The sequence below is a fragment of the Actinokineospora globicatena genome (assembly GCF_024171945.1).
GTDB lineage: Bacteria > Actinomycetota > Actinomycetes > Mycobacteriales > Pseudonocardiaceae > Actinokineospora > Actinokineospora globicatena.
Genome location: NZ_JAMTCR010000002.1, coordinates 458,699 through 572,431 on the forward strand (window position 1 = coordinate 458,699; position 113,733 = coordinate 572,431).

Genomic DNA, 113,733 nt, shown 5'->3' on the forward strand with positions numbered 1-113,733 from the left:
CCGAGCGCGCTCTTCATCGACACCGGGTCGCGCAGCAGCATCTCGTCGACGGTGCGGCCCCAGCACTTCACCGCGACGGTCTGGCCGCCGATGACGTTGCCGGACCCCGGCTTGATCACCACCGAGGTGACCCCACCGGCCAGCGCGTCGCGGAACCCCTCGTCGGCCGGGTTGATGGCGTCGATCGCCTTGACCCTGGCCGTGTTCGGGTCGGTCATCTCGTTGGTGTCCTGGCCCGCCCAGCCCTCGGCCTCCTCGTGCACCCCGAGGTGGCCGTGCGCCTCGACGAAGCCGGGCAGCACCCAGGAGCCGGACGCGTCGACGACCTCGGCGCCGTCGGGGACGGTCACCTCGTCCGCCGGGCCGACCGCGAGGATCTTTCCGTTGTCGAACAGGACGGTGCCGCCCGGGATCGGGGGACCGTCGATCGGGACGACATGGCCGCCGGTAACCGCTGTGATCACCCGGCAGACCCTAGCCGCGCCGGTCGTCCCCGGCTCGGCGAACCGCCTGGTCAGCGAGACTCCGCCATCAGTCGGTGATCAGCGGGTCAGCGGGCGCAGTCCCCACGACGCCGACCAGGTCTCCCCCGGTTCGGCGGTCAGCAGGTCCACGCCGGAGTTCAGCGCGTCCGGTGGGCAGGTCATCGGCTCGATGGCGACCGCGCCGCCGTCGTGGCCGGGGAACGAGTCCGGTGTGTAGACCTGCACCCAGCGGAAGACCGGGTCGGCCCACAGGTCGACGCCGCCCGCGCTGCCGCGCAGGGTGTGGTGGACCCGGCCGTCGTCGCCGGGTTCGCAGCCGCCGAAGGCGTCGTCCAGGGTGACCTCGCGGACCAGCCGGGCGAAGCGGGCGATCGGGGTGGCCGGGCCCGCCGGGACCATGCGCTCGGGGTCGAGCGGGAGGTGCGTGGTGGCGGCCAGGGTGAGCACGCAGTCGTCGACCTCGGCGCGGCCGGGGCGCGGGTACGGGTGCGCGCCGACGCCGAAGGGCATGGGCTCGGTGCCGAGGTTCTGCACGCCGTGGGTGACGGTGAGGCCCGCGGCGTCGACGGCGTAGGTCATCGTGGCGCGGAACGGGAACGGCCAGCCGGGGCGGCCGTCGATGATGACCGCGAGGGTGGCGCTGTCAGCTGCCTGGTCGACGACCTCCCAGGTCTCCCGCCGGACCAGGCCGTGGCTGGCGTTGCCGCGGGCCGGTTCGGTGACGTCGAGCTCGTGCGTCACACCGCCGCGGGTCCAGGTGGCACCCGCGACCCGGTTGGGCCACGGCACCAGGACCGCACCGGAGCCCATCGGCGGGGCCTCGCCCGCCGGGAAGGTCTCCAGGTACGCGACGCCGTCGACCTCGAACAGGCGCAGGGTGGCGCCCGCGGTGGTGACGGCGGCCCTCGTGCCGCCGGAGCGGATCTCGATCTCCATGGCCGGGAGCCTACGGCGGATGGTGACCCTCGGCAGTTACTAGACCGGTCTGTATAGTTCGCCGCATGGCACGACGCACCGACACCCGCGACCGCACCCTGCGGACCGCGGTCGACCTGTTCCGCACCCGCGGCTACCACGGCACCGGCGTGAACCAGGTGATCAGCGAGGGCAAGCTGCCCAAGGGCTCGCTCTACTTCCACTTCCCCGAGGGCAAGGAACAACTGGCGGCCGAGGCGGTGGCGCTGGCGGCCGCCGAGGTGTGCGGCTGGGTGGACGTGGCGTTCACCGAGACCCCGGACCCGGCGACCGCGCTCTCGGTGATCACCGAGACGCTGGCCACCGAGCTCGCCGACTCCGACTTCCAGCGCGGGTGTCCCATCGGGACGGTCGCGCACGACGCGGGCGGCTCCGACCGGGTGCGCCAAGCCTGCGCCGACGCGTTCACCTCGTGGCACGGGGTGATCAGCGCCCACCTGGGCAGGCACGGCCTCGCCGAGCCGGACGCGCTCGCGACCGCCATCCTCGCCGCCATCGAGGGCGCACAACTGGTCGCGCGCAGCCAGCGCGACGTCGCACCGCTGCGCGCGGTCGCCACCATGCTCGCACCACTGCTGAAGAGGAACTGATCATGCGGGTTCACCACTTGGACTGCGGCTCGATGCACCCGGCGGGCGGCGGGTTCGTCGACGGCTCCCCCGGCCGGCTCCGGTTCGCGCACATGGTCTGCCACGTGCTGCTCGCCGAGTCCGACGACGGCCTCGTGCTGGTCGACACCGGGTTCGGCGTGCGGGACCTGACCACGCCGAAGGAGACGCTGCCGGGCCCGTTCGTGGCGTTGGTGCGGCCGGTGTTCGACGTCGCGCAGGCGGCGGTGCGGCAGGTCAAGGCGCTCGGGTACGACCCGGCGGATGTGCGGCACATCCTCCTGACCCACCTCGACCTCGACCACGCTGGCGGCTTGGCCGACTTCCCCGACGCGCGTGTGCACGTCTATGGGCCGGAGTTGCGTGCCGCTCTTAGCCCGGCGACCGGCGGCGAGCGTCAGCGCTACCGGAAGGCGCACTGGGCCCACGGGCCCAAGTGGGAGGTCCACGAGGGCGGCGGAGGCGACCGCTGGATGGGCCTAGAGGCGGTGCGGGGTCTGACGGGGCTGTCCGACGACTTCCGTTTGGTGCCACTGGAAGGCCACACGCGCGGACACTGCGGTATCGCGGTGCGCTCAGACGAGGGCTGGCTGCTGCACGCCGGGGACTCCTACTTCAACAAGGCCGAGATGGCGCCGTCGCCGTCGTGCCCGCCGGGGTTGGGCGTGTTCCAGACGCTGATGGCGGTGGAGAACAAGGCCCGCAAGGCCAACCAGGAGCGCTTGCGGGCCATGCTCCGCGATCACCGCGCCGAGGTGCGGACCTTCTCCGCGCACGACGCCGTCGAACTGGCCGAGTTCACGCGCTGAGCTTCTCGGGGTCGACCTGGACCCGGCCGACCACCAGCCGGTTCACCCCCCACAGCACGACGCCGACCCCGAGCAGGATGGCGGCGATCAGGTACTCACGAACGGGGCGACCCGACAGCGGGCTGGCCAGGTAGGCGCACGCGATCGCGCCGATGACCGGTAGCGCTGTCGGGGCCTTGAAGTGGTCGTGGTCGACCTTCTCCTTGCGCAGCACCAAGACCGCGACGTTGACGACGGTGAAAACAACCAGCAGTAGCAGCGAGGTAGTGCCACCGAGCAGGTTGATGTCCACGGTCGCCGCGAGCACGATCGCGATGACGCTGGTGAACACGATCGACACCCAAGGCGTGCGGCGCAACGGGTGCACGGCGCCGAACAGCCGCGGGATGATCCGCTCGTTGGCCATGCCGTAGACGAGCCTGCTCGCCATCAGCATGTTGATCAGCGCCGAGTTGATGACCGCGAGCAGCCCGATCAGCGCGAACACCCAGAGCGGGAAGTCCGGCGCGCCGACCGAGAGCACCTTGAGCAACGCGTCGCTCTTGGCCCCGGCGAGCTCGTCGGCGGGCACCAGCAGGGACGAGGTGATCGCGACCAGCACGTAGATCACCGCGGCGATCCCCATGCCGACCAGCATGGCCTTGGGGAAGATGCGCGTGGGTTCGCGGCACTCCTCGGCCATGTTCACCGAGTCCTCGAAGCCGACCATCGCGAAGAACGCCAACGCGGTCGCGGAACTGATGGCGATAAGAGGGGTCTGACCGGTCGTGTCGATCTCGGTGAGCCTGCCGGGGTCGCCCTGACCGGAGCCGATCGCGTAGAAGCCGACCACGATGATGATGAGCAGCCCGGAGAGTTCGATCGCGGTAAGAACCACGTTGGCCCATAGGGACTCGGCGACACCCCGGAAGTTGATGGCCGCTAGGAGCACGATGAAGCCGACCGCGATCCACACGGTAGGGATGACGAGCGAGTCACCCATGAGCTTCTTGAGGTAGGTGTTCCCGAAGGCCTGCGCCGCCGACGTGGCCGAGGTGATCCCGGAGGACATGACCGCGAAGGCGACCATGAACGTGAGGAACTGGACCTTGAAGGCGCGGTTCGCGTAGAGCGCGGCACCCGCCGCCCTCGGGTACTTGCCGACCAGCTCCAGGTAGCTGAACGCGGTCAGGAAGGCCACCGCGAAGGCCAGCAGGAACGGCAGCCACAGCGCGCCGCCGATCTTGCCCGCGACGGTGCCGGTGAGCGCGTACACCCCGGTCCCGATGATGTCGCCGACGACGAACAGCAGCAGCAGCCCGGGTCCGATGACCCGCTTTAACTCCGGCTGCGCACTCTCCTGGGTGGTCATGACCGCTCACGTCTCCCGCACCGGGTCCACTCAAACATCAGACCTCCGCGCGGGCGGGTCGATCCCGACTGGACACCCACCGATCTCACCGGTGTGGGTGACACGCGGAAGGCGGGTCCCCGGACCGGGAACCCGCCTCCACACACGACTGGCACCGGCTCAGGCGATGGTGTCCCAGCCCTCGATGTCCTGCGGGCCGCGCGGCGCCGGGCCGACGTACTTGGCCGCCGGGCGGACCAACCTGCCGGTGCGCTTCTGCTCCATGATGTGCGCGCACCACCCGGCGGTCCTGGCGCAGGTGAACATGGCGGGCATCATGTGCGGCGGGACCTGGGCGAAGTCCAGGATGACCGCGGCCCAGAACTCGACGTTGGTCTCGATGGCGCGGTCCGGGCGGCGCTCGCGCAGCTCGGCAAGGGCGGCCTGCTCCAGCGCGGCGGCGGCCTCGTAGCGCTCGGCACCCAGCTCCTGGCAGGTGCGGCGCAGCACACGGGCGCGGGGGTCCTCGGCGCGGTAGACCCGGTGGCCGAAGCCCATCAGCCGTTCCTTGCGGTCGAGCAGGCCGCGGACGAAGCCGCGCGGGTCACCGGAGCGCTCGACCTCGGCGATCATCGGCAGCACCCTGGCCGGGGCGCCGCCGTGCAGCGGGCCGGACATGGCGCCGATGGCACCGGAGAGCGCGGCCGCGACGTCGGCGCCGGTGGAGGCGATGACGCGGGCGGTGAAGGTGGAGGCGTTGAGGCCGTGCTCGGCGGCCGACACCCAGTAGGCGTCGATGGCGGCGATGTGCGCGGGGTCGGGCTCACCGCGCCAGCGGGTCATGAACCGCTCGGTGATGGTGTGGCACTCGTCGATGCGGCGCTGCGGCACGGCGGGCTGGTGGATGCCGCGCGCCGACTGGGCCACATAGGACAGCGCCATGACCGACGCGCGGGCCAGCTGCTCGCGGGCCTCCTCGTCGGAGATGTCGAGCAGCGGCCGGTAGCCCCAGATCGGGGCGAGCATGGCCAGCCCGGCCTGCACGTCGACGCGGACGTCACCGGAGTGCACGGGCAGCGGGAACGGCTCGGCGGGCGGCAGACCGGAGCCGAAGCGGCCGTCGACCAGCAGCGCCCAGACGTCGCCGAAGGTGACCTTGCCAGCCAGGTCCTCGATGTCCACGCCCCGGTAGCGCAGCGCGCCGCCGTCGCGGTCCGGTTCGGCGATCTCGGTGCGGAAGGCGACCACGCCCTCGAGACCGGGCCGGAAACCGTCATCCGGTTCGGCGGCGGGTGCGTTCTGCTGGATGTCCTGCACCGCGTTGTGCATGTGCCTCGCCTTTCACGCCATGTCCACGACGGGTCCCGCGGGTTCGCGTCGGCAGCGGCGCATTCGAGGCAGATCGCCCACGCCGGGCACCACTGCACGGCTTTTCGCACACGATGCTCCTCACCCCTGGGGTTAGCAATCGTTCACACCGGTGTCTTCGGTCACGATCCAGTGAAACGATCCAGATTGTCGGGTGCCGCCAGTGCCGCCCCCGTGGTGTCGGCTGTCACCGTGCGGGCGGTTTCCGTTCACCTGGATTCCCCGTACCGTCAAGTGGCCCCCGGCGCCTTCGGTTGAGGAGAGATGCGGTATGGCTGACGGCGAGATCGTCCTGGACCTTCCGACCATGCGGGTGGCCTACGAGCACGGCGACCTGCAGGAGAGCGACCTCGCCGCGACCTGGCACGACCAGCTGCAGAACTGGCTCGACGACGCGAAGCAGGCCGGGCTCGCCGAGCCCAACGCCATGGTCCTGGCCACCGCGGGCGTCGACGGGTACCCGTCGTCGCGCACCGTGCTCGCCAAGGGGCTCGACGCGCGCGGGCTGGTGTTCTTCACCAACTACACCTCCACCAAGAGCCACGACCTGATGGCGACGAGGGCCGCGTCGGCCACCTTCCCCTGGTACGGGCTGCACCGGCAGGCGAGCGTTCGCGGCACCGTGGAGAAGGTCAGCCCGGCCGAGACCGCCGCGTACTGGGCCAAGCGGCCGCGCGGCTCGCAGCTGGGCGCGTGGGCGTCGCCGCAGTCGATCGTGGTGAGCGGGCGGGGTTCGCTGGAGGCCGCACTGGCCAATGTGGAGCGCCGGTTCGCCGACGCGGAGACCGTGCCGGTGCCGCCGCACTGGGGTGGCTGGCGGATCGTGCCGGAGGTCGTGGAGTTCTGGCAGGGGCGCCGGGACCGGATGCACGACCGGCTGCGCTTCAAGCTCAACCGGGACGGCTGGAAGGTCGAGCGTCTCGGTCCGTGAGCCGGGCGCTAAATCACAAGCCCGCAGTTGCTTAGCAGGCCTAAGCTCACCGTTCGTGAGCACCGAGACGGAGGGTCCCGCGCGCCGCGGCCGGATCCGCGGCGTCCTTGGCAAGGTCGTCATCGACACGCGGCCGCTGCGGATCCGCGAGTACCGCCGGTTGTGGGTGTCGACCGTGGTCACCGCGGTCGGCAGCCAACTGACGGCGGTCGCGGTGCCCAAGCAGGTCTACGACCTGACCGGCTCGTCGGGCTACGTCGGGTTGACCGGCGCGGTCGGGTTGGTGCCGCTGCTGGTGTTCGGGCTGTGGGGCGGGGCGATCGCCGACGCCCTGGACCGGCGCAAGGTCATGCTCTACAGCAACCTGGGCGTCGCGGTGACCTCCGGGCTGCTGTGGTTGCAGGCGTTCGCGAGCGTCAGGTCGGTGGCCGTGGTGCTCGTGCTGCTGGGGCTGCAACAGGCGTTCGTCGCGGTGAACATGCCCGCCCGCAGCGCGGCCGTGGCCAGGGTGGTGCCGCCGGAGCTGTTGCCACCGGCCAACGCGCTCAGCTTCACCACGTTCACCTTCGGCATGGTCTTCGGCCCGCTGCTGGCCGGGTCGCTGATCCCGCTGCTCGGTCTGTCCACTTTGTACCTTATTGACACGGTCGCGCTCACCATCGCCTTCGCCTCGGTGTACTTCCTCCCGCCGATCGCGCCGAGTGCCGGGTCCTCGCGCAAGGCGGGGCTGCGCGACATCGCCGACGGGTTCCGCTACCTGTCGCTCAAGAAGCTGCTGCTGGTGTCCTTCCTGGTCGACATCATCGCGATGGTCGCCGGGATGCCGCGCGCGTTGTTCCCGGAGATGGCCGAGCGCACCTTCGGCGACCCGCCGGGCGGCGGCGCGGCGCTCGGTTGGCTCTACGCGGCGATCCCGATCGGCTCCGCGCTCTTCGGCCTGTTCTCCGGCGCCTTCGCCCGCATCCGCAGGCAGGGCGCGGTCATCACGGTGTCGATCATCGGCTGGGGGCTGGCGATGACCGCCTTCGGCCTGACCGGCTCGCTGCTGCTCGCTGTCATCTTCCTGGCCATCGGCGGCGGGGCCGACCTGATCAGCGCGGTGCACCGCAGTTCGATGCTGCAGACCGAGGCGACCGACGAGATGCGCGGTCGGATGCAGGGCGTGTTCACCGTGGTCGTGGCCGGTGGTCCGCGCATCGCCGACCTGGTGCACGGCTGGGGCGCGGCGGCGACGAGCACGGCGGTCGCGGCCACCGCCGGTGGTGTCCTGGTGATCGTGCTGACTGTGGCCACCGTGGCGTGGCTGCCGTCGTTCTGGAAGTTCCGGTTCACCCCCGCGCCCACCCCGGAGCCCGAGGCCGAGACCACCCGGTCGTAGGACAGCTGTCCACCGTCCGGTGGACAGCCGGGTTCAGTCGCTCGATCGTCGTGCCCGACCGCGCACCGGCGCAGCATTGCTGGCATGAACGCGATCGAAGTGCGCGGGTTGCGCAAGACCTACGGCGGTCACACCGCTGTCGCGGGGGTCGACCTGACCGTCGCCGAGGGCGAGGTGTTCGCCCTGCTCGGCCCCAACGGCGCCGGGAAGACCACCACGACCGAGATCCTCGAGGGCCACCGGCGGCGCGACGGCGGCGAGGTGCGGGTGCTCGGCGTCGACCCGGCCACCGCAGACCGGCGCTGGCGGGCCGACATCGGCATCGTGCTGCAGACCGCGACCGACGCGGCCGACCTGACCGTGCGCGAGATGGTCGGGCAGTTCGCCGGGTACTACCCGGACCCGCGCGGCGTCGACGAGGTCATCGACCTGTGCGGGCTCACCGAGAAGGCGGGCGCCAGGATCAGCTCGCTCTCGGGTGGGCAGCGGCGCCGGGTGGACGTGGCGCTCGGCATCGTCGGCAGGCCCAAGCTGCTGTTCCTGGACGAGCCGACGACCGGCTTCGACCCCGAGGTGCGCAGGCAGTTCTGGGACCTGGTGCGCTCGCTGGCGGCGGAGGGCACGACCATCCTGCTCACGACCCACTACCTCGACGAGGCTGAGGCCCTGGCAGGCAGGCTCGCGGTGATCGCGGCGGGGCGGATCGTCGCCGAGGGGACCCCGCGCACCGTCGGTGGCCGCGACCGCGCGCCCGCGACGGTGTCCTGGGTGGACGCGGGCGGCCAGCACCACCTCAACACCACCGACCCGGTGCGCGCGGTGACCGAGCTCGCCGCCCGGGGGCGCGTCAGCGAGCTGCAGGTGCGCCAGCCCAGCCTCGAGGACGTCTACCTGAACCTGATCGGAGCGAAGGCATGACCACGACCACCGCGCGCCCGAGGCCGCAGGCCCGCCCGGCGGCACCGCTCCCGTCCACCCTGGCCAACGGGCTGGCTCGGGGCGCGGCCGAGGTGAAGATGTTCTTCCGCTCCAAAGAAGCGGTGATCTTCACCTTCTCCTTCCCGGCGTTCGTCCTGCTGCTGCTCGGGTCCATCTTCGACACCGGCGAGGCGATGCCCGGCGGGGCGTCGATGAGCCAGGTGTTCGCCGCCAGCATGATCGCCTACGGCATCCTCAACACCGCGTTCACCAGCGTCGGCGTCGGCATCGCGGCCGACCGCGAGGACGGCACGCTCAAGCGGCTGCGCGGCACGCCGATCACCGCGAGCGCCTACTTCATCGGCAAGATCATCCTGGTCGCGGTGGCCACCGTCGCCGAGGTCGCGCTGCTGCTGGCGGTCGGCGTGGTGGCGTTCGGCCTGGAGCTGCCGACGGCGCCGTCGACCTGGCTGACCTTCGGTTGGATCCTGCTGCTGTCGGTGATCGCCTGCACCCTGGTGGGGATCGCGGCGAGCGGGCTGGCCAAGTCCGGCAAGAACGCCGCCACGGTGCTCAACCTCCCGGTCATCGCGCTGCAGTTCACCTCGGGTGTCTTCGTCGCCATAAGCTCGCTGCCGGACGTGATGGTCAAGGTCGCGGCGTTCTTCCCGGTCCGCTGGATGGGGCAGGGCTTCCGGTCGGTGCTGCTGCCGGACTCGATGGCCGTCGGAGAGGTGGCTGGGTCGTGGGAACTGCCGGTGGTGGCGCTCGTGCTCGGCGCGTGGTGCGTCGTCGGGCTGCTGCTGTGCCTGCTGACCTTCCGGTGGACCGAGCGCAAGGCGGGCTGAGGTCCGGACCGGGACGAGAGGACGGGGTCGCGGTGGAACGCGCTCAGCGGCACCACACCGAGGCGAGCACGCAGAGCTTCTGGACGTGGGACCTGTACTTCGCGGTGGGGTACGTGTTCGTCACCGCGCTGGTGCTGCTGAGCCACGCCAGCGCAGCCGACCGGGTCGCCTCGGCGGTCGCGATGGCCGCCCTCGCCCTGTTCTACGTGCTCTACGGCAGGCGGCACGCGATCATGCGCGAGGAGCGCGGGCCCGCGGTGGTGTTCGCCGCGGTGTCGATGGCGCTGTTCCTGACCGCCGTCTGGTTCGTCGGGAACAGCACCTTCCTGCTGTTCGTCATGTGCCCGCTGATCTTCATGGCGCTGCCGCTGCCGGTGGCCGCCCCGCTGGTGGTGCTGCTCAACGTGCTGCCGCCGGTGCTCGGCCAGCTGCGCTCCGGGATGGCGCACGAGTGGCTCGACCAGCTGCCGACCTCGTTCCTCGGGTTGTCGCTGTCGCTGCTGATCGGGACCTACGTGCACCGGGTGGTCGCGCAGAGCCACGAGCGGGCGGCGCTGATCACCGAACTTGAGGCCAGCCGGGCCGAGGTCGCGGCGCTCTCGCACCGGGCCGGGGTGGCCCAGGAGCGGACCAGGCTGGCAGGCGAGATCCACGACACGCTGGCGCAGGGGTTCACCAGCATCGTGACGCTGGTGCAGGCCGCCGAGTCCGAAGTGGACCGCGACAGCGCGAAGGTGCGGCACGCGCTCGACCTGGCGGCGCGCACGGCGCGGGAGAACCTGGCCGAGGCGCGGGCGCTGGTGGCGGCCCTGCAGCCGAGCGCGCTGGACGCCGCGACGCTGACCGAGGCGGTGCAGCGGCTGGCCGAGCGGCTCCGCGCGGAGGCGGGCATCGAGGTGGCCTTCCACACCGAGGGCGACGCGTCCGGGTTGCCGACCGGGGTCGAGGTGGTGCTGCTGCGCGCGGCCCAGGAAGCGATGGCCAACATCCGTAGACACTCGGGTGCCGCCTCGGTGACCGTCGACATCAGACACACACCGTCGGGGGTCACCCTCGCGGTGACCGACGACGGGGTCGGGTTCGACCCGGCCGCGCCCGCGGACGGCTACGGTCTGCGGGGGATGCGGGCGCGCGCCGAGCAGGTCGCGGGCACGGTCTCGGTGCACAGCGCGCCAGGGGCGGGCACCACGCTGACCGTGGAGGTACCCACGTGACCGACGTGATCACGATCGTCCTCGTCGACGACCACCCGGTGGTGCGCGAGGGGCTGCGCGGGATGCTGGAGGCCGAACCGGACCTGAGCGTGGTCGGCGAGGCCGGGTCCGGCGCCGAGGCGGTCGCCGTTGTCGCCCTGCTGCGCCCGGCCGTGGTGCTGATGGACCTGCGGATGCCCGGCCTCGACGGGGTCGGCGCGACCGAGCGGATCGTCGCGGCGGGCGGACCGAGCCGGGTCGTGGTGCTCACGACCTACGAGACCGATTCGGACATCCTGCGCGCGGTCGAGGCGGGCGCTTCGGGATATCTGCTCAAAGACGCCTCCCGCTCGGAATTGGCGGGCGCGGTTCGCGCGGCCAACCGCGGCGAGACGGTACTCGCACCCTCCGTAGCCGGAAGATTGGTCCGACAGGTTCGTCAACCCGCCAAACAGGCGCTTTCCGGTAGGGAGATCCAGGTACTCGGATTGGTGGCGAAAGGGCTGACGAACGCCGAGATCGGGGCATCCCTGCACATCAGCGAGGCCACCGTGAAAACCCACCTGTTGCGCACATTCACGAAACTCGACGTATCCGACCGCACCGCCGCGGTCACGACGGCCATGGCCCGAGGCTTATTGGGTTGAGTTATGACGCACAATTTCGTTCATGCTGCACACCACTGAGAACGCGCTGCTGCGCCGGATCGCGGTCGAACAGGCCGAGAGCCGGGCGCCCTCGCTCGTGGCGGCCGTCGTCCGGGGCCACGAGCTCGTCTGGACCGGCGCGCGGGGCAAGGTCGACGGGTCGACCCCCACGACCGAGACCCAGTACCGGATCGGGTCCATCACCAAGTCGTTCGTCGCCGCGCTGGTCATGCGGTTGCGCGACGAGGGCAGGCTCGACCTCAACGACCCGCTGGACAAGCACGTGCCGGGCACCGCGATCGGCGCGGTGACCATCGCCCAGCTGCTGGCGCACACCAGCGGCCTGACGTCCGAATCGCCGGGCACGTGGTGGGAGCGCGCCGAGGGCGCGGACTTCGCCGCGCTGGACAAGAGCCTGGCCACCGACGCGCTGCGGCACCGCCCCGGCGCGAAGTTCCACTACAGCAACGTCGGCTACGGCGTGCTCGGCGAGCTGGTCGCCCGGCTGCGCGGGGCGAGCTGGCTGGAGGTGCTCGAGGCCGAGATCCTCAAGCCGCTCGAGCTCAACCGCACCACCCCGCACCCGATCGCGCCCGCCGCGACCGGCTGGGCCGTGCACCCGTACGCGGACGTCCTGCTGCACGAGCCCACCCCGGACGCGGTCGCGATGGCCCCCGCCGGTCAGCTGTGGTGCAGCGTGCTCGACCTGGCCCGCTGGAACCGGTTCGTCGGCGGCGACACCGGCGACGTGCTCAGCCCCGACACCGTCGCCGAGATGCGCGAACCGGCGCACATCGACGACGACGCGACCTGGGCGTCGGGCTACGGCCTCGGCCTGCAGGTGCTCAAGGTCGGCGGCCGCAGGCTGGTCGGCCACGGCGGGTCGATGCCCGGCTTCCTGGCGATGAACCTGGTCGACCCGAAGACCGGCACCGGCGGCGTGATCATGGCCAACTCGACCGGCGGGGTGAACATCGGCGGGGTCGCCGCCGACCTGATCGAGCTGACCGAGCAGCACGAGCCGGTGCTGCCCGCCGAGTGGGAGCCGCTGGTCGAGGCCGACCCGGCGCTGCTCGCGCTGACCGGGCAGTGGCACTGGGGCCCGACCCCGTACGTGCTCAAGCTGCTGCCGGACGGCTGGCTCAGCCTGGTTCCGGTGAGCGGGCGCGGGCGCCAGTCCCGGTTCCGCCCCGAGGGCGGCGACACCTTCACCGGTCTGGACGGCTACTACTCCGGCGAGACCCTGCGGGTGCACCGCGACGGGTCGGGGGCGGCGACCCACCTGGACCTCGCCACGTTCGTCTTCACCCGCGAGCCGTACGGGGTCTCGGAATCGATCCCAGGTGGGGTGGACGAGCAGGGCTGGCGAACCCGCGAGGGCTGAGGGTGCCAGACTGGGGGCGCACACGCTCCGCCAACGCCGCCGGGTCGTCCCCAGTCACCCCCCTTTCCAGGAGAAAGGCGCCCAGATGACGCAGACCGCCGATCCGAGCTCGTTGGAACTCCCGGCAGGCCTCCGCCCAGCCGACGGCCGATTCGGGTGTGGACCGTCCAAGGTCCGCCCCGAGCAGGTCGCCGCGCTCGCCGGTGCCGGTGCCGCCCTGCTGGGCACCTCGCACCGCCAGAAGCCGGTGAAGTCCCTGGTCGGCCGGGTCCGGTCCGGTCTGCGCGAGCTGTTCGCGCTGCCCGACGGCTACGAGGTCGTGCTCGGCAACGGCGGCACCACCGCGTTCTGGGACGCCGCCGCGTTCGGCCTGGTCCGCGAGCGCGCGCAGCTGTTCACCTACGGCGAGTTCTCGTCGAAGTTCGCCACGGTGAACAAGAAGGCGCCGTTCCTGCAGGACCCGATCGTGGTGTCCGCCGAGCCGGGCAGCGCGCCGGAGATCGCCTACCAGTCCGGCGCGGACCTGGTCGGCTGGGCGCACAACGAGACCTCGACCGGTGTCGCGGTGCCCGTGGTCCGGCCCGCCGGGTCCGACGGCGCGCTCGTCGCCATCGACGCCACCTCCGGCGCGGGCGGCCTGCCGGTGCGCGCCGAGGACTTCGACGTCTACTACTTCGCGCCGCAGAAGTCCTTCGCCGCCGACGGCGGGCTGTGGCTGGCGCTGGTCAGCCCGGCGGCCCTGGAGCGGATCGCCGAGATCGGCGCGTCCGACCGGTGGGTGCCGGAGTTCCTGTCGCTGCCGACCGCGCTGGACAACTCGGTCAAGGACCAGACCTACAACACGCCGTCCATCGCCACGCTGTTCCTGCTCGCCGAGCAGCTGGACTGGATGAACGGCAACGGCGGTCTGGAGTGGACCGTCGGGCGCACCAAGGACTCGTCGGACCGGCTCTACACGTGGGCGGAGAAGACGGAGTACACCTCGCCCTACGTCGCCGAACCCGCGCACCGCTCCCAGGTCGTCGGGACCATCGACTTCGCCGACTCGGTCGACGCCGCCGCGGTGGCCAAGGCGCTGCGGGCGAACGGCATCGTCGACGTCGAGCCGTACCGCAAGCTCGGCCGCAACCAGCTGCGGGTGGCCATGTTCCCGGCCATCGACCCCGAGGACGTGACGACGCTCACGTCGGCCATCGACTGGGTCGTCGAACGTCTCTGAAACCGGCCTGGACGCGGGTGCGCCACCCCTGGCGCACCCGCTCCGTGCCCGGTCGCATCGCGTGCGTCACCGCCGCCCCGCCAGACCACACCAACACGCCCGCGAACGGGTGAACGCTGCACCAACCCGGTCGCGCGCAGTGCCTTGGATACGGCAAGATCACGGCGAGATGTCACGGGGATCGCGGCGCGCCTAGCGCAGGAAACCGCCACGCCGATCTACCGTGGGACGCTGGCGAGTGAAGTCCGCTCAGGTCGCAGGGAGGTTCGCGATGCGCGCGCTGCGGGTCGTCGGGCTCTCGGATGACGGCAAGACGGTCATCTGCGAGGACCCGTCACGTGGCGAGCGCTTCACGCTCCCGGTCGACGAGCGCCTGCGTGCGGCCGCGCGCGGAGACGTCACCCGACTCGGCCAGATCGAGATCGAGCTGGAGAGCCAGATGCGTCCTCGGGAGATCCAGACCCGCATCCGCGCGGGTGAGTCCGTCGAGCAGGTGAGCGAGGCAGCGGGTATCCCCGCGCACAAGGTCGAGCGCTTCGCCTACCCGGTCCTGCTGGAGCGCTCGCGCACCGCGGACCTGGCGCAGCGGGCGCACCCCGTCCGCGAGGACGGCCCCGACCTGCAAACCCTCGGCGAGGTCGTCGCGCACGCGTTCGGCCTGCGCGGCCAGGACTACGCCGCGGCCGGGTGGGACTCGTGGCGCGGCGAGGACGGCAAGTGGGTGGTCCAGATCTCGTGGACCGCGGGCCGTTCGCTCAACCGCGCGCACTGGTCGTTCCACCCCGGCGCGCACGGCGGCACGGTGTCACCGCTCGACGAGCACGCCCACGACCTGCTCGACCCCCAGCCGAACCGGCCGCTGCGCACGGTGCGGCCGGTGACCGAGCTGGCCCAGGCCGCGCTCAACCTGGAGGCCCCCCGGCCGCAGGTCGAGCTGGAGCCGGACCCGGAGCTGGACGCCGCGGTGTTCGCGCCGCCGGTCGCCCCCGTCCCGGTCCCGGCCGCCGCGCAGGCACCGGTGGTCGACGACGAGCCGGACTTCGTGGCCGACTTCGAGCTGACCCCGGAACCGGCGCCCGTGCCGGAGGTCGAGGAGGACGAGCAGGTGGCCGACGAGCCGGTGGCGGAGATCCCCGAGCAGGACGCGCTGATCGACGAGCCCGCCCGCAAGTCCGAGCCGCCGCGCAGGCCCAAGGCGAAGAAGGCCAGGCCGATCGTCCCCTCGTGGGAAGACGTCCTCCTGGGCACCCGCTCCAACCGCGGGTAGCCACGAACGCTGGTCGAGGAGCGGCGGCACCCCACCGGGGTGCGCCGCTCCTCGCGTTTCAGCGGGTGGGGACCGCGTCGAGCACCTCGGGTGCGGTGCCGGATTCGGCGCACCACTGCTCGGCCAGGTCGCGGGTGAGCCAGGTGGCGCCCGCGGGTGTGGTGTGGCCGAGGTGGATCCAGCCGTCGGGCGCCAGGACGTGGACGTCGGTGCCGCGCAGTGCGAGCAGGCGGCCGCCGGGGTACGCCATCGTGGGCGCCGAGCGGAGGAACCGGGCGGTTTCTGGCCGGGGCATGCGCCCATGATGCCCCGCCGCGAGCCGCACGGGCACCGGTGGCGGCGGCGAAACTCGGATGCCCGCACCGCACCGGAGTGGCTACCGTCGGGGCCCGGACCGGGACGGATGGAGCAGACACCGACCATGAAGGCACTGCGCAAGGTCGTTCCCTACCTCCGGCCCTTCAGCGGGAGGCTCACCCTGGCCGGGGTGGCCGTGCTGGGGTCGATGGTGTGCGGGCTGGCGATCCCGCTGGTGCTGCAACAGATCCTGGACGGCCCGGTGGCCCGCCGCGAGACCGGACCGCTGGTGTGGTTGCTGCTGGCCGTCGCGGCGCTCGGCGCGGCCGAGGCACTGATGTTCTACGTGCGGCGCAGGCTGGTGGCCGGGCCGTGCACGGCGATCGAGGCCCGGATGCGCGCCGACCTGTTCGCGCACCTGCAGCGGCTGCCGATCTCCTTCCACGACCGCTGGCCGTCCGGGCAGCTGCTCTCGCGCGCGGTCAGCGACCTGGCCACGCTGCGCCGCTACATCGCGTTCTCCGGGATCTTCCTGGTGGTGAACACGGTGACGCTGGTGCTCGGGCTGGTCGTGCTGTTCGTCCTGGCGCCGGTGCTCGGGGTGATCGCGCTGATCTGCGCCGCGCCGCTGGTCGTGGTCTCGACGCAGTACGAGTCCAAGTACGCCCTGCTGACCAGGCGGGCCCAGGACCAGGGCGGCGACCTGGCCACGGTGGTCGAGGAGTCGGTGCTCGGCGTCCGGGTGCTCAAGGCGTTCGGCCGCGGACCGCACCTGGCCAGGCACTTCGCCGCCCAGGCGCGGGAGCTGCGCGGGACCGAGATCGCCAAGGTCAAGATGGTCGCGGTGCTCTCCGGCAGCATCGTCCTGCTGCCGGAGCTGGGGATCGCGGCGCAGCTGCTGTTCGGCGCGTTCGGCGTGGCCGACGGGTCGATGACGGTCGGCACCCTGGTCGCCGGGATCACCGTGACCGCGTACCTGCGCTGGCCGACGGAGTCGATCGGGTGGCTGCTGGCCGAGACGAACCAGACCGAGACCGCCGCCGCCCGGTACTGGGAGGTCCGCGAGGCCGAGGTGACCATCACCGATCCGGAGCGCCCGCGCGAGCTGCCCGCCGACGGCGTCGGCGCGGTCCGGTTCGACGGGGTCCGGTTCGCCCACGAGGGCGCCGAGCGCGATGTGCTGTCCAGTGTGGACCTCGAGTTGCGCCCGGGCGAGACCGTGGCCCTGGTCGGGGCGACCGGGTCGGGCAAGTCGACGCTGGCGATGCTGGTCCCCCGGCTGGCGGACGTGTCCGGCGGTCGGGTGAGCGTGGACGGCGTCGACGTGCGCGACCTGCGGTTGGCCGACCTGCGCTCGGTGGTCGCGATGGCCTTCGAGGAACCGGTGCTGTTCTCGGCGAGCGTCCGGGAGAACGTGGCGCTCGGCGCGCCGGAGGTGACCGACGAGCAGGTCAGGGAGGCGCTGCGGGTGGCGCAGGCCGAGGAGTTCGTCGACCGGTTGCCGTGGGGGCTCGATACCCGCATCGGCGAGGAGGGCTTGTCGCTGTCCGGCGGGCAGCGCCAGCGGTTGGCGCTGGCCAGGGCCGTGGTCGGTCGGCCGAAGGTGCTGGTGCTCGACGACCCGCTCTCGGCGTTGGACGTGCACACCGAGGCCGAGGTCGAGCGGGCGCTGCGCGCGGTGCTCACCGGGGTGACCGCGCTGGTCGTGGCGCACCGGCCGAGCACCGTCCGGCTCGCCGACCGGGTCGCGCTGCTGCACCAGGGCCGCATCGCCGCCGTCGGCACCCACGAGCACCTGCTCAAGACCTCCGCCGCCTACCGCGACCAACTGTCCACTGAGGATGAGGACCGAGCCGAGGTGGCGTCGTGACCGCACCGACCGACCAGCAGTCGACCGACGACCAGTGGCGCGGCGTCGCCGCCGAGGACACCGAGCAGGTCGACCGGGCGGTCGGGCTCAAGCTCAAGCGCCGGTCGCTGGCGCTGCTCGGATCGCTGCTGCGACCGCACCGGCGGTGGGCGGCGCTCGGCCTGGCCATGGTCGTGGTGGAGAACCTGGCGCGGCTGGCCGGACCGCTGCTGATCGCGGTGGTGATCGACTCCGGCATCCCGGCCGTGCTGCGCGGGGACCCGACCGTGCTGGCGTGGTGCGTGGTCGCATACGCGGCGTGCTCCGTGGCGACCGCCGGGCTGGGCGCGGCGTTCCTGGTGCTATCCGGGCGGATCGGCCAGGACCTGGTGCTCGACCTGCGGCAGCGGATGTTCCGGCACGCCCAGCGGCTGTCGCTGTCCTTCCACGAGACCTACACCTCGGGCCGGGTCATCTCCCGGCAGACCACCGACGTCGACTCGCTCAACGAACTGCTCGAGATCGGCCTCAACAACCTGATGACCTCGGTGCTCTCCGCCGTGGGCATCACCGTCATGCTGCTGACCCTCGACCTGGAACTGGCCGGGCTGACGCTGCTCACCTCGGTGCCGCTGTACTTCGCGACGCGCTGGTTCCTGCGCCGCTCCAACCAGGCCTACCGCGGCGTCAGCGGCCGGACGGCCACGGTGATCGTGCACTACGTCGAGACCATGAACGGCATGCGCGCGGTGCAGGCGTTCCGCCGCGAGGGCCGCAACAAGTCCATCATGGACGGTCTGAACACCCGGCTGCGGTCCTCGGCGCACGACTCGCTCGACGTGGTCGCCACCTTCATCATGTCGGTGCGGCTGGTCGGCAACCTGTCGCTGGCCGCGGTGCTGGCCGTCGGCGCGTTCCGGGTGACCGGTGGGACGCTGGAACTGGGCGTGCTGACCGCGTTCACGCTGTACCTGCGCAGGCTGTTCGACCCGCTGGACGAAGTCGCGATGTTCGCGTCCGCGTACTCGTCGGCGATCGCGGCGCTGGAGAAGATCTCCGGGCTGTTGCAGGAAGACCCGACGGTCCGCGAGCCGGAGCGTCCACGCGCACTGCCGCCGCACCGGGGTGGGCTGCCGGTCGAGTTCAGCGGGACCGAGTTCCGCTACCGGGCGGACACCCCGGTCGTGCTGCCGGAACTGGACCTGGCGATCCCCGCCGGGCAGACGGTCGCGCTGGTCGGACCGACCGGCGCGGGCAAGTCGACCATCGCCAAGCTGCTGGCGCGGTTCTACGACCCGACCGCCGGGCAGGTGCTGCTGGCCGGGGTCGACCTGCGCGAGGTGTCCGATGTGGAGCTGCGCCGGTCGGTGGTGATGGTGACCCAGGAGAACTTCCTGTTCTCCGGGTCGGTCGCCGACAACATCGCGCTCGGCAAACCGGAGGCCTCGCGCGCCGAGATCGAGTCGGCGGCCCGCGCGGTCGGGGCGCACGAGTTCATCAGCGAGCTGCCGGAGGGCTACGACACCGACGTGCGCAAGCGCGGTGGTCGGCTCTCCGCCGGTCAGCGCCAGGTGATCGCGTTCGCCCGCGCCTTCCTGGCCGACCCGGCGGTGCTGGTGCTCGACGAGGCGACCTCCAGCCTGGACCTGCCGACCGAGCGGGTGGTGCAGCGCGCGTTGGAGTCGGTGCTGGCCGACCGGACCGCGCTGATCATCGCCCACCGGCTCTCCACGGTGCTGATCGCCGACCGGGTCCTGGTGGTCACCGACGGGCGGGTCACCGAGGACGGCGACCCGGCCGACCTGATCACCGGCTCCGGCCACTTCGCCGCGCTGCACGACGCGTGGCGCGACTCGCTGGCCTAGCCGGTGGTCCGGACCATCAGCCGAAGACGATGAACGGCAGGGTCAACCAGCCCAGGCCGATCCCGGCCGCGACGCCGACCGCGACCCAGCGCCAGGTGGGCACCTTGCGCGCCAACCAGACCGAGGGCAGCAGGCCCGCGCTGATGACCAGGTTCGACGCGACCGCGAGCAGCGGGTTCGTCTCGTACAGGGTGACCGCGAGGGTGATCACGGAGAACAGCACCAGCGCGCCGGTGAAGCCCGCGACCAACAGGCCGACACCCCACGGGGTCGGCTCGTCGACGACGGTCTCCTCGGCGGCGGGAGCATCGATGACCTCGGGTGGGTTCACGGTCGACACCTCTCCGGACAGGGGATCCACGTAGCTGACTGGGGTGCCCATGACGGCGGCGACCCGCTCGGCGAGTTGCCTGCCGCGCTTGGTCACCAGCTCCGCCGCCTGGTCCGGGTCCTCGTCGGTGCCCCGGCGCAGCGCGGCCGCGACCTTGGCCCACTCGTGCAGCGCGGTCGACAGGTCGGAGCCGAGGGCGAGGGTGTGCGGGTCCACCTCGCGCTCGCCGGTGCCGTCGTCCCCGATGAGGATGGCGCGGTCATCCCTGGCGCGCAGTTCCACCGGTTCCCCTTTCTGCGAGCGCGTAGAAGGCGACCGCCGCTGCGGTGGCCACGTTGAGCGAGTCGACCGCCCCCGACATCGGGATGCGCGCGGCGACGTCGGCGGCGGCGATGGCCTCGTCGGTGAGCCCCGGGCCCTCCGAGCCGAGCAGCACCGCCACCCGTTCGTCGGCGCGCACGGCCTCGGACAGCGGTACCGCATCGGCCGCCGGGGTGAGCGCGAGCACGCGGAACCCGCTGTCGCGCAACCACTTCAGGCCTTCGGGCCACGGTTCGAGCTCGGCGAAGGGCACCGCGAGGACGTGCCCCATCGACACCCGGACGCTGCGCCGGTAGAGCGGGTCGCTGCAGCCGGGGCCGAGCAGGACGCCGTCGACGCCGAGCGCGGCGGCGTTGCGGAACAGCGCGCCGAGGTTCTCGTGGTCGCCGACGCCCTCCAGGACCGCGAGGGTGCGCGCGTTCTCGGCCAGGCGCACCGGATCCGGGGCGGGCGCGCGGTCGGCGGCGGCCAGGATGCCCCGGTTCAGGTGAAACCCGACCGCATCGGCCATGACCTCGGCACTGGCGACGTAGGCGGGCGCGTCGATACCGGCCAACTCGTCTGCTAGTTCTTCGACGCGGCGGCGGATCCCGAGCAGGGCGCGCACCGGGTAGGGGGAGGCGAGCAGCCGCCGCACGACGATGACGCCCTCGGCGATGACCAAGCCGCGACCACCCGGTCGGTCCGGGCGGCGGTCGGCCCTCGACAGGTCGCGGAAGTCGTCCAGCCGTGGGTCCGCCGGGTCGGTCACCTCGATCACCTGCGCCACGGGGGCAGTCTCGCACGTCTGCGGCGAACGGGTAGCGCCCTCACCCGCCGCTCGCTCTGTGTCACGACGAGATAACGCACTGCACCAATTTGGGCGCTAGCCCGACCGGGTTGGCTGTGCGAACGTTGGCCTCCCGCGCGTGCGCCGGACGCCGATCCGGCCAGACGGGAGGGCGGCATGGGGCAAGACGTGAAAATCGACGCTTTCAGCCGAGAAGACCGGCAGCGCTACCGCCAGAAGGTGCGCCGGTGCCTGGACGCGCTGGAGCGCATGCTGGCCGAGGGTGGTTTCGCCGACGAGCACCCGAGGATGGGCCTGGAGATCGAGCTCAACCTGGTCGACGACGCGCTGGCGCCCGCCATGCTCAACCGCACGGTCCTCGAGAAGATCAACGACCCGTGCTACACGACCGAACTCGGCCAGCACAACCTGGAGCTCAACGTGCCGCCGCGCCCGTTGCGCGACGAGCAGTCCACCGACCTCGAGCGCGAACTGCGGCTCTCGCTGGCCGACGCCGGTCTCAAGGCGCGCGACGCGGGAGCAAGTCTCGTGATGATCGGGACGCTGCCGACGCTGCGCAGCGAGCACTTCGACATCCGGTGGCTGACCCAGAACCCGCGCTACCGCAAGCTCAACGACCAGATCTTCGCCCTGCGCGGCGAGGAACTGCTGCTGCACATGGAAGGCGTGCCGCTGCCCGGTCAGCGCGCGGAGCGGTTGCGGTGCCTGCAGGACTCCATCCTCGCCGAGTCGGCGTGCACGTCCGCGCAGCTGCACCTGCAGGTGCCGCCGGAGAAGTTCGCGGCCAACTGGAACGCCGCGCAGTGCCTTGCAGGCGTCCAAGTCGCGATCGCGGCGAACTCGCCCTTCCTGCTGCGCAAGGCGTTGTGGCACGAGACCCGGATCCCGCTGTTCCAGCAGGCGACCGACACCCGGCCGCAGGAGCTGCAGAACCAGGGTGTGCGACCGAGGGTGTGGTTCGGCGAGCGGTGGATCACCTCGATCTTCGACCTGTTCGAGGAGAACGTGCGCTACTTCCCCGGCCTGCTCCCGGAAGTCGACGACGAGGACCCGTTCGAGGCGCTGGAGTCCGGTCGCGCGCCGCGGTTGGCCGAGCTGCGGCTGCACAACGGCACGATCTGGCGGTGGAACCGGCCGGTCTACGACGTGTTCAACGACGTGCCGCACCTGCGGGTGGAGAACCGGGTGCTGCCCGCGGGTCCGACCGTGGTCGACCTGATCGCCAACGCGGCGTTCTTCTACGGCGCCCAGCGCGCGCTGACCGCGGAAGAGCGTCCACTGTGGACGCGCATGTCGTTCCAGGCGGCGGAGGAGAACCTGCACGCGGGCGCGCGGCACGCCTTCGACGCGCAGCTGTACTGGCCGGGCATCGGCTGGGTGCCGCCGGACGAGCTGGTGCTGCGGGTGCTGCTGCCGATGGCGCACGAGGGCCTGCGCGACTGCGGGGTGTCCGACGAGTCCCGCGAGCGCTACCTCGGCGTGATCGAGGCGCGCTGCCTGGCGCGGCGGACCGGGTCGACCTGGCAGCGCGCCGTGGTCGCCGACCTGGAGGCACACGGGTACGACCGCGACGCCGCCCTGGCGACGATGCTGCGCCGCTACATCGAGCTGAGCGCCGCGGGTGAGCCGGTTCACACCTGGGAGCTGTGACCGAGGAGTGGACCCGCCCGACGCGCCGGGCTTCTTGCCAGTATGTTGCAGTTAGAACTGACTGGCATCAACTCAAGGAGAGCACGTGGCTCCGTACGTCTTGCCCGATCTCGACTACGACTACGGGCAGCTCGAGCCGGTGATCATCGGCGACATCAACGAACTCCACCACAGCAAGCACCACGCCGCGTACGTCAAGGGCACCAACGACACGCTGGAGAAGATCGCGGAGGCGCGCGACAAGGGCGACTTCAGCTCCATCGTCGGCCTGGAGACGACCCTCGCGTTCAACCTCGCGGGCCACACGCTGCACAACCAGTGGTGGACCAACCTCAGCCCGGACGGCGGCGACAAGCCGACCGGTGAGCTCGCCGCCGCCATCGACGAGCACTTCGGCTCGTTCGACGGGCTGCGCGCCCAGCTCAACGCGGTGTCCGGCACCATCCAGGGCTCCGGCTGGGGCGTGCTGGCCTGGGACCCGATCGGCTCGCGGCTGATCACCCAGCAGCTCAAGGACCACCACTCGAACCTGTCGATCGCCACCACGCCGCTGCTGGTGTTCGACACCTGGGAGCACGCGTACTACCTGCAGTACAAGAACGTGAAGGTCGACTACATCGACCGGCTCTGGAACATCGTCAACTGGGCCGACGTCACCGCCCGGTTCGACGCGGCGCGGGCGGGCGTCAACGGCCTGCGCCCACCGGCACCGCAGGCGTAGCACCACCAGGTCTTCGGCAGGGTGCTCCGACAAAGTCCCCGGCCGAACACAAGCGAGACCCCCCGCACCGGACGCTTGGTGCGGGGGGTCTCGCCGTTCCCGAACTGACTGCCGCTCCCACCACGAAGCGGACGAGAGTTAGGTTAGCCTAACCTCTCTGGCCTCGCAAGCCCCCGCTCACGACAGTCCGGGGTGGCCGTCCGAGGTCGCCACACAGCCCCGCCGACCTGCGATTACGCGTCGGGGGGCTGACGGGTTGGTACTAGTCCAGCTTCTGGGCGGCCTTGGAGCCGCGACGGCCCGCCTGGCGCTGCCAGAGCATGATCAGCGCGCCGATGACACCGAGGCCGCCGCCCGCGAGCGCGGTCCAGGTCCAGATGGGCGCGAGGTCCAGCAGCAGGAACGCCAGGGCGGCGACCAGCCAGGTGCCGGTGCCGAGGTACACGATCGGGCCCATCGCCAGCAGCTTGGGGGGCAGCGGCGGAGTGGGGTGCAAGACCGGCTCTGACATGGGCTTCAGGCTAGTCCAGGCGCTGGTCCGCGGGGTCGCCGTGCCGGGTGCCGGTGTGATGTCCTGGTAAGTTCGTCGACCGACGACTGTTTAGTGAGGTATGCTAAACATCGTGTCCGAGCCCGAGTACACCCTGACCAGCCGGTTGCGGCTGGCGGTGGTGCGGCTCAACCGCAGGCTCCGGGCGCAGCGGACCAACGCCACGGTCACCCTCACCCAGATCTCGGCGCTGTCGTGCCTGCACAAGTGCGGGCCGCTCAGCCCGGGGGAGCTCGCGGCGAAGGAAGGCGTCCAGCCGCCGTCGATGACCAGGGTCATCACCGCGCTGGAGGAACTGGGGTACGCGACCCGCAGCCCGCACCCGAGTGACGGCAGGCAGGCGATCGTCGCGCTGACCGACGAGGGCCGGGCGTTCCTGGAGGCGGACATCTCCGCGCGGGAGGCCTGGCTGGACAAGCGGCTGGCGGAGTTGACCGCCGAGGAGCGGGCCACGCTCACCAGGGCCGCCGAGATCATCGACAGGATGGCGGGGAACCAGAACTAGATGCCGACGTACGCGGGTGGTACCCGAGAGCAGCAGACCGAACGCACCTCGACGACACCCCCGCCGCGGCAACCTCCCCCCAAGCCGGGCATGTTCTCCTCGCTGCGGGTCCGCAACTACCGGCTCTTCGCCGCGGGCCAGGTCGTGTCCAATGTGGGCACCTGGATGCAGCGGATCGCCCAGGACTGGCTGGTGCTGGTGCTCACCGGCAACAACCCGGTGGCGCTGGGCATCGCCGCGGCGCTGCAGTTCCTGCCGACGCTGCTGTTCTCCCTGTGGGCCGGGGTGCTCGCCGACCGGCTGGACAAGCGCAAGCTGCTGATCTGGGTCCAGGTCGGACTCGCCGCGTGCGCACTGGTGCTCGGGGCGCTCGACGTGACCGGGGTCGTGCAGGTGTGGCACGTGTACGTGCTGTGCTTCGTGCTCGGCGCGTTCTCCGCGGTCGAGGTGCCGGTTCGCCAGTCGTTCGTCGCCGAGATCGTCGGCCGCTCCCAGGTCACCAACGCCGTCGCGATCAACTCCACCAGCTTCAACCTCGCGCGCATCGTCGGCCCGGCCATCGCGGGCGTCATGATCATCCTGATCGGCACCGGCTGGCTGTTCCTGGCCAACGCGGTGCTGACCTTCGCGGTCATCATCGGACTGTTGCGGATGGACCCGGCGAAGCTGATCCGCAGCCCCAAGGTCCCGCGCGCCAAGGGACAACTGCGGGAGGGCCTGCGCTACGTGCGGGGGCGCGCGGACATCCTGACCGTGATGGTGCTGGTGTTCTTCGTCAGCACGTTCGGCATGACGTTCTTCGTGACCCTCGCCGTCGTCGCCGCCACCGTCTTCAACCGCGACGCCGACGGGTACGGCCTCCTCTCGACCGCCCTCGCCGTCGGCACCCTGGCAGGCTCGATCCTGGCGGTGCGCCGCAGCTCCCGAGGACGCCCCCGAACCCGCATGCTGCTTGGCGCGGCCTTCGCCTTCGGCGTGCTGGAGGTGGTGGTCGGCCTGATGCCGAACTTCACGACCTTCGCCCTGGCCCTGATCCCCGTCGGCCTGTGCCTGATGACCTTCATGACCACGGCCAACTCCACCGTCCAACTAGCCGTCGCCCCCGAGATGCGCGGCCGCGTCATGGGCCTCTACATGCTCGTCTTCGTCGGCGGCAACCCCATCGGAGCCCCCATGGTCGGCTGGATGGCCGACCAGTGGGGCGCCCGCAGCCCCTTCCTCATCGGCGGCGCCATAGCCGCCCTAACCGCCATCACCTGCGGCCTCTTCCTCCTCACCCGCGGCGGCGTCCAACGCCCCGTAACCGGCTGGGGCCGCCTGCTACTGCGCCGCCCGGGATTCGAGAACCCAGTCAAGTAACTAGTCCTGCTCAGCTTCCTGCCACTCAACACAGGTCGGCCGCGCCCGGGTAACGAGGAACTCGGCCAGCGCTTGGTAGGCGACTTCGATGGGGACTTCGGCATGCGGGGGCAGGTGCATGTCGTGCAGGCCAGCCAGGTGGTAGGTCTGCCAGTCACTGTTGGTGCCGTCCTTCGGAACCAGGCGTTGGTCGTAGCTCACCCAAAGCAGAGCACCGAGGTGCCCGCGGACGCCTACCTCGAGGCTGACGGACTCAGCAGAAAGGAGGTCGGTCGGGCCTGCGGACACCGTCCAGACACAGGGGACCTTGAGAGCCTCATCGTTGAACGCACGCACCGCAGCAACGAGATCTTCACCAGGCCCCAAGTCATCTACGTGCAGAAACCCACTGCGCAGAACACCCTCGATCACTGTGGTGCCTAGTCCAACTCGGCTTCCTGCCACTCGACACAAGTAGGTCTGGCCCGAGTAACGAGGAACTCGGCCAGCGCTTGGTACGCGGTCTCGACGGGAACCTCGGCGTGCGGCGGCAGGTACATGTCGTGCAGGCCAGCCAGGTAGTAGACCTGCCAATCCGGGTTGGTGCCGGTAGCCGGTACCAAGAACTGCCCTCGGCTGATCCACATCAACGCCCCGGTTCCACCGTGGATGCCGACCTTCAGTCGAACTCGCGCCGACGAGAACAGGTCTGTGGATCCTGCGGATAGCAACCACGCGCACGGGATTTCCAGGCGGTCGTTGAGGTCTCGGAGTTCTGCGACGAGCGAGACCGGGAGCGCCAGGTCGTCCACGTGCAGGAACCCGCCGTATAGAAGGCCATCGATCACCACAGCAGCCAGTTCTACCTGCGGGCTCCCGGCTGCGGAAACGGCAATGAGCCCTCCGCAACGGGGGGCTATGTGAGGTAGTGGGTGGGTTCTTCGATCAGGGCGGTGAAGGTGTGGCGGTCGGGCCAGCGGTTGGTGGTCCAGGCTAGGGCTCGGGCCAGGGCCTCTGGGGTGTCTTCGCAGTGGATGACCGAGTCTTGGACCCACCAGGGGGTGTTGTGGTCGCCGGTGGGGGTGCGGACCATGAGTTTGTCGTGGACCAGGAGGGTGCCGAGGGGGATGTCGGCGGCCAGGAGTTCGCAGGCGGCGGCGACGGCGCCCAGGTCGGACCAGGGGACGGGGTCGGCGGCGGAGATGACCTCGCCTGCGGATTCCTCGGTCGCCAGCGGAAGGTCGAGCAGTTCCGCGAGGGGCTCGGCTAGGGCGAAGTCGGGGCCTGCGGCGACGACCTGGTCCTCGGGGAGGACGGTCAGCAGCCAGGGGGCGTCGAGGACAACGCAGTCGGTGGCGACGGTGCCCGCGAGCGTGCGGGTGGTTTCCGGGAGGCGGACCTCGGTCGGGTCGAACACCTCGTCGGCGACGGCTTCGGCGAGGGCGGCGTGGGTGCGCAGGACGGCGCCCGGGTGCAGGCCGCGGTCGGGGTCGCCCAGGCGGATGAGCAGGTCTTCGGCGTCGTCGGCGTTGTCGACGCGCAGCGCGGTGCGGACGCCGATCGCGGCGAGGACGCGGGGGTCGACGCCGATGTCCGGGACGGTGTCGTAGAGGCCCGCGAGGTCGTCGGCGTCGGCGAGGCGCCAGTCGGACGGGGCGGCGCCGCCGATGACGGCGTGCCTGGCGATCCACCAGCCGGTGTACCCGTCGGGTTCGAGCAGCGCGCGCCAGGTGTCCGGGTCGGCGGCGAGCAGTGCGAGCGCGCGGGGCCAGGCGTCGTCGGTGACCAGGTCCAGGTCGCGCACGGCCAGGACCCGCGCGGGCGGTTCCTGCCTGCTGTCCCACCACTCGGCCTCGTCGGCGAGCCCGTGGTCCGGCCCGCCGGGTGCCTCGTCGGCGACGAGGGCGAACGCGTCGAGCACACCGACCGCGACCAACACGTGGTCCGGCCACTCGGCGGCGACCTCGGCCGAGAGCACACCGACCGGCGCGTCCTCGTCGAGCACGTCCAGCAGCGGCGACCCGGGCAGCGCGAGCTCGTCGGCCCGCCGCCAGTCGCCGACGGAGTCCTTGAGCGCCAACGCGCCCAGCCACGGCAGCTCGCCCACGCGCACCCCGGCGTCGCGCACCAGCCGCAGCACGACCGACACCAGGCCGGTGATGTCCACATCGGACTCGACGTCGTCCAGGCTGCGCTCGACCGCGTCCTGCAGCCCGCCTGCGTCGAGCAGGTCGACCGGGCCGCCGCGGTACGCACCGAGGCGTTCCAGCACCGGGTGCGCGGCGTCGGCGTGCACCACGTGCAGCGCCCCGACCTCGGCGTGCGCGAGCAGTTCGAGCAGTTCGGCGTCCTCCACCAGCACCACGCCTGCCGGACCGGGCAGCGTTCGCCCGTCGGCCAGCGGCACCGGGAGCGCGCCGAGTTCCAGCCGCGCGGTGCCGTCGGTCTCCACGACCGGGGCGAGCGCGGTGTACAGGCGGTGCCACCACTCCGGCGGCCGGGCCCGGCCCGTGATCATCTCGACCACATCGGCCAGCCCGAGCCTGGGCACGTCCAACGCGGCGAGCGCGGCGGCGTGCCGTTGCGCGGAGAGCCAGCCGACGGCCAGGTCGGGAACGATCTCGGCGAGCAGTTCGGCCAGCCCGTCGGCCTCGGCGTCGAGCACCTGGGTGCGGGCGGGCGCGAGGTCGTCGCCCTCGGCGGCGGGCAGCCACGGGGCCTGCCGCAGCGCGGTGACCAGCAGTTCGCGCAACCGCTCGTCGACCTCGGAGAGCGGGAAGCCGACCAGCGGGACGAGTGCGGTGCGGTGCTCGGCGGGCGTCCGGCCGACGAGGTCGGGGTACGCGCGGGCGGCCTCGGCGAGCACGGCGGCCGCGGCGGGACCGGCGTGCAGCCTGCGCCGGGTCGGCTCGATGGGCAGGGTCGCGACCAGCCGGGCGGGCAGCGAAAGCCGTTCGTCGGTGGGCGTCGGGGCGTGCAGCACGTCGTCCCCGAGCGGCAGCGGGACGCCGTCCTGGTCGACCTTGACCGCCCAGCACACCGACCACTGGCGGCGGGCGCGCGCCTCGACGCCGAGGTGCTCGACCAGGTCGTCGGCGAGGGTGCCGGAAACCCGGTGCACCAGCCAGGACACGACGCCGTCCGGGCCGTGGATCTCGACGCGGGAGTCGTTGTCGACCCGCCACCAGGCGTCGTCACCGATCTCGATGCGGTCCAGGCGGGGAAGGGCGAGCAAGAGGTCGGCGGCTTGCGCTGCGAAGTCGGCGAGCAGCTTGCGGCCGTTGACTCCATCGCGCAGCGGTAGCCGTACCTCGGTGGCGAAGCCGGTAGGCACAACGGCGTCGGCAGGCCAGACCATGCGGAGTACCGGGACACGGCCACCGCGCTCGGCGGCCCTGGCGGCCAGGTCGGGGTGGTCGGCAATCGCGGTGCGCGTCTGCTCCGCGGAGAAGGTGACGCCACCGTTGAGCGACAGGACTGTCGGCGCATCGGTTACGGCAAGCACCGCGGCGAACCCGACGCCGAACTGGCCCACCCCCTGGGCGGCGCTCTTAGCGGACGCGCGTAAGGAGGCCAGTGCGGCGACACCGTCCGCGTCGAGCGGGCGACCCGTGTTGGCCGCGCGCAACTCGCCGTCCACTAGAGACAGTCGGAGCGTGCCGGTGCCGTCAGCGGCGTCGGCCGCGTTCTGCGCTAGCTCTACCAGCAGCCGGTCGCGGTAACCGCCGAGGTAGAGGTCTTCCTCGGCGTTGGCGTCCTCGCGGAACCTGGTCGGGGACGTGGTCCAGGCACTCAGCACTGCCGCACGGAGCGCGGCGGTGCCGAACGGGTCGGCGGCGCTCACCCTTGCTGGTCGGACTCGGGCTGACCGGAGGGTTCGTCGGCCTGCTCGGCCTGGGCCACGGCGGCGACGGCCTGCTCGACCGACTCCGCGCTCGGCTCACCGGCCGCGTGCTCGTCGGCTTCCGGGTCGGGCTCGTCAGCGGCGGCCTCGTGGGCCTCGATGTCGAGCCGCGCGTCGTCGTAGATCAGGTCGGCGACCAGCACCGGCGAGATCTGCTCGACCTCGGCCTCGGAGTGCGCGCCGCAGCCGTAGCCCGCGTGCACGGCACGACCGTCGGCGGGCGAGATCTCGTTCCCGCACACGCCGAACGCGGCACCGAGCGATCCGGCGACGGGCAGGTAGAAGCCGCAGGTGCCGCAGGACGCGGGCGCGCCGCGGGCCATGTCGGCGCCGGGCCCGAACTCACCGGTCTGCCAGCGGTCGGCGGCGTCCAGGCGACCGAGGCGCGAGAGCACGCGGACCCGGCCGAGGCCGACCTCCATCGCGAGTGCCTCGACCTCGGGGTCGTCGGACCCCGCGTAGCCGGGGGCGAGCCGGGGGTCGTCCGGGTCGGTCGGCAGCAGGTCGCCGACCCCCAGGTCACCGGCGCGGACCCGGTCCTGCCAGGGGATCCACGGCGGGGCGACGAGGGCGTCGGGGCCGGGCATCAGCGCGACCTCACTGACGGTCACGTCGTCATCCGGTGCGGCGATGGCGACGGTCACCGCCCAGCGCCAGCCGCGGTACCCGGGCTTGGCCGCGTCGAACAGGTGCGTTGCCGACGCCGAGTCCTCGGCCCGCACCGCGACGTGCGCGCCCACCTCGGCCCCGGCGTGCTCCCGCGCGGCGGCGCGCGCGAACTCGACCGCCGCGAGCAACGCGGGGTCGGTCACGACTTCTGGTGCAGGCGTCGAGGTCATCACCGCTGATTGTGCCCCACGCCTGAAGCGGGTGACACAGCCGTGTCACGCTAGTGGGGTGCTCGCCCGCCTGACCGCCGTCGCCGCCGTCCTCGCCTGCCTGGCCACGGGCTGTTCGGGGACCGAGCAGCGGCCGCCGAGCGGGGACCCCGGAGTGCCGACGCTGCGGCCGCAGGTACTGGCCGAGATCCCGCACGACCGGGCCGCTTTCACGCAAGGACTCGAACTCGTCGACGGCGTCCTCTATGAGGGGACGGGCTTAGAAGGCCAGTCGGAAGTTAGGGCTACCGACCCGGCTGACGGTGCGGTGCGGGAGCGGATGAAGCTGCCGGGTGAGTTCTTCGGCGAGGGCATCACCGTCGTGGGCGACCGGATCTGGCAGATCACCTGGCAGAACGGCGTGGCCATCGAGCGTGACCGGTCGACCCTGGAAGAGCGACGCAGAGTCACCTATGCGGGTGAAGGTTGGGGCCTGTGCCACGACGGCACCCGGCTGGTCATGAGCGACGGCACCGACAAGCTGACCTTCCGCGACCCGGCGACCTTCGCGGAGACCGGTGAGGTGCGGGTGCGCGACGCGCGAGGACCGGTCGTGAAGCTCAACGAGCTCGAGTGCGTCAACGGCGCCGTCTACGCGAACGTGTGGGAGACCGATCGGATCGTGCGCATCGATCCGGCCTCCGGTGGCGTCACCGCGGTGGTGGACCTGGCGGGACTACTCCCGGAGGGGGAACGCGCGGGCGCCGACGTGCTCAACGGTATCGCCGCGGTTCCCGGGACCGATGAGTTCATCGTGACCGGGAAGCTGTGGCCCAAGTTGTTCCGCGTCCGGTTCGCGACCTCGGGCTAGGTGCCCGAGACTGTCCACTCGACCGGCCGGTCGACTGGACCCCAGATCGGCCCCCGGTACGGCAGGATGGACCACGTGATTCGCAACGGCCCCGCTGATCAGCCGCCGTCCGGCCGCCGCTCGGGCCGGAAGGCGAAGCGGGGCTGGGCGGACGTGTCCCAGCCCAGTTGGCGCGACCCGGAGCAGCCGCCGACGACCGGCATCCCCCGCCAGAACCCCCAGGCCCCGCCGAGCCCGTCGCACCTCCCCCCGCACGCCCCGCACCGGGCCGACCCGACGAGGCGCGAGCCGCTCCCCCCGCCGCGCACGCGTCGGGTAGAGCCGCCGGAGGAGCAGCGGTACGAGACCTACGGTGACCGTGACCCTGACCGGTACGGCCGCCCCGACAGGTCCTACCGGGATGACCGTCCATACAGGGAAGACCGGGGCTACCGCGACGATCGGGACTACCGCGACGACAGGCCGTACCGGGATGAGCCGCGCTACCGGGAGTCAGGCACTCGGTACGAGGAAGAGCCGGGGACAGAGCTAGAGCGGCGAGACGGGCCACCGCCCGGTTACCCCAAGAAGCTGACCGTGACCAGGGTCGCGGCGATGCGCAGCAGGCAGCTGACCGCGCAGGCGATGACCGCGTTCCGCAAGGCCGCGAACGCCGACGGCGCCGACAAGTCCGGCCTGACCTCGCTGACCTACGCCACGATGCTCAACTACGCGGGCGACGCGGCCATGGCGGTCGCGCTGGCGAACACGCTGTTCTTCTCCGCGGCCAGCGGGGAGAGCAAGGGCAAGGTCGCGCTCTACCTGCTGATCACCGTGGCGCCATTCGCGCTGCTGGCGCCGGTGATCGGCCCGATGCTGGACCGGTTGCAGCGCGGCCGCAGGCTCGCCATGTGCGCGGCCTCGGCGGGTCAGGCGCTGATGTGCGTGATCATGGCGATGCACTTCGACGACTGGATGCTCTACCCGGCCGCGCTGGGGAAGATGGTCCTGTCCAAGTCGTTCACGGTGCTCAAGGCGGCGATCACGCCGAGAGTGCTACCGAGCGAGATAACCCTGGCCAAGACGAACGCGCGGTTGACGGTGTTCGGTCTAGCGGCCGGGATGGTGGCCGGAGCCATTGCGGCGTTGTTCCTGAACCTCTTCGGCTCACCGGGCGCGTTGTGGTTCACGGTCATCATCTGCGCTGTCGGCGCCGCACAGGCCCTACGGATCCCGGCGTGGGTCGAGGTAACCGAGGGCGAGGTCCCAGCTTCGATAAGCGCTCGCATGCCGCTACCGGCCACGAAACGAAGGCCCATGGGGCGGCACGTAGTGGTGTCGCTGTGGGGCAACGGGTCTATCCGCGTGTTGACTGGGTTCTTGATGATGTTCGCGGCGTTCGCGGTCCGCGCGCAGAACGAGGCCGAGCCGTTCCAACAGCTGCTCTTGCTGGGTCTTATCGCGGGCGCGGCAGGCCTGGGCAGCTTCGCCGGTAACGCTGTCGGCGCGCGCATCAACATCGGCAACCACGAGCAGGTAGTGCTGGGTTGTCTCATCGCCGCGTTGGCGACAACGGTGGTGGCCACCCTCACCGCGAGCATCTTCGCCGCGACCATCGTCGGTCTCGTTGGCGCTATCGCCAGCGCACTGGCCAAGAACAGCCTCGACGCCGTCATCCAGGACGACCTACCCGAGGAGTCGCGCGCGTCCGCGTTCGGCCGCTCGGAGACCGTGCTGCAGCTCGGCTGGGTGTTCGGCGGCGCTGTCGGCGTGCTCTTGCCGCCGATCTGGTGGGTCGGCTTCCTGGTCGTGTCAGTCATGCTGGCCTTGGGGCTGGCGCAGACCCTGGTCAGCCGTCGCGGTGGCAGCCTGATCCCCGGTTTCGGTGGTCAGCGGGCCGCCGAGGGCATGGCCGCCGCGCTGCGCCGGTTCCGCCCCGCACCACGGTCGGCACGGGACGACACGTAGGGTCGCGACGTGCGCAGAGCCATCACCGCCACACTCGCCGGTACCGCTGTCGTGCTCGCCGGATGCTCCGCTCCCCCGCCGCCGGACGTGACCTTCTACACCGACGGCGAGAGCGCGATCGCGAGCCCGATGGGGCTGTGCGAGGTCGGCAAGGACACCTGCCTGCAGGACCAGGACGCGGCGGTGACGCTACCGACCCGCAAGGGGCAGCCGGTGCAGATCTCGGTGTCGTCCAAGGTCGCCGACAGCCCCTGGGGCGTCGTGTTCTCCTACGTGGACCGCGACGGCCAGCAGATGGCCGCCAGCAGCAGGCTCATCTCCGACGGCAGCCTCAGCTACACGCTGGTGCCGCCGCCGGAGGCGGAACTGCTGATCTACGTCGAGGTGCAGAAGCTGCGCGCGGTGCAGGGCAAGCTGGTCGAGACCGGCATCTGGGGCCTGACCACGCGGCAGCGGGCCTGACCCGGGGTTACGGGTCGAGTTCCCTGGCGACCGCGCGGACCACCTCGGCGATCCGCTTGGTGACCTTCCGGTCGGGGTAGCGGCCGCGCTGCAGGTCCGGCTGGACGGTCGACTCCAGCATCTTGATCATGTCCTCGACCAGGCCGTGCAGCTCCTCCGCAGGCCTGCGCCGAGCCTCGACGACCGAGGGCGGGGCGTCGATGAGCCGGACCGACAGCGCCTGCGGACCCCGGCGCCCGTCGGCGACACCGAACTCGATGCGCTGCCCGGCCTTGAGACCGGGGACGCCCGCGGGCAGGGCGGACGCGCGGACGTAGACGTCCTCGCCACCGTCCTGCGTGACGAACCCGAAGCCCTTCTCCGAGTCGTACCACTTGACCTTGCCGGTCGGCACAGCTCTCACCGTTCCCTCGTCGTCAGTCCGTCCCGCGCACCCGGGGTCCCCGCCGCGCAAGACGAACGCGCCCCGGGGTCACCCGGGACGCGTCCCCCAAGCCTAAGCCAGCCCTTAGGTCGCCCCAGCCCCGCCTGAGCGTTACCGCCAACCCACCGCTGAGGACGCAACGGTCGGGGCGCCTATCCTGTTCCCATGGCGGCTCAATCCCACCCCTCGCGCACCCTCCACATCGCGTTCGCGCTGTTCGGGGTGGGCCTGCTCGCGGTGGTCGCCATCTTCGTGCTGGCCGCCATGGGCCACACAGCTCCGTGGCTGTGGGCCGTCTCGATGGCTTTCCCCGTGGGCCTCGCTCTCGCTGTCGTCCACGTTGTCCGCCGTCGGTAGCCCCTAGAGGCTACTCAAGTGGGCCTTGAGCCACACAGGGAATTCCGTGAGGTCGGGCAGGACGACGTCGGCTCCTGCGGCTAGGAGCTCCTCGGCGGTTCGCGGCCCGGTAGGCACACCGACGGAGATCGCGTTAGCGGCGTGGGCGCCCGCGACGTCGCCCTCGTGGTCGCCCACATAGATGCTGGCGCCGTGCGCGCGGAGCGCCTCGCCCTTGGCGGTCGACCAGAGTTCGCCGACGAGTGTGTCCACTTGCCACCCGAACTGGGCGAGGTGCTTGGCGGCGTTGGGCCCGTACTTGCCGGTCACGACCAGTGTTCGACCGCCTGCTTCGCGTACCGCAGCTAGAGCATCGCCTGCTCCCGGTAGCGCTACCGTCGCCGGGATGACGATGTCCGGGTAGAGCGCGCGGAACCGGGCCACCAGCCACGGGATGCGCTCCTCCGGCGCCTCGAACCCCCGGAAGATCATCTCCAGCGGCGGCCCCAGGTTGGCGGCGAAGTACTCGCCGTCCAGGGCCAGGCCGGTCTCGTCGGCGAGCGCGGCCATCGCGGCGACCATGCCGGGACGCGGGTCGATCAAGGTCATGTCCAGGTCGAAGCCGACCGCTAAGCCCTCCACGCCGCCCAAGCTACCCGCGCTCGAGGAGCTCGACGGCGGCCTGGCGCATCTCGACCTTGCGGACCTTGCCGGTCACGGTCATGGGGAACTCATCGACGATGTGCACGTACCGGGGGATCTTGTAGTGGGCGAGCTTCCCCGTGCAGAACTCGCGGATAGCGTCAGCGTCGAGCGGTTGCGTCCCCTCGCGCATGCGGACCCACGCCATCAGTTCTTCGCCGTAGCGCTCGTCCGGTACACCGATGACCTGGGCGTCAAGAATGTCCGGGTGTGTGTACAGGAACTCTTCCACCTCTCGCGGATAGATGTTCTCACCGCCACGGATAACCATGTCTTTGATGCGGCCGGTTATCTTCAGGTAGCCGTCGTCGGTCATGACCGCGAGGTCGCCGGTGTGCATCCACCTAGCGCTATCGATCACCTCAGCAGTCTTACCCGGTTCCTCCCAGTAGCCCAACATCACCGAGTAGCCCCGCGTGCAGAACTCCCCCGGCGTCCCGCGCGGCACAGTTAGGCCTGTGTCGGGGTCAACGACCTTGACCTCAAGGTGCGGGTGAACCCTCCCGACCGTGGAGACCCGCAGGTCTAGGGAGTCGTCAGCCCTGGTCTGGGTCGACACCGGCGAGGTCTCGGTCATGCCGTAGCAGATGGTCACCTCGGTCATGCCGAGCCGATCGATGACCTGCTTCATGACCTCTTCGGGACACGGCGACCCGGCCATGATGCCGGTCCGCAGCGACCCCAGGTCCAGCCCGTCCGCCTCGGCCAGCATCGCGATGAACATCGTCGGAACGCCATAGAGCGACGTACACCGCTCTTCCGCTACCGCACTCAATGTAGCTTTAGGATCAAACCCCGGTGATGGGATGACAATGCACGCACCGTGCGAAGTAGCAGCCAAGTTACCCATCACCATGCCGAAGCAATGATAAAACGGTACCGGCACACACACCCGGTCTTGCTCGGTGTAAGAGCATAGCTCGCCAACAAAGTAACCGTTGTTGAGGATGTTGTGGTGAGACAGCGTGGCGCCCTTGGGGAAGCCTGTGGTGCCTGAGGTGTACTGGATGTTGATCGGGTCGTCCGGCGACAGCGCTACCGCGGGGAGTGGGTCCCTGCACGTGACCAAGTCGTCCCAGGTCTCTTGGCCGATGAAGACGACGTCGCAGGCAGGGTTGACCTCGGCGATCATGGCCGCGTAGTCGGAGGTCTTGAAGCTGGGCGCGGAGATCAGGGTGCGCACGCCTGCCTGGTCGAGCACGTACTTGAGTTCGTGCACCCGGTATGCGGGGTTGATATTGACTAGAATGGCACCGATCTTCGCGGTGGCGTACTGGACGAAGACCCACTCGGCGCAGTTCGGCGCCCAGATCCCAACCCGGTCCCCCTTACCCACTCCGAGCGCGAGCAGCCCTTGTGCGACCGCGTCTACCTCGGCAGACAGCTCACGGTAGGTCCACCTTCTGCCGGTAGCCCTGTCCACGAGGGCGTCTCGGTCTCCATAGGCGGCGACGGTGCGGTCTAAGTTCTCGCCGATCGTGTCACCGAGCAGCGGCGCGGTGGACGTCCCGGACGAGTAGCTGGGCAGCGGCATCGAACGCTCCTTCCGGCTGTGGGCCAGGTCACCATCCTGCAACCGCGGGGCGGATCTGGACACCCGTGGTTCACCGGATGCGCAAGACTGTGCTGGTGCGACTCCTGCTGAACCTGATCTGGCTCGTCCTCTGCGGCTTCTGGATGGCCATCGGCTACGTGATCGCGGGCGTGATCTGCTGCGTCCTGATCATCACGATCCCGTTCGGCCTGGCGTCGTTCCGCATCGCCAACTACGCGCTGTGGCCGTTCGGCCGCACCATCGAACCGCGCCGCGAGGCCGGGGCGGCGTCGGTGATCGGCAACCTGATCTGGATCATCTTCGCGGGCTGGTGGCTGGCCGTCGGCCACATCGTCACCGGCATCGCGCTGTGCGTCACGATCATCGGCATCCCGCTGGGCATCGCCAACTTCAAGATGATCCCGGTGTCGCTCGTCCCGCTGGGCTCGCGGATCGTGCCGACGGCGTAGTCAGCTCTTATCCGCGTTCCACGGCAGCGACACCACCAGGCAGGGCCCTCCTACGAACAACCCCGCGTCGACGCCGAGAGCCTTACCATTCGCGTAGAGGTAAGGGCCCTCGATCTGCGTTGGCAGTACCCCGAGCTGGTCAGCGATAACGCTGTGCCCGTGCACGACCTGCTTACCGCCTAGAGCCGTGAGCAGCTCGTCCGCCGCCGCCTCCCCCTCCGGGCCGCGGAAGGCGTACCGGGTGGTCATCCGGCGCCAGACCTCCCACCACTCGGCGGAGTCCTCCGACTGGAGCACCGCCCGGACCGACTCGTTGATGGCGTCGATGTCCTCGCCCCACAGCAGGTACTGCGTGGTGTCGGAGTGCATCAGGAGGTGGTCGTCGACCAGGCCGATGACCGGGCGGGTGGTCAGCCACTCGATGTGCTCGTCGGTGAGCGACGCCTGGTCGGTCTCGACGCCGCCGTTCATGCTCCAGCTGCGGGCGAAGCTGCGCGGGCCGAACTCCGACGGGATCGGCTCGTCACCGAACAGGTACATGCCCAGCAGCAGGATCTCGTGGTTGCCGAGCAGGGTCTCGACCTTGCCGCCGGCCTGGGCCGCCTGGTCGGCGAGGGCGCGGACCAGGTCGATGACGCCGATGCCGTCGGGACCCCGGTCCACGAAGTCGCCGAGGAACCACAGGTGGTCGCGGCCACCGTCCCAGTCGCCCGCCTCGGTGACCAGCCCCTCGGCGCGCAGAGCGGTCAGCAGCTCCGCGCGGTGGCCGTGGATGTCGCCGACGACGTAGGTCGCCCTGTCCTTCTCCACAGCGACGACCCTAGGGGAGCCACCCCGGCGACGCGCAGCGATCGGTAACCGCGACCGGCGACGACGACTCACCGTGACCACCTTCCACCATGGCGCTAAGACTCGGGAAACGGGTCGGCCGTGCCGCCGACCAGGTCGGCGACCGACCCGATCACCCGGGTCGGTCGGTAGGGGAACAGCTCGGCGGTCGTGGCACCGGAGATGCCGGACAGCACGAGGATGGTGCGCAGGCCCGCCTCCAGCCCGCTGCGGACGTCGGTGTCCATCCGGTCGCCGATCATCAGCGTGTGCTCCGAGTGCGCGCCGACCGACCGCAGCGCCGACCGCATCATCAGCGGGTTCGGCTTGCCGACGTAGTACGGGGCGCGGCCGGTGGCCCGCTCGATCAGCGCGGCGACCGAGCCGGTGGCGGGCAGCGAGCCCTCGCGGCTGGGGCCGGTCGCGTCCGGGTTCGTCGCGATGAACCGGGCGCCCGCCTCGACCAGCCGGATGGCCCGGGTGATCGCGGTGAAGCTGTAGGTGCGGGTCTCACCGAGGACCACGTAGTCCGGGTCGCGGTCGGTGAGGACGTAGCCGATCTCGTGCAGCGCGGTGGTCAGCCCGGCCTCGCCGATCACGAACGCGGAGCCGCCGGGCCGCTGGCTGTCCAGGAAGCGGGCGGTGGCCAGCGCGGAGGTCCAGATCGCGGTCTCCGGCACGTCCAGGCCGGTGCGCAGCAGCCTGGCCCGCAGGTCGCGCGGGGTGTAGATCGAGTTGTTGGTCAGCACGAGGAACGGCGTGCCGGTCGCGGTGAGCTCGGCGATCAACTCGTCGGCGCCGGGGACCAGGTGCTCCTCGTGCACCAGGACCCCGTCCATGTCCATCAGGTACGTCCACCGGCCGGTCATGGCGAGAGGCTACCCAGGCGTCTCGACGATGACCTGCGTCGCCTTGACCAGCGCGACCGCCAACACCCCCGGCGCGAGCCCCATCTCCCGCACCGCCTCCGAACTCATCAACGACACCACCCGGTGCGGCCCGCACTGCAACTCGACCTGCGCCATCACGGTGTCGGCCACCACCGACGTGACCAACCCCACGAACCGGTTGCGCGCCGACCGCCCCACCCCGCTCGGATCCGGCACCTCGGTCGCCTGCCCCTTGGCGAACCCCGCCAACACCGCCCCGTCGACGACCTTGCGCCCCGCCCCATCGGCCTCCGCCGACAACTGCCCCGCATCAATCCACCGGCGCACCGTGTCATCACTGACCCCCAACAACCTGGCGGCCTCGGCGACCCTGAAGTACGGCATACCCCGACAGTAACCCCGCCTGGCCGGATCCCACGCCCGGAGCCTCCGGGTGTGCTCCCGCTGCCTGACCACGACGGCTTTTGCTGGAGCGAGTTTGCCCACCACCGGAGTTTCGCCGAACGAGAACTCGTCCCGTCCGGGCTTACCGGAGCCCCACCCCGAGATCCTCCCGGCCATGATCGACTCGCGTGGTGGGGCCCACCCTCCCGGGGTCTGAGGTCCCACGTTCGAGCCTAGCGAAAACGGCGGCTTGTCAAGAGGGGCGACGGAGAGCTGTGGATGACTCACGAGGTTGTGGACAACTCGAGCCAGCGGGGGCGTGCGGTGGTGGTTGTGGGGGTGCGATGTGGTGACGGAGGCGAGGGCGGGCACTCAGGTCGGGGACAGCGGCTACCCTGGAACGGGTGACGGCGGCGCGGGTTCCCATACCGGTCGACCTGGGCCTTCCTCGGCTCCGGGTGGCGGCCTCGGGTTCGGATCGCCCGGATGATGGTCGGTTGGTGGACCGGTTCGGGCGGGTGGCGACGGATCTGCGGGTGTCGCTGACCGACAGGTGCAACCTGCGCTGCACGTACTGCATGCCAGCCGAGGGCCTGGACTGGATGCCGCGCGGGGAGATGCTCAGCGACGGTGAGCTGGGCCGGATCATCCGGATCGCGGTCGAGCGGCTCGGGGTGACCAACGTGCGGTTCACCGGTGGTGAGCCGACGCTACGCAAGGGCATCGAGGGGATCATCGCCGAGACCGCCGCGCTGAGCCCCCGGCCGAGGGTGTCCATGACCACCAACGCGATCGGCCTCGCCGCACGCGCCGCACGGCTCGTCGCGGCTGGGTTGGACCGGATCAACGTCTCGCTGGACACCTTGCGGCAGGAGCGGTTCGCCGAGTTGACCCGACGCGACCGGCTCGACGACGTGCTGGCCGGGTTGGCCGCCGCGCGCGACGCCGGGCTCACGCCGGTGAAGGTGAACGCGGTGCTGGTGCGCGGTCGCAACGATGACGAGGCCGTCGCGCTGTTGCGGTACTGCCTGGAGCAGGGCTACGAGTTGCGGTTCATCGAGCAGATGCCGCTGGACGCCCAGCACGGGTGGAACCGGGCGGACATGGTTACCGCGCAAGAGATCCTGGCCGCGTTGGGCGCCGAGTTCGAGCTGACCCCGAGTCCGGTCCCCCGCGGCGCGGCGCCCGCCGAGCGGTGGCAGGTGGACGGTGGTCCCGGCGAGGTCGGGGTCATCGCGTCGGTCACCCGCCCGTTCTGCGGCGACTGCGACCGGACTCGGATCACCGCGGACGGGCAGCTGCGGTCGTGCCTGTTCAGCCAGACCGAGACGGACCTGCGCGCGCCGCTGCGGGCGGGCGCGGGCGACGAGGAGATCGCCGAGGTGTGGCGCGCGGCGATGTGGGCCAAGCTCGCCGGGCACACCATCAACGAGGCCGGGTTCGCGCAGCCGCTGCGGCCGATGAGTGCGATCGGGGGGTAGCTCGATTGGGTCAGGTGACGGTGCGGTATTTCGCGGGCGCGCGCGCGGCCGCGGGCGTGCACGAAGAAAAGGTGCAACTCCCGGCCGACTCGACGGTCCAGGACGCACTCGCGGCGCTGGAGCGGCGGCACGGCGACGAGCTAGCCCGGGTGCTGCGGGCCGCGAGCTTCTTGGTCGACGGGGTGGCGGTCCGGGACCGGTCCGCCGCGCTGCCCGACGGCATCGGGCTCGACGTGCTTCCCCCATTCGCCGGGGGATGACACCGTTCCCGGATGGCCCAGCGGCCGGAAACAACGTGAGGCAGACCTCACCGACGGTTAATTATCTCGGCCAGGACACGGCGAAGTAACGTGTACGTTGACGAGCCTGACCAGCACAAACGTCTTGATCGCAGAAGGTCGCAGGGCGTTACTGTGATGACGGTCACGCTCTGCGGAGTTTTCAGATCTTCCCGCGGTTACGTACCGTCGCTTCCGGCTGGCCCCGACCAGCCACGCACGACCCGAGAGTGCGCCATGCCGAACCCTGTCCGGCGGGCTCCCGGGAACCAACCCCGAGCGAAAGCGATCTCCCGGACAGGGGCGAGGGGCCCGCCGAGCACCACCCGGTGCGCGGCGCGGTGGCCAGGTCCACCCGGACCCGGTCGGGCCGAGGTCTGGTCCGCACCCGCAGCGCGACGAGCGCAGGCTTGGGAGGAGAGACCCAAATGTCCTACCGAGGCAAGCACCGCAAGCAGACCGCCACCCAGCGCACCATCGCCCGCGTCCTCGTCGCAGGGGTAGCGGTCGGCGCACCGATGGCGATCGCCGCGACACCCGCCTCTGCCGACCCGGTGAACTGGGACGCTGTCGCCCAGTGCGAGAGCGGCGGCAACTGGAACATCAACACCGGCAACGGGTACTACGGCGGCTTGCAGTTCTCCCCGAGCACCTGGCGGGCCAACGGCGGCTCCGGCAGCGCGCACAGCGCCAGCCGCGAGGAGCAGATCCGCGTGGCCGAGAACGTGCTCAAGACCCAGGGCATCGGTGCCTGGCCGGTGTGCGGCAAGAAGGCGGGCGCCAAGTCCGCCGCCGCCCCGAAGCAGGCGGCCGCGCCGAAGCAGAGCACGCAGAAGAAGGTCACCAAGCAGGCGCCCAAGGTCACCCCGAAGGCCACCCCGAAGGCCGCGCCCGTGACCACCGCCGCACCGGCGGCCGCCGCGGTCACCGCGTCGAACCCCAACGGCGACTACACCGTCGTCGCTGGCGACACCCTGTCCAAGATCGCCTCGACGCAGGGCGTCGCTGGTGGCTGGCAGGAGCTGCACTCGAAGAACAAGGACTTCATCGGCGACCCGAACCTGATCCTGGTGGGTCAGAAGATCGCCACCAAGTAGGTCCGCACGCCGTGCGAGCCCCCGCCGCTGGTCGCGGCGGGGGCTCGACCACGTCATCCGGTGGGTCGGCCGCGGTCGGCCTAGCCTGGCGGCATGGGATCTAGACCGTGGATGACCTTGACAGCCGCGGTGCTCGACGCGCCGGACGCGCGCGAGTTGGCGGCGTTCTACCAGCGGCTGCTCGGCTGGCCGATGGGCGCGGACGAACCGGACTGGGTCACGCTGCGGCCGCCGGGCGGCGGGACCGGGCTCTCGTTCCAGACCGAACCGCACTACGTGCCGCCGAAGTGGCCGAGCCGACCCGGCGCGCAGCAGATGATGTCGCATGTGGACATCGAGGTGGCCGACCTCGCCTCGGCTGGCGCGCACGCCATCCGCGCGGGCGCCGTGCTCGCCGGAGTCCAACCGCAGGACGGGGTCCGGGTCTACCTCGACCCGGCCGGGCACCCGTTCTGCCTGTGGGCCAAGTAGTCCACTAAGGACAGTTGACCCACTCCTCGGTGCCGTCGGCGAAGCGCTGGTGCTTCCAGATCGGCAACCGCGCCTTGACCTCGTCGACGAGCCGGGCGCACGTGCTGAACGCCTGCCCCCGGTGCTCCGCGGCCACCGTGCAGACCAGGGCGACGTCACCGATGCCGAGCGCGCCGATCCGGTGCGACACCGCGATCGCGTGCACGCCCTCGGCCCGCGCCACCTCGGCCGCCACCTCGACGATGACCTCCTTGGCGCTGGGGTGCCCCTCGTAGGTGAGGCTCTCGACGCCGCGCCCGCCGTCGTGGTCGCGCACGACACCGGCGAAGCTCACGACCGCGCCCGCCGACCGGTGCGCGACCAGCTCCTCGTGCTCGGCGACCGAGATGTGGCTGTCGCTGATCTCCGCGCGCAACACCGCGGCCTGGTGCACCGGCGTCCGCTCGTGGTCGCCGCCGCGCAACTGGTCGACGGCGTGGTCAAGCACGGGTTCGAGCACGCCGAGACCGTCGCGCACCCCGCCGGTCGAGCCGGGCAGGTTGACCACGAGCGTGCGACCCGCGACGCCCGCGAGCCCCCGGGACAGCACGGCGGTCGGCACCTTCGGCAGACCCGCGGCACGGATCGCGTCGGCGAGACCGGGGATCTCGTGGTCGATGACGGCCCGGGTGGCCTCGGGGGTGCGGTCGGTCGGGTTGATGCCGGTGCCGCCGGTGGTGATCACGACGTCGACGTTCTCGGCGACCGCCGCGCGCAGGGCCTGCTCGACCGGCGCACCGTCAGCGACGACCACGGGATCCGGGGTCTCATACCCGCGTCCCCGCAACCAGGCCACGATCACCGGCCCGGTGCGGTCCTCGTAGACCCCGGTGGCCGCCCGGTTCGACGCGGTGACGACCCGGCCGGTGCGCCCGGCGCCACTGGTGGACGCGGGCAGGGAGCTGGAGTGGTGGTCGTGTGCGGTCATGGTGCTTCCCTGGTCCAGGTGCCGGACTTGCCGCCGTCCTTGCGGTCGAGGCGGATGGCGTCGAGCACGGCGGCGGGGTCGACCGCCTTGATCATGTCGTGCAGGGTGAGCCCGGCGACGGCGACGGCGGTCAGCGCCTCCATCTCCACCCCGGTCTGGCCGGTGGTGCGGACCGTGGCGGTGATGGTGACGTCGGTGTCGCCGAGGTCGAGCGCCACGGTGACACCGGAGATCGGCAGCGGGTGGCACAGCGGGATCAGGTCCGGGGTGCGCTTGGCGCCCATGATGCCCGCCAGCCGCGCGGTCGCCAGCGCGTCGCCCTTGGGCAGGCCGTCGCGGTGCAGCAGCGCGACGACCTCCGCCGTCGTGCGGACCACACCGCTGGCCACCGCGGTGCGCGCGGTCACCGCCTTGGCCGAGACGTCGACCATCCGCGCGGCCCCGGACACGTCCACATGGCTGAGTTCACCCACGCGGCCGATGCTAGGTCAGGCCTGCGCCGCCCGGCGGACCGCATCGGCGACGGCGGGGGCGACCGCGGCGTCGAACACGCTCGGCACGATGAACGACGGGTTGAGCTGCTCGGGCGCCACGATGTCGGCGATGGCCTCGGCGGCGGCCAGCAGCATCGGGTCGGTGATCGTCCTGGCCTGCGCGTCGAGCAGGCCGCGGAAGACGCCGGGGAAGGCCAGCACGTTGTTGATCTGGTTCGGGTAGTCCGACCGGCCGGTGGCGACCACCGCGGCGTGCCGCTGCGCCTCGAGCGGGTCGATCTCCGGGTCCGGGTTGGCCAGCGCGAACACCACCGCGTCGTCGGCCATGGTGGCGACCTGCTCGGCGCCGAACAGGTTGGGCGCCGACACCCCGATGAACACGTCGGCACCGACCAGCGCGTCGTGCAACCTGCCGGTCTTGCCGTCCCGGTTGGTGTTCTGCGCGACCCAGGCCAGGTTCGTGTCCATGCCCTCGCGGTCGCGGTGCACGATGCCATCGATGTCGACGGCGACGACATCGGCCGGTCCGCGCTGCAGCAGGAGCCGGATGATCGCGCTGCCCGCCGCGCCGACACCGCAGACCACGATGGTGCAGTCGGCGATGTCCTTGCCCACCACCCGCAACGCGTTGCGCAGCGCGGCGACGACGCAGATCGCGGTGCCGTGCTGGTCGTCGTGGAACACCGGGATGTCGAGCTTCTCCCGCAGCCGCGCCTCGATCTCGAAGCACCGCGGCGCCGCGATGTCCTCCAGGTTGATGCCCCCGTAGACGGGAGCGATGAGCTCGACCGCCCGGATGATCTCCTCGGTGTCCTGGGTGTCCAGGCACACCGGCCACGCGTCGACACCGGCGAACTTCTTGAACAGCGCGGCCTTGCCCTCCATCACCGGCAGCGCGGCGGCCGGACCCAGGTTCCCCAGGCCGAGCACCGCGGACCCGTCGGTCACCACCGCGACGGTGTTGCGCTTGATGGTCAGGCGGCGCGCGTCGTCGGGGTTCTCGGCGATCGCCTGGCAGATGCGGGCGACCCCGGGGGTGTAGGCGCGGGAGAGGTCGTCGCGGTTGCGGAGCGCGACCTTCGCGGACACCTCGATCTTGCCGCCGAGGTGCATGAGGAAGGTCCGGTCCGACACCTTGCGCACCGCGACACCCGGCAGCGCCTCCAACGCGGTCGTGATGTCCCGCGCGTGGTTGGCCGACATGGCGTTGCAGGTGATGTCGACGACCACCCGGTCACCGTGCGACTCGACCACGTCGAACGCCGTGATCACCCCACCGACCCGACCGACCGCGCTGGTCAGGTCCCCCGCCGCGCTCGCACTCGGCGGAGCCTCCACCCGGACGGTGATCGAGTAGCCGGGACCGGGGACGGGCATGCGCTTCACTCCCGAAAGGACGGTATTCAGAGAATCGCTGTGAGCGTAGCCCCGACCACCCCGCGCCCTCATCCGGGTGATCTACCCCCGCCGCCCGCCCCGGTGGAGGTGTGGATCTCCACCTCCGGACCGCCGAGGATTTCCCTCTTATGGGGTACAGAAGTTATCCACATGTCGATCTCTGCGGGGGTCGGTTCAAGATCGACTGTCGGGGGGTGTCGGTAGACTGGCCCAGGGACGCCCCCCGGAGAGGGTGGGGGCCGGGCACTCGCTTTTCGCGCGCGCGAGGCGGTGTTGACGGGGGCGGGCAGCGCGGTGTTCGGGCAGGTCAGGGGTGGGTTTGGGCTCGTGGGGGCGGGTCGGTGGTGCTCGGGGGCGGAATGGGCGGGCGGCGCTCGGAGTGGCGCCCAATGACCTTCGGGCGGGCGGCGGGGGCCGGGAGCGGCGCTAGAGCCGGGCTGAAGGGGGCACTAGCGACCCAGCGGGTGGAGGCCGGAGCCGGGACCGCAGCCCACAGGCTGATGGGGGCGCTGGGGCGGCACGCGGGACGGCGGCGCTGGGGGCTGACAGCCAGAACGTCCAGGCGGGCTGAGGCAGGTCCGCGCGGCACCGAGGCTGGATTAGGTAGCTTCGCGCGCGGCAACGCCGAGATGTGCGGTGAAGTCGCGGGGCAGCGCCGTGCAGGGGATCGCGACAAGGGCCAACTGGAGCCTCATGTCGAGAGGGCTAGCGGCGCAGGTGGGGTGACCGTGCGGGGCGCGGGCCGAGACGTGGGCCGCGCGGGCAACCGAGGGGCGCTAGCGGAGGGGCTAGCGGTTGATCTCGGTGGTGGGGTGGACGTACGGGGTGGTGTCCAGCGGGAACGTGGTGTCGCCGAAGGGGGAGAGGGCGCCTTGGCGGTCCGAGGTGAGTTCGCTGACGGGGTGCGAGCCGTTGGCGTCGTCGCCGCGCCAGGTGGGGTCGACTCGGTCGGACTTGGGGGTCTTGGCCACGGGGAACTCCTCGGGTGACGAAAGTGCTCGCCTGCTGAGGTTACTGGACGGCGGTGCCGTATACCGTGGTCAGGGTGTCCGGCACCACGCTCACCGACTGGCTCCGCGCTCGGGACGACGAGGCGCTCGCCGCCGTGTTGCGGGCACGGCCTGATCTCGCCACGCCCCGACCGGCCAATACCGGGGTGCTCGCGGCCCGCGCGGCGACCAGGGCCTCGGTCGCCAGGGTCGCCGAGGGGCTCGACACCTTCACCCTCGCGGTGCTGGACGCGTTGCTCGCCGCCGGGGCGGACCGGGGGCCGGTGCCGATCTCGGTGGTCGACCTGGACGCGCCCGCCCAGCGGGTCAAGGCGGCCGTGGGCCAGTTGCGGCGGTTGGCGATCGCCTGGGGTGAGGACAAGGAGATCTCGCTCGTGCCCGCCGCGCGGGAAGCCGGTGGGCTGTTCCCGACCGGGTTGGGCCGCCCCTCCCCCGCGCTCGACGACGTGGATGTGGCCGCGGCGGTGGCGGCCCTGCCCGTTGACGAGCGGGACGTGCTGGAGCGGCTCGCGAGCAACGGTCCGATCGGCAACACCCGGGACGCGGCCGCCGTGCTCCCGCTCGACCAGGCGCGCACCCCGATCCAGCGGCTGCTCGCGCGTGAGCTGCTGACCAGGGTCGACGCGACGACCGTCGAGCTGCCGAGGCAGGTCGGGCTGGTCGTGCGACCGGCTGCGCTGGTGGTCGTCGACGAACCCAAGCCGAAGACCAAGGCGCACAAGGCAGTCGACTCGACGGCGGCGGGCGCGGCGCTGGAGTTCTTGCGGCACACGCACACCCTGCTGCGAATGTGGTCCGAGGAACCCGCGCCGGTCCTCAAGTCCGGTGGGCTGGGCGTGCGGGACCTGCGGAAGCTGACCAAGGCGCTGGACGTCAGCGAGCGGCACGGGGTGCTGCTGGTGGAGGTCGCGGTCGCGGCGTCGCTGGTTGTGGACAACGAGGCGACGACACCGGAGTACCTGCCGACCACGCACGCCGACACGTGGCTGGTGGCGAGCCCGGCGAACCAGTGGGCGACTCTCGCCGCCGCGTGGCTCGACCTGCCGCGCCTGCCAGGGATCGGTGGCCTGCGGGACGCGAAGGAGCGGTTGCTGGCGCCGCTGTCGGAGGACCTGCGCCGTCCGGTCGCACCGCTGGAGCGCGCACGGGTGCTGCACGCGTTGGCCGATCTGAAGCCGGGCACCGGGATCGCCGACGTGGACGAGCTCGCGGCCTTGCTGGCGTGGCGCGCGCCGCGGCGGGGTGGGCGGCTGCGGGACGAGATCGTCCGCTGGACGCTTGAGGAGGCGACGGCGATCGGCGTTGTCGCGCACGGGGCGTTGGGTGGGGCGGGTCGCACGCTCGTCGAGGAGGGCACGGCGGCCGCGGCGAAGCGGATGGCCGAGGCGATGCCGGAGCCGATCGACCACGTGCTGGTGCAGGCAGACCTGACCGTCGTCGCGCCCGGTCCGCTGGAGCCGCACCTCGCCGCGCAGGTCAACCAGGTCGCCGACGTCGAGTCAGCGGGTAGCGCCACCGTCTACCGGGTGAGTGAGACGTCGCTGCGGCGCGCGCTCGACGCGGGTCAGACCGCGAGCGACCTGCACGAACTGTTCCGCGCGCACTCCAGGACCCCGGTGCCGCAGTCGCTGACCTACATGATCGACGACGTGGCCCGGCGGCACGGACGGCTGCGAGGTGGCGCTACCGCGTCGTTCCTGCGTTGCGACGACCCTGCGCTGATCGCGGAAGTCGCGGCGAGCCCGGCGGCGGCGGCGCTGCGGTTGCGCAAGATCGCGCCCACGGTGCTGGTCAGCCCGGTGCCACTGCTGGAGATCCTCGACGAGCTGCGCGCCGCGGGGTTCACGCCCGCCGCGGAGGACAGCGAGGGCCAGGTGGTCGACCTGCGCCCGACCGGCAGACGCGTGCAGGCCGCGGTCCGCGCCGTGCGGCGGGTCGCCAGCAAGGCCCCGGACGACGACCAGCTCAGCGACATCGTGCACAGCATGCGCGCCGGTGACCGGGCCGCCGACAGCAAACGCGGCCGCTCCGTCACCGCGTCGAGCACGAACACCGCCGACACCCTCGCCCTGCTCCAGCAGGCCGTGCACGCCCAGCACACCGTCTGGGTCGGCATGGTCGACGCCAACGGCGTGGCCAGCGAACGCATCCTCGTCCCCACCCGAATCGGCGGCGGCGTCCTGGAGGGCACCGACCCCGACACCAACTCCCCCACCAGAATCCCCCTACACCGCATCACCCGCGCCGACCTGGTCGAACACAAGCCCTGACCACAGTCCACACCGGACTCCCCACCCCGGCGCCCGCACTCCCCCAAGCATCCACACAGGACCAAACCCCACCCCGCCGAACCCCCGCTCCCACCCCGCCCGCCACCACCTCGCGCGCGCGAAAGCCCCGAGCCCGGCCCCCACCCTCTCCGGGGGGCGTCCCAGGGTCAGTCTACCGGGACCCCCCGACAGTGGATCTTGAAAGCGCCCCCGTGGAGATCCACATGTGGACAACTTCTGTACCCCGTAAGAGGGGAAAAACGAGAAGGCCCCCGGCAACCACCGGAGGCCTCCACGGAACAACAAGGGTCAGACGGCGCGGGACATGCGTTGGTGCATGGCGTGCTCGACCAGGGTGATGAGGGTTTCCTTGGTGGAGTCGCGGTCGCGGGCGTCGGTGGTGACGATGGGGACGTTGGGTTCGACGGTGAGGGCCTCGCGGACGTCTTCGATGCGGTGGTGCAGGACGCGGTCGAAGCAGTTGAGGGCGATCACGTACGGGAGGCCGCGGTCCTCGAAGAAGTCGATCGAGGCGAACGCGTCGGCGAGGCGGCGGGTGTCGACCAGGACGATGGCGCCGATGGCGCCGCGGACCAGGTCGTCCCACATGAACCAGAAGCGGTGCTGGCCCGGGGTGCCGAACAGGTAGAGGATCAGGTCGGAGTCCAGCGACACGCGGCCGAAGTCCATCGCGACCGTGGTGGTCACCTTGTTCGGGGTCGACGACAGGTCGTCGACGTCCACGCTGGCCTCGGTCATGACGGCCTCGGTGGTCAGCGGGACGATCTCCGAGACGGACCCGACCAGGGTCGTCTTGCCCACACCGAAGCCACCGGCGACGACGATCTTCGCCGAGGTGGTCGGCTGGGGGGAAGCGCCGCGCGCGCTGAGAGGACTAGAGCCTGCGGAGCCCACTGAGCACCCTTTCCATGAATTCGATCGACGGCCGGTCACCCACGACCATGCCGCTCTGGTGGATCGAGACGAGGCCCATGCCCGCCATGTCCCCGATGAGCACCCTGGCTACCCCCAGTGGCAGCCGCAGGTGCGCGGCGACCTCGGCGACGGACCTGGTGTCCAGGCACAGGCCGCAGATGGACCTGTGCTCCGGTCGGACCGCCGCGTCCGGCAACTTGCCGCGGTCACTGGTGGAGACCAGTGCCTCGATCGCGAGATCGTAGTCGGAGCGGGTCCGCCCACCGGTCTTGGTGTACGGGCGGACCAGCGACCCGGTCTCGTGCGGGGCGAGCTCGGCCGGGTCCGGCTCGGGCTCCAGGTCGGCGACCGCGGGGATCTCCTTGCTGTCCCAGTCCGACTGCGACGGGATGCCCGGGTCACCGTAGAGGGTCGCGCTGGGGCCACCGAAGAGCCTGGCCCGGAACCCGTCGATGTCGAACCGGTTCGGCGGCTCACCGAGCCCGGGTTCGGACAGGTCGTCCCACCCTCGTTCCGACATGTCGGCAAGCCTCCGCTCCGGCTCGTCCACCAGCTGGTCCCTGGGGTGTTCGCCCTCGGCCGCGCCGAAGGCAGCGTCCGGTTCGAACAGGTCCCGGTAGGAGAAGTCGTCCTCGGTGCGCCTGCCAGTGGGTCTGCGGCCCGTGCTCATCGCGTCCTCACCCCGCCGTGTGCCCGCTCTTACCTGCGCTGCGAGCCCTGAAGCTGCGCGCGCAGCTCGGGCGTCATCTGCTGGCCGACCCGCTCGACCAGCAGGGTCATCTCGTAGGCGACCAGGCCGATGTCGCAGTTCGGCGCCGCGAGCACCGCGAGGCAGGAGCCGTCGGAGATCGACATGAGGAACAGGTAGCCGCGGTCCATCTCGACCACGGTCTGGTTCACCCCGCCTGCCTCGAAGCACCGCGCGGCGCCAGCGGTGAGGCTGACCAGGCCGGACGCGACCGCGGACAGCTGCTCGGCGCGGTCGCGGGGCAGGCCCTGCGAGCCCGCCAGCAGCAACCCGTCGGCGGACACCACCACGGCGTGCGCGACGCCGGGCACCTGGCGGACAAAGTCGGTGATGAGCCACCCGAAGCTACCGGGCTGGTGTACGGACGCGGTTGTCACTCCTGCTCCTCGTCTTGGCGGCTCTCGTCTGAACCGGTCTGGTCACCAGCGTAGGCGTCGATGAGGGCATGCCTGCCCCGACGGACCCCCTGCTGGAACTGGGACATGCGACCGCGGACGGCGTCGGCCGTACGTGGGGGCAGCGCGGGCACGGCCGGTTGTTCCGCCGTGGTCTCCCTCGGTGCGGCCGATCCGGGCACCAGGTGCGCCTTGGGGACGCGCTTGGGCAGGCCCGCCGTCGTGGTGGTGTCCGCTGTGGTGTCGAGCAGGGCACGCGCCCGCTGCCAGCCGTCGTCGCCGGGCGAGTGCCAGGCGTCCGCGCGGGAGTGCGCGGGTTCCGGGGTGGCGGCGAGTTCTTCGTGGTGGTCGACCTCGACCGGGGCGTGCACCTCGGTGAGCGGTTCGACCTCCACCTCGACCTGGTGGTCGGGCTCGGGTTCGGCGTCGACCTCGACCTCGGGCTCGGCGGCGGTGGTGACCGGGGTGGACCCGGTGTCACCTGCCTCGAACCACTGGGAGAGGACGGCCTCGTAGATCGGCAGCCGCTCGGTCGGGGCGTCCACGACCCGCTCCGGCTCGCTGACCGGGTGGTAGCGGCCGGTGCCGTTGCGCGGGGCGTCGGCGGGCGGGTCGGTCGGCTCGGGCAGCGGCAGGCCGAACAGCGAGCCGGTGACCTGGTTGTCGACCAGGTGGCCGTTGAGCCGGGACCGGATCTCCTCCGGCGAGGCGGGGGGACCCCAGCCGCCGGTGTCCTCGGGGTTGCCGCTGCTGGCGAACGACGCCGGGTCGAACGCCGGGTACCCGGCGACCTCTTCGGCCGGGCGGTCGACCAGGGACTCGCTGAGCGGTCCCGCGGTCTCCGGCCGGGTGCGCGGCATGCTGCCGGTGAAGGCACCGGCGATGCCGCTGGCCTTGGCCGCGGTGTCGCCGAGGCTGGGGGTCTGCGCCACGATGCTGGTCGGCTGGGCCGAGCCGGAGGTCTGCACGAGGTTCGCCGGGACGGTGATCCTGGCGATCAGACCGCCCTCGATGTCCTCGTTGTCGCGCAGCCGGACCTTGATGTCGTGCCGCTTGGCCAGCCGCGCGACCACGTAGAGGCCCATCCGGCGGGTCACCGCGACGTCGATGTCCGGCGGGTCGGCGAGCCGCGAGTTGGCGGTCTCGATCTCCTCGTCGTTCATGCCGACGCCGGAGTCGGTGATCTGGATCGCCAGTTCCTTCTTGCGGGTGACCGCCATCCGCACGTAGACCTTCTTCTCCGGCTCGGAGAACGAGGTCGCGTTGTCGAGCAGCTCGGCGATGAGGTGCACGAGGTCGGAGACCGCGCGGCCCTGCACCGACACCTCGGGGGCGGAGAGCACCTCGATGCGGGCGTACTGCTCGACCTCGGAGACCGCCGCGCCGACGACCTCGGCCGCGGGGACCGGGCGGGAGAGCTGGCGGGACAGGCCGGAGCCGGAGAGCACCAGCAGCGACTCGGAGTTGCGCCGCATGCGGGTGGCGAGGTGGTCGAGCTCGAAGAGGCTGGCGAGCTGGTCGGGGTCCTGCTCGTCCTGCTCGAGCCGGTCGATGAGCGAGAGCTGGCGCTCGACGAGGGTCTGCGACCGGCGGGACAGGTTGACGAAGATCGAGTTGATGTTGTCGCGCAGCAGCGCCTGCTCGGTCGCCATCCGGACCGCCTGGTCGTGCACCGCGTCGAAGGAGCGGGCCAGCTGGCCGGTCTCCTCGCGGGTGAACACCGGCACCGGCTCCACCGCGTTCTTCGACGCCTCGACCGGGTCGGGGTCGGCGAGGATGCGCTGCACCGTCTCCGGCAGCCGCCGGTTCGCCACGTCGAGTGCGTCGCGGCGCAGCACGCGCAGCGGCACCAGCAGCGAGCGGGCGACGATGAAGGTGACGATCAGGGCGAGCAGGATCGCGATGAGCACGATGACCGCGTCGCGCCAGGCGTTGGTCTTGGCCGCGTCGGCGGACTGGCTGGCCAGGGTGCGCAGCTTGCCCAGCAGCGTCACCTCGACCTTCTGCAGCGCGGTCGCGGTGGCCTTGGAGTCCACCACCAGCCGGTCCATCTCGATGCCCAGGTTGGGCACGCCCTGGTCGGCGTGCACGAAGGCGGTCTGCTTGATCCGCTCCCGGTCGTCGACCTCGGCGCCGGAGAACGTGTCGGAGAAGAACTGCGCCTCGTTGACGTCGGCGTTGGACCGGAAGTTGGCGATGGAGGCGTTGTAGCTGGCCTCGGCGGCGCGGGCTTGGTCGAGCATGCTCGAGGGGAAGCCGTTGCGGGCGCCCGCGATCATCAGGATCGAGTTCTGGCGGCCGAGGAACTCCTTGGCCTCCACGATGCTCAGCGAGGCGGCGGCCAGCCGGGCGATCTCGGGCTGGGCCAGCGAGGCGGTGAACTCGGAGCCCGCGGAGAGCACGGCCTCCAGCAGCGAGGTGTAGGACTGGTAGACGCCGACGTCCGGGTACTTGCTGTTCATCGCGGCCGAGCGGACGGCCTCCACGGCGGAGAGCCGGTCGCTCAGGGTGTCGAGCAGCTGGCCGTTGTCGGTGGAGACCTTGGCCACGGCCTGGTTGAGCCGGGTCAGCGTGGCGTTGGTCTTCTGCATCTGGCCCTGGACCTGGGAGATGTCCCCGGCGCGGCCGCCTGCGACGTAGGCGACCATGACGTTGCGCTCGCTCTGCATCTCGTGCACGAGCGCGGTCACGTCCAGGGTCGCGGTCACCGCGATGGCCGCTTGGTCGAAGGTCTCGGCGCGGTCGAGCTCGTTGGTCGCGCGCAGCACACCGAGGGCGACCGCGGTGATGACCGGGACGAGGAGGACGGCGACCAGCTTCGTGCGCAGCCGCCAGTTGCGCAGCCGCCACCGCGAGCCACCCTCCACGGTCTTGCGACCTGAGGGCCTCGGGTTCGCGGCCACCACCTCATTACTGCCGTCTGGTTCTGACACGGCGGCACCACCGTCTTTCCCTGGGCCTGAACCCACCCCAGTGGTGTGGTCGGGCACTGCCAGCACTCTCCCTGCATCTGAGCCAAGTAGCCCGTTATCCAGCAGGCCTTGCTCTAACGGACACCTACCCCAGTGGAGGACGCGGCTCGTCGCGGACGCTCTGGCGGACGCGGCTGCCCGCAAGATGTCGGACCGGGGCGGTCCAACGTTACTCGCCGGGCATGGCGGCCGCTCATCCCTACCGCTCGGTTGAGCGCCTCACTGTGGACACAGAAGGTAGCGAAGTCTCCGGCACGATGTAACCCTTCCAGGGCATCATCACAGGCCGTATCGGATAGTTAGCACGGACAACATTTCACCAGCGTGATGTAGTGGTGGTTTTCCCTACGTTCACCATCGCCCATATGGATGAGTAATCACCACCCACTTGCGGGCACGGCTACGGACGGTAAACCCCAGGTCAGGGTGCCTAGAGAGTTCCCCCACTTGGCTCAACAGGGCCGCCCGAATCAGTGAGAGAGTTCACCGCAAGGCATCCTGTGCGCACTCATTGTGACCCGCACCCCGCTGTCTCTAGAGTGCGTCCTTGGTGCCGCAGGGGGACTCGCGCCCACCTCGACAAAAACCGACCTCCTACGAGGAGAGGCTCCAAATGCTTCGACGCGTTGCCACCAGACGGACCGCTGGTGTCCGCCTGCCGATCGCCGTTCTCGCCATGACCGTCCTCGCCACGCTCAGCGGGTGCGGCCTCCTCGGCGGCGACGACACCACCAGCAGCTCGGGGTCCACGGGCAGCACCGGCGGGGTGGAGAAGGCCAAGGTCAAGGTCGGCGTCCTGCCCGTCGTCGACGTCGCGCCGTTCTACCGGGCGATCGAGCAGGGCTACTTCAAGGAGCAGGGCCTCGACGTCGAGCCGGTCGTCATGGCCTCCGGCGCGGCCTCCATCGCCGCCGTGCTCAGCGGGGACGTCGACATCGCCTTCTCGTCCTACCCGGCGCCGCTGCTCGCGCAGAGCAAGAAGATCGCCGAGTTCAAGATCGTCGCCGACGCGCTGACCGCCAAGCCCGGTCACATCGTGGTCGTCGCGCCGCCGAACTCGCCGCTGAAGAAGCCGACCGACGCGCCGGGCAAGAAGATCGCCATCACCGCCCGCAACACCATGACCGACCTGGCCCCGATGTCGGTGCTCAAGACCCAGGGCGTCGACTACACCCAGGTCGAGTGGCGCGAGATGAGCTTCGCCGAGATGATCCCGGCGATGGAGCGCGGCGAGGTCGACGGCGCGGTCGTCGTGGAGCCGTGGGTGACCACCGCGATGAAGAAGCTGGGCGCGGTCCCGGTCTTCGACGGCGCGTCCGGCCCCACCGCGGAGATGCCGATGTCGGGCTACGTCGCCATCGGCGGCTCCGGCAAGTTCGCCACCACCAGCCCGAACACCGTCGCCGCCTTCCAGCGCGCGCTGGCCAAGGCGCAAGCCGAGGCGACCGACCGCACCAAGGTCGAGCCGATGTTCGTCAAGTACGCCAAGATCGACCAGGAGACCGCCCAGCTGGTGACCATCGCGACGTACTCGACCTCGCTCGAGGCCAACCGCATCCAGCGGGTCGCCAACCTGATGTCGGAGTTCGGCGTGATCAAGGGCAACCTGGACGTGTCCACGATGATCCCCAGCTCCACCAGCAACAAGTAGGTCTGGAGGCGGGTCCCCTCCGGGGGCCGAGGCACACCGTGAGTGGAGCTCCCCGAGTTCCCGCGAGCCTGATCGGTCTGGCCGGCTTCTTCGCGATCTGGGAAGTCGCCAGCCGGACCGATCTCGTTCCGGGCTACTACCTTCGCCCGCCGAGCGTGGTGCTACCGAAGATGGTCACCCTGCTCGGCGACCCGGCGTTCGTCAGAGCGGTGGTCGCCACGCTGGTGGCCACCCTGCTCGCGCTGGTGATCGCGGTCCTGATCGCGGTCCCGGCCGGACTCGTCCTCGGCAGCGTCCCCCCGGTCCGCAGGGCCGTGATGACGCTGGTCGAGTTCCTGCGGCCGATCCCGTCGGTCGCGCTGATCCCGCTCGCCCTGCTGACCTTCGGCACCGGCCCGGACACCAAGATCACCCTCGCGGTGTACGGGGCGCTGTGGCCGATCCTGTTCAACACCATGTACGCCCTCGACGAGGTCGACCCGCTGCACGTGGAGACGGCGCGCGCGTTCGGCACCGGTCGGCTCGGCCTGCTGCGCCGGGTCGCCCTGCCCAGCGCCGCGCCGTTCGTGCTCACCGGGGTCCGGCTCTCGTTCGCCATCGCGCTCGCGGTGGTGATCAGCACCGAGCTGTTCTCCGGTGGCACCATCGGGCTCGGCCAGGTGGTCAACGTCGCCAGCGGCGGCGGGTTCAACATGGACACCGTGCTGGCGGGCACCGTCCTGGCCGGACTGGTCGGCTACGGCGCCAACGCGGGCCTGGAGTGGTTGCACCGCAGGGCGTTCGCCTGGAGCCAGCCGCGGGGTGACGCCGAGTGAACCGGTTCACCAGGACCGCCCAGCGCTGGGTGGTGTTCGTCGCCGCGGTCGCGCTGTGGGAGCTGGTGACGCAGCTGGCCGAGGCGAGCGGCGCGGCCATGAGCTTCTTCTTCCCGCCGCCGTCGGAGATCGCGCTGACCGCGAAGGACCTGTGGTTCTCGTCGGCGTTCGGCAAGCACATCGTGCCCGGCGTCGGCCGGATGCTCGGCGGCTGGGCGCTGGCGGGCGTCATCGGCGTCGCGTTCGGCATCCTGCTCGGCCGGTCCCGGCACGCGATGGCCTACCTGGGCGCGGTCTTCAACTTCCTGCGCTCGATCCCGCCGCCGCTGCTGGTGCCGTTCTTCGTCGCCGCGGTCGGCACCACGAACATGCAGTTCCCGACGATCGTGTTCGGCGCGATCTGGCCGGTGCTGCTCAACACCGTCGACGGGGCGCGCGGCGTCGACGCGACCAAGGTCGAGACCGCCAGGGTGTTCCGGCTCTCCCGCACCCAGTGGACGCTCGGGGTGGTGCTGCCCTCGGCGCTGCCCAAGGTGTTCGCGGGCCTGCGGCTGAGCCTGTCCATCGCGCTGATCCTGATGGTCATCTCCGAGTTGGTCGGCTCGGCCAACGGCATCGGCAACCAGCTGGTGCGGGCCCAGCGCGACTACGAGCCCACCGCCATGTGGGCCTGGATCGTGCTGCTCGGCGTGCTCGGCTACCTGTTCAACACCGTGCTCCTGGCGCTTGAGCGGCGCGCGCTTGCCTGGCAACCGCGGCACTCGCTCGAGACGCAGGCGCTCGCCACCGGAGGCTGACGTGAACATGTTGGAGGTCGACGGGCTCGGCCACACCTACAAGGGCAAGGACGGCTCGCACACCGCGATCGATGGACTCGACTTCACCGTCGGCGCAGGCGAACTCGTGTGTGTGGTTGGACCGTCCGGCTGCGGTAAGTCGACGCTGCTGCGCACGATCGCCGGGCTGATCCGCCCCTCCAGGGGCACGGTGAGCCTGCACGGCACCAAGGTCGACGGTGTTCCCCGGGACCTGGCCGTGGTCTTCCAGGACTACAGCCGCTCGTTGTTCCCGTGGTTGTCGGTGACCCGCAACGTCGAGTTCCCACTGCGGTCGTTGTCGCGCACGGAACGCGAAGCGAGGGCCGTGGAGGCCCTCGCGGCGGTCGGACTGGCCGCGGCGGGCAAGAAGTACCCGTGGCAGCTCTCCGGCGGCATGCAGCAGCGCGTGGCCATCGCGCGCGCGTTGGCCTACCGGCCGTCGCTGCTGCTGATGGACGAGCCGTTCGCGTCGGTCGACGCGCAGACCCGGTTCGAGCTCGAGGACCTGCTGCTGCGCATCCGCCGGGAGCAGGACACGACCGTCCTGCTGGTCACCCACGACATCGACGAGAGCGTCTACCTGGGCGACCGGGTGCTGGTGCTGTCGAAGTCCCCGGCGACCGTGGTGGCGCACCTGGACGTGCCGCTCGGACCGGTGCGCGACCAGATCGGCACCCGGGCCAGCGAGGACTTCGTCGAGCTGCGGGCCAAGGTCGCCGGTCTGCTGCAGGGCGGCCCCGTGAGCGTCCGCTGAGGACAGGGCGACGAAGAGGGTCCCACCGGAACCGCCCGGTGGGACCCTCTTCGCGTCAAACCCCTGGTACTACGCGGAAGCCTTCGTGCAGATGGTCAGCTTCGGCTCGTCGTACTTGAAGTTCAGGTTCGCGTCCTCGCCGCACGCCGCCTCGTCGACCTTGCCGTCGACGACGTCGAGGATCTCGATCTGGTGCGTGCCGCAGGCGATCTTCTTGGTCTTGGCCGGGCTGTCCAGGTCGGACAGGCAGTCGCCCTTCTTGACGTTGAGCACCAGGCACAGCGAGAAGCCACCGCTGTTGCCGCGCCGCGAGGACTCCTCGTACTCGAGGTAGTCGCTCTCGCTCGGGCAGGTCGCCGCGCCGCTGTCGAGCTTCTTGCCGACCTTGAACACCGCCTCCTGGCTGGCGCAGTCGATCTTCTCGACATCGGCGTCGTCGGAGGTGTCCTTGTTGACCTTGATGCAGTCACCGACCGAGGCGGTCGCCGCCGACTTGGTGAAGTAGGCGAAGGCCGCGATGCCGATGCCGACCACCGCGACCAGCAGCACGACGATGCGGAAGATCTTCTTGCCGCTGCCGCGCTTGGCGGGCGGGTCGACCTGCGGCGGGGCCGCCGGGAAGCCGACCGGCTGCTGGCCGTGCGGGGGCGGCGGGGCCTGGCCGTAGCCGGGCTGCGGCGGGAGCTGCTGGCCGCCGGGCGGGGTGCCGGGACCCTGCGGGTAGGCCTGCCCACCGGGCGGCGTTCCGGGACCCTGCTGCGGGTACGGCTGGCCACCGGGCGGCGTGCCAGGGCCCTGCTGCGGGTAGGGCTGACCCCCCGGCGGAGTTCCCGGCCCCTGCTGGAAGGGCTGGTTGGGGCCGCCCTGCGGCGGAGGGAACTGGCCCGGCTGCTGCGGGTTGGACATCGTGCACCTCAATGGCGTTGGAAAGCGACAAAGCCGACACCATCCCCCCTTGGGATACGCTCGGTGCGGCGGTGCAATGTAGCGCGTCGCTCGAATGGACGTAACGCAAACCCCACATCCGGACTAAACGTCACGCTTCGTCACGAACCGGTCGTGTTGGGTGTCTCCAAGCAGAACACAACCGCGGGCTCGGGGTAACCCAGACCGTTCCCATTAGGACACGGCGACGGGTCCGAGGTGTCGCGCAGCTCGTCGACGACCTTGATCGCGTCGGGCGAGTCGCACGGGCCGACCTTGAAGGCCTGGTTCGGGTCGTCGGGCACGTAGCAGTTGCCCTTGACGAAGTTGGGCATCAGGCAGAGCAGTTCCTTGTCGGTGCGCATCTCCCGGTAGGCGCCCTCGGCGCAGCCCGCCGCGGACAGGTCCTTGCGGCTCGCGATGCGGAACGCCGCGGTGTCGGCGCAGCTGACCGGCTCGACCGTGGCCGTGTCACCCGCCCCGGTGACCGTCGCGCACTCCGCGGGGGCGTCGTCGGCGAGCACGTAGCGGAAGACGACGAAACCGACCCCCGCGATGAGCACCGCGATGATCGCGACCGCCCACAGCGGCAACATCCTGTGCCGCCGGGGGCCCGCGGGCTCGACCTTCCCGTCCAGGAAGTCCAACGGCCGCTCATCGGCCTCTGGGGTGGGCTGCTCGGCCGGGGTGTCCGGCCCGTCGGGCTTGCTCATGCGTTGCCTTTGCGGGGTGGGGGCGGGTGCTCGGCACCGGGTGCTGGTGGGCGTGGACGGTATCCGGGGCGCACAGCCCGTGGTCCCGCCGGTTACCGAACTGTGCCCGGCCCGTGCGACCGCGCCGGGTTTGCGACACTGGACGGGTGACCGACGGCCCGCTGATCGTGCAATCAGACAAGACCCTGCTGTTGGAGATCGACCACCCCAGCGCGGGCGACGCGCGGACCGCCATCGCGCCGTTCGCGGAACTGGAGCGCGCCCCTGAGCACGTGCACACCTACCGGATCACCCCGCTGGCGTTGTGGAACGCCCGCGCCGCTGGTCACGACGCCGAGCAGGTGGTCGACGCGCTGTCGACCTACTCGCGCTACCCGGTGCCGCAACCGCTGCTGATCGACGTCGTCGACACCATGGCCCGCTTCGGCAGGCTGTCGCTGGCCAACCACCCGGCGCACGGGCTGGTGATGACCTCCACCGACCGCGCGGTGCTGGAGGAGGTGCTGCGCAACAAGAAGATCAACCCGATGCTCGGCGCCCGCATCGACCAGGACAACGTGGTCGTGCACCCGAGTGAGCGCGGCCGCCTCAAGCAGGCGCTGCTCAAGGTCGGCTGGCCCGCCGAGGACTTCGCCGGGTACGTCGACGGCGAGGCGCACCCGATCGCGCTGCACGAGGAGGGCTGGCAGCTGCGCGACTACCAGCGGATGGCCGCCGAGTCGTTCTGGGCGGGCGGCTCCGGTGTGGTCGTGCTGCCCTGCGGCGCGGGCAAGACCCTGGTCGGCGCGGCCGCGATGGCGCTGGCGCAGGCCACGACGCTGATCCTGGTGACCAACACGGTGGCGGGCAGGCAGTGGAAGCGCGAGCTGATCGCGCGCACGTCGCTGACCGAGGAGGAGATCGGCGAGTACTCCGGCGAGCGCAAGGAGATCCGGCCGATCACCATCGCCACCTACCAGGTGATCACCCGCAAGTCCGGCGGCGAGTACCGGCACCTGGAGCTGTTCGACTCCCGGGACTGGGGCCTGGTGGTCTACGACGAGGTGCACCTGCTGCCCGCGCCGGTGTTCCGGATGACCGCCGACCTGCAGTCGCGGCGCCGCCTCGGGCTGACCGCGACCCTGGTGCGCGAGGACGGCCGGGAGGGCGACGTGTTCTCGCTCATCGGCCCGAAGCGCTACGACGTGCCGTGGCGCGACATCGAGCAGCAGGGCTGGATCGCGCCAGCCGAGTGCACCGAGGTGCGGGTGACGCTCACCGACAACGAGCGGCTGGAGTACGCGACCGCCGAGGCCGACACCCGGTACAAGCTGTGCTCGACGGCCCGCACGAAGATCCCGGTGGTCCAGTCGATCCTGGACCGGCACCCCGGCGAGCCGACCCTGGTGATCGGCGCCTACCTCGACCAGCTCGACGAGCTCGGGGTGGCGCTCGACGCCCCGGTCATCCAGGGCGCGACCAAGAACAAGGAGCGCGAGGAGCTGTTCGACGCGTTCCGCCGGGGCGAGCTGCGCACGCTGGTGGTGTCGAAGGTGGCGAACTTCTCCATCGACCTGCCGGAGGCCTCGGTGGCGGTGCAGGTGTCCGGCACGTTCGGGTCCCGGCAGGAGGAGGCGCAGCGGCTCGGTCGGCTGCTGCGGCCCAAGGGCGACGGGCGGCAGGCGCACTTCTACTCCGTGGTCGCCAGGGACACCCTGGACACCGAGTACGCGGCGCACCGGCAGCGGTTCCTGGCCGAGCAGGGCTACGCGTACCGGATCTGCGACGCCGACGACCTGCTCGGGCCGCCGATCCCGTAGCCAGGCCTAGGCAAGCTCGGCGAGCACCCCGTCGGTGAACGGCGGCCACGCCTGGACGGCCCACTCGCCGAAGGGCCGGTCGGTCAGCGCGACGCAGGCCACCCCGGCGTCGGGGTCGACCCACAGGAAGGTGCCGGACTGGCCGAAGTGGCCGAAGGTGCGCGGCGAGCTGCGCTGCCCGGTCCAGTGCGGCGCCTTGCCGTCGCGCAGCTCGAAGCCGAGGCCCCAGTCGTTGGGCTTCTGCATGCCGTAGCCGGGGAGCACCCCGTTGAGGCCGGGGAAGGCGACGGTGGTGGCCTCGGCGAGGGTCTCCTCGGCGACCAGCGTCGGGGCCTGGAGCTCGGCGGCGAACCTGGTCAGGTCGGCGCAGGTGGACACCGCACCCGCGCCCGCCTGGCCCTCCAGCGCGGAGTCGGCCATGCCCAGCGGCTGGAACACCGCCTCGGCGAGGTAGCGGTCGAACGGGATGCCGGTGGCCTCGTGGACGGCCTCGGCGAGCATGTGGAAGCCGGTGTTGGAGTAGATGCGCCGAGCACCCGGCTCGGCCTGCTGGGTGTCGGAGTCGAAGGCGAGGCCGGAGGTGTGCGCGATGAGGTGCCGCACGGTCGCCGGACCGGCGGGCTGGTCCCACTCCAGGGCGCCCTCCTCGACGGCGACGAGCACCGCGTAGGCGGTCAGCGGCTTGGTCACCGACGCGAGCGGGAACCGGCGGCCCTGGTCGCCTGTGCTGCCCAGCACAGTGCCGTCGGCCGACACCACCGCGGCGGCCGCGTTGTCCACCGGCCACCCGGCCACCACGTCCAAGCTGCGCATGCCACCACCCTACGGTCCGGCCCTTCCCCCAGCGGCCACACCGGGTGTTCTGCGACGATGCAGGGGTGTTCGCAGAGCAAACGCGTGTCTACGCGATCCCGATGCACACCTCGTTCCGCGGCATCACGGTGCGCGAGGGGCTGCTGCTGCGCGGCGACGCGGGCTGGGGCGAGTTCTGCCCGTTCGCCGACTACACCGACACCGAGGCGGTGCCCTGGCTCAAGAGCGCGCTGGAGGCCGCCGAGCACGGCTGGCCAGCGCCGGTGCGCGACCTCATCCCGGTGAACGCGACGGTGCCGGTGGTGTCCCCGGAGCGCGCGGCCGAGATCGTCCGCGCGTCCGGGTGCACCACGGCGAAGGTGAAGGTCGCCGACCCGGGATCGACCTTGGGACAAGACGTCGAGCGGGTCGCCGCCGTGCGCGACGCCCTCGGTCCGTCCGGCCAGGTGCGGGTCGACGCGAACGGGGCGTGGGACGTCGACCGCGCTGTTGCGGCGATCACCGCGCTCGACCGGGCGGCAGGCGGGCTCGAGTACGTCGAGCAGCCGTGCCGCACCATCGAGGAACTCGCCGCCGTCCGCCGCCGGGTGGACGTCCGCATCGCCGCCGACGAGTCGATCCGCCGCGCGGAGGACCCGTTGCGGGTGGCGGTCGCCGGTGCGGCGGACATCGCGGTGCTCAAGGTCGCGCCGCTGGGCGGGGTCCGGCGGGCGCTCGCGGTCGCCGAGTCCGCCGGTCTGCCGTGCGTGGTGTCCTCGGCCCTGGAGACCAGCATCGGCATCGCGGCGGGGCTCGCCCTCGCCGGTGCCCTCCCGACGCTCGACTACGCGTGCGGGCTGGGCACTCTGTCACTGCTCACCACCGACGCCGTGACGCACCCGTTCCGGCCGAACAACGGCTGGCTGCCCGTCCCCCGGACCGCCCCGGCCCCGGACGCGCTCACCGAGGCCGACCCGCGCACCCGGGACCGCTGGCTCTCGCGCCTGGGCCGGGTGACGGCGCTGAGCGGCTAGACCGGTTCCACCGGGAGCCACAGCTCGCAGGTGGCGGTGTCTTCCGAGCGTTCCAGGACCGTGAGGATCGACGGGCCCGGTCGTAGCCGCCACGGGTTGGCGGGGAACCACTCGGTGGCGGTCGCGGCCCAGGTGTTCTGCAGCGCCTCGGGATACGGCCCTTCGGAGCGGAACACCGCCCAGGTACCCGCCGGGACCGCGATGGCGTCGAGGTCGTCGGGCACGGGGGTGTCCTGGGAGATCGCGACGCCGTGCAGGTAGGTCAGCTCACTGCCCTCCGTGGCGTCCGGGTCGACGTCGGCACTGACCTGCAACAACCCGGGCGGCTCGGTGTCGGCCAGGGCCTTGAGCCGCACGTGCGCTTCCGGCGGCAGCGCGGTGATGTGCGCCAGGATGTGCGGGTTGACGCCGCGGTGGACCAACGGCACACGCGCGGCGTGCCCCACCAACCGGAACGCGGACCGCTCAGCGATGCGGGTGTCCATGGGAGTGCTCCCTTCAACGGTCAGCCGAAACCTGACCTTCGGTTGTGTCCGAAGAGGACCACCATCCCGGCGCGCGGCACTCGGCCCGATCCCGTGCACGGCACGAAACGCCCGCCCGAACGCCTCAGTGGACGAATACCCGTACCGCACGGCGATGCTCAACAGATCCCCCTGCCGCCGAACCACATCCGCAGCCGCGACCGTCATCCGCCGCCTGCGCACGTACTCCGACAACGGCATCCCCGCCAACGAAGAGAACATCCGCCGCAAGTGGTACTCCGTAGTCCCCTCCCCCCGAGCCACCCCAGCGACGTCGACATCCTCCCCGAGCCCCGCCTCCACAAGATCAACCAACCGAGTGAGCGCCGAGATCATCCAGTCCTCCCTTCCCCACCCACCCTGCCGCCCGAACCCGCCTCCCCACCCAACTCCCCCGAACCAATCCGATCAGTTCCCCGCCCACAACCCCATTCCCCAATGGACACCCACTCGGGATCACCCCCACCCACGTCCGCCCCTACCGCGCCCCAAGCGACTCCGAACCCACCAACTCCCGCACCCCGAACGGACTCACCAAGTCCGCCTGCCCCTCCGGCACCCACCAAGCCCCGCGACTCCACCCACTCTTACGGCTCCGCACAGCCCCTACGGATCCACCAGCTCTTAAGGCTTCGCCCACCCCAGCGGCCCTGCGGAGTCCTTGCCCTTCGGCCAAACCGCACAACCCCAGCGGCCCCGTACAGTCCTCGCCCCCGACAACCGCACCACCCAACCCAAGCCGCCCCGCCCGCGCCTACGGCTCCCCCAACCCCACCGCGCAACCCCTGCGGCTCCGCCCAACCGCTCCACCTGCTCCTACGGCTCCGCCCACACTTATGGCTCCGCCAAACCCCAGCCGCAGAGGCCTCTAGCCCTACCCGCCCCACCGGGCCGCTCCGCGCCTCTTACCCACCAACGCCGCTTCGCGCCCGCGCACGGTCCCACCCCAGCCCGGCCCCCACCCTCTCCGGGGGGCGGCCCAGGTCCAGTCTACCGGGGGGCACCGACGGGCGATCTTGAAACAGGCCCCGTGGAGATCCACATGTGGATAACTTCTGTACCCCATAAGAGGGAAATCGGGGAGGCGGGCAATGGCAGATCGCCTGGTCAGGGGTGTGACTGCCGGTGCGGGGATGGGCAGCGGCGGCAAGTCGGATTGTGGGTGATCATCCAGGGGCGAGCGGACGCCGCACGAGTCCATAGTGGACAGAAGAGCTAGGGGCGGGTGAGGCCTGCGGTGGCGGCGGCGCGGCTCAGGACTACCTCGTCGGTGCGGGTTAGGGCTTGGGATTTGCGGGTGGGTGGGGTTTGCGGGTCGGTGGTGAGGTCGCGGAGGCGGATGGGTGGGCCCAGGTCGGTGAGGATGGGCAGGTATTCCGCGCGGTCGACGGTCCAGCCGGTGGGGGACTTGGTGAAGTGGAAGCGGGCGAGGGCGCCCTCCTCGGTGGGGCCCTTGGGTTCCTCGTGCTTGGCGACCATGTTGCCGAGGCCGTAGGTGACCCACTTGCCGTCGACGCGTTCGAAGGGCTGCACGACGTGGGCGTGGTGGCCGATGATCAGGTCGACGGCGGAGTCGGCGAGGACGGCCTTGGCGGTGCGGACCTGGTCGGCGCTGGGGTCGTGCTGGCCCTCGACGCCCCAGTGCAGGCTGGCGACCACGACCTCGGCGCCCGCCGACTTGGCCGCGCGGGCGGCGGCGCGGACCGCGTCCGGGGTGAGGATGTTGGTCATCCACGGTGACCCGGCCGGGCGCGCGGTGCCCTGGTTGAGGCCGAAGGTGAAGGACACGAAGCCGACCTTGACCCCGGCGACGTCGCGGATCAGCGGGCGGGCGGCCTCGTCGGCGGTGCGGGCGGCGCCGGTGTGGGTGATCTTGGCGGCGTCCAGCGCGTCCAGGGTGCTGGTCAGACCGGCGGGGCCCTGGTCGAGGGTGTGGTTGGACGCGGTGGAGCAGGTGTCGAACCCGGTCGCCGCGAGGGCGGTGACGACCTCGGGCGGCGCGCTGAACTTCGGGTAGCCGCGGAACGGGCCGTTGGGGCCCGCGATCGGCACCTCCAGGTGGCACACGGCGACGTCCGCGGCCTCGATGACCGGCTTGATCCCGGCGAGCAGCGGGGCGTAGTCGCGCTTGCCGCCGCCGTCGGTGGTGGCCTGCTCGGTGAGCGCGGGGTGGATCAGCACGTCGCCGCCCGCGATCAGCGTGAACCCGGGGGTCGACGGGGTGGTCGGTGGCGCGACCGGGGTCGTGGTGGTCCGCTGCGGGTCGTCCGGGACCTCGCCGACGGTCGGGTTACCGCTGCACGCGGCCACCAGCGCGGCGCAGGCGACGGCGGGCAACCACCTCATGGGGCATCGAAGAGCGCGCTGACGGACTCGCCGTTGTGGATGCGCCGCACCGCCTCGGCGAGCGCGGGCGCGATCGACAGCACGGTGAGCTTGTCGGACCGCTCGTGGATCGGGACCGTGTTGGTGCACACGATCTCCACGACCTCCGACTGGTCGCCGATGCGCTTGAGCGCGCCGGAGGCGAACAGCCCGTGCGTGCAGGCCACCCGCACCGACCGCACGTTGTGCTCGCGCAGCCGGGCGAGCAGCTCGATCACGGTGCTGCCCTTGGCGATCTCGTCGTCGAGCACGATGATGTCGCGGCCGTCGACGTCGCCGATCACCGAGGAGATCGCCACCCGGTCGTCGGCGAAGCGCTGCTTGGCGCCCGCGGCGACCGGCACGCCGAGCAGCCGCGAGAACCGGGCCGCCTCCTTGGCGTTGCCCAGGTCCGGCGACACGACGGTGGTGTTCGACAGGTCGAGGTTGCGGAAGTGGCCCGCCAGCTCGCGCAGCGCGTGCAGGTGGTCGACGGGGACGCTGAAGAACCCGTGCACCTGCGGCGAGTGCAGGGTCATGGTCAGCACCCGGTCGGCACCGGCGGCGACCATCAGGTCCGCGACCAGCCTGCCGCCGATGGAGATGCGCGGCGCGTCCTTCTTGTCCGACCGCGCGTAGGCGTAGTGCGGCATCACGACGGTGATCCGCCGCGCCGACGCCCCGCGCGCCGCGTCGATCATCAGCAGCAGCTCGACCAGGTTCTCCTGGACCGGTTGCACGAGCGGTTGGATCAGGTAGACGTCGCGCTCGCGGCAGTTGGCCTGCAGCTGCACCTCGAGGCAGTCGTTGGCGAACCGCTGGACCCGCACCGGGTGCAGCGGTACCCCGAGGTGTTCGGAGATCTCCGCCGACAACGCCGGATGCGCACTCCCACCGAACAACGCGATGTCCCGCACACGCACTCCCGTTGACCAGGCCCAACCCGCAGCGGTCGCTGCGACCCAACCCTAGTGGCCCCGGATTCCGCGCCAGAGCAGGCCCTCAGCGCCACCTCCTCCTGATCAGCAGGACGAGCACCAGCGCGACCACCGCGGCCAGCACCGGGACCGCCCGTTTCGCGACCGACGGCCCCGCCAGCTCCAGCAGGTCGACCGGTTCCGCCTCGGGGACGACCCGGAGCGGGCGCTGCCCCGCCCCGGCGACCGGCTCTGGCTCACCAGTCCGCGGTTCCTCAGCCGCCGCGGCTTCGGCAGGCCGGTCGGGTGGCCCGACCGCCGGGGTGTCCTCGGCAGTCGCGGAATCCGCGGTCTCAGCGGGCTCATCCGGTGGGCCGACCGCCGGATCGGTCCGGTCCGGTTCGGCCAACCCCTCGGTGGCGGAACCGGCCTGGACCGACCCGATCGGGGCGGGGACGTCGGCGGCCGGGGGTGCGGCGAGCTTGTCGGCGAGGCAGTCCGCGAAGACGGTGAGGATCTTGCCGCCCACCTCGGCGATCAGGCCGCGGCCGAACTGGGCCGGTTTCCCGGTGATCGCGAGGTCGGTGTTGACCGTGCCGCTGGTGCTGTCTCCCTCGGCGGTGAGGGTGACGGTGACCGTCGCCGCGGCGGTGCCGTTGCCCCGGGAGTCCTTGCCGGAGGCCTTGATGACGAGCCTGCGCATCCGCTCGTCGCGCTCCAGGAACTGCCCGTTGCCCTTGTACAGCAGGGAGATCGGGCCGACCTTGACCTTGACGGTGCCGGTGAAGGCGTCGCCGATGACCTCGGTGAGGGTGGCGCCCGGCATGCAGGGCGCCACCCGGTGCGGGTCGAGCAGCGCCGCCCAGACCTCCGGTAGCGGGGCCGGGACGGTGAACCGGTGCTCCAGCAGCACGTCGTGAACCTCCTAGACGCCGGTGGCGGCGGTGATGGCGCGCGAGGTGAGCACCCTGGCCAGGTGCTCGCGGTACGCGGTGTCGGCGTTGCCGTCGGCGGTCGGGCTGGTGCCGTCGGCGGCGTGCGCGGCGGCCGCCTTGATCGCCTCGGGGGTGGCCGGTTGGCCGACGAGCGCCGCCTCGACCGCGGTGGCGCGCACCGGGACCGCGGACATGTTGGTGAGCCCGACCCTGGCCTCGGCGATCACGCCGTCGGCGATCCGGACCGCCGCGGCGACGGCCACGATCGACCACGCCTGGGCGACCCGGTTGAACTTCTCGTAGTGCGCGCCCCAGCCGGTGTGCTTGGGCACCCGCACCGCGACCAGGAGTTCGTCCTGGCGCAGCGCGGTGGTGAAGTAGTCGACGAAGAAGTCCGCCGCCGCGACCGTGCGCCGCCCCTCCAGGCCGTGCAGCACCAGTTCCGCGTCCAGGGCCAGCACCGGGGCGAGCAGGTCGCCCGCCGGGTCGGCGTGGGCGATGGCGCCGCCGAAGGTGCCGCGGTGGCGGACCTGCGGGTCGGCGACGGTGTCGGTGGCGGCCTTGAGCAGCAGGGCGTGCGAACGCACCAGGGGATCGCGCTGGATCTCGTAGTGCGTGGTGGTGGCGCCGATGACCAGGGCGTCGCCCTCGTCGCGGATGCCGCGCAGCTCCGGGATCCGGCCGATGTCGATCAGGGTCGACGGGGCGGCCAACCGCATGCGCAGCACCGGGATCAGGCTCTGACCACCGGCGATGACCTTCGCCTCCTCCCCGGCGTCGGCGAGCGCGCGGACCGCGTCGTCCACTGTGGAGGGAGCGGTGTAGTCGAACGCGGCCGGGATCACGCCGCACCTCCGGAGGTGTCGATGGAGCCGAGCCCGCCGCCCGCCTCGGTGCCGAGACCGCCCGCGTCCGTCGGGCCGCCGTTGATGGCCGTCCACACCCGCATCGGTGTGCACGGCATCTGGATGTCGTTGACGCCGAAGTGGCGCACGGCGTCGACGACGGCGTTGACCACGGCCGGGGTGGACGCGATCGTGCCCGCCTCGCCGACCCCCTTGACGCCCAGCTGGTTGCTGGTCGCGGGGGTCTCGGTGCGGTCGGTGTCGAAGTGCGGGAGGTCCACGGCGGACGGGATGAGGTAGTCGGCCAGGGTTCCCGTCGTCAGCGTGCCGCTCTCGTCGTGCACGGCCTCCTCGTAGAGCGCCTGCGCGAGGCCCTGGGCGAGTCCACCGTGGACCTGGCCCTCGACGATGATCGGGTTGACCACCACGCCGACGTCGTCGACGCACACGTACTTGCGGATCTTGACGAACCCGGTCTCGGTGTCGACGTCGACCGCGCACAGGTGGGTGCCGTGCGGGAAGGAGAAGTTGTCCGGGTCGAAGGTGGCCTCGGAGTCCAGCGACGGCTCGACCCCGTCGGGCAGGTCGTGCGCGGCGAACACCGCCAGGGCGACGTCGGTGATCGCGGTGGCCCGCTCGGTGCCCTTGACGGTGAACTTGCCCGCCGTGAACTCCAGGTCGTCCTCGGCGCACTCCATCATGTGCGCGGCGATCCGGCGGGCCTTGCGGATGACCTTCTCCCCCGCCTTGAGCACCGCCATCGCGCCGACGGTCAGCGACCGGGAGCCGTAGGTGTCGAGCCCGCGCGGGGACGACTGGGTGTCGCCGTGCAGCACCTCGATGTCCTCGAAGGGCACGCCGAGCTGGTCGGCGACGATCTGGCTCCACGCCGTCTCGTGGCCCTGCCCGTGCGCGGAGGACCCGGTGACCACCTCGACCTTGCCGCTGGGCAGCATCCGGACCGCGGCGTGCTCCCAGCCGCCCGCGCCGTAGGACAGCGAGCCGAGCACCCGCGACGGCGCCAGCCCGCACATCTCGGTGAAGGTGGACGTGCCGATGCCCAGCTGGACGGTGTCGCCGCGCTCGCGGCGCTCCCGCTGCTCGGCGCGCAGCTGGTCGTAGCCGAACATCTCCTTGGCCTTGGCGGTGGCGGCCTCGTAGTTGCCGGTGTCGTACTCCAGCCCGCACACGGTGGTGAACGGGAACTCGTCGTGCTTGATCCAGTTCTGCTCGCGCAGCTCGATCGGGTCCCGGCCGAGTTCGGCGGCGAGCTCGTCCATCAGCCGCTCGATGGCGCAGGTCGCCTCCGGCCTGCCAGCGCCGCGGTAGGCGTCGGTCGGGGTCTTGGTGGTGAACACGTTGGTGCACTCGAACCGGTACGCCGGGAACTTGTAGATGGCGTTGAACATGAACGCGCCCAGGATCGGCACGCCGGGGGTGACCAGCCGCAGGTAGGCGCCCATGTCGGCGAGGAGCTCGACCTTGAGGCCGGTGACCGTGCCGTCGCGGCGGGCGGCCAGGGTCAGCTTCTGCAGCTGGTCGCGGCCGTGGTGGGCGGAGAGCAGCGACTCCGAGCGGGACTCGGTCCACTTCACCGGCTTGCCCAGCCTGGTGGCCACCACCAGCGCGACGACCTCCTCGGGGGTGACCTGGAGCTTGCCGCCGAAGCCGCCGCCGACGTCCGGGGCGATGACGCGCAGCTTGTGCTCCGGGGTGCCGGTGGTCAGCGCCAGCATCAGCCGCAGGATGTGCGGGATCTGGGTGGCCGACCACACCGTGGTCTGCTCGCCGGTGGGGTCGACCAGGACCGAGCGCGGCTCCATGAACGCCGGGATGAGGCGCTGCTGGCGGTAGGTGCGCTCGACGAGCACCTCGGCCTCGGCGATGGCCTGCTCGACGTCGCTGCCGGTGCCCGCCTCCGCCGAGTCGAACACCCAGTGCGCGGACTTGTTGGTGCCCAGGTCGGGGTGGACCAGGTCGGCGCCGTCGGCCACGGCCGCGGCCAGGTCCAGCACCACCGGGAGGTCCTCGTAGTCGACGTCGATGGCCTCGAGCGCGTCGTGGGCCTGCGCCTTGCCGCGCGCGACCACGACGGCGACGGCCTCACCGGCGAAGTTGACCTGGTCGACGGCGAGCGACGGCGCTGGCGGGGCCTTCTGGTCGGCGGTGACCGGCCAGGCGCAGGGGAGGCTGCCCTGCGCCTCGGCGAGGTCGCGGCCGGTGAACACGGCGATGACGCCCGGCTTGCGCCTGGCCGCCTCGACATCGATGGCGGTGATCCTGGCGTGCGCGACGGGGCTGCGCAGGAAGGCCAGGTGCAGCAGGCCGGGCACGGTGAGGTTGTCGGTCCACCTGGTGCGCCCGGTGATCAGCCGCGCGTCCTCCTTGCGCAGCCTGGCCTTGCCGACCTCAGGTTCGACGGTGGCGGTCATGACTCGCTCCCGACCGGCTGGGCCTGGGTGGAACCGGGTTTGAGCCTGTCCGCGGCGTCCTGGACGGCGCGCACGATGTTCTGGTAGCCGGTGCAGCGGCAGAGGTTGCCCTCCAGGCCGTGCCGCACGGCCTGCTCGTCGGGGTCGGGGTTGTCGGCGAGCAGGTCGATCGACTGCATGATCATCCCCGGGGTGCAGAAGCCGCACTGCAGGGCGTGGTTGTCGTGGAAGGCCTGCTGCACCGGGTGCAGCGCGCCGTCGCGGGCGAGCCCCTCGACGGTGGTGATCTCGGCGCCGTCGGCCTGCACGGCGAGCACGGAGCAGGACTTCACGCTCTGCCCGTCCAGGTGCACGGTGCAGGAACCGCAGTTGCTGGTGTCGCAGCCGACGACGGTGCCGGTCTTGCCGATGGTCTCCCGCAGGTGGTGGACCAACAACTGGCGTGGTTCGACGTCGTCGGTGTAGGTGGTCCCGTCGACCGTGACGGTGATGCGCATCCTGCCTCCAGCACTCGCGCGGTGGTGGACCCCGGCGGACCGGGGCGCGTGATCGGGCTCACAAACCAGCCTGCCCCCGTTCGGCCGCCACGACAAGCCCGGGCGCCGAACCTGTGGACAACTCAGCACCCTGTGGACAAACTTCCTGGTCAGGACGGTCGCGCTCGCGCCGAGTGACTAGCCGTGGATGCGTCCGGACAGGACCGACAGCCGCTGCCCACCGCCGCCCCAGCGGGTGGCGATGATCTCCGCGGCGATCGAGACGGCGGTCTCCTCGGGGGTCCTGGCACCGAGGTCCAAGCCGATCGGGGAGGCGAGCGCGCTCAGCTCGGCCTCGGACACCCCGGCCTCGCGCAGCCGGTCGACGCGGTCGGTGTGGGTGCGCCGCGAGCCCATCGCACCGACGTAGCCGAGCTTCGCGCCCAGCGCGACGCGCAGGACCGGGACGTCGAACTTGGGGTCGTGGGTGAGCACGGTGACGACGGTGCGCTCGTCGACGCGGCCTTCCTCGAGTTGGCGCTCCAGGTAGCGGTGGGGCCAGTCGACGACGACCTCGTGCGCGCTCGGGAACCGGCTCGTGGTCGCGAACACGGGCCGGGCATCGCAGACCGTGACCCGGTAGCCGAGGTAGGCGCCCATGCGGGCCATGGCGGCCGCGAAGTCGATCGCGCCGAACACGAGCATCCGCGGGGGTGGTTCGAAGGAGTTGACGAACACCGACATGCCCTCGCCGCGCCGTTCGCCGTCTAGGCCGTATCCGAGCATCGCGGTACGACCGGCCGAGAGCAGTCCTCTTGCGTCGTCGACGATCGCCGCGTCGATCCGGTCGGAGCCGGTGCTGCCAGAGTGCCGGTCAGGCCAAACCAGGACGCGTTTGCCCAACCGGTCCGGGTCCGCGTGTGCGACGACGGTGGCGACGGCGACAGGGACCTCGGCGTGCACCGACTTGGCCACTACCTCGAACTCGGGGAACGTGTCGGGGGCGATGCGTTCGACGTAGATGTCGATGATCCCGCCGCAGGTCAGACCTACCGCGAAGGCGTCGTCATCGCTAACGCCGTAGCGCTGGAGGACAGGCTTACCGGTGTCGAGTACCTCGCGGCCGAGTTCGTAGACCGCGCCCTCTACGCACCCTCCGGACACGCTGCCGGTGACAGAACCATCGACGGCTACCGCCATTGCCGCTCCGGGTGATCGCGGGGCGGAGGAGAAGGTGGCCACCACGGTGCCTAGTGCTACCGGCTCATTTAGCCGGTAGCGGCGCAGGACTTCGTCGAGCACGTCACGCACGGCGGACCTCCCGGAGCAGGAGGTCGAGTGTGGCGACGCTGTGGCCCGCCAGCAACCTGTCTATGTGCGGTAGCGCTACCGAGATGCCGGACTGCACGGGTTGGTAGACCGGAGATCCGGCGTGTGGATTGACCCAGAACACGCGATGGGCGAGCCTGCCGAGCCGGGACATCTGGTTGCCGAGCAGCGCCGGGTCACCGCGTTCCCAGCCGTCGGAGAACAGCACGACCACGGCCTGCCGTGCGACGCCGCGTTGACCCCACCGGTCCAAGAACGCCCGCAGGGTCTCCCCCAGCCTCGTCCCGCCCGCGAAGTCCGGGACAGCGCGGGCAGCAGCGGTCAACGCAAGTTCAGGGTCGCGATGGCGCAGTTGGCGGGTGAGCCTGGTCAGGCGCGTGCCGAGGGTGAACACCTCGGTGGGAGCGCGACGGGCCATGGCGTGCGCGAACCGCAGCAGGGCGTCGGCGTACGGGGTCATGGAGCCGGAGACATCGATCAGCAGGACCACCCGGCGCGGTTTGCGCGCGCGTCGCTTGCGCGCGATGCGCATCGGCTCGCCGTCGGTTGCCCGCATTAGGCGGAGTGTGCGGCGCGCGTCCACGCGGCCACGCCGGTCTGGTCGCCACCGCACGGTCGACCGCTGCGGCGGCTCTGGGCGGAGGAGGTCGATCATCTCGCGCAGGTGCGCGCGCTCGGCGGCGGTGAGGCCTGAGATGTCGCGGTGGCGCAAGACCTCGGCGGAGCTGGCAAGGCGGTCAACGTGCACAGCGTCATCGCCCTCACCTGCGCCGTTAGCCACTAGAGCCGCGATGTTCCCCCGTTTCGGGCGCGGATCGCGGGTCGGTCTCGGTGTGCGTGGGGTGTCACCCGTGAACCAGGCGTGGAAGGCGCTGTCGTAGCGGGGTAGGTCGTCCGGCTCGCCGCACAAGGTGAGCCTGCCTGCCCAGTAGACCTGGCTGACGTCCGCGAGGTCGAGCAGGTCAACGGCCGCCAGGTAGGCCTGCACGCGCTCTTGGCCGCACGCGACGCCCGCGGCGCGCAGTGCGACGGCGAACCCGACGAGACCGGGCAGCGGGTCGACCTGACTCACCCCAGCAGTGTGCCCCAGGTCACCCGGTCGGTGCTCACGCCATGTCCTCGGCCAACTGGGCGAGCACCGCCTTGCAGTCGGTGAGCACCCGCTTACCCCGTTTCGTGGTCCGGTACCGCCGGACCTGCCTGCCGTTGACGACCTCGGTCCGGGATTTGAGCAGCCCGGCCTCTTGTAGCCGGTGGAGCAGCGGGTACAGCGTCCCGGGTGACACGCGGTGACCCCTGGTGGCCAACTCCTCGGTCAGCCAGGCCCCGTGTACCTCGTCCGTGGACGCGTACCGCAGCACGCGAAGCCGGAGCGCACCATTGGCGAACTCGCGCAGCACATCCATCGCTCCACGATATCGCACGGCGATATCGACCCCAACAGGCCACCGAACTCCCTGCACAACAAGCCAACTCAGGCTTGATATCGCTGAACGATATCGGGTTACGATAGAAAAACCGTTGGTACACAAGGATGTGAGCCGCGACACGTCGGTAATAGATCGACGAGACAGGCCGATGAGAAGACCGGTAACGTGCGTTGGCCGTGGCGCCGGAAGGCCCGCGAGACTGCTAGGACAACACCGAAAAGGTGAGAAATGCGTTCGCCGCGATGACGATGGTCCACCCCCCGGCTTCCCTGCTCTCCGCCCTCGACCCACTCGCCGACGCCGCGGCGCAGGGGCTTGCCGTGTTCCGCGCGGGGCCCGAGAGCGCCCCCCGAACCCTGGTCGACGTCCTCCACGCCTCCGCCGCGCGTCACCCCGACGCCGACGCCATCGACGACGGCACCACCGTGCTCTCTTACCGCGCTCTGCTCGGTGAGATCGATGCCCTGGTGACGTCTCTTAACGCAGCGGGTGTCGGCAGGGGTGACCGCGTCGGGATCCGAGTCCCGTCCGGCACCGCCGACCTCTACGTCTCGATCCTCGCCGTCCTCACGGCGGGCGCCGCCTACGTCCCGGTCGACTTCGACGACCCGGACGAGCGCGCTGACCTGGTGTTCGGCGAGGCAAACGCTTGCGCCGTGCTCGGCGAGCACCGGTCCATCACCACGCTGGCCGCCTCGCCGAGCGTGCCCGGCACGCCCACGCCCGAGGACGACGCGTGGATCATCTTCACCTCGGGCTCGACCGGCAAGCCCAAGGGCGTCGCGGTGAGCCACCGCAGCGCGGCCGCGTTCGTGGACGCCGAGGCGGACCTGTTCCTCGCCGAGGAGCCCATCACCGCCGACGACCGGGTCCTGGCGGGCCTGTCGGTGGCCTTCGACGCCTCCTGCGAGGAGATGTGGCTGGCCTGGCGCAACGGGGCGTGCCTGGTGGCGGCCCCGCGCGCGCTGGTGCGCACCGGTGTCGACCTGGGCCCGTGGCTGGTCGAGCGGGCCATCACCGTGGTGTCGACCGTGCCGACGCTGGCCGCGCTGTGGCCTGCCGACGCGCTCGACGACGTGCGGCTGCTGATCTTCGGCGGGGAGGCCTGCCCGCCCGAGCTGGCCGAGCGGCTGGCGGTCGAGGGCCGCGAGGTGTGGAACACCTACGGCCCGACCGAGGCCACCGTGGTCGCCTGCGGCGCCAGGATGACCGGTGAGGGCCCGGTGCGCATCGGCCTGCCGCTGGACGGCTGGGAGCTCGCCGTCGTCGACGAGGCGGGCGAGCTGGTGCCGATGGGCGCCACCGGCCAGCTCGTGATCGGTGGCGCAGGCCTGGCCCGCTACCTCGACCCGGCCAAGGACGCGGAGAAGTTCGCGCCACTGCCCGCGCTGTCCTGGGACCGCGCCTACCGCAGCGGCGACATGGTCAAGGCCGAGCCCGAGGGGCTCCTGTTCCTGGGCCGCGCGGACGAGCAGATCAAGCTCGGCGGTAGGCGTATCGAGCTCGGTGAGGTCGACGCCGCCCTGCAAGCCCTGCCGAACGTGGCAGGCGCCGCAGCGGCCGTTCGCACTACCGCCGCCGGTAACCAGCTCTTGGTGGGTTACGTCGTCGCTGGCGAGGGCTTCGACGCTGACGCGGCCGTGGAACGGCTCCGGTTGGAGCTACCTGCCGCGTTGGTGCCGCTGCTCGCCGCGGTCGACACCCTGCCGACCCGCACGTCCGGCAAGGTCGACCGCAACGCCCTGCCGTGGCCGCTCGACCTGGACACCTCCGATGTCGACACGGCAGCGCTGACCGACACCCAGCGGTGGCTGGTCGGGCTGTGGCGCGACCTGCTCGGCGTGGTGGTGAGCAGCCCGAAGGCCGACTTCTTCGCCAACGGCGGTGGCAGCCTCTCCGCGGCCCAGCTGGTCTCGAAGATCCGCGAGGTCCACCCGAGCATCGCCGTCGCCGATCTCTACCAGCACCCGACCCTGGGCAAGCTCTCCGACCACATCGACGCCGCCGTCGCGAGCACGCAGACGGACCGGGTAGTGGTGCCGACGCCGGTTCGCGCCCAGTTCATACAGGTCCTGTTGACGCTGCCGATGCTGACGGTCGTTGGCGCTAGGTGGGTCGTAGCGCTCGCCGCGGTGAACAACATCTTGGGCTTCTCCTGGAGCCCCCACGTGTCGTGGTGGTTGGTGCTCGCGGGCTGGCTCGTGTTCCTGAGCCCCTGGGGCCGGATGGCGCTAGCGGCTGGGACCGCGCGCCTGCTGCTGCGGGGTGTCCAACCGGGCTCTTACCCGCGCGGTGGCAGCGTGCACTTGCGACTGTGGGCCGCTGAGCGGTTCGTGGACCTCACGGGCGCCGCAGGACTCCAGGGCGCCCCGTGGATGACCCACTACGCGCGGGCTCTTGGCGCGCGGATCGGAGACGAGGTAGACCTGCACTCCCTGCCGCCTGTCACCGGCATGCTCCGGCTCGGTCGGGGCGCGGCGGTCGAGCCGGAGGTAGACCTGTCCGGCCACTGGCTCGACGGCGACGTCCTGCACATCGGTCAGGTCAGGGTCGACGCGCACGCCACGGTCGGCGCGCGCAGCACCCTGTTCCCCGGTGCACGGGTCGGCAAGCGGGCCGAGGTCGCGCCTGGCTCTGGTGTGAAGGGCGCTGTCCCCGCAGGTCAGCGTTGGTCGGGCTCCCCGGCGACGCGCACCGGTAAGGCCAGCCTGAAGGGGTCTCGTCCCGCGCGTCGTAGGCGCTGGGTCGGCATCTACGCGGCCACGTCGTTCGTCCTGAGTGTGCTCCCCATCGCGGCGGCACTACCTGCGCTGTTCATCTTCATGGCCTTCCTCGACGGCACGACCACCCTCGGTCAGGCCACGGTCCAGGCCCTGGTTGCCGTACCTGCGGCGACGCTCGCGTGGATGGGCTCCTACGCCCTGCTCATCCTGGTCTTCGTGCGCCTGCTGTCCATCGGCATGCGAGCGGGCAGGCACGCCGTGCACAGCCGCGTGGCGTGGCAGGCCTGGGCGACCGAGCGGCTGATGGAACTCGCGCGCTCCGCGCTGTTCCCGATGTACGCGAGCCTGTTCACCCCGGTGTGGCTGCGGGCGCTCGGCATGAAGGTCGGCAAGCGGGTGGAAGCCTCCACGGTCCTGGCGCTGCCGAGCATGACGACCGTCGGCGACGGCGCGTTCCTGGCCGACGACACCATGATCGGCTCTTACGAGCTCGGCGGCGGTTGGCTGCGCATCGGGGAGGCGAGTGTCGGCAAGCGCGCGTTCCTGGGCAACTCCGGTATGACCGCTCCCGGTCGTGCCGTGCCGAAGCGCGGTCTCGTCGGTGTGCTGTCGTCTACTCCTAAGAAGGCCAAGGCAGGTTCCTCTTACCTGGGCATGCCTCCGATGAAGCTGCCGCGCACGGTTGAGGACGCCGACGAGAGCAAGACGTTCAACCCGCCACGGCGTCTCGTCATCGCGCGGGCGTTGGTTGAGGTGTGCCGCGTGATCCCGGTGATGGCCTCCACCGCGTTGCTGGTTCTAGTGGCGGCAGCACTCACCTACACCGGTTTCTGGCTAGGACTCGCAGTTAGCGGTGTCCTGCTGTTCGGCGCCGGTATCGCTGCCTGCCTGATCGCCGTGATGGCGAAGTGGGCTCTAGTGGGCAAGTTCCGCACGGTGGACCACCCGCTGTGGAGTTCGTTAGTGTGGCGCAACGAGCTCGCGGACACCTTCGTCGAGATGCTGGGTGTGCCGTGGTTCGCGACCTGGGCGCACGGGTCGCCGCTGCTGTCGGTGTGGCTGCGCGGCCTCGGCGCGCGGATCGGCAAGGGCGCGTGGGTCGAGACCTACTGGCTGCCCGAGGCCGACCTGGTCCGGGTCGGCGACGGCGCCACGGTCAACCGCGGCTGCGTGTTGCAGACGCACCTGTTCCACGACCGCGTCATGCGGATGGCGCCGGTGACCGTCGGCGCGGGCGGCACGCTCGGCCCGCACGGCATCGTGCTGCCCGGCGCGTCGATCGGCGAGCGCACCACCGTCGGCCCGGCGTCGCTGGTCATGCGGGGTGAATCGGTACCGGACGGCAGCCGCTGGCTCGGCAACCCGATCGCCGCGTGGCCGGGCAAGCGCTGACGGCGGACCGGGTCGTGATGTTGAATGTGGGTATGAGCGCCAAGGCTGACCCGGCTCGCGCCGGGCAGCCCGGCGCGGGCACGTCCGTCGACGCCTACCTGCCCAACCACGGCAACGGCGGGTACCAGGTCACGCACTACGACCTGGACCTCGCCTACCGGGTCGGGCCGGGCAGGCTCGAGGGTCGCGCGCGGATCACCGCCGTGGCGACGCAGGCGTTGTCGCGGTTCAGCCTGGACTTCTCGGGCCTGCGGAGCTCCAAGGTCACCATCAACGGCAAGCCGGTGCGACACGCCCAACGTGGTCGGAAGCTGCACATCACACCGAACCGTCCTTTACCGGACGGCGGCAGGTTCACCGTCGAGATCCGCTACACAGGCTCACCGACGCCAATCCCCAGTCACTGGGGGGAAATCGGGTGGGACTACCTCGACGACGGCGTGATCGTCGCCAGCCAGCCGATTGGCGCACCGTCGTGGTTCCCGTGCAACGACCACCCCAGCAACAAGGCGACCTACCGGATCGCGGTCTCGGTAGCCTCGCCGTACCAGGTAGTGGCTACCGGGGTTCTTGAGTCCAAACTGTCCGCGGCGAGCACGACGACCTGGGAGTTCCGCCTCTCCCAGCCGACACCGACCTACCTGGTCAGTGTCCAGATCGGACGCTACGCGGAGTCCTCGTTCGCGACCGTGCCGATGATGCACGCCGCCGTCCCGGCCCGGCTCGCGGTGCCGTTCGAGCACGACTTCGACCGCCAGCCGCGGATGCTGGTCGAGTTCGAGCGGATGTTCGGGCCCTACCCGTTCGAGCAGTACGGGGTGGTCGTGGTCGACGCCGAGCTGGACGCGCCGATCGAGGCGCAGTCGCTGTCGATCTTCGGCAGCAACCACGTCGACGGGGTGCGCGGCAGCGAGCGGCTGATCGCGCACGAGCTGGCGCACCAGTGGTTCGGCAACAGCCTCACCGTGGCCCAGTGGCGCCACATCTGGCTCAACGAGGGTTTCGCGAACTACGCCGAGTGGCTGTGGTCGGAGGTGTCCGGCGGCGCCGCGGCGGACGTGCACGCGCTGCGGGCGTGGCGCAGGCTCGCGGACATGCCGCAGGACCTGCGCATCGGCGACCCCGGCACGCGGCACCTGTTCGACGACCGCGTGTACCTGCGCGGCGCGGTGACGCTGCACGCGCTGCGCCTGCGGCTCGGCGACGAGGCGTTCTTCGCGTTGTTGCGGGTGTGGACCTCGGCGCACCGGCACGGCAACGTGACGACCGACGATTTCACCGCGCTGGCCCAGCGGCACACCCCGTGGCCGTTGACCGAGCTTTTCGCGAACTGGCTGAACTCGCCGATCCTGCCCGCTTTCCCACGCCGAACGCCTGGCGCGGACCGGGAGTAGGTGGTCCGCGCCAGGTGTGCCCCCGCGGCCGCGCGAGGCGCTGTCCTGTAGGTCTGGTGCGTGGGATTCGTGATCCGCGTGGTTCCTGGGTGCGCGGCCGGGAAGCCCTCGTACTGGACGTACTCGGGTTTTCCGGCCGTGCGGCCAGGGGCCGCGTGGGCGCGGATAGCGCGTGCCGGACCTGCAGGACAGCGGCTAGTGTTGCCGGGCGCGAAAGGCACCGGAATCGGCGTTCGGGAAACCGGAGTGGCCCTCGACGGGCCACGCCCCTGGCGGGCGCACCACGGCGCCACCACACGCCACCGCCCACCCGGGTCGCTCACCGCGAACGGTGACCTCCGGCGGTTTCCCAAGACCATGATGCACCCGCGACACCCCTGGTGACGAGCGATTTTCCGGGTTCACGCGCCCCGGGCTCGCGGTCACGGAAAGTGATCAGCCCGCGAGCAACGCGTCCAGCCCGGCGGCGACCACCCGGTCGACGTCCTCGCGGTACTTCAAGACCGCGCCCAGGGTCAACGCCGCCGAGGAGACGTCAACGGATTCCCGCCCCAATGCGGTAAGAGCCGCTGCCCAGTCAATCGTCTCCGCCACTCCCGGAGGCTTCAACAACTCCATCTCGCGCAATCGCCGGACAGCGCTAACGACTTGCGCCGCGAGCCTTTCACCAACGCCGGGCAACCGTTTCCGAAGAATTGCGAGTTCGCGATCCAGTGAAGGGTGATCCAGCCAGTGATAGAGGCACCGGCGCTTAAGAGCGTCGTGCACCTCTCGCGTCCGGTTGGACGTCAGCACCACCAGCGGCGGTGTGGACGCGCGGATCTCCCCCAACTCCGGCACTGTCACCGCGTTCTCGCTCAGGATCTCGAGCAGGAACGCCTCGAACTCGTCGTCAGCGCGATCGATCTCGTCGACCAGCAGCACGCATGGGGACTCCAGCGCGCGCAGCAGCGGACGGGCCAAGAGGAAACGCCTGCTGTAGAGCGATTCCACGGACGAGCCAGCTCTTAGCTCCAGCAGCTGCCGGGGGAAGTCCCACTCGTAGAGGGCTTGCGTGGCGTCGATGCCCTCGTAGCACTGGAGCCGCACGAGTTCGACGTCCAGCGCCGAGGCCAACGCGGTCGCTAGGGCTGTCTTGCCGGTGCCGGGCTCGCCCTCACAGAAGAGGGGTCTGCCCATGCGCAAGGCGAGGTAGGCCGCCGTCGCCAGGCCCTCATCGGCCAGGTACCCGACCCGGTCAAGAGCGCTGGCCATGTCCTCCGGCGTCAGGACCCGCATGCGGGTCACCCTAGTCCGACCCGGAAGCGACCCCTAGTCCGGAACCCGGGTCCTTCCCCGATGGCAGGACGCCGTTGACCAGCCACTCTTGAGCCATGACGAACGAGACGCACTCCGCCATCCACAACCACACCCGCAAGTTCCGCCGCAGCCGGTCCGACCGGATGGTGGCGGGCGTGTGCGGCGGCATCGCCAAGGCGATCGGGGTGGACGCCCCGATCGTGCGCATCGGCCTGGTCGCGGCGACCCTGCTCGGCTTCGGCACCGGCGCGGTCATCTACCTGGCCTGCTGGATCCTGCTCCCCGAGGAGGGCTGAGCGGATAGTGTCACCGGGTGGCTGACCAGCGGACCGGGACCGCGCGCGTCCTCGTGCTGATCGCCTCGGCCGCGGTGTTCGCCGCCGGAGGGGTGGTCTGCTTCCTGGTCTTGCTGCTCGGGCCCGCGGTCAAGGACGGGAACCCGGTGGCCGGGGCCATCGCGTACACGGCGCTCAGCCTGGTCGCCGCGGGGGCGGCGGTGACCACCGCGGTGCGGGCCGCCACCACCAAGGGGGTGGTGCTTGGCGGCTGCGGCACCCTGCTGGTGGGAACGCTGGTGGCGGCGGGAGCGATGGTCCTGCTGATGACCGGGTGAGTGACAAAAACATGCCACGGCACAAACTGGCCAACAGCCGTTTGTATCCGCAGGTGCTACCGGGGCTCTTGTAGGTGTCTGAGTAGAACTACTCGCCCACGGAGCCACCATGAGCCAGCACCGAACCACGCGGGGGACCCCGTGGCGGCTGGCAGGCCCGACGGCGAGGCAGGCACCCACCGGGTTCTACCAGCGAGGACATGGTCACACCCGTGCGCTCGGTCGTCTCGACCGGGCGCTGGCGTGACCACGGCGACGACCGGCGGTCGGATGGGTGCAGGGGACCCGTCCGGCCGCCGGGCCGCGCTCGCGGACGGGATCGGAGGGGGAGCACGTCGTGGCGTTGGTGCAGCTGTCCGCTCAGGACGCCGAGCGGCCGACCGAGTTGCACCGGGGGGATACCGTCGAGTTGCGACTCCCGGAGTCCGCGACCACCGGCTACCGGTGGCGCTGGTGGCTCCCGGAAGCCCTGCGCATGATCGCCGACGAGCACGTCCCGGCGGCGGTCGGCACTGGGGCGCCGGGTGCGGCTGGCGAGCGGCGGCTGGCCTTCGACGTCACGACGACCGGTCAGCACGAACTCCGGGCCGAACTGGCCAGACCGTGGGAAGGGCAAGCGCGCCAGGCCCTGACGTTCGTCCTGCGCGCGCTGTAGTGACACTGATGGAGTACAGCTTCACCCGAACGAGTGAGTCAGGATGGGCCGGGACGCACAGACCTGACATCGGACGATGTAGCCAGTGCCACCAGGATGCACGACCCCGGCAGACGGAGAATGGGGTGGGAGCGGTGACCGAGCTCCACGCGACGAGGACTAACCCGCCGTGGGAGGGCCTAGAGGGGACCGAGCGGCACGCGGCGTGCGTCATCGCCGCGCGCGAGGGCCACAGAGGGGCGCTCGACGTCCTCGTGGCCGAGCTGACCCCGTTGGTGTGGCACATCGCCAGAGGCGCCGGGCTGGACCGCTCAGCGGCCGAGGACGTCGCGCAGACCGTGTGGCTGGCGCTGCTGCGCCACGTCGACGCGATCGCCGAGCCGAGGGCGGTGGTCGGCTGGCTGATCACCACGACCCGGCGCGAGGCCAAGCGGACCAGGCAGCGCTCGACGACCCACGTCGAGCTGTCGCCGGAGGTCCAGGAGCACGTGCCGAGCACCGAGCCGATGCCGGAGGCCGAGGCGCTGCGCACCGAACGCGACCGCACGCTGTGGTCGGCGTTCCACAGGTTGGACCAGCGCTGCCAGGAGCTGCTGAGGCTCACCGTGCTGGCGGGGCGGGCCGAGTACAAGGTGGTCGCCGAGGTGCTGCGGATGCCGCACGGGAGCATCGGCCCGACCAGGGGTCGTTGCCTCACCGCACTGCGGGCGCTGTACGACAATGGGGATGGTGGCAGATGAGGACCATGGACGACTACGAGATGGACCCTGCCGAGCAGGAGTTCTGGCTGGCGCAGGTGGCCAGGCTGGTCGACGAGCTCGACCCGGTCCCCGCGGGCCTGGTCGAACGGGCCCAGTTCGCCATCGACCTCGAGGACATCGACGCCGAGGTGGAGCTGGAGGCCGCGCGCTGGGCCGAGCGGCGCCCGCTGGCCGGTGTCCGCGGCGGCGCGCCCGGCACGATCACCTTCTTCGTCGGTGACCTCACCGTCATGGTCAACGTGACCAGGACCGGCGAGAAGCAGCGCATCGACGGGTGGTTGGTGCCCGCGGGCGAGCACGGGGTCGAGGTCAGGGTCGCCGACCACGGCTCCAACACGACCACCGCCGACGAGGGCGGTCGGTTCGTGCTCACCGAGGTGCCCAGGGGCACCACGCAGATCCTGGTCCGGATGAACGGCGGCAAGCCGCGGACCGTGGTCACCCCGACTGTCGAGCTCTGAGGCCGTCCAGCGCGGCGGGCAGTTCGGCCGCGCTGACCACGCCGACCCACTGGGTGGCCCTGGTCAGGGCCACGTAGAGGTCGTTGAGCCCGCGCTCGGACTCGGCGACGACGACGGCGGGCTCGACGACGAGCACACCGTCGAACTCCAGGCCCTTGGACTGCCGGACGGTCAGCACGACGACCCGGCTCTCCAACTCCGGCCGCTCCCCCACCGCCGCGTCGGGCACTCGCGTGAGCACTGCCTGGCCGATGTCCTCCACCAGGCAGGCGGGCACGATCACGGCCACCGTTCCGGAATAGTCCTGGGCCGCCAAGTCCGCGACCACATCCGGTAGCTCTACCTCCGCCACCCGCTGCACCCACGGCTCGATGCCTGTCTCGCGAACCGAGCTTGGCGGGGTCAACCCTGTCTTCAACTCTGCCAGCACGTTGGCCGCTACCGCCATGATCTCGGCGGGCGTGCGGTAGTTGACCGTTAGCTCTGTCAGGCGCCAGCGGTCCTCGACGTAGGGGGCGAGGATGTCCGCCCACGTGTCGGTACCGGCTAGATCACCGGTCTGGGCGACGTCGCCCACCAGGGTCATCGACCGCGTGGGGCACCGGCGCATGAGCACCCGCCAGGCCATGGCGGACAGCTCCTGGGCCTCGTCGACGATCACGTGCCCGAACGTCCAGGACCGGTCGGCGGCGGCGCGCTCGGCGGCCGTGCGGTGGTCCTCGTCGTCGTGGCGCTCAGCGAGCCGTCCAGCGTCGATGAGGTCGTAGGCGGTCAGGATGTCCGGGTCGGCGTCGTCCTCCATCTGGAGGATGTCCAGGACGCCCTGCGCGTAGTCCTGCTCGTCGCGGAGGCGGCGCTCGGCGGCGGCGCGCTCGGCGCGGTCGTCCACGCCGAGGAGTTCGGCGGCTTCGTCGAGCAGCGGCGCGTCCGCGGCCGTCCAGCCGAGTCGGGGGGATCGCAGCAGCAGCGCGCGGTCTTCCGGGGTGATGTCCGGCAGGGCTGTCTCAAGCCGTTCCGCGGACGCGTAGAGGTCGGACAAGAACTCCTGCGGGGTCAGTTGCGGCCAGAGGGCGTCGATCGCCTCTTGAACGGCGTCGTCCGCGGCAAGCTCACGCCGGATGTCGGCCATGTCGCCCGCGTCGAGGAACTCCGCGCCGAGGCGGTTGGCCTCTTGCTGGGTGAGCGCGGCGACGATGGCCTCAGCGAAGACCGGGCGTCCCTCGTTGTGCGTGCGGCGAGTGCGTCTAGCCCCACCTCGCGCGGCAGCGACAGTCGCCGGATCTAGCACCATCTCCTCGCGCTCGACGATGAGCACCATCGGGTCTAGAGGCACCTCTTGCCGGTCTGCCACCGCGCGCCGTAGTGCGTCGACCATGTCAACGCTGCCCTTGATCTCCGCGGCACGGGCAGGTTCGGGGCGCTGGCCGCGCTCGCCGGGATAGAGGTCGCCGACGGTCTGCAGCAGCACACCGGTCTCACCCAGGGAGGGTAGGACCTGACCGATGTACTTCAGGAATGTCGCGTTAGGACCAACGATCAGCACGCCACGGCGGGACAACTGCTGGCGGTAGGTGAAGAGCAGGTAGGCGGCCCGGTGGAGCGCTACCGCGGTCTTACCCGTACCTGGGCCACCTTGGACTACCAGGACGCCGTTAAGACCGGATCGGATGATCTCGTCTTGCTCCGCCTGGATGGTCTCGACGATGTCGGACATGCGACCGGTCCTGGTCGCGTTGAGCGCGGAGAGCAGCGAGGCCTCGCCGACCAACCCGCCGTTGGCGCTGTCGTGACCGTCGGCGAGGTCGAGCACCTCGTCGTCGATGGCGGTGACCCGGCGGCGGGACGTGCGGATGTGGCGGCGCCTGCGCACGCCGTCCGGGGACGCCGCGGTGGCCAGGTAGAACGGCCTGCTCGCGGGGGCGCGCCAATCCATCAGCAGCGGTTCGTAGTCGCCTTCGGCGTCGAACAGGCCAATGCGGCCGATGTAGCTGCGGGTGCCGTCGGCGAAATCGAGCCTGCCGAAGCACAGCCCGTTCTCCGCGGCGCCGTAGTGCGCCAACTGCTCGCTGTGGTGCGAGGTCGCGGCGTCCCGCTGGGTCATCGCCTGCGGGTTGCTGCTGGCCTCGCGCAGGGTCCTGGCCAGCCGGGTGTCGGTGTCGGACCGGAGTCCGTCGAGGTGCGCGTAGAGCATGCTGACGTATTCCTGCTCCACGTCGATCTCGGTTGACAATCGTCCTCCAATTGCCCTACAATGCCACTAGCCGCTATTTGTTCGGCCATTCTTCGCGCTAATCATTCAAATGTAGCGCATCCTTTCTCCCGCTGTCGCCCCGCGGACCACGACCACTCCGATCACCATGCCACCGCGCTGCGGCACCGGGCGCGTCCGCGCTCATGACCACGACGCACGAAGGCCCGGTCCCCCGCGAGGGGACCGGGCCTTCGAACTCAGTGCGTGCCGAGCGGGGCCTGGATCAGAAGTCCATGCCGCCGGTCGGGTCGCCGCCGCCAGCCGGGGCACCAGCCTTCTCCGGCTTGTCGGCCACGACGGCCTCGGTGGTGAGGAACAGCGCGGCGATCGACGCGGCGTTCTGCAGCGCCGAGCGGGTCACCTTGGTCGGGTCCGGCACGCCAGCGGCGAGCAGGTCCTCGTAGACACCGGTCGCGGCGTTGAGGCCGTGGCCCTGCGGGAGGCCCTTGACCTTCTCCACCACGACGCCACCCTCGAGACCGGCGTTGATCGCGATCTGCTTGAGCGGCGCCTCGACGGCGACCTTGACGATGTTGGCACCGGTGGCCTCGTCGCCCTCGAGCTTGAGGCCCGCGAACGCGGCCTCGGCGGCCTGCAGCAGGGCCACGCCGCCACCGGCGACGATGCCCTCCTCCACGGCGGCCTTGGCGTTGCGCACCGCGTCCTCGATGCGGTGCTTGCGCTCCTTGAGCTCGACCTCGGTGGCGGCACCGGCCTTGATGACGGCCACGCCGCCCGCGAGCTTGGCCAGGCGCTCCTGGAGCTTCTCGCGGTCGTAGTCGGAGTCCGACTTCTCGATCTCGGCGCGGATCTGGTTCACCCGGCCCTGGATCTGCTCGGCGTCACCAGCGCCCTCGACCACGGTGGTCTCGTCCTTGGTGACGACGACCTTGCGGGCCTTGCCGAGCAGCTCGATGCCCGCGTTCTCCAGCTTGAGGCCGACGTCCTCGGAGATGACCTGGCCACCGGTGAGGATGGCGATGTCCTGCAGGATCGCCTTGCGGCGGTCGCCGAAGCCCGGGGCCTTGACCGCGACGGACTTGAAGGTGCCGCGGATCTTGTTGACGACCAGGGTCGCCAGCGCCTCGCCCTCGACGTCCTCGGAGATGATCAGCAGCGGCTTGCCGGACTGCATGACCTTCTCCAGCAGCGGGAGCAGGTCCTTGACCGAGGAGATCTTGGAGCCGAACAGCAGGATGTAGGGGTCCTCGAGGACCGCTTCCTGGCGCTCGGGGTCGGTCACGAAGTAACCGGAGATGTAGCCCTTGTCGAAGCGCATGCCCTCGGTGAGCTCGAGCTCCATGCCGAGGGCGTTGCTCTCCTCGACGGTGATGACGCCTTCCTTGCCCACCTTGTCGAGCGCCTCGGCGATCAGCTCGCCGATGGTGGTGTCGCCTGCGGAGATGGACGCGGTTGCCGCGATCTGCTCCTTGGTCTCGACCTCCTTGGCGGACTTGTGCAGCTGCTCGATGACCGCCTCGACGGCCTGCTCGATGCCGCGCTTGAGCGACAGCGGGTCGGCGCCAGCGGCGACGTTGCGCAGGCCCTCGCGCACCAGCGCCTGGGCGAGCACGGTGGCGGTGGTGGTGCCGTCACCGGCGACGTCGTCGGTCTTCTTCGCGACCTCCTTGACCAGCTCGGCCCCGATCTTCTCCCACGGGTCCTCGAGCTCGATCTCCTTCGCGATCGACACGCCGTCGTTGGTGATCGTCGGCGCGCCCCACTTCTTCTCGAGCACGACGTTGCGGCCCCTCGGGCCGAGCGTCACCTTGACGGCGTCGGCGAGGGTGTTCAGTCCGCGCTCGAGACCGCGACGCGCTTCCTCGTCAAACGCGATCAACTTGGCCATTGCGGTGTGGTCCTCCATCGGATGGATACACGTAGCGCGGCCAGGCTCGGTGCCCGCGACGGACGACCGGCGCGGAGCGCCAGCCTCACCGTCCCGACCTTCTGGCACTCGGCGACCCCGAGTGCTAGTTCGTGTTTAGCACTCGGGGCACGCGAGTGCAAGAAGAGCAGGTCAGGGGGGCGGCAAGATGGTGATGGGCGGCACAGGCCTGCGCGAGGTCGTGGTCGGCGGCGCGCTCGACCTGGTGGTGGTCCCCGGGCCGACCTGGATCGGCGGGGCGCTCGGGCCGGGGCTGGTGCCCGGGTCGTCGGTGCCGGAACCGCCGGTGAGCAGCATGATCGCGGCGACGATGGCGCCGATCGCGACCAGGCCGATGATCACCGGGACCAGCCAGCGGGTGCCGCTCTTCTTCTCGTCGAACGCGGTGGTCCTGACCGGCGCGGGTGGCCGCAAGCGGACCGGGTCCGGCTGGATGGGCTGCGGGTTCTGGTACTGCGGACGCAGCTGCTCGATGGGAGCTACCAGCGTCTGGTTGGGCGGACGCTGCGGCGGTGGGCCTACCGGGCGCGGTGGGGCGCTAGAGAGGGCGCGGCGCGCTGTGGCGATGAGCTCACGGCAGCTGGCGTAGCGGTGCCCCGGGTTCTTAGCCATACCGCGTCGGATGACTTCGTTGATCGCGGGCGGCAGCGCCATGTAGTCGGTCAGCGTCGGGACGTCACGGTTGAGGTGCCCCTGGATGACCTCCGACACCTGCCCGGCGAAGGGAGGCCTACCGGCGAGGCACGCGAACAAGACGCACGCGAGGGAGTACTGGTCCGTGCGACCGTCCACCGGTTCCCCGCGCAAGTGCTCCGGCGCGGCGTAGGTGGGGGAACCGAGGAAGTCCCCGCCCCGGGTGCGGTGGCCGGTCGCGCCGCGGCGGGTCAGGCCGAAGTCGGCGACGTAGATGTGCTCGGTCGCGGACTCGCGCGCGGTGACCAGCACGTTCGCCGGTTTGACGTCGAGGTGGACCAGACCGCGCTCGTGCAGGTTGTCCAGGGCCTCGGCCACCTGGGCGAGCAGGCTCAGCGCGCGCTGCGGGGCGAGCGGGCCGTCCTTGACCAGGCTGGCCATGTCGGAGCCGTCCACCAGCCGCATGGCGATGTAGAGCAGGCCGTCGACCTCGCCGAAGTCGTAGAGCGGGACGACGTTGGCGTGGTCGATCGCGGAGGTGTTGCGGGCCTCGTCGACGAAGCGCTCGCGGAACTCGGGGTCCTCGGTGAGGTGCTCGGCGATGACTTTGAGGGCGACCTTGCGGCCGAGCCGGATGTCGGTTGCCCGGTACATAACGCTCATGCCGCCCTTACCGAGCACACCGTCGATGCGGTAGTGCCCGAGGCGACGCCCGGTTAGGTCTTCCGACACGCGGTCGAGCGTAACGTCCGCGCTGTGACGGCCGCGTCCGGTTCGGTCAACGGGCAGGCAAGATTGGCGGCGTGAACGCGGCCAAGCGCGGGTTGACCCCGCAGGAGTACCGGCTCGAAGTCCAGGCGTTGGTGCCACCGCTGCCGGTGGTGCGGCTTCCTTTGGCGATGTGCAGAGGGCTGGTGCTCGCCGAGGACGTCACCGCCGGGGTTTCGCTACCGCCCTTCGACAACTCCGCCATGGACGGGTACGCGGTGCGGGCGTCCGATGTGGTCAGTGCGACCGCGGAGAACCCCGTACGGCTGCCGGTCGCCGACGACATCCCGGCGGGACGGACCGATGTCGCCCCACTCGCGCCCGGTACCTCCCAGCGGATCATGACCGGCGCGCCGCTGCCCGAGGGAGCCGACGCGATCATCCAGGTGGAGTTGACCGACGGCGGTACGGAGAACGTCCGCATCGACGCGTCAGTGCTACCGCGTACACACGTGCGGTTCGTGGGTGAGGATGTCTCCAGCGGCGACGTGATCTTGCGGGCCGGGACGGTGCTGCACCCGCCGCAGTTGGGCTTGGCCGCGGCGGTTGGCCTAGCCGGCTTGCCCGTGCGGAGGCCGCCGCGGGTGCTTGTGCTGTCCACTGGGTCCGAACTGGTCCCGCCTGGCGACCCCTTGCCGCCGGGGCACATCTACGAGTCCAACAGCGTTCTCTTGGCCGCGGCGATCGAAGAGATCGGCGGGAAGGCCGTGGTGCTGCGGTCTGTGCCCGACGATGTCGCGACGTTCCGCGCTGTTGTCGCCGAGCACGTCGGTGAGGCTGACCTGCTCATCACGTCCGGCGGCGTTAGCGCGGGTGCATATGAAGTCGTCAAGGATGCCCTGTCCGACCAAGGGGTCGAGTTCGTCCAGGTCGCGATGCAGCCTGGCGGACCGCAAGGGCGGGGGTCGTTCGAAGGGCTGTCGGTGGTGGCCTTGCCGGGCAACCCCGTCAGCGCCGCCTTGTCGTTCGAACTGTTCCTCCGGCCCGCCTTGCTCAGCGCTATGGGCCACAGCCGTACTGACCGCCCCCGAGCGCGGGCGCGCGCTACGGCGGCGATGACGTCACCGCCGGGCAGGGTCCAGTACCGCAGGGGGCGCCACGACGCCGGACACGTCGAGGTGGTCCCAGTGGGTGGGCCGGGTTCCCACCTGCTGGCCTCGTTCGCGGCGTCGAACTGCCTGATCGAGATCCCGGTCGGGGTGGCCGAGGTGGCCGCGGGCGACGAGGTCGACCTGGTCCTGCTCGACTGACGGCACCAAGTAACCATATGATGCTCCGGGGAAGTCAATTCCCCACAAGTGGCCATTGATCCACAAGACGGCCGCCGGCTACACTGGACGCGTTGCACGAGGGCGGCCGATGGCCGGGTATGTGCCGTCGGGGGGTGCATACCCAGCCATCGGGCGCCCCTGTCCGCCCAGGTGGCGGCTACCTCCCCGAGCCGGACCCCGGCTGGCGTAGCGTGTGCGGAAATCCGGCCTAGACACGAGGAAACCGCGACCACGATGACCGCTCACCAGCCCAAGAAGGCAGGCGCGCTCCAGCACGCCGTCGAGTTGACCAAGAGCATCATCCCCCCGGTGCACCCGGGTGGTCGCCCGTTCATCCTCGGCGCGCTCGGCGCGACCCTCGCGGTGCGGCGGCTGTCCAAGCGGGCCGGTGTGGGCACCGCGGTGTTCACGGCGTGGCTCGCGTGGTTCTTCCGCGAGCCCAAGCGGGTCACCCCGCGCCGCCCCGGCATCGCCGTGGCCCCCGCCGACGGCACCGTGTCGCACGTCGTCGAAGCGGTCCCGCCCGCCGAGCTCGGCCTGGGCGACGAGCCCATGCTGCGCGTGAGCGTGTTCCTGTCGGTGTTCGACGTGCACGTCCAGCGCTCCCCCGCGACCGGCCAGGTCGTGCGCGCGGTGCACAAGGCGGGCAAGTTCCTCTCCGCCGACCTGGACGAGGCCAGCGAGGTCAACGAGCGCAACAGCCTGCACGTGCGCACGGACGAGGGCCACGACCTCGCGGTGGTGCAGATCGCGGGTCTGGTCGCGCGGCGCATCATCTGCCAGGTGTCCGACGGGGACAAGGTCCTCGCGGGTAGCACCTACGGGCTCATCCGCTTCGGGTCGCGCGTGGACCTCTATGTGCCCGCCGGCAGCCGCGTCCTGGTCGAACCAGGTCAGCGGACCATCGGTGGGGAGACCGTCTTGGCCGAGCTGCCCTCGGCGGGCTGACCGATGGCCCCGACCGCGCCCGGTGTCCGGCTGCTGCCCAACGCGCTGACCGTCCTGGCCATGTGCGCGGGCCTGTCCGCCGTCCAGTTCGTCCTCAACGGCCAGCCCACCGCCGCGATCGCCGCGATCGCCATCGCCGCGGTGCTCGACAGCCTCGACGGGCGCATCGCCCGGTTGCTCGACGCCACCAGCAAGATGGGCGCCGAGCTCGACTCGCTCGCGGACGCGATCTCGTTCGGGGTCGCGCCCGCGCTGATGCTCTACGTGTGGCGCTTCGGCGGCGACCGGGTCGGTTGGGTCGTCGCGCTCATCTTCGCGGTGTGCATGATTCTGCGGTTGGCTCGGTTCAACACGCTGCTCGAGGACACCGAGCAACCGGTCTACACGAAGGAGTTCTTCGTCGGGGTGCCCGCGCCCGCCGGTGGCCTGCTCGTCCTGCTGCCGCTGATCCTGACCATCGAGTACGGCGACGCCGGGCACTGGTGGCAGTCCAAGGCGGCCGTGATGGTGTGGATCGTTGCGGTGGCGGCGCTCGCGATCAGCCGCATCCCGACGCTGTCGGTGAAGACCGCCCGCGTGTCCCCGCGCGCGGTGGCGCCACTGCTGGTCCTCGTAGGACTGGTGGCGGCGGCGGTCATCACCTACCCGCTCGTGACGCTGGCCGTGGTGCTGGTGCTCTACCTGCTGCACATCCCCTACGCGGTCCGGCGCAAGCACTGGCTGGCCAACAACCCCGAGGCGTGGGACGTGCCGCCGCGCGAGCGCCGGGCGATCCGCCGGGCGCACGGCTCCCGGCGGCTGGGGCTGCGGCCACCGCTGCGCCGGGTCGCCGGTGCCGCCCGCCGGGCCGTGCTGCGGCCGATGCGCAACGGCGACGCCCCGGGTGTCCCGCTGCCGACCGACCCGAGGCCGCCGGGTGCCCGCGGCAAGGCGTGGCGGCGCACCGGCCTGCGCAAGAACGACCGCCCCGGGGAGAGCAAGCCCCGCTGACGGGCCTGTGGACAACTTCCGCGGCGATCGGCGCGCAGGCTCTACGCTCGTCGTCGTGGGAACTCAGATCACGTTGACCGCGCGGCTCACGCCGTCCGCGCTGGACACCCGGCGCGGTGTCGTCCGGCTGCACCCCGAGGTGTTCGACGCGCTCGGGCTGCGGCAGTGGGACGCCGTCCGGCTGACCGGCGCCCGGGTGAGCGCCGCGCTCGCCGCCGAGGGCGACCGGGGCGCGGCGACCGGTGTCGTGCTGCTCGACGACGTGACCCTGTCGAACCTGGGGATCACCGAGGGGTCCGAGGTGGTGGTCGCCCCGGTCGAGGTCGCGCTGGCGCGGGCGATCACCGTGGCCGGGTCGCGGCTGGCGTCGACCTCGCTGCCCCCGGAGACGGTGCGGCTCGCGCTGGTCGGGAAGGTGCTGAGCGTCGGCGACGCGGTGTCGCTGCTGCCGCAGGACCTGGCGCCGCCGCCGGGGGCCGACGTGCCCGCCGTGCGCGGCAAGCTGTCCAGGGCGATCGGTATGACCTGGACCAACGAGCTGCTGACGGTGACCTCGGTGGAGCCTGCGGGCGCGGTGACCGTGCACCCGTCCACTGTGGTCGGTTGGCGCGACGGCGCCCGCACGGGTGAGCGGGCGGCGGTGGCGGTCGGCGGTGAGACGGTCGTGCAGTCCGCTCCTGCGGCGCCCGTCGGGGTGAGCGCGGACGTGGCGGTGAGCGCCCCGGAGCCGGTCGAGTTGGCGGACCTGGTGGGCGCCAAGGAGGCGGTGCGCACGCTCGGCGAGTGGTTCGAGCTGGCGTTCCTGCGGCCGGAACTGTTGGAGCGGCTGGGTGCCGCACCCCGGCTGGGGGTGCTGGTCAGCGGGCCGGAGGGCGTCGGCAAGGCCAGTGTGGTGCGGGCAGTGGCTGGCTCGGTCGACGCCGAGGTGGTCGAGCTGGCGGGCCCGACGATCGCGGTGCTGGAGGCGAACGCGGCGGCCGCCCGGCTGGGGGCGGCGGTCGAGCAGGCCCGCGCCCGGTCGTCGGCGGGGCAGGCGGCGGTGCTGATGATCAACGACGTCGACGCGCTACTGCCCGCGACCTCGCCGCCCCCGTTGGCGACGGTCGTCCTGGACACGTTGCGCGCGGCGATCGGGATCCCCCGGGTGGCGTTGGTGGTGACCACCGCGCACCCGGAGGCCGTCGACCCGCGGTTGCGCGGTGTGGAGCTGGTGGACCGAGAGCTGCGGCTGCCGTCGCCGGACGCGAAGACCCGCGCGGAGCTGCTCCGGGTGCTCTATCGGGACCTGCCCGTCGAGTCCGGAGTGGACTTCGCGGTGGTGGCCGACCGGACGCCGGGCTTCGTTGCCGCCGACCTGATCGCGTTGCGCCGGGAGTCCGCGATCCGGGCCGCGTTGCGCGAAGCGGCGGAGATCGCCGCCGACGACGTGCTGGGCGCGCTGCAGACCGTCCGGCCGACGTCGGTCAGCACGACCTCGGTCCGCACCGGCGACATCCAACTCGACGACGTCGGCGACATGGTCGAGACCAAGCAGGCGCTGACCGAGGCGGTGCTGTGGCCGCTGCGCTACCCGGACTCGTTCGCCCGCCTCGGCGTCGCACCACCGCGCGGCGTGCTGCTGTACGGCCCACCCGGCGGCGGCAAGACGTTCCTGGTGCGCGCGCTCGCCGGGACCGGCCAGCTGAACGTGCTGTCGGTCAAGGGCGCGGAACTGATGGACAAGTGGGTCGGCGAGTCCGAACGCGCGGTCCGCGAACTGTTCCGCAAGGCAGGCGAGGCCGCCCCCGCCCTGGTGTTCCTCGACGAGATCGACGCCCTGGCACCACGACGCGGCCAATCGTCCGACTCCGGCGTCGCGGACCGCGTCGTCGCCGCCCTCCTCACCGAACTCGACGGCGTGGAACCCCTCCGGGACGTCGTGGTCGTAGGCGCCACCAACCGCCCAGAACTAGTCGACCCAGCCCTCCTCCGCCCCGGCCGCCTAGAGCGGCTGATCTACGTCCCACCACCGGACGCCGAAGCCCGAGCAGCCATCCTGGCCGCGGTGAGCAAGAAGACGCCGCTGGGTGAGGACGTCGACTTGGTCGCTTACGCGCAGACGCTGGAGGGCTATTCAGCGGCGGATTGCGCGGCGTTGATCCGGGAGGCGGCGCTGACGGCGATGCGGGAATCGTTGGAGGCGACTGTGGTGACGGGGAAGCACTTGGAGGCGGCGCGGGGGAATGTGCGGCCGTCGCTGGATGCGGGGCAGTTGGCGGAGTTGGAGGCTTATGCGGGGAGGAGGTCGGAGCGGTAGGGCTGTTGGTGGGCGGGGAGTTGCTTGCGGTGGGTTGGGACTGGACGTGGGGACTTGGTGGGGCGGTGTTCGGCGTGGCGGGCGTGGTGGGGCGTGGGCCGAGGGGGTGTGGAGGTCTCGGCGTGGGGGGTGCCCGGAGGGGGCTACTTCTCCTTGGCGACCTTGTAGTCGTTGGTGACGATGAGGATCAGGCCGGGGGGTGAGTCCTTGATGCCCTCGAAGCGGGGTTCGACGCGGAAGTCGAATTGGTTGCCTAGTTGGCGGGCCGCTTGTTCCTGGGGGGTGCCGGGTTGGAAGTAGACGGTGGTGGTGGGGATTTTGCCGCCGGAGTAGTTGCCTACCTGGGAGATGGGCCAGCCGGTGGAGCCGATGTCTTCGGCGGCTCGGGCGGCTAGGCCGGTGATGGTGCTGTTGTTGTAGATGCGCAGCGGTTCGCTGGGGGATTCGGCGGTGTTGCCGGGGCGGGAGGTCGCTGGGGGGGCGGTGGCCGCGGTGGTGGCGGGGGGTGCCGTGGTGGTCGGCTCGGGGGCCGGGGGTTCGGTGGTCGTGGTGACCTGGCCCGGGGTGGTGGGGCGCGGGGGGAGGCTGGTGAGGTCGCCGCTGGGGGGTGCGCCTGTGGTGGTGGTGATGGAGGGCGCGGGGGGTTGGGCGGCGGGTGGGGTGTCGCCGGTGCTGTCGAAGAGGGTGATCACGCCGATCACGGCCGCGGCCGCGGCCACCGCGAGGAGGGTGAGGCCCACGACTCGGGCGGTGCGGGTCTGCCCGCTTGGCTCGGTGCTCATCGCGGGTCCATCCCCAGGCGTCGGGCTGCGCGGGCGCGGTGCCGGGTGGCTCGCATCCGGCGCAGGCGCTTGACCAGCATCGGGTCGGCCGCAAGGGCCTCGGTCTTCTCGATCAACTCGTTGAGCACCTGGTAGTACCGGGTGCTGGACAGCTCGAACAGCTCGCGGATGGCCTGGTCCTTGGCGCCCGCGTACTTCCACCACTGCCGCTCGAACGCGAGGATGGCCCGCTCGCGCTCGCTGAGGCCCGCTGGCCGCGCGTGCGCGGGTGCCGCCTGCTCAGGCTGAGAGGGCGACTCAGCAGCGTCCATCTGGCTCCTCGCCTCACGGTTCGGCTCCGCCGGGCGGCACACCGGCCACCCGCCGGTCGCCATTACACCACGTCACCGCGCGCGGTGATCGTCACCTCCACGGCGCGTCCGACCACTCTTCTGCCGACCCGGCCCACAACCTCCAACAACCCCACGCCAGCCCACGTTCCCCGGACCGCGCGGCGGCAAACCAGCGGCGGGACCTGGTGTCGGGAGCGCCCGTTAGGCTCGTGGCATGACAGTCCACCCGATCCGCATCGTCGGTGATCCGGTTCTGCATAACCCGACCAAGCCGGTCGAGCGGTTCGACGAGGACCTCGCGGCGCTGGTCGCCGACATGTACGACACCATGGCCGCCGCCAACGGGGTCGGCCTCGCCGCCAACCAGATCGGCGTCGACCAGCGGGTGTTCGTGTACGACTGCCCGGACGACGAGGGCGTGCGGCACCGCGGTGTCGTGGTGAACCCGGTGCTGACCACCTCCGAGGTCCCCGAGGGGATGCCGGACCCGGACGACGACTACGAGGGGTGCCTGTCGGTGCCAGGTGAGACCTTCCCGACCGGGCGGGCGAGCTGGGCGAAGGTCACCGGGCAGGACCTGGCGGGTGCGCCGATCGAGGTCGAGGGCACCGGGTTCTTCGCGCGCTGCCTGCAACACGAGACCGATCACCTGGACGGGTACCTCTACCTCAACCGCCTGGTCGGCCGGAACCAGCGGGACGCGAAGCGGATGATCAAGGCCAACGAGTGGGGGGTGCCCGGCCTGTCCTGGGACCCGGCCAACTCCGAGGACCCGTTCGCCGATTAACCGCTGGCACCTGGCCAGCGGCCGGGCGCATCATCCCCGGCATGACCTGGTCCGGCTTCCTCGCGTTCCTGTTGGCCTCCCTGATCCTCGCCATGGTCCCCGGCGTGGGCACGGCGATGCTGCTGCGACAGTCGATCAAGGGCGGTCGCCGGGGCGCGCTGGCCACGGTCGCGGGCATGGAGGTCGGCGTCGCGGTGTGGGCGGTGGCGGCGGCGTTCGGGCTGTCGGTGCTGCTGGTCGCCTCCGAGGTCGCCTACCAGGCGTTGCGGATCGGCGGTGTCGCGGTGCTGCTGTGGTTCGGGGCGCGGGCGTTGTTCGGCAAGCACGACGACAGCGAGCCGGTGGCGCCGACCAGCGGGTCGGGGTTCCGGTCCGGGCTGGTGGTCAACGTCGCCAACCCGAAGCTGGCGGTGTTCGCGATCTCGTTCCTGCCGCAGTTCGTCGAGCCGGGCGCGCCGCGGTGGGTGCTGGTGGCGCTGGCCGGGGTCTGGGTGCTGGTCGACACCCTGTGGTACCTGCTGGTCATCGCGCTGCTGAGCCGGATCATGGGCTGGCTGCGCCGCAGCGCGGTGCGCCGCAGGCTGGAGCGGGTCTCCGGTGCGGTGCTGATCGGCCTGGGCATCAAGCTCGCCGTGCAGTCATGACCGGGTGCGACCAAGCCCTGGGCGCCGTCCTGGGCTAGGCCGAGCGCCAGGGCAGGTCGGCGAGCGCGGCCATCGCGGCGAACCCGGGAGCCTCCGCCAGGTCGTCGAACCGGCCCGCGATGAGGTGCACCCGGATGCGGCCCACCTGCGCCTGGCTCGGCACGGCGCCGACCAGCAGGTGCGGCAGCGACAGCCGCCAGAACGCGACCACGGTGTCGCGCCGCTCACCGGCACCGCGCAGCGCCGCGACGGCGAGCCGGATGGCGTGCTCGTTCGCGGTCATCGCCCCGGCCGGGGCGGCGTGGTCCCAGGCCCACCTGGCCTGGTCGGCCTTGGCGCAGTGCAGGCACGCCGGACCGGTGCCCAGCTCACCCCGGCAGACCGGGCAGGACAGCAGCCGCATCGCCCAGTCGACGCAGGTCCAGGGGTGGCTGCCGACCGGCGCGGCGAGCACCGTGGCGGCCAGTTCGCGCTCGTCCTCGGCCCCGGCGGCGAGGGCGTCCCAGTCCGCCTTCCACAGCGCGTCGACGCGGTCGGCGCAGGTCAGGCAGGTCGGGTAGCCGCGACCGAGCGGGTCCGCGCAGGTCGGGCACGGCTCGACCGACTCCGGTCTGGCCTGAAGCCGGGCTCCGGGCGGGTACGGCAGCGGCATGCCGGAAACCTTAGTGCTCACACCGCAGTCCTGGCGCTGGTGCTCACGCGCCTGCCCCCGCGGTCACCACTCGGCAGCCTCACGCCCACCACTCGGCAGCCCCGCACTCGCGCTTGTCGGCCCCCGCACTCCGCACTTGGCAGCCCCCTCGCCGCCGGCTAGGGTCTGGCCGGACAACTGAACACAGCGCGGGAGCTCGCGCCATGGCGGGCTGAGAGGGCGGCTGGTGTCCCATCCGAGGACCCGGTGCCGCCGACCGATGAACCTGACCGGGTAATGCCGGCGTAGGGAGGATTCCTCGTGACCGCTCTTGACGACCGCTCGGTGCGACCAGCAGTCACCACCGGGCCGATCTCCGGTTCGCGCAAGGCCTACCGGGAGAGCGCCGACGGGCTGCGCGTCCCCGTCCGCCGGGTCGAGCTGACCAACGGCGAGCACCTCGACCTGTACGACACCTCGGGCCCGTACACCGACCCCGAGGCCACCATCGACGTCCACAGTGGACTGCCCAAGTTGCGCGCCGACTGGGTGGCCGGTCGGGCGCCGGTCGGTGGCGCGGTGACCCAGCTGGCCTACGCCAAGGCCGGGATCATCACCGAGGAGATGCGGTTCTGCGCCGAGCGGGAGGGCGTCGCCGCGGAGTTCGTCCGCGAGGAGGTGGCCATCGGGCGGGCGGTGATCCCGGTCAACCGGTGCCACCCCGAGGTCGAGCCCGCGATCATCGGCAAGAAGTTCCACGTCAAGATCAACGCCAACATCGGCAACTCCGCGGTGTCCTCCTCCATCGAGGACGAGGTGGACAAGCTGGTGTGGGCGACGCGGTGGGGCGCCGACACCGTGATGGACCTGTCCACCGGCAAGCGCATCCACGAGACCCGCGAGTGGATCCTGCGCAACTCCCCCGTGCCGATCGGGACGGTGCCGATCTACCAGGCGCTGGAGAAGGTCAACGGCGACCCGGCGGCGCTGTCCTGGGAGGTCTACCGGGACACCGTGGTCGAGCAGTGCGAGCAGGGCGTCGACTACATGACCGTGCACGCCGGGGTGCTGCTGCGGTACGTGCCGCTGACCGCGCGCCGGGTCACCGGCATCGTCTCGCGCGGCGGGTCGATCATGGCGGCTTGGTGCCTGGCGCACCACAAGGAGAGCTTCCTCTACACGCACTTCGAGGAGCTGTGCGAGATCCTGCGCACCTACGACGTCACCTTCTCCCTCGGTGACGGGCTGCGGCCGGGGTCGATCGCCGACGCCAACGACGCCGCGCAGTTCGCCGAGCTGCGGACGCTGGGCGAGCTGACCCACATCGCCCGCGCGCACGACGTCCAGGTGATGATCGAGGGCCCCGGGCACGTCCCGATGCACAAGATCGCGGAGAACGTCCGGCTGGAGGAGGAGCTGTGCGGTGAGGCGCCGTTCTACACCCTCGGCCCGCTGGCGACCGACATCGCGCCCGGCTACGACCACATCACCTCGGCCATCGGCGCGGCGCAGATCGGCTGGCTCGGCACCGCGATGCTCTGCTACGTCACGCCCAAGGAGCACCTGGGCCTGCCCAACCGCGACGACGTGAAGACCGGGGTGATCACCTACAAGATCGCCGCGCACGCCGCCGACCTGGCCAAGGGGCACCCGAGGGCGCAGGAGCGCGACGACGCGCTGTCGCGGGCCCGGTTCGAGTTCCGCTGGACCGACCAGTTCAACCTGGCGCTCGACCCGGACACCGCCCGCTCGTTCCACGACGAGACGCTGCCCGCGGAACCGGCGAAGACCGCGCACTTCTGCTCCATGTGCGGGCCTAAGTTCTGCTCCATGAAAATCACCCAGGACGTGCGCCGCTACGCGGACGAACACGGTCTGTCCTCTGTGGAGGCCATCGAGGCGGGCATGGCCGCCAAGTCCGAGGAGTTCGCCGACCAGGGCGGCAAGGTCTACCTGCCGGTGGTCGGGCAGTGACCACGCCGCCTCGCACGCTGACCATCGCCGGGTCGGATTCCGGTGGTGGCGCGGGAATCCAGGCCGACCTGCGGACGTTCTTCGCCTGCGGGGTGCACGGGATGACCGCGATCACGGCGGTGACCGTGCAGAACTCGCTCGGCGTGAGCGGGTTCCACACCATCCCGCCCGAGGTGGTCGCCGCGCAGATCGAGGTGGTGGCCACCGACATCGGCGTGCAGGCGGCCAAGACCGGCATGCTGGCCACTGCGGAGATCATCACCGCGGTGGCCGGTGCCTGCGACCGGGTCGGGATCGGACGGTCCGGGGTGACACCGTTCGTCGTCGACCCGGTGTCTGCGTCGATGCACGGCGACCCGCTGCTCAGCGACCAGGCGCTCGACGCGCTGCGCACCGAGCTGTTCCCGCGGGCGAGCCTGGTCACGCCGAACCTCGACGAGGTGCGGCTGCTGACCGGGATCGAGGTGCGCTCGCAGGCCCAGCAGCGGGACGCGGCCAAGGCGCTCGCCGAGTACGGCCCGCAGTGGGTGCTGGTCAAGGGCGGCCACCTGTGGGACGACCCGGAGTGCCTCGACCTGCTCTACGACGGCTCGGAGTTCACCGAGTTCGTCGGGCCGCGCCTCGAGGCCAAGCACACCCACGGCAGCGGCGACACCCTCGCCTCCACCGTCACCTCGGGCCTGGCCAAGGGCCTGGACATGGTGTCGGCGGTGCGCGCGGCCAAGGCGTTCATCCAACGCTCGGTGCAGGACGCGTACCCGCTCGGCGCGGGCGTCGGCCCGGTCTCCCCGCGCTGGCGGCTACCGGACGCGGACACGTTCCTGCTGTGAGACCCACCGGTGCCCCGGCTCGCGTCGGGGCACCGGTGTCAGTCGACGAGCAGCGACTCCAGCACCGGGATGGCGGCGACCAGTCGCTCGCGTTCCTGCGGGGACAACCGGTCCAGCCGCCTGCCCAACTCGAGCACCCGCGTGGACCGGACGCCGGACACGATCCGCTCCCCGGAGTCGGTCGCCCGGACCAACCACGCCCGGCGATCGGCCGGGTCCGGCTCGCGCACCACATGACCCGACTCGACCAGGCTCGCCACGATCCGTGACATCGTCGGCGCGGCCACCCCCTCCTTGCCAGCCAGGTCACCGAGGCGCAGCTCACCGCAGTTGACCAGAGTGGACAGAGCGGAGATGGACCCGTGCCCCAGGCCGGGAGAACCGGAGCGGCGCAACGCCCGGGACAGGCGCCCGATCGCGAGGTACAACCGCGCGGGCACATCCCCGACGCCGGACTCGGCGGCCGATGTCGTCATACCTCATTGTGCCGGAACCTCGCCGACTCCAACGACAAGGCCCCAACGAGCCTCTCCCGACACGTGCGCCCCCACGCATAAGCCCACGGTGGTGGACCTCTAACCCAGCGCGCCAAGACGGAGGCTCGCGCGCGGAATTCAGTGCGGGAGGCAACCAGTCCAGCGAGGGGCTATCGGGGTGGACTGGAGGCTTGGGCCCAGAAGCGTTGCGGGATGCGGCCGGCGGCGCGGGCGAGGCGGCCCGCGTGGACGGCGGAGCGCATGGCGGTGGCCATCTTCTCGGGGTCGGCGGCGCGGGTGACGGCGGTGGCGAGGAGGACGGCGGCGCAGCCCAGTTCCATGGCGAGGGCGGCGTCGGAGGCGGTGCCGATGCCCGCGTCGAGGATGACCGGGACGGTGGCCCTGGCGACGATCAGTTCGATGTTGTGCGGGTTGCGGATGCCGAGGCCGGTGCCGATGGGGGAACCGAGCGGCATGACGGCGGCGCAGCCCACCTCCTCCAGGCGCAGGGCCAGGACCGGGTCGTCGTTGGTGTAGGGCAGCACCACGAAGCCGTCGTCGACGAGGGTGCGGGCGGCGTCGAGGAGTTCCACCGGGTCGGGCAGGAGGGTGCGGTCGTCGGCGATGACCTCGAGTTTGATCCAGTTGGTGCCCAACGCCTCGCGGGCCAGGTGGGCGGTGAGGACGGCCTCGGCGGCGGTGCGGCAGCCCGCGGTGTTGGGCAGCGGGTCGATGCCGAGCCTGCGCAGGACTTCGAGGACGCCGGTGCCGCCGTCGACGTCGACGCGGCGCAGGGACACGGTGGTCAGTTCCGTGCCGGAGGCGACGAGGGCGCGTTCGAGCACCGCGAGGTTCGCGGCGCCGCCGGTGCCGGTGATCAGGCGGGACGCGTACTCCCGGTCGGCGATGACCAGTGGGTCGTCCACGTTCAGCCTCCCTGCACGGCGGTGAGCACTTCCAGCACGGCGCCGTCGGGCACCGGGGTCGACGGGTGCGCGGCCCTCGGGACGACCGCGCCGTCCATGGCGACCGCGATCCCGGCGCCGGGAACCCCCAGCGCCACCAGCAGGTCCGCGACCGTCGACCCGTCGGCCAACTCCCGTTCGGCGCCGTTCACCAGCACGATCATGTGTCCCTCCCCGAGAACCGCGCGGGATCAGCGGCGCGCACCGCGTCCGGTAGGTCTTCCCCGCGCAGCAGCGCGACAACCGCGTCCGCCGTGACGGGGGCGAGCAGCAGGCCGTTGCGGTGGTGACCGGTCGCCACCAGCAGGCCCGGCGCCACCTCGCCGATCAGCGGCAGGTTGTCCGGGCTGCCCGACCGCAGACCGGCGGCCGTCTCGGTGAGGGCGTACTCCGCGATGCCCGGCAGTACTTGTTCCGCGTCGCGCAGCAGGTCCCGCACGGCGCCCGCGGTGACGGACTGGTCGAAGCCGACCTCGAGCTGCGTCGCGCCGAGGATGAGCTCGCCGTCCGCGCGCGGCACCAGGTACACCGGCCGGGACTCGACGTGGGCGCGGATCGTGCGGGTCGGCACCGGGAGCGCGCCGCGGCGGCCGTGCAGCCGCAGGATCTCGCCCTTCACCGGGCGGACCAGCGGCTCGAGCGCCGGGTGCAGCCGCCCGCTCCACGCGCCTGCCGCGAGGACAACCACCGCACATTCCACAGTGGACTCGTCGGCCAGCACGACGGCACCCGGGTGGACTTCGCGCGCGGACGCCGTGACGAACTCCACACCCGATCGGCGGCACGCGGTGTGCAACGCGGTGAGCAGAGCGCGGTTGTCCACGGCCAGGTCCCCCGGCACGTGCAGTCCACTTCGGACGCCGGGGCCGATGCCGGGCTCCATCGCCCGCAGTTCCCGCGCCGTGCGGTTCTGCGCCTCGCGGCCGAGTCCGCGCAGGAACTCGGCGAGCACGTCGAGGGTGCCGACATCGGCGGAGTCCAAGGCGACCGCGAGGGTCCCTTCCAGCCGCAACCCGGGATCTCCGCCCGCAGCGGTCAGCCGGGACGCGAAGTCCGGCCACGCGGCGAGCGAGGAGCTGCCGAGTTCGAGGACGTGCTCCTCCCCCGGCCACGACTCGGTGACCGGCGCGAGCATGCCGCCAGCCAGCCAGGACGCGCCCCTGGTCGGGGTCGGGTCGACCACGCGCACGGAGTAGCCCGCGTCCGCGACCGCCCAGGCGACCGACAGCCCGATGACGCCACCGCCGACAACGACGACAGCCCGCTCATGTCCCATGTCCTCACGCTCCCTGCGCCGGCATGACCCGGATCAGGTTCGACGGTCGGAGCGACCCAGCTCCCTCTCAGCCCGTTCCCCGGACTCCCGTGCGACCGACCTCCACCGTAGCGCAGGCGATAGCGTCATCTCCATGCCAGGACTCGACGGGGACCAGATCAGGCGCAGGCTGGCCGACGCGCGGCTCTACCTGTGCACCGACGCGCGGACCGAGCAGGGCGACCTCGCCGACTTCGTGGACGCCGCGCTGGCGGGCGGGGTCGACATCGTGCAGCTGCGCGACAAGCGCGGTGGGGCGCCGCTGGAGGCCGGACCCGAGCTGCGCGCGTTGTCGGTGATCGCGGAGGTCTGCGCGGCGCACGGGGCGCTGCTGGCGGTCAACGACCGGGCCGACGTCGCGCTCGCCGCCGGGGCGGACGTGCTGCACCTGGGGCAGGACGACCTGCCGGTGCCGGTGGCGCGCCGGGTGGTCGGCGACGACGTCGTCATCGGGCGGTCGACGCACGACTTCGCGCAGGCCATCGCGGCGGCGACCGAACCGGGCGTCGACTACTTCTGCACGGGCCCGTGCTGGACGACGCCGACCAAGCCCGGTCGTCCGGCCGCCGGTCTCGACCTGGTCCAGGCCACGGCGGCGGCCGCGCCGGAACGCACCTGGTTCGCCATCGGCGGTATCGACGCCGCGCGGCTGCCGGAGGTCGTCGCCGCTGGTGCGCGCCGGGTCGCGGTGGTGCGGGCGATCACCGACGCCGCCGACCCGAAGGCAGCCGCCGAGAGCCTGGCCGCGGTGCTGCGGCAGGGGTGAGCAGCGCGACACCCGCGACCCCCACCCGGCCGGTGCACACTGGTGCGGTGAACCTGGTCACCCTTGAGGACATCACCGCCGCCGCCGAGCGGATCGCCGGGCACGCGGTGCGCACCCCGCTGGTACCCGCGCCGTGGGCCGACCGTCCACTGTGGATCAAACCGGAGAGCCTGCAGCCGGTCGGCGCGTTCAAGATCCGGGGCGCCTACAACGCCGTCGCCAGCGTCGACCCGGCCCGCCGGGAACGCGGGGTGGTGGCGTACTCCAGCGGCAACCACGCCCAGGCCGTCGCGTACGCGGCGCGGGCGTTCGGGGTACCGGCGTGGATCGTGGTCCCGGAGGACACGCCCCGGGTCAAGGTGGACGCGACCAGGGCACACGGCGCCGAGGTGGTGCTGGTCAAGACCGGCGAGCGCGAGTCGGCGGCGTACGCGATCGTCGAGCGCGAGGACGCGACGCTGATCCCGCCGTTCGACGACCCCCGGGTCATCGCCGGTCAGGGGACCATCGGCCTGGAGATCATCGCCGACCTGCCCGACGTGGACCTGGTGCTCGCCCCGGTGAGCGGCGGCGGCCTGATCTCGGGCATCGCGGCCGCGATCAAGGCGCTGCGCCCGCAGGCGCAGGTGTGGGCGGTCGAGCCGGAACTGGCCGGTGACACCGCGGAGAGCCTGGCCAGGGGCGAACTCGTCCCGTGGTCGGTGGCCGACCGCAACCGCACCATCGCCGACGGCCTGCGCAGCCAACCCTCCGCCCTGACCTTCGCCCACCAGCAGGCCTACGTGGACGGAATCGTGACGGTCTCGGAGGATGAGATCCGCTCAGCCGTGGCCACCCTGGCGCACCGCGCGCACCTGATCGCGGAACCCAGCGGCGCGGTCACCACCGCCGCCGTCCTCCACCACAGCGACAAGCTCCCAACCGGCAAAACAGTCGCAGTCCTCAGCGGCGGCAACATCGACCCGGACGCCCTCGCGACCCTGCTCCAGGCCTGATCACCCGGCTTGGTCAGCCCTGGGGTGTTGGGGCGGGGGCTTCGACGTCGCAGTGGGGGCCGGGGGGTGGGGCGGCTAGGACGTTGTCGTGGATGGTGAGGGCGATGAGGCCGCCTGCCGCGGCTAGGGCGGCGCAGATGAGGAGGGCTGTGCGCCAGCTGGAGGTCATGGCGGTGGGGTCGGTGTAGGCGGCGCCGGTGAGGCCCGCGGCGGTGGGGAGGACCGCGACGGCGAGGAGGCCGCCGGTTCTGGCCACGGCGTTGTTCACTCCGGACGCCAGGCCCGCGTACCTGTCGGGGGCGGCGGCCAGGACAGTCGCGGTCACGGGGGCGACCACCACCGACAGGCCGAATCCGAAGAGGACGACCGACGGCAGGACCGCGCCCACGTACGACGAACCCGGCGCGATCCTGGTCATCAGGAGCATCGCCGTGGCGATCAGCAGGGGCCCGGCCACCAGGAACCAGCGCGGGCCGATCCGGGACGCGAGCTGGCCGAACCGGGCCGACAGCAGCAGCATCACCGCGGTGATCGGCAGTCCTGCCAGGCCCGCGGCCGTCGGGGAGTAGCCGAGTGAGGTCTGCAGTTGCAGGCCCATCAGCACCATCACGCCGGTCAGCGCCGCGTACACGACGAGGGTGAGCGCGTTGGCGACGACGAAGGTGTGGCTGGCGAACAGCGCAGGCGGGACCAGCGGGTCTGCCTGGCGCCGTTGCAGCAGCACGAACGCGGCCAGTGCGGCGACCCCCACCACGGCGGAGCCGACGACCAGCCAGTCCGCGCCGCGCACCGGGGCCTCCACCAGGGCGGCGGTGACGCCAGCGAGGCCGACCGCGCCGAGCACCGAGTCCAGGATGTTCGGGTGGCCGGTGACCTGCTCGTCGCGGGTTTCCGGCACGCACCGCATCGCCAGCCACACGCACACCACGACCAGCGGGATGTTCACCAGGAACGCCAGCCGCCACGACCAGGCCTGCACCAGCAGGCCGCCGACCAGCGGTCCCACCGCGGCCGCGATGCCGCCGAGACCGGACCACGCCCCGATCGCACGGGAGCGGTCGTCGCGGTGGAAGACCGCCTGCAGGATGGCCAGCGAGCCCGGGGTCAGCAGCGCGCCGCCGATGCCCTGCAGGACCCGGGACGCGACCAGCATCGGCGTGGACACCGCGACCCCGCACAGGGCCGAGGCGAGGCCGAACCAGATGACGCCGACCACGAACACCCGGCGGCGGCCGTAGCGGTCCCCGAGCGAGCCCGCGACCAGGATCAGCGCGGCCAGCGCCAGCAGGTACCCGTTGAGCACCCACTGCAGGCCCGCGACCGAGGCGCCCAGCTCCGTGCCGAGCCTGGGCAGGGCGATGTTGACCACGCTGCTGTCCAGCATCGCCATGCCGGAACCGAGGATCGTGGTGGCCAGCACCCCGCGGGCGGTGGCCGTGCCCCAGCGGACCTCGGCCGCCACCGTCAGGCCGGGCGGTTGAGCGTCGCCACGAACTTGTACCGGTCGCCCCGGTAGACCGACCGCACCCACTCCACCGGGCGTTCGTCGGTGTCGAACGAGTGCCGCGACAGCAGCAGCATCGGCATGCCCACATCGGCGCCGAGCAGCTCGGCCTCGTGCGGACCGGCCAACGCGGTCTCGATCGTCTCCTCGGCGTGGCCCATCTCGACGTCGAACCGCTCACGCAGCACCTGGTAGAGCGAGCCGCCCCCGCTGACGTAGCGGCGCAGACCGCGGAAGCGGCCGAGCGGCAGGTGCGTCGTCTCCATGGCCATCGGCTCGCCGTCGGCCAGCCGCAGCCGGTGCAGCCGCAGCACCTTGGCGCCCGCGCGGATGCCGAGCAGCCTGGCCAGGTCGGCCTCGGCCGGGATCTCGGAGACCTCCAGCAGCTTGCTGGAGGGCTCGCGGCCCTGGGCGCGCATGTCCTCGGTGTAGGACGACAGCTGCAGCCGCTGGGCGACCTTGGGCTCGGCGGCGAAGGTGCCCTTGCCCTGCACCCGCAGCAGCCTGCCCTCGACGGTCAGCTCGGCGAGCGCCTGGCGGACGGTGGTGCGGGAGACGTCGAACTCGGTGGCCAGTGAGCGTTCGGTCGGGATGGGCGAGCCGGGAGGCAGCGACCCGAGCAGGTCGAGCAAGTGGCGCTTGAGACCCCAGTACTTGGGTTCCCGTTGCACGCGCGCCACCGTGTCCGACCCGTCGGCCGTGGACATCTCCAGCATGGCGTCCCTCCTGAGTATTGCGCCCGACCCGTACAGAATGCCTTGTCGGGGGTGCCGCACGCGATCACACCCCGCCTGTTTGGCCCTACCGTGACCAGTGGCCCGCGTCCGCGCGCCCCGCCGCGCCGTCCCACCTACGGTATGATTGGTCTAGACCTTACCGCCCGGGGGCGGGCGGCTGTCGGGCGAACGGCGATCCGGGGAACTCCCGCGGGCCTGGGCGGCGGTGTCGCGAGAACCCGACCGCTGCGCCGAATGCCGGGCGAACGCGCTGCTCACCACGGCCGCGGCGGGCCCGGCACCGCGCACCGCACCCAGTCCGATTTGTCCGGTGCGGTCGGACGGAGTTCAGCCGTTCGAGTGGTTCCGGAAAATCGCCCGCGCCGCCGGACACCGACTGGGTGTGGCGGCCATCACGACAGCGCGGCGGGCTCGGCAGGTTCACCCGCACGCGGTGATCACGTTTCGCCCGGCGCCCCGGCTTCCTAGACTGGGGCGATGCGAAGGACATCGTTCGCGCAGTGGCCCTGTTCCATCGCGCGGGCGATGGACCTGCTCGGCGACCAGTGGACCCTGCTCGTGCTCCGGGAGGCCTACCTCGGCGCCCGGCGGTTCGACCGGATCCAGGCCGAGTTGGGCATCGCCCGCAACACCCTCACCGAGCGGCTGGACCGCCTCGTCGGCGCCGGTCTGCTGCGCCGGGAGCGCTACCAGGAGCGGCCGGTGCGCTACGAGTACGTGCTCACCGACATGGGCCGCGACTTCTGGCCCGCGCTCGCGGCGATCATGCACTGGGGCGAGCGCTGGCTGACCGAGGACCGGCCGGTGCGGCTGCGGCACCGGACCTGCGGCCACGAGACGCACGCCGTGGTGACCTGCGCGTCCTGCGGCGACCCACTGCTCGTCCGGGAGGTGGAGGCGGAGCAGTTCGGCGCGCGGTCAGCGATGGTGGGGGGAGCCCGCTCCGCCGAGGGGGTGGAGCGGAGCGGGCCCGCTCATGTTACGCCGAACGGAGTAGCGGTCCGATGACCGGGGTCGCGTTGGGCGTCGACATCGGGGGCAGCACGACCCGCGCGCTGGCCGTGGACGCCTCGGGCGCCGTGGTCGGTCGCGGTGTCGCAGGCGGTGGCAACCCGAACACGAACGGTCCGGCCGCCGCGGCCGGGCAACTGCTGACCGCGGTGAACGCGGCGCTGGGCGGGTCGGAGGTGGCGGCCTGCGTGATCGGGATGGCCGGGTCGTCCGCGCTGCTCGACCCCGCGGTCGCCGCCGAGTTCGACGTGGTGTTCGAACTGCTGCACCCGCGCGTGGTGACCGACGCGGAGGTGGCCTTCGCGTCCGGCACGTCAGCGGCGGCGGGCACCGTGCTGATCTCGGGCACCGGCTCGATCGCCGGCCGGATCGCCGGCCGCGAACTGGTCGCCACCTACGGCGGCTTCGGCTGGCTCCTCGGCGACGAGGGCTCCGCGTTCTGGATCGGCCGCGAGGCCGTCCGGCACACCCTCTACGCGCTGCAGAGCGGCAAACCCCTGGGCCCGCTCCCAGAAGCCGTCCTGACCGCGGCGGGCCTCCCCCTCGGCGGCGACCCCCGCATCCCCTTCGGCCGCTTGATCCGACAGGTGAACCGCGAGGAACCGATCCGCCTGGCCCGGTTCGCCCCGATCGTCCCCTCGGTCGACGCCCCAGCGGCCCACGACATCGTGGACCGAGCAGCGCGCTCCCTGGCCAACCAGGCACTCGCGGTGCACGACACCGGACCGGTCGTCCTCGCGGGGGCGGTGCTGCAGACCGTTGTCGGGGCACGGGTCCGGGAGTTGTTGGCGGAACACGAGGTCGTCGACGCCAAGGACGGCACCATCGGCGCTGCCTGGCTCGCCTCCCTCGACGCCTTCGGCAAGAACGCCGTCCGCCCCCTGGTCTAGGCCAACCGAGTTGGCGCGCGTCTGGTTCTGCTAGTTCTGCGTCCCGGACTGCTGGACCGGCGGTTCGGCCGGGGCGGGTAGGCGCGGGTGGCGGAGGCCCGGGTGATCGGCGGGTAGGGACTTGCGCAGGACGGTGGCGCTCACGGCGATGACGAGGGCTACCAGGGGCCAGGAGAGGGCTACTCGGGCGAGGGCGAGGGCGGCTACGTTGCCGAGCCACCACAGCAGGCCGAATACGGCTGTGCGCAGGGTGTACTGGAGCAGGACCCAGACCCAGCTGGCGCGGCTGTAGGCGCGGAGGAGGTCCGGGTCTTGGCGCCAGCGGAGGCGTTGGCCGAGGAGTAGGCCGACGACCACGCCGAGCAGGGGGCGGCGGATGACGATGCTCACCGCCCAGGCGAGGGCGCTGGCGATGTTGGTGAGGAGCTGGATCAGGAAGAAGTCCTCGGCGCGGCCGGTGTAGAGGACGACCAGGGCGCCGACGGCGACGGCGAGCATGCCGCCGAGGACCGCGGTCACCTTCTCGCCCCGGCTCAGCCGGAGGGCGCCGACGACGACCGCCACCAGCAGGGCCGCGGCGCTCGCCAGGCCGATCGAACCGGTGACCAGCCAGGCGGCGGCGAAGGCGACCGGGGGCGCGGTGGCGTCGATGGCGCCGCGGCGGCCGCCGAGCAGGTCCGACAGCGAGTCACTCACCCCTCCAGCCTGCCTGACCGGCGGCGACGGCTCCAGCGGGGTTGGCAGTGGCTGGTCCACCCGGGGCGGGGGGTCATACTCTGCGCTGACGCGGGGCTCGGGAATGCGGGGGCATACTGGCCGCGTTTGGTTGTGTGGGGCAACGGGTCGATGATCGGGAAGGGGGGTCGGGCTGTGCACGGGTGGGACAGCTGGATCGCGATCGGGGACAGCTTCACCGAGGGCATGGGCGACGTGTCCGACGACGGTGGGTACGTGGGGTGGGCCGACCGGCTCGCCGAGATGCTGGCCGCGCGGCGGCCCGGTTTGCGGTACGCGAACCTGGCGCTGCGCGGGAAGATGCTGCAGGAGATCATCGACGAGCAGGTGCCGGTGGCGCTAACCGCGCGCCCTGACCTCGTCACGCTCTGCGGTGGTGGCAACGACATCATCACGCCGGGCACCGATGTCGACGACGTGGCCGCGCTGTTCGAGACCGCGGTGGTCGCGCTGCGCGAGGCGGGCTGCGACGTCGTGGTGTTCACCGGTCCGGATCCGAAGGTGCAGCCGCTGATCCGCCGGTTCCGCGGCAAGGTGGCCATCTACAACGGACACCTGCACGCGATCGCCGAGCGGCACGGCGCGCGGTTGGTCGACCTGTGGTCGATGGGGGTGCTGCACGACCGGCGGTCCTGGTGCGACGACCGGTTGCACTTCTCCAGCGAGGGGCACCGCCGGATCGTGTTGCGCACCGCGGAGGTGCTCGACTTCGAGGTGTCGCAGGACTGGCGCGAACCGCTGCCCGCGGAGGCGCGCAAGCCGTGGCTGCGGCTGCGGCAGGACGACCTCGCGTGGACGACGACGCACCTGATCCCGTGGGTGCGCAGGCAGATCACCGGGGAGTCCCTCGGCGACGGCCTGCACCCCAAGCGCCCGGAGTTGGCGCCGGTCAAGGGGGACGACCGCACGGCGGGGGTCTGAGTCCACAGCGGGCGGACGACGACCGGCCGGCTCTCCCTCCCCCGAGAGCGCCGGCCGGTGCGTCGGGCCGCACCCCCGTGGTTCCCGCCCGCGGCCCTGGGTGACCACCGGTCACCCTGCGCCGAGAGGGTGCCGGCCCACCCGCGGCGACGGCTAAGCGTTCGCTAAACGTCGGTGGGCAGCGCCGCCAGTCCAGCTTGGACGCCGTCGGCGAGCGGTGACTGCACGAGCCGGTACAGCTCGAGTGCGAGGGTCAGCTCCACTCTGGCCGCCGCGATCTCGCCGCGGTCGCGCAGCACCCTGGCGAACACCTCGCGGGCGAAGGCCTCGGTCAGGTCGAGCCCGTTGTCCTCGGCGAGCGAGATCGCCTCCTTGGCGTGCACCTCGGCCGCCTCGGGCAAGTTGAGCTCGTGCTCCAGTTCGGCCAGGTTGGCCAGGGCCAGCCCGACGAACCCGAGGTCGCCGACCTCGCGGAAGATGGCGACCGCCTGCGCCTGCGGGGTGACCGCCTCGGCGGGGGCGCCGAGGTTGCGGTGCACCTGCGCGATGTTGTTGAGCAGGTTGGCTTCCCCGAGCCGGTACCCGGCCCGACCGGACAGCTCCAGTGCCTTGCGGTAACCGGCCAGTGCCTCGTTGTAGCGGCGCTGGCCGTAGAGAGCGCTCGCGACCGTGTTGAAGCCCATCGCCATCAGCTTGGAGTCGCGCAGCTCGGTCGCGATGGCCACGGCGCGCTCGGCGTCGGCGACCGTCTCGTGCTCCTGGTCGAACCGGGTCAGCAGCACGCACCGGCTCAGCCGCATCAGGACCTCGCCCCTGCGGTCGCCCGCCGCCTTCGCCGCGTCCAACCCGAGGCGCAGCACGTGTTCCCAGTCATCGCGGCGGGAGCGGACCCTGCGGTACTCGCTTGCCATCCTGGCCAGTTGCCAGACCTGGGTGTGCAGCCCCGCTTTGGCGCCCGCCTCGGCGGCGGCGACCAGGTTGGGCCACTCCCGCTCGAACCAGGCGAGCGCGTCCTCGCGGCCGCGCACCCGGGGCCGGGGGACGTCCGGTTCGGTGTCGGCGTAGTCGATGTCGTCGGCGGCGGCGCGCAACTGCCTGCGGCACAGGTCGGCGGCGACCAGGTAGTGGCGCAGCACCGACGGCAACCGGTCGTCGGCGCCCAGTTCCCTGGCGTAGAGCCGAACCAGGTCGTGCATGCCGTAGACGTCCGGTTCGGACTCGGTGACCAGGAACAGCGCGGCCAGCCCGCGCAACCGTTCGCGCGCGGTGTCCGGTGAGGTCTCGGCCATGGTGGCCACCAGGTACGGGCCGAACGTCGGTCCGGGGACCGCGCCGAGCAACCGCAGCGTCGCGGCCAGCGCGGGGTCCAGACCACCGACGGTCAGGTCCAGTGCGGCGCGCACCCCGGTGTCGACGTCGTGCACGCGCAGCGCGCCGAGCCTGGTGCGCTCGTCGGCCAACTCACCGACCAGTTCCCGAAGTGACCACTGTGGACTGACGACCAGCCGGGCACCCGCGATCCGCAGCGCGAGCGGCAAGTGGTCGCACAACCGGGCGAGCCTCGTGCGCAACGCCCGCTCGTGGTCGGCTGGCGGACCGGCGGCGTGCTCGATGACCGCTTCCGCTTCCTCCGGCGGGAGCGTGCCGAGCACCCGCAGCGCGGCGCCGTGCGTCACCAACCCGTCGAGCTTGCGCCTGCTGGTGACCAGCACCATCGACCCTGGCGCGCCGGGCAGCAGCGGGCGCACCTGGTCGGAGTCGCGGGCGTCGTCGAGCAGCACGAGCACCCGGCGCTCGGCCAGCAGCGAGTGGTAGAGCGCGGTCCGCTCGGCGAGGTCGTCGGGGATGTGCTCCGCGGCGACGCCGAGCGCGAGCAGGAACCGGGCCAGCACCTCGGCGGGCTCGGTGGGCTCGTGCCTGGGGTCGAAGCCGCGCAAGGACGCGTACAGCCGCCCATCGGGGAACTCCGCGGCGGAGCGGGTTCCCCACACCACGGCGAGCGCGCTCTTGCCGACACCGGCCGAGCCGACCAGTACGGCGATCGCGGGTGCGGTGCCGTCCGCGGTGTCGCGGATGCCGTCCAGCCAGCCGAGTTCGGCGTCCCGACCGGTGAACCCCGGTGGGGCGGCTGGGAGTTGCGCGGGGGTCAGCACGCCGACGCGCGGTGTGATCACCGGGGTCGGGCGTGGTTCGAGCAACGTGGTGTCGTCGCGCAGGATCCGGCTGTGCAGCTCGCGCAGACCGGGACCCGGGTCCAGTCCCAGTTCCCGGGACGCGCGGTGGGCGAAGCGCTGGTAGATCTCCAGCGCGGCCGCCCGTCTACCGCAGCGGTACAGCGCGAGGACGAGCTGCCCGACCAGGTGTTCGCGGAACGGGTGCGTGTCGACCAGCGCGGCCAGTTCGCCGATGACGTCGTCGTGGCGGCCCAGTTCGAGGTCGGCGTCGATGCGCGCCTCGATCACGGTCAGCCGCAGCTCGGCCAGTTCCGGCGCGCGGACGCGGCCGCCGATGCCGGACAGCTCAGGTCCGCGCCACAGCGCCTGGGCCCTGCCCAGCAGTTCGGCGCGCTCGCTCGCCGGTCGGTCCCGCGACTGGCCGAGCAACTCCCTGGCCAGTGCGACATCGATGCGGGCCTCGTCGACCACCAGCCGGTAGCCGGGCCCCGCCGTCTGGATCCTGGTCTCCCGCGTGGGATCCACAGTGGACAGCCAACGGCGCAGCCTGGACACGTAGCCCTGCACGATGGTGCGGGCGGTCGCAGGCGGCTCGTGATCCCACAGCACATCCATCACGTGCTCGACCGAGACGACCTGGTTGGGCTCCAGCAGCAGCATCGCCAGCAGTCCACGCAGCCCCGGCCCCCCGGGTACCAGCGTGTT

At 71.3% G+C, this 113,733-nt stretch carries 107 protein-coding genes, 1 pseudogene and 1 riboswitch (2 of these 109 only partly in view); of the genes and pseudogenes, 53 read left to right on the forward strand and 55 right to left on the reverse strand.

The genetic code is table 11. The features are described from left to right. Together LV79_RS02150 and LV79_RS02155 are read right to left on the reverse strand one after the other, a co-directional pair. Positions 1-464 carry the beginning of an amidohydrolase gene (locus tag LV79_RS02150; RefSeq protein WP_253831497.1) on the reverse strand. It extends 748 nt beyond the left edge of the window, so 464 of the gene's 1,212 nt are visible here — the first part of the coding sequence; the start codon lies at positions 462-464; the stop codon falls past the left edge of the window. A gap of 78 nt (positions 465-542) precedes the next feature. After that, positions 543-1,421: an aldose 1-epimerase family protein gene (locus LV79_RS02155; RefSeq protein WP_253831498.1), complete on the reverse strand. Its 879-nt coding sequence runs from the start codon at positions 1,419-1,421 to the stop codon at positions 543-545. Positions 1,422-1,486: 65 nt separating this feature from the next. Between LV79_RS02155 and LV79_RS02160 the strand changes: the two genes are divergently transcribed. After that, on the forward strand, positions 1,487-2,050 hold the full coding sequence (locus LV79_RS02160) for a TetR/AcrR family transcriptional regulator (RefSeq protein WP_253831499.1): 564 nt from the start codon (positions 1,487-1,489) through the stop codon (positions 2,048-2,050). Between the two features lie 2 nt (positions 2,051-2,052). Then, a complete protein-coding gene (locus tag LV79_RS02165; protein ID WP_253831500.1) occupies positions 2,053-2,877 on the forward strand; it encodes an MBL fold metallo-hydrolase in 825 nt (274 codons plus the stop codon). On the opposite strand, the gene LV79_RS02170 is transcribed toward LV79_RS02165, so the two are convergent. Both LV79_RS02170 and LV79_RS02175 read right to left on the reverse strand, forming a co-directional pair. Then, complete coding sequence (locus LV79_RS02170; RefSeq protein WP_253831501.1) at positions 2,867-4,228, reverse strand: APC family permease; 1,362 nt, start codon at positions 4,226-4,228, stop codon at positions 2,867-2,869. The two genes, LV79_RS02165 and LV79_RS02170, sit on opposite strands and share 11 nt — an antisense overlap. Before the next feature lie 159 nt (positions 4,229-4,387). Beyond that, complete coding sequence (locus LV79_RS02175; protein ID WP_253831502.1) at positions 4,388-5,536, reverse strand: citrate synthase 2; 1,149 nt, start codon at positions 5,534-5,536, stop codon at positions 4,388-4,390. 310 nt (positions 5,537-5,846) lie between these two features. Between LV79_RS02175 and pdxH the strand changes: the two genes are divergently transcribed. From pdxH to sepH, 9 genes are all read left to right on the forward strand, one after another. Beyond that, positions 5,847-6,506 carry a pyridoxamine 5'-phosphate oxidase gene (gene pdxH / locus LV79_RS02180; RefSeq protein WP_253831503.1) on the forward strand — a complete coding sequence of 220 codons (660 nt, stop codon included), beginning with the start codon at positions 5,847-5,849 and terminating at the stop codon, positions 6,504-6,506. Positions 6,507-6,561: 55 nt separating this feature from the next. Beyond that, positions 6,562-7,884, forward strand: a complete 1,323-nt coding sequence (locus LV79_RS02185; RefSeq protein ID WP_253831504.1) for an MFS transporter — start codon at positions 6,562-6,564, stop codon at positions 7,882-7,884. 84 nt (positions 7,885-7,968) lie between these two features. After that, a complete protein-coding gene (locus LV79_RS02190) occupies positions 7,969-8,802 on the forward strand; it encodes an ABC transporter ATP-binding protein (protein WP_253831505.1) in 834 nt (277 codons plus the stop codon). Continuing rightward, entirely contained in the window at positions 8,799-9,650 is an 852-nt protein-coding gene (locus LV79_RS02195; protein WP_253831506.1) for an ABC transporter permease, read from the forward strand. The genes LV79_RS02190 and LV79_RS02195 overlap by 4 nt, the downstream gene beginning before the upstream one ends. Before the next feature lie 32 nt (positions 9,651-9,682). After that, on the forward strand, positions 9,683-10,864 hold the full coding sequence (locus tag LV79_RS02200) for a sensor histidine kinase (RefSeq protein ID WP_253831507.1): 1,182 nt from the start codon (positions 9,683-9,685) through the stop codon (positions 10,862-10,864). 5 nt (positions 10,865-10,869) lie between these two features. Then, on the forward strand, positions 10,870-11,490 hold the full coding sequence (locus LV79_RS02205) for a response regulator (RefSeq protein ID WP_253835689.1): 621 nt from the start codon (positions 10,870-10,872) through the stop codon (positions 11,488-11,490). Positions 11,491-11,512: 22 nt separating this feature from the next. Next, the gene (locus LV79_RS02210) at positions 11,513-12,874 is read left to right on the forward strand and encodes a serine hydrolase domain-containing protein (protein ID WP_253831508.1); all 1,362 of its coding nucleotides are present in this window, start codon (positions 11,513-11,515) and stop codon (positions 12,872-12,874) included. Between the two features lie 85 nt (positions 12,875-12,959). Beyond that, positions 12,960-14,093, forward strand: a complete 1,134-nt coding sequence (gene serC / locus LV79_RS02215; RefSeq protein ID WP_253831509.1) for a phosphoserine transaminase — start codon at positions 12,960-12,962, stop codon at positions 14,091-14,093. Between the two features lie 271 nt (positions 14,094-14,364). Further along, positions 14,365-15,360: a septation protein SepH gene (gene sepH, locus LV79_RS02220; RefSeq protein WP_253831510.1), complete on the forward strand. Its 996-nt coding sequence runs from the start codon at positions 14,365-14,367 to the stop codon at positions 15,358-15,360. A gap of 58 nt (positions 15,361-15,418) precedes the next feature. On the opposite strand, the gene LV79_RS02225 is transcribed toward sepH, so the two are convergent. Further along, positions 15,419-15,655, reverse strand: a complete 237-nt coding sequence (locus LV79_RS02225; protein WP_253831511.1) for a hypothetical protein — start codon at positions 15,653-15,655, stop codon at positions 15,419-15,421. 108 nt (positions 15,656-15,763) lie between these two features. Between LV79_RS02225 and LV79_RS02230 the strand changes: the two genes are divergently transcribed. Together LV79_RS02230 and LV79_RS02235 are read left to right on the forward strand one after the other, a co-directional pair. Then, the gene (locus tag LV79_RS02230; protein ID WP_253831512.1) at positions 15,764-17,527 is read left to right on the forward strand and encodes an ABC transporter ATP-binding protein; all 1,764 of its coding nucleotides are present in this window, start codon (positions 15,764-15,766) and stop codon (positions 17,525-17,527) included. Beyond that, positions 17,524-19,371, forward strand: a complete 1,848-nt coding sequence (locus tag LV79_RS02235; RefSeq protein ID WP_253831513.1) for an ABC transporter ATP-binding protein — start codon at positions 17,524-17,526, stop codon at positions 19,369-19,371. The genes LV79_RS02230 and LV79_RS02235 overlap by 4 nt, the downstream gene beginning before the upstream one ends. A gap of 16 nt (positions 19,372-19,387) precedes the next feature. Here the strand turns inward: LV79_RS02235 and LV79_RS02240 are convergent, their stop codons facing one another. Further along, positions 19,388-19,984: a DUF2537 domain-containing protein gene (locus tag LV79_RS02240; protein ID WP_253831514.1), complete on the reverse strand. Its 597-nt coding sequence runs from the start codon at positions 19,982-19,984 to the stop codon at positions 19,388-19,390. After that, entirely contained in the window at positions 19,962-20,792 is an 831-nt protein-coding gene (locus LV79_RS02245; protein WP_253831515.1) for a TrmH family RNA methyltransferase, read from the reverse strand. Before LV79_RS02245 ends, LV79_RS02240 begins: the two co-directional genes overlap by 23 nt. A 177-nt stretch (positions 20,793-20,969) precedes the next feature. Between LV79_RS02245 and LV79_RS02250 the strand changes: the two genes are divergently transcribed. Next, positions 20,970-22,463 (forward strand): glutamate-cysteine ligase family protein, encoded by a 1,494-nt coding sequence (locus LV79_RS02250; protein ID WP_253831517.1) that lies wholly within the window; start codon positions 20,970-20,972, stop codon positions 22,461-22,463. 85 nt (positions 22,464-22,548) lie between these two features. Next, positions 22,549-23,184 (forward strand): superoxide dismutase, encoded by a 636-nt coding sequence (locus LV79_RS02255; RefSeq protein ID WP_253831519.1) that lies wholly within the window; start codon positions 22,549-22,551, stop codon positions 23,182-23,184. 262 nt (positions 23,185-23,446) lie between these two features. Here LV79_RS02255 and LV79_RS02260 read toward each other — a convergent pair whose 3' ends face one another. Beyond that, the gene (locus LV79_RS02260) at positions 23,447-23,695 is read right to left on the reverse strand and encodes a DUF2530 domain-containing protein (protein ID WP_253831522.1); all 249 of its coding nucleotides are present in this window, start codon (positions 23,693-23,695) and stop codon (positions 23,447-23,449) included. Between the two features lie 112 nt (positions 23,696-23,807). Here LV79_RS02260 and LV79_RS02265 point away from each other — a divergent pair, with 112 nt between their 5' ends. Both LV79_RS02265 and LV79_RS02270 read left to right on the forward strand, forming a co-directional pair. Beyond that, entirely contained in the window at positions 23,808-24,239 is a 432-nt protein-coding gene (locus LV79_RS02265; RefSeq protein ID WP_372495251.1) for a MarR family winged helix-turn-helix transcriptional regulator, read from the forward strand. A gap of 90 nt (positions 24,240-24,329) precedes the next feature. Next, positions 24,330-25,598, forward strand: a complete 1,269-nt coding sequence (locus LV79_RS02270; RefSeq protein ID WP_308208935.1) for an MFS transporter — start codon at positions 24,330-24,332, stop codon at positions 25,596-25,598. Here the strand turns inward: LV79_RS02270 and LV79_RS02275 are convergent, their stop codons facing one another. The 4 genes from LV79_RS02275 to LV79_RS02290 all read right to left on the reverse strand — a co-directional run bounded on the left by LV79_RS02275 (position 25,599) and on the right by LV79_RS02290 (position 30,320). Further along, on the reverse strand, positions 25,599-26,009 hold the full coding sequence (locus tag LV79_RS02275; RefSeq protein ID WP_253831528.1) for an Imm1 family immunity protein: 411 nt from the start codon (positions 26,007-26,009) through the stop codon (positions 25,599-25,601). A gap of 8 nt (positions 26,010-26,017) precedes the next feature. Next, entirely contained in the window at positions 26,018-26,428 is a 411-nt protein-coding gene (locus tag LV79_RS02280) for an Imm1 family immunity protein (RefSeq protein ID WP_253831530.1), read from the reverse strand. Positions 26,429-26,493: 65 nt separating this feature from the next. Then, positions 26,494-29,421: a sacsin N-terminal ATP-binding-like domain-containing protein gene (locus LV79_RS02285; RefSeq protein WP_253831532.1), complete on the reverse strand. Its 2,928-nt coding sequence runs from the start codon at positions 29,419-29,421 to the stop codon at positions 26,494-26,496. Next, entirely contained in the window at positions 29,418-30,320 is a 903-nt protein-coding gene (locus LV79_RS02290; protein ID WP_253831534.1) for a DUF3027 domain-containing protein, read from the reverse strand. Before LV79_RS02290 ends, LV79_RS02285 begins: the two co-directional genes overlap by 4 nt. Before the next feature lie 58 nt (positions 30,321-30,378). Here LV79_RS02290 and LV79_RS02295 point away from each other — a divergent pair, with 58 nt between their 5' ends. The 3 genes from LV79_RS02295 to LV79_RS02305 all read left to right on the forward strand — a co-directional run bounded on the left by LV79_RS02295 (position 30,379) and on the right by LV79_RS02305 (position 33,579). Further along, positions 30,379-31,170 (forward strand): glutaminyl-peptide cyclotransferase, encoded by a 792-nt coding sequence (locus LV79_RS02295; RefSeq protein WP_372495252.1) that lies wholly within the window; start codon positions 30,379-30,381, stop codon positions 31,168-31,170. A gap of 75 nt (positions 31,171-31,245) precedes the next feature. Beyond that, positions 31,246-33,117, forward strand: a complete 1,872-nt coding sequence (locus tag LV79_RS02300; protein WP_372495253.1) for an MFS transporter — start codon at positions 31,246-31,248, stop codon at positions 33,115-33,117. Between the two features lie 9 nt (positions 33,118-33,126). Then, complete coding sequence (locus tag LV79_RS02305; RefSeq protein ID WP_253831538.1) at positions 33,127-33,579, forward strand: DUF2771 family protein; 453 nt, start codon at positions 33,127-33,129, stop codon at positions 33,577-33,579. A 7-nt stretch (positions 33,580-33,586) separates the two neighbouring features. Here the strand turns inward: LV79_RS02305 and LV79_RS02310 are convergent, their stop codons facing one another. Next, positions 33,587-33,973, reverse strand: coding sequence for a cold-shock protein (locus LV79_RS02310; RefSeq protein ID WP_204456171.1), 387 nt, complete (start codon positions 33,971-33,973; stop codon positions 33,587-33,589). A 195-nt stretch (positions 33,974-34,168) separates the two neighbouring features. On the opposite strand from LV79_RS02310, the gene LV79_RS02315 reads away from it, so the two are divergent. Continuing rightward, positions 34,169-34,360 (forward strand): hypothetical protein, encoded by a 192-nt coding sequence (locus LV79_RS02315; protein ID WP_253831540.1) that lies wholly within the window; start codon positions 34,169-34,171, stop codon positions 34,358-34,360. Positions 34,361-34,363: 3 nt separating this feature from the next. On the opposite strand, the gene LV79_RS02320 is transcribed toward LV79_RS02315, so the two are convergent. Together LV79_RS02320 and LV79_RS02325 are read right to left on the reverse strand one after the other, a co-directional pair. Beyond that, entirely contained in the window at positions 34,364-34,948 is a 585-nt protein-coding gene (locus LV79_RS02320) for an HAD family hydrolase (RefSeq protein WP_253835693.1), read from the reverse strand. A gap of 43 nt (positions 34,949-34,991) precedes the next feature. Then, positions 34,992-36,575 carry an AMP-binding protein gene (locus tag LV79_RS02325; RefSeq protein WP_253831542.1) on the reverse strand — a complete coding sequence of 528 codons (1,584 nt, stop codon included), beginning with the start codon at positions 36,573-36,575 and terminating at the stop codon, positions 34,992-34,994. A gap of 95 nt (positions 36,576-36,670) precedes the next feature. Here LV79_RS02325 and LV79_RS02330 point away from each other — a divergent pair, with 95 nt between their 5' ends. Continuing rightward, on the forward strand, positions 36,671-37,045 hold the full coding sequence (locus tag LV79_RS02330; RefSeq protein WP_253835695.1) for a YccF domain-containing protein: 375 nt from the start codon (positions 36,671-36,673) through the stop codon (positions 37,043-37,045). On the opposite strand, the gene LV79_RS02335 is transcribed toward LV79_RS02330, so the two are convergent. The 3 genes from LV79_RS02335 to LV79_RS02345 all read right to left on the reverse strand — a co-directional run bounded on the left by LV79_RS02335 (position 37,046) and on the right by LV79_RS02345 (position 39,147). After that, entirely contained in the window at positions 37,046-37,855 is an 810-nt protein-coding gene (locus tag LV79_RS02335; RefSeq protein WP_253831544.1) for a metallophosphoesterase, read from the reverse strand. It abuts the gene before it with no gap. 95 nt (positions 37,856-37,950) lie between these two features. Further along, positions 37,951-38,742, reverse strand: coding sequence for an HAD-IIA family hydrolase (locus tag LV79_RS02340; RefSeq protein ID WP_253831546.1), 792 nt, complete (start codon positions 38,740-38,742; stop codon positions 37,951-37,953). Between the two features lie 9 nt (positions 38,743-38,751). Then, the gene (locus tag LV79_RS02345; RefSeq protein WP_253831548.1) at positions 38,752-39,147 is read right to left on the reverse strand and encodes a TOBE domain-containing protein; all 396 of its coding nucleotides are present in this window, start codon (positions 39,145-39,147) and stop codon (positions 38,752-38,754) included. A 437-nt stretch (positions 39,148-39,584) separates the two neighbouring features. Here LV79_RS02345 and moaA point away from each other — a divergent pair, with 437 nt between their 5' ends. The 4 genes from moaA (at position 39,585) to LV79_RS02365 (ending at position 42,474) form a co-directional block, all read left to right on the forward strand. Beyond that, entirely contained in the window at positions 39,585-40,628 is a 1,044-nt protein-coding gene (moaA, locus tag LV79_RS02350; RefSeq protein ID WP_301320566.1) for a GTP 3',8-cyclase MoaA, read from the forward strand. Between the two features lie 5 nt (positions 40,629-40,633). After that, positions 40,634-40,888 (forward strand): MoaD/ThiS family protein, encoded by a 255-nt coding sequence (locus LV79_RS02355; protein ID WP_253831550.1) that lies wholly within the window; start codon positions 40,634-40,636, stop codon positions 40,886-40,888. 446 nt (positions 40,889-41,334) lie between these two features. Then, complete coding sequence (locus tag LV79_RS02360) at positions 41,335-42,003, forward strand: LysM peptidoglycan-binding domain-containing protein (RefSeq protein ID WP_253831552.1); 669 nt, start codon at positions 41,335-41,337, stop codon at positions 42,001-42,003. A 111-nt stretch (positions 42,004-42,114) separates the two neighbouring features. Beyond that, positions 42,115-42,474, forward strand: a complete 360-nt coding sequence (locus LV79_RS02365; protein WP_253831554.1) for a VOC family protein — start codon at positions 42,115-42,117, stop codon at positions 42,472-42,474. Between the two features lie 4 nt (positions 42,475-42,478). Here LV79_RS02365 and LV79_RS02370 read toward each other — a convergent pair whose 3' ends face one another. The 4 genes from LV79_RS02370 to LV79_RS02385 form a co-directional block, all read right to left on the reverse strand. Further along, complete coding sequence (locus LV79_RS02370; protein ID WP_253831556.1) at positions 42,479-43,441, reverse strand: molybdenum cofactor biosynthesis protein MoaE; 963 nt, start codon at positions 43,439-43,441, stop codon at positions 42,479-42,481. Continuing rightward, entirely contained in the window at positions 43,438-43,914 is a 477-nt protein-coding gene (gene moaC, locus LV79_RS02375) for a cyclic pyranopterin monophosphate synthase MoaC (protein ID WP_253831558.1), read from the reverse strand. Before moaC ends, LV79_RS02370 begins: the two co-directional genes overlap by 4 nt. A 15-nt stretch (positions 43,915-43,929) precedes the next feature. Continuing rightward, on the reverse strand, positions 43,930-45,312 hold the full coding sequence (locus LV79_RS02380) for an NAD-dependent malic enzyme (protein ID WP_253831560.1): 1,383 nt from the start codon (positions 45,310-45,312) through the stop codon (positions 43,930-43,932). An 809-nt stretch (positions 45,313-46,121) separates the two neighbouring features. Further along, positions 46,122-46,304: a hypothetical protein gene (locus LV79_RS02385; RefSeq protein WP_253831562.1), complete on the reverse strand. Its 183-nt coding sequence runs from the start codon at positions 46,302-46,304 to the stop codon at positions 46,122-46,124. Positions 46,305-46,378: 74 nt separating this feature from the next. On the opposite strand from LV79_RS02385, the gene LV79_RS02390 reads away from it, so the two are divergent. Continuing rightward, positions 46,379-48,613 (forward strand): helicase-associated domain-containing protein, encoded by a 2,235-nt coding sequence (locus LV79_RS02390; RefSeq protein WP_253831564.1) that lies wholly within the window; start codon positions 46,379-46,381, stop codon positions 48,611-48,613. A gap of 309 nt (positions 48,614-48,922) precedes the next feature. Here LV79_RS02390 and LV79_RS02395 read toward each other — a convergent pair whose 3' ends face one another. The 4 genes from LV79_RS02395 to LV79_RS02410 are packed head-to-tail and all read right to left on the reverse strand — an operon-like array spanning position 48,923 to position 53,625. After that, entirely contained in the window at positions 48,923-49,528 is a 606-nt protein-coding gene (locus LV79_RS02395) for a GTP-binding protein (RefSeq protein ID WP_092779506.1), read from the reverse strand. Further along, a complete protein-coding gene (locus tag LV79_RS02400) occupies positions 49,509-50,219 on the reverse strand; it encodes a DUF742 domain-containing protein (protein WP_253831566.1) in 711 nt (236 codons plus the stop codon). Before LV79_RS02400 ends, LV79_RS02395 begins: the two co-directional genes overlap by 20 nt. A gap of 29 nt (positions 50,220-50,248) precedes the next feature. Beyond that, on the reverse strand, positions 50,249-50,674 hold the full coding sequence (locus tag LV79_RS02405; RefSeq protein ID WP_253831568.1) for a roadblock/LC7 domain-containing protein: 426 nt from the start codon (positions 50,672-50,674) through the stop codon (positions 50,249-50,251). Continuing rightward, positions 50,671-53,625: a sensor histidine kinase gene (locus tag LV79_RS02410; protein ID WP_253831570.1), complete on the reverse strand. Its 2,955-nt coding sequence runs from the start codon at positions 53,623-53,625 to the stop codon at positions 50,671-50,673. The genes LV79_RS02405 and LV79_RS02410 overlap by 4 nt, the downstream gene beginning before the upstream one ends. Before the next feature lie 652 nt (positions 53,626-54,277). Here LV79_RS02410 and LV79_RS02415 point away from each other — a divergent pair. The 4 genes from LV79_RS02415 to LV79_RS02430 all read left to right on the forward strand — a co-directional run bounded on the left by LV79_RS02415 (position 54,278) and on the right by LV79_RS02430 (position 57,702). Then, on the forward strand, positions 54,278-55,315 hold the full coding sequence (locus LV79_RS02415) for an ABC transporter substrate-binding protein (RefSeq protein WP_253831573.1): 1,038 nt from the start codon (positions 54,278-54,280) through the stop codon (positions 55,313-55,315). A gap of 155 nt (positions 55,316-55,470) precedes the next feature. Further along, a complete protein-coding gene (locus LV79_RS02420; protein WP_253831574.1) occupies positions 55,471-56,130 on the forward strand; it encodes an ABC transporter permease in 660 nt (219 codons plus the stop codon). Beyond that, positions 56,127-56,927, forward strand: coding sequence for an ABC transporter permease (locus LV79_RS02425; protein ID WP_253831576.1), 801 nt, complete (start codon positions 56,127-56,129; stop codon positions 56,925-56,927). Before LV79_RS02420 ends, LV79_RS02425 begins: the two co-directional genes overlap by 4 nt. A 7-nt stretch (positions 56,928-56,934) precedes the next feature. Further along, positions 56,935-57,702 carry an ABC transporter ATP-binding protein gene (locus LV79_RS02430; RefSeq protein WP_253835699.1) on the forward strand — a complete coding sequence of 256 codons (768 nt, stop codon included), beginning with the start codon at positions 56,935-56,937 and terminating at the stop codon, positions 57,700-57,702. A 69-nt stretch (positions 57,703-57,771) separates the two neighbouring features. On the opposite strand, the gene LV79_RS02435 is transcribed toward LV79_RS02430, so the two are convergent. Further along, entirely contained in the window at positions 57,772-58,608 is an 837-nt protein-coding gene (locus tag LV79_RS02435; RefSeq protein WP_253831578.1) for an LppU/SCO3897 family protein, read from the reverse strand. A gap of 140 nt (positions 58,609-58,748) precedes the next feature. Further along, the gene (locus LV79_RS02440) at positions 58,749-59,339 is read right to left on the reverse strand and encodes an LppU/SCO3897 family protein (protein WP_253831580.1); all 591 of its coding nucleotides are present in this window, start codon (positions 59,337-59,339) and stop codon (positions 58,749-58,751) included. Positions 59,340-59,485: 146 nt separating this feature from the next. Here LV79_RS02440 and LV79_RS02445 point away from each other — a divergent pair, with 146 nt between their 5' ends. Continuing rightward, positions 59,486-61,138 carry a DNA repair helicase XPB gene (locus LV79_RS02445; RefSeq protein WP_253831582.1) on the forward strand — a complete coding sequence of 551 codons (1,653 nt, stop codon included), beginning with the start codon at positions 59,486-59,488 and terminating at the stop codon, positions 61,136-61,138. 6 nt (positions 61,139-61,144) lie between these two features. Here the strand turns inward: LV79_RS02445 and LV79_RS02450 are convergent, their stop codons facing one another. After that, positions 61,145-61,951 carry a serine hydrolase domain-containing protein gene (locus tag LV79_RS02450; RefSeq protein WP_253831584.1) on the reverse strand — a complete coding sequence of 269 codons (807 nt, stop codon included), beginning with the start codon at positions 61,949-61,951 and terminating at the stop codon, positions 61,145-61,147. 65 nt (positions 61,952-62,016) lie between these two features. On the opposite strand from LV79_RS02450, the gene LV79_RS02455 reads away from it, so the two are divergent. Further along, positions 62,017-62,964: an o-succinylbenzoate synthase gene (locus LV79_RS02455; RefSeq protein WP_285469858.1), complete on the forward strand. Its 948-nt coding sequence runs from the start codon at positions 62,017-62,019 to the stop codon at positions 62,962-62,964. Here the strand turns inward: LV79_RS02455 and LV79_RS02460 are convergent. The 11 genes and pseudogenes from LV79_RS02460 to LV79_RS02510 form a co-directional block, all read right to left on the reverse strand. Continuing rightward, complete coding sequence (locus LV79_RS02460; protein ID WP_253835704.1) at positions 62,961-63,449, reverse strand: GyrI-like domain-containing protein; 489 nt, start codon at positions 63,447-63,449, stop codon at positions 62,961-62,963. The two genes, LV79_RS02455 and LV79_RS02460, sit on opposite strands and share 4 nt — an antisense overlap. A gap of 78 nt (positions 63,450-63,527) precedes the next feature. After that, positions 63,528-63,824, reverse strand: a pseudogene (locus LV79_RS33675) (helix-turn-helix transcriptional regulator); the annotation flags it as partial. Between the two features lie 879 nt (positions 63,825-64,703). After that, positions 64,704-65,834: a CapA family protein gene (locus tag LV79_RS02470; protein WP_253831586.1), complete on the reverse strand. Its 1,131-nt coding sequence runs from the start codon at positions 65,832-65,834 to the stop codon at positions 64,704-64,706. After that, positions 65,831-66,769 (reverse strand): ribose-phosphate diphosphokinase, encoded by a 939-nt coding sequence (locus LV79_RS02475; RefSeq protein ID WP_253831588.1) that lies wholly within the window; start codon positions 66,767-66,769, stop codon positions 65,831-65,833. The genes LV79_RS02470 and LV79_RS02475 overlap by 4 nt, the downstream gene beginning before the upstream one ends. Before the next feature lie 85 nt (positions 66,770-66,854). Next, positions 66,855-67,682 carry an SRPBCC family protein gene (locus tag LV79_RS02480; RefSeq protein WP_253831590.1) on the reverse strand — a complete coding sequence of 276 codons (828 nt, stop codon included), beginning with the start codon at positions 67,680-67,682 and terminating at the stop codon, positions 66,855-66,857. A gap of 12 nt (positions 67,683-67,694) precedes the next feature. Next, a complete protein-coding gene (locus LV79_RS02485) occupies positions 67,695-68,549 on the reverse strand; it encodes an FAD binding domain-containing protein (RefSeq protein ID WP_253831592.1) in 855 nt (284 codons plus the stop codon). After that, positions 68,546-70,981, reverse strand: a complete 2,436-nt coding sequence (locus tag LV79_RS02490) for a xanthine dehydrogenase family protein molybdopterin-binding subunit (protein WP_253831594.1) — start codon at positions 70,979-70,981, stop codon at positions 68,546-68,548. Before LV79_RS02490 ends, LV79_RS02485 begins: the two co-directional genes overlap by 4 nt. Next, a complete protein-coding gene (locus tag LV79_RS02495; protein WP_253831596.1) occupies positions 70,978-71,478 on the reverse strand; it encodes a (2Fe-2S)-binding protein in 501 nt (166 codons plus the stop codon). Before LV79_RS02495 ends, LV79_RS02490 begins: the two co-directional genes overlap by 4 nt. A 177-nt stretch (positions 71,479-71,655) precedes the next feature. Next, a complete protein-coding gene (locus LV79_RS02500) occupies positions 71,656-72,768 on the reverse strand; it encodes an XdhC family protein (protein ID WP_253831599.1) in 1,113 nt (370 codons plus the stop codon). Continuing rightward, a complete protein-coding gene (locus tag LV79_RS02505) occupies positions 72,761-73,858 on the reverse strand; it encodes a vWA domain-containing protein (protein ID WP_253831601.1) in 1,098 nt (365 codons plus the stop codon). Before LV79_RS02505 ends, LV79_RS02500 begins: the two co-directional genes overlap by 8 nt. A gap of 34 nt (positions 73,859-73,892) precedes the next feature. Continuing rightward, a complete protein-coding gene (locus tag LV79_RS02510; RefSeq protein WP_253831603.1) occupies positions 73,893-74,192 on the reverse strand; it encodes a PadR family transcriptional regulator in 300 nt (99 codons plus the stop codon). A gap of 266 nt (positions 74,193-74,458) precedes the next feature. Here LV79_RS02510 and LV79_RS02515 point away from each other — a divergent pair, with 266 nt between their 5' ends. Both LV79_RS02515 and LV79_RS02520 read left to right on the forward strand, forming a co-directional pair. Then, positions 74,459-78,331 carry a Pls/PosA family non-ribosomal peptide synthetase gene (locus LV79_RS02515; protein WP_253835706.1) on the forward strand — a complete coding sequence of 1,291 codons (3,873 nt, stop codon included), beginning with the start codon at positions 74,459-74,461 and terminating at the stop codon, positions 78,329-78,331. A gap of 32 nt (positions 78,332-78,363) precedes the next feature. After that, a complete protein-coding gene (locus LV79_RS02520; RefSeq protein WP_253831605.1) occupies positions 78,364-79,725 on the forward strand; it encodes a M1 family metallopeptidase in 1,362 nt (453 codons plus the stop codon). Positions 79,726-80,160: 435 nt separating this feature from the next. Here LV79_RS02520 and LV79_RS02525 read toward each other — a convergent pair whose 3' ends face one another. Then, positions 80,161-81,003 (reverse strand): AAA family ATPase, encoded by an 843-nt coding sequence (locus LV79_RS02525; protein WP_253831607.1) that lies wholly within the window; start codon positions 81,001-81,003, stop codon positions 80,161-80,163. A gap of 95 nt (positions 81,004-81,098) precedes the next feature. Here LV79_RS02525 and LV79_RS02530 point away from each other — a divergent pair, with 95 nt between their 5' ends. The 5 genes from LV79_RS02530 to LV79_RS02550 all read left to right on the forward strand — a co-directional run bounded on the left by LV79_RS02530 (position 81,099) and on the right by LV79_RS02550 (position 83,514). Beyond that, positions 81,099-81,320 (forward strand): PspC domain-containing protein, encoded by a 222-nt coding sequence (locus LV79_RS02530; RefSeq protein WP_253831609.1) that lies wholly within the window; start codon positions 81,099-81,101, stop codon positions 81,318-81,320. A gap of 17 nt (positions 81,321-81,337) precedes the next feature. Further along, a complete protein-coding gene (locus LV79_RS02535; protein WP_253831611.1) occupies positions 81,338-81,637 on the forward strand; it encodes a hypothetical protein in 300 nt (99 codons plus the stop codon). Positions 81,638-81,974: 337 nt separating this feature from the next. After that, positions 81,975-82,292, forward strand: coding sequence for a protease inhibitor I42 family protein (locus tag LV79_RS02540; RefSeq protein ID WP_253831613.1), 318 nt, complete (start codon positions 81,975-81,977; stop codon positions 82,290-82,292). Positions 82,293-82,426: 134 nt separating this feature from the next. Continuing rightward, positions 82,427-83,032, forward strand: coding sequence for an RNA polymerase sigma factor (locus LV79_RS02545; RefSeq protein WP_253831615.1), 606 nt, complete (start codon positions 82,427-82,429; stop codon positions 83,030-83,032). A 5-nt stretch (positions 83,033-83,037) separates the two neighbouring features. Further along, a complete protein-coding gene (locus LV79_RS02550) occupies positions 83,038-83,514 on the forward strand; it encodes a carboxypeptidase-like regulatory domain-containing protein (RefSeq protein ID WP_253835708.1) in 477 nt (158 codons plus the stop codon). On the opposite strand, the gene LV79_RS02555 is transcribed toward LV79_RS02550, so the two are convergent. From LV79_RS02555 to LV79_RS02565, 3 genes are all read right to left on the reverse strand, one after another. Next, positions 83,492-85,744, reverse strand: a complete 2,253-nt coding sequence (locus LV79_RS02555) for a HelD family protein (RefSeq protein ID WP_490240420.1) — start codon at positions 85,742-85,744, stop codon at positions 83,492-83,494. The two genes, LV79_RS02550 and LV79_RS02555, sit on opposite strands and share 23 nt — an antisense overlap. Before the next feature lie 244 nt (positions 85,745-85,988). Beyond that, positions 85,989-87,614 carry a chaperonin GroEL gene (gene groL / locus LV79_RS02560; RefSeq protein ID WP_092779458.1) on the reverse strand — a complete coding sequence of 542 codons (1,626 nt, stop codon included), beginning with the start codon at positions 87,612-87,614 and terminating at the stop codon, positions 85,989-85,991. Positions 87,615-87,785: 171 nt separating this feature from the next. Then, positions 87,786-89,018, reverse strand: coding sequence for a serine/threonine-protein kinase (locus LV79_RS02565; RefSeq protein WP_253831617.1), 1,233 nt, complete (start codon positions 89,016-89,018; stop codon positions 87,786-87,788). Positions 89,019-89,080: 62 nt separating this feature from the next. Here LV79_RS02565 and moeA point away from each other — a divergent pair, with 62 nt between their 5' ends. The 4 genes from moeA (at position 89,081) to LV79_RS02585 (ending at position 94,559) form a co-directional block, all read left to right on the forward strand. Beyond that, a complete protein-coding gene (moeA, locus tag LV79_RS02570; RefSeq protein ID WP_372495320.1) occupies positions 89,081-90,304 on the forward strand; it encodes a molybdopterin molybdotransferase MoeA in 1,224 nt (407 codons plus the stop codon). A gap of 255 nt (positions 90,305-90,559) precedes the next feature. After that, positions 90,560-91,273, forward strand: a complete 714-nt coding sequence (locus tag LV79_RS02575) for a phosphatidylserine decarboxylase (protein WP_253831621.1) — start codon at positions 90,560-90,562, stop codon at positions 91,271-91,273. Between the two features lie 3 nt (positions 91,274-91,276). Then, on the forward strand, positions 91,277-92,263 hold the full coding sequence (gene pssA, locus LV79_RS02580; RefSeq protein ID WP_253831623.1) for a CDP-diacylglycerol--serine O-phosphatidyltransferase: 987 nt from the start codon (positions 91,277-91,279) through the stop codon (positions 92,261-92,263). A 55-nt stretch (positions 92,264-92,318) separates the two neighbouring features. Continuing rightward, positions 92,319-94,559, forward strand: coding sequence for an AAA family ATPase (locus tag LV79_RS02585; RefSeq protein WP_253831626.1), 2,241 nt, complete (start codon positions 92,319-92,321; stop codon positions 94,557-94,559). Between the two features lie 143 nt (positions 94,560-94,702). On the opposite strand, the gene LV79_RS02590 is transcribed toward LV79_RS02585, so the two are convergent. Next, complete coding sequence (locus tag LV79_RS02590) at positions 94,703-95,341, reverse strand: LytR C-terminal domain-containing protein (RefSeq protein WP_253831628.1); 639 nt, start codon at positions 95,339-95,341, stop codon at positions 94,703-94,705. Beyond that, complete coding sequence (locus LV79_RS02595) at positions 95,338-95,652, reverse strand: DUF3263 domain-containing protein (RefSeq protein WP_253831630.1); 315 nt, start codon at positions 95,650-95,652, stop codon at positions 95,338-95,340. The genes LV79_RS02590 and LV79_RS02595 overlap by 4 nt, the downstream gene beginning before the upstream one ends. A gap of 235 nt (positions 95,653-95,887) precedes the next feature. Here LV79_RS02595 and LV79_RS02600 point away from each other — a divergent pair, with 235 nt between their 5' ends. Beyond that, a complete protein-coding gene (locus LV79_RS02600; RefSeq protein WP_253831632.1) occupies positions 95,888-96,460 on the forward strand; it encodes a peptide deformylase in 573 nt (190 codons plus the stop codon). A gap of 41 nt (positions 96,461-96,501) precedes the next feature. Next, complete coding sequence (locus tag LV79_RS02605; protein WP_253831634.1) at positions 96,502-97,104, forward strand: LysE family translocator; 603 nt, start codon at positions 96,502-96,504, stop codon at positions 97,102-97,104. Between the two features lie 34 nt (positions 97,105-97,138). Here LV79_RS02605 and LV79_RS02610 read toward each other — a convergent pair whose 3' ends face one another. Further along, on the reverse strand, positions 97,139-97,777 hold the full coding sequence (locus LV79_RS02610) for a hypothetical protein (protein ID WP_253831636.1): 639 nt from the start codon (positions 97,775-97,777) through the stop codon (positions 97,139-97,141). A gap of 279 nt (positions 97,778-98,056) precedes the next feature. Here LV79_RS02610 and thiC point away from each other — a divergent pair, with 279 nt between their 5' ends. Then, the gene (thiC, locus tag LV79_RS02615) at positions 98,057-99,709 is read left to right on the forward strand and encodes a phosphomethylpyrimidine synthase ThiC (RefSeq protein ID WP_285469856.1); all 1,653 of its coding nucleotides are present in this window, start codon (positions 98,057-98,059) and stop codon (positions 99,707-99,709) included. Next, positions 99,706-100,539 (forward strand): bifunctional hydroxymethylpyrimidine kinase/phosphomethylpyrimidine kinase, encoded by an 834-nt coding sequence (thiD, locus tag LV79_RS02620; protein ID WP_253831638.1) that lies wholly within the window; start codon positions 99,706-99,708, stop codon positions 100,537-100,539. The genes thiC and thiD overlap by 4 nt, the downstream gene beginning before the upstream one ends. Before the next feature lie 38 nt (positions 100,540-100,577). Here the strand turns inward: thiD and LV79_RS02625 are convergent, their stop codons facing one another. The 4 genes from LV79_RS02625 to thiO form a co-directional block, all read right to left on the reverse strand. Next, positions 100,578-101,015, reverse strand: coding sequence for a MarR family winged helix-turn-helix transcriptional regulator (locus LV79_RS02625; RefSeq protein ID WP_253831640.1), 438 nt, complete (start codon positions 101,013-101,015; stop codon positions 100,578-100,580). A gap of 170 nt (positions 101,016-101,185) precedes the next feature. Then, complete coding sequence (locus tag LV79_RS02630; protein ID WP_253831642.1) at positions 101,186-101,941, reverse strand: thiazole synthase; 756 nt, start codon at positions 101,939-101,941, stop codon at positions 101,186-101,188. Between the two features lie 2 nt (positions 101,942-101,943). Then, positions 101,944-102,144 carry a sulfur carrier protein ThiS gene (gene thiS / locus LV79_RS02635; RefSeq protein WP_253831644.1) on the reverse strand — a complete coding sequence of 67 codons (201 nt, stop codon included), beginning with the start codon at positions 102,142-102,144 and terminating at the stop codon, positions 101,944-101,946. Further along, positions 102,141-103,256, reverse strand: coding sequence for a glycine oxidase ThiO (gene thiO, locus LV79_RS02640; protein WP_253831647.1), 1,116 nt, complete (start codon positions 103,254-103,256; stop codon positions 102,141-102,143). Before thiO ends, thiS begins: the two co-directional genes overlap by 4 nt. Beyond that, positions 103,250-103,357: riboswitch (TPP riboswitch) on the reverse strand. (Overlaps the previous gene by 7 nt.) A gap of 32 nt (positions 103,358-103,389) precedes the next feature. On the opposite strand from thiO, the gene thiE reads away from it, so the two are divergent. After that, positions 103,390-104,061 carry a thiamine phosphate synthase gene (thiE, locus tag LV79_RS02645; protein ID WP_253831649.1) on the forward strand — a complete coding sequence of 224 codons (672 nt, stop codon included), beginning with the start codon at positions 103,390-103,392 and terminating at the stop codon, positions 104,059-104,061. 47 nt (positions 104,062-104,108) lie between these two features. Then, positions 104,109-105,056: a threonine ammonia-lyase gene (locus tag LV79_RS02650; protein ID WP_253831651.1), complete on the forward strand. Its 948-nt coding sequence runs from the start codon at positions 104,109-104,111 to the stop codon at positions 105,054-105,056. 13 nt (positions 105,057-105,069) lie between these two features. Here LV79_RS02650 and LV79_RS02655 read toward each other — a convergent pair whose 3' ends face one another. Together LV79_RS02655 and LV79_RS02660 are read right to left on the reverse strand one after the other, a co-directional pair. After that, on the reverse strand, positions 105,070-106,518 hold the full coding sequence (locus LV79_RS02655) for an MFS transporter (RefSeq protein ID WP_285469855.1): 1,449 nt from the start codon (positions 106,516-106,518) through the stop codon (positions 105,070-105,072). A gap of 2 nt (positions 106,519-106,520) precedes the next feature. Further along, positions 106,521-107,276 carry a GntR family transcriptional regulator gene (locus tag LV79_RS02660; protein WP_253831653.1) on the reverse strand — a complete coding sequence of 252 codons (756 nt, stop codon included), beginning with the start codon at positions 107,274-107,276 and terminating at the stop codon, positions 106,521-106,523. A gap of 498 nt (positions 107,277-107,774) precedes the next feature. On the opposite strand from LV79_RS02660, the gene LV79_RS02665 reads away from it, so the two are divergent. Both LV79_RS02665 and LV79_RS02670 read left to right on the forward strand, forming a co-directional pair. Then, positions 107,775-108,305 carry a winged helix-turn-helix transcriptional regulator gene (locus LV79_RS02665; protein WP_253831655.1) on the forward strand — a complete coding sequence of 177 codons (531 nt, stop codon included), beginning with the start codon at positions 107,775-107,777 and terminating at the stop codon, positions 108,303-108,305. Then, positions 108,302-109,198 (forward strand): N-acetylglucosamine kinase, encoded by an 897-nt coding sequence (locus LV79_RS02670; RefSeq protein WP_253831657.1) that lies wholly within the window; start codon positions 108,302-108,304, stop codon positions 109,196-109,198. Before LV79_RS02665 ends, LV79_RS02670 begins: the two co-directional genes overlap by 4 nt. 30 nt (positions 109,199-109,228) lie before the next feature. Here the strand turns inward: LV79_RS02670 and LV79_RS02675 are convergent, their stop codons facing one another. Further along, positions 109,229-109,894 carry a DUF3159 domain-containing protein gene (locus LV79_RS02675; protein WP_253831659.1) on the reverse strand — a complete coding sequence of 222 codons (666 nt, stop codon included), beginning with the start codon at positions 109,892-109,894 and terminating at the stop codon, positions 109,229-109,231. A 174-nt stretch (positions 109,895-110,068) separates the two neighbouring features. On the opposite strand from LV79_RS02675, the gene LV79_RS02680 reads away from it, so the two are divergent. Beyond that, on the forward strand, positions 110,069-110,854 hold the full coding sequence (locus LV79_RS02680) for an SGNH/GDSL hydrolase family protein (RefSeq protein WP_253835716.1): 786 nt from the start codon (positions 110,069-110,071) through the stop codon (positions 110,852-110,854). 164 nt (positions 110,855-111,018) lie between these two features. Here the strand turns inward: LV79_RS02680 and LV79_RS02685 are convergent, their stop codons facing one another. Beyond that, a protein-coding gene (locus LV79_RS02685) for an AfsR/SARP family transcriptional regulator (protein ID WP_253831661.1) crosses the window boundary here: on the reverse strand, positions 111,019-113,733 show its 3' portion. The gene runs 9 nt beyond the window's last position; 2,715 of the gene's 2,724 nt are visible here — the last part of the coding sequence; its start codon lies off the right edge, out of view — the gene reads right to left on this strand; its stop codon occupies positions 111,019-111,021.

Bases quoted from the DNA above. Each gene is read 5' to 3' on its own strand.
- LV79_RS02625 (WP_253831640.1), bottom strand. From the start codon at position 101,015: ATGACGACATCGGCCGCCGAGTCCGGCGTCGGGGATGTGCCCGCGCGG.
- LV79_RS02575 (WP_253831621.1), top strand. From the start codon at position 90,560: ATGACCGCTCACCAGCCCAAGAAGGCAGGCGCGCTCCAGCACGCCGTC.
- LV79_RS02225 (WP_253831511.1), bottom strand. From the start codon at position 15,655: ATGCCCCGGCCAGAAACCGCCCGGTTCCTCCGCTCGGCGCCCACGATG.
- LV79_RS02590 (WP_253831628.1), bottom strand. From the start codon at position 95,341: ATGAGCACCGAGCCAAGCGGGCAGACCCGCACCGCCCGAGTCGTGGGC.
- groL (WP_092779458.1), bottom strand. From the start codon at position 87,614: ATGGCCAAGTTGATCGCGTTTGACGAGGAAGCGCGTCGCGGTCTCGAG.
- LV79_RS02600 (WP_253831632.1), top strand. From the start codon at position 95,888: ATGACAGTCCACCCGATCCGCATCGTCGGTGATCCGGTTCTGCATAAC.
- LV79_RS02190 (WP_253831505.1), top strand. From the start codon at position 7,969: ATGAACGCGATCGAAGTGCGCGGGTTGCGCAAGACCTACGGCGGTCAC.
- LV79_RS02365 (WP_253831554.1), top strand. From the start codon at position 42,115: ATGACCTTGACAGCCGCGGTGCTCGACGCGCCGGACGCGCGCGAGTTG.
- LV79_RS02380 (WP_253831560.1), bottom strand. From the start codon at position 45,312: ATGCCCGTCCCCGGTCCCGGCTACTCGATCACCGTCCGGGTGGAGGCT.
- LV79_RS02440 (WP_253831580.1), bottom strand. From the start codon at position 59,339: ATGAGCAAGCCCGACGGGCCGGACACCCCGGCCGAGCAGCCCACCCCA.
- serC (WP_253831509.1), top strand. From the start codon at position 12,960: ATGACGCAGACCGCCGATCCGAGCTCGTTGGAACTCCCGGCAGGCCTC.
- LV79_RS02175 (WP_253831502.1), bottom strand. From the start codon at position 5,536: ATGCACAACGCGGTGCAGGACATCCAGCAGAACGCACCCGCCGCCGAA.
- sepH (WP_253831510.1), top strand. From the start codon at position 14,365: ATGCGCGCGCTGCGGGTCGTCGGGCTCTCGGATGACGGCAAGACGGTC.
- LV79_RS02460 (WP_253835704.1), bottom strand. From the start codon at position 63,449: ATGGACACCCGCATCGCTGAGCGGTCCGCGTTCCGGTTGGTGGGGCAC.
- LV79_RS02160 (WP_253831499.1), top strand. From the start codon at position 1,487: ATGGCACGACGCACCGACACCCGCGACCGCACCCTGCGGACCGCGGTC.
- LV79_RS02605 (WP_253831634.1), top strand. From the start codon at position 96,502: ATGACCTGGTCCGGCTTCCTCGCGTTCCTGTTGGCCTCCCTGATCCTC.
- pdxH (WP_253831503.1), top strand. From the start codon at position 5,847: ATGGCTGACGGCGAGATCGTCCTGGACCTTCCGACCATGCGGGTGGCC.
- LV79_RS02530 (WP_253831609.1), top strand. From the start codon at position 81,099: ATGACGAACGAGACGCACTCCGCCATCCACAACCACACCCGCAAGTTC.
- LV79_RS02495 (WP_253831596.1), bottom strand. From the start codon at position 71,478: ATGCGCATCACCGTCACGGTCGACGGGACCACCTACACCGACGACGTC.
- LV79_RS02520 (WP_253831605.1), top strand. From the start codon at position 78,364: ATGAGCGCCAAGGCTGACCCGGCTCGCGCCGGGCAGCCCGGCGCGGGC.
- LV79_RS02340 (WP_253831546.1), bottom strand. From the start codon at position 38,742: ATGACCGGCCGGTGGACGTACCTGATGGACATGGACGGGGTCCTGGTG.
- LV79_RS02270 (WP_308208935.1), top strand. From the start codon at position 24,330: ATGTTCTCCTCGCTGCGGGTCCGCAACTACCGGCTCTTCGCCGCGGGC.
- thiS (WP_253831644.1), bottom strand. From the start codon at position 102,144: ATGATCGTGCTGGTGAACGGCGCCGAACGGGAGTTGGCCGACGGGTCG.
- LV79_RS02515 (WP_253835706.1), top strand. From the start codon at position 74,459: ATGACGATGGTCCACCCCCCGGCTTCCCTGCTCTCCGCCCTCGACCCA.
- LV79_RS02290 (WP_253831534.1), bottom strand. From the start codon at position 30,320: ATGACCTCGACGCCTGCACCAGAAGTCGTGACCGACCCCGCGTTGCTC.
- thiE (WP_253831649.1), top strand. From the start codon at position 103,390: ATGCCAGGACTCGACGGGGACCAGATCAGGCGCAGGCTGGCCGACGCG.
- LV79_RS02510 (WP_253831603.1), bottom strand. From the start codon at position 74,192: ATGGATGTGCTGCGCGAGTTCGCCAATGGTGCGCTCCGGCTTCGCGTG.
- LV79_RS02370 (WP_253831556.1), bottom strand. From the start codon at position 43,441: ATGACCGCACACGACCACCACTCCAGCTCCCTGCCCGCGTCCACCAGT.
- LV79_RS02195 (WP_253831506.1), top strand. From the start codon at position 8,799: ATGACCACGACCACCGCGCGCCCGAGGCCGCAGGCCCGCCCGGCGGCA.
- LV79_RS02250 (WP_253831517.1), top strand. From the start codon at position 20,970: ATGGGGCAAGACGTGAAAATCGACGCTTTCAGCCGAGAAGACCGGCAG.
- LV79_RS02320 (WP_253835693.1), bottom strand. From the start codon at position 34,948: ATGACCTTGATCGACCCGCGTCCCGGCATGGTCGCCGCGATGGCCGCG.
- LV79_RS02595 (WP_253831630.1), bottom strand. From the start codon at position 95,652: ATGGACGCTGCTGAGTCGCCCTCTCAGCCTGAGCAGGCGGCACCCGCG.
- LV79_RS02665 (WP_253831655.1), top strand. From the start codon at position 107,775: ATGCGAAGGACATCGTTCGCGCAGTGGCCCTGTTCCATCGCGCGGGCG.
- LV79_RS02325 (WP_253831542.1), bottom strand. From the start codon at position 36,575: ATGCCGCTGCCCAGCTACTCGTCCGGGACGTCCACCGCGCCGCTGCTC.
- LV79_RS02525 (WP_253831607.1), bottom strand. From the start codon at position 81,003: ATGCGGGTCCTGACGCCGGAGGACATGGCCAGCGCTCTTGACCGGGTC.
- LV79_RS02660 (WP_253831653.1), bottom strand. From the start codon at position 107,276: ATGCTGGAGATGTCCACGGCCGACGGGTCGGACACGGTGGCGCGCGTG.
- LV79_RS02415 (WP_253831573.1), top strand. From the start codon at position 54,278: ATGCTTCGACGCGTTGCCACCAGACGGACCGCTGGTGTCCGCCTGCCG.
- LV79_RS02360 (WP_253831552.1), top strand. From the start codon at position 41,335: ATGTCCTACCGAGGCAAGCACCGCAAGCAGACCGCCACCCAGCGCACC.
- LV79_RS02260 (WP_253831522.1), bottom strand. From the start codon at position 23,695: ATGTCAGAGCCGGTCTTGCACCCCACTCCGCCGCTGCCCCCCAAGCTG.
- LV79_RS02230 (WP_253831512.1), top strand. From the start codon at position 15,764: ATGGAGCAGACACCGACCATGAAGGCACTGCGCAAGGTCGTTCCCTAC.
- LV79_RS02155 (WP_253831498.1), bottom strand. From the start codon at position 1,421: ATGGAGATCGAGATCCGCTCCGGCGGCACGAGGGCCGCCGTCACCACC.
- LV79_RS02345 (WP_253831548.1), bottom strand. From the start codon at position 39,147: ATGCCGTACTTCAGGGTCGCCGAGGCCGCCAGGTTGTTGGGGGTCAGT.
- LV79_RS02435 (WP_253831578.1), bottom strand. From the start codon at position 58,608: ATGTCCAACCCGCAGCAGCCGGGCCAGTTCCCTCCGCCGCAGGGCGGC.
- LV79_RS02470 (WP_253831586.1), bottom strand. From the start codon at position 65,834: ATGAGGTGGTTGCCCGCCGTCGCCTGCGCCGCGCTGGTGGCCGCGTGC.
- pssA (WP_253831623.1), top strand. From the start codon at position 91,277: ATGGCCCCGACCGCGCCCGGTGTCCGGCTGCTGCCCAACGCGCTGACC.
- LV79_RS02165 (WP_253831500.1), top strand. From the start codon at position 2,053: ATGCGGGTTCACCACTTGGACTGCGGCTCGATGCACCCGGCGGGCGGC.
- LV79_RS02490 (WP_253831594.1), bottom strand. From the start codon at position 70,981: ATGACCGCCACCGTCGAACCTGAGGTCGGCAAGGCCAGGCTGCGCAAG.
- LV79_RS02450 (WP_253831584.1), bottom strand. From the start codon at position 61,951: ATGCGCAGCTTGGACGTGGTGGCCGGGTGGCCGGTGGACAACGCGGCC.
- LV79_RS02400 (WP_253831566.1), bottom strand. From the start codon at position 50,219: ATGAGCACGGGCCGCAGACCCACTGGCAGGCGCACCGAGGACGACTTC.
- LV79_RS02670 (WP_253831657.1), top strand. From the start codon at position 108,302: ATGACCGGGGTCGCGTTGGGCGTCGACATCGGGGGCAGCACGACCCGC.
- thiO (WP_253831647.1), bottom strand. From the start codon at position 103,256: ATGGGACATGAGCGGGCTGTCGTCGTTGTCGGCGGTGGCGTCATCGGG.
- LV79_RS02550 (WP_253835708.1), top strand. From the start codon at position 83,038: ATGGACGACTACGAGATGGACCCTGCCGAGCAGGAGTTCTGGCTGGCG.
- LV79_RS02210 (WP_253831508.1), top strand. From the start codon at position 11,513: ATGCTGCACACCACTGAGAACGCGCTGCTGCGCCGGATCGCGGTCGAA.
- LV79_RS02315 (WP_253831540.1), top strand. From the start codon at position 34,169: ATGGCGGCTCAATCCCACCCCTCGCGCACCCTCCACATCGCGTTCGCG.
- LV79_RS02170 (WP_253831501.1), bottom strand. From the start codon at position 4,228: ATGACCACCCAGGAGAGTGCGCAGCCGGAGTTAAAGCGGGTCATCGGA.
- LV79_RS02430 (WP_253835699.1), top strand. From the start codon at position 56,935: ATGTTGGAGGTCGACGGGCTCGGCCACACCTACAAGGGCAAGGACGGC.